This window comes from Vreelandella sp. ssv (genome assembly GCF_059448525.1).
In genome coordinates this window covers 4,137,421-4,250,853 of sequence record NZ_CM182545.1, presented here as the reverse complement: position 1 = coordinate 4,250,853, position 113,433 = coordinate 4,137,421, and the positions used below count along the sequence as shown (strand labels likewise).

Here is a 113,433-nt window from a genome sequence, read left to right as displayed (position 1 = left end):
ACGTCGCGTCAGTTGGATCCGCTGGTTGTCGGTGAAGAGCACTATGCTACCGCTCGCGGTGTACAGAACGTTCTTCAGCGCTATAAAGAGCTTAAGGATATCATCGCCATCCTGGGTATGGACGAGCTGTCTGATGAAGACAAGCTGGCCGTATCACGTGCGCGTAAAATCCAGCGTTTCTTGTCGCAGCCGTTCTTCGTGGCCGAAGTATTTACCGGTTCACCAGGTAAGTATGTCTCACTGAAAGACACCATTAGTGGCTTCCAGGGCATTCTTGCTGGCGAATACGACGATATGCCGGAACAGGCCTTCTATATGGTCGGTTCAATCGACGAAGCCGTCGAGAAAGCCAACCAGATGAAGAAGTAATCCCGTCCATTAGGGGGATTCGCTATGGCGAATAGCTTTACTTGCAATATCGTCAGCGCTGAAGCATCGATCTTCTCAGGTACCGTTGAGCAGGTGATTGCTTCCGGGATTATGGGTGACCTGGGCGTTTTGCCGGGTCATGCTCCGCTGCTGACTGAGCTTCAGCCGGGTCCGGTACGCGTGATTCATGATGGTGGCTCGGAAGAGAATTTCTACGTCACGGGGGGCTTCATGGAAGTTCAACCGGATGTCGTAACGATTCTGGCCGACTCTGCATCACGTGCCAGCGACCTCAATGAGGCTGCTGCCGAAGAAGCGCGTCAGCAGGCGCTGAAAGCCTTTAACGAGAAGTCATCGGAGCTCGATTATACCCGGGCGGCCGCTGAACTTGCCGAAGCCGTTGCGCAGCTGAGAACCATTCAGCAGTTGCGTAAAAAGGCGGGCAAAGGCTAACACCCACGCGATTGGCGTGTGTCCAACGCCCCTTAAGCCCGCTAGTGAGGGTTTAAGGGGCGTTTTTTGTTTGGCAGTACGATAAGTGAAAATGCGGGATTAAGTCGGCAGTACGACGTGGGTTAGCGTGATGGGGGAGTTATGGCACTGAATGATGAAAGCTTACAGGCATTAAAAGCCGAACTGCTCGACGAGTTGGCCAAGGAATCGCCCAGTAAATCGGTGCTCTCTTTGCGTTTGGCCGAAAACCGCTCCGCGGATATCGGTGAAGTGCTTGAAGAGATGATTGAAGACGATGAGGAGCTGCCCGCGGCGCTCGCGTTGCTGGACATTCTCTCTGCCGAGCGTGCTGCAAACGTACTAGGCTACTTGCCCGGTGAGATCCAGCTTGAGGTAGTCGGGGAGTTGGACGACAGCCAGGTACTCAAGCTGCTTGAAGAGATGGGCTCGGATGAACGCGTCGATCTGTTCAATTTACTCAGTGAAGACCGCCGGGAAGCGTTGCTGCGGCGCATGGCCCACCGCGAGCGGGAAGATCTAAAGCGGCTTGCCAGCTACGAAGAGGGTACCGCCGGCGCCATCATGACCTCTGACTATGTATCCATAGCCAGTGGCATGACGGTGTCACAAGCGATGATGCGGGTACGCCAGACCGCCCCAGACGCGGAAACGGTTTACCAGCTCTATATTCTCGATAGTGATGGGCAATTGATCGGTACGATGTCGTTACGCCAGCTGATGGTGGCACGCCCAGGCGCCATTGTGGACGACATCATGATCAAGGATGTTATCAGCACCCGCGTTGATAATGCTCAGGAAGATGTCGCCCGAATTGTGGCGAAGTACGACCTGTTAGCGCTGCCGGTAATTGATGCGGATGGTCGGATGGTCGGCATTGTGACTCACGATGATGCCATGGATGTGGCCGAATCCGAGGCCACCGAAGATTTCCACAAGGGGATGTCGATCGGGCAACTGGAAGATGGCGTAAGCCGCGTGAAGCTCTGGAGCCTCTACCGTAAGCGGGTGTTCTGGTTGGTACTGCTGGTCTTTGCCAACCTGTTTTCGGGGGCCGGGATTGCCTATTTTGAAGAGACCATTGCCGCCCAGGTAGCGTTGGTCTTCTTTTTACCGTTATTGATCGGTAGTGGTGGTAACGCCGGGGCTCAGGCTGCCACGCTGATGGTGCGCGGTATGGCAACCGGTGACGTGGGGGGTAAAGACTGGGGGAAGCTTCTGGGTCGCGAACTGCTCGTCGCGGGCTCGCTGGGCATTACCATGGCTATTGCGGTAACGCCTATCGGCATTATGCGTGGTGGCGAGGCGCTGGCCATGGTGGTTGCCTTTAGCATGGTCACCATCGTTCTGTTCGGCAGCCTGCTGGGGATGTGTTTACCCTTTGTTCTCGAGCGCTTTAAGGTCGATCCTGCCACGGCCTCGGCACCGCTGGTGACCACCCTGATTGATGCGTCTGGGGTGGTGATCTACTTCAGTATCGCCACGCTGCTGCTCTCGTGACGAGGGAGTCATTGAGGGCTTAGCGCATTGAGCTACTGGCGGCGCGGGTGATAAACAGTACCTCCACGTGACCCAGCCACTCAATATCGCTAGCCAGCGCTTTAAGCTGGCTAGCGAGGCACTGAGGCGGTTGTTGAACCGCATCAGCAATGATCAGCGATACCGAGACCTTGTCGTCCAGGTAGTGTAACTGTAGCTCGTTCAGGGTGCGCCACACAGGGTGCTTGTACCAGCGTGCATCTAGCGCGGCTTCTACTTCAGGGCGCAGTGGAAGGCCGGGAAGGCGGCTGGGGTCGCCCGCACCGGCGTCGTCTTCGGGGTCAACGTGGAAGATCACGTCGGTAAGCGCGGGGAATTCATGGCGTAGGCGGCGGCTCACTTCGTTACCGATCTCATGAGCTTCAGAGACGGTAATTTTCGGCCCGACCACCACGTGTAAATCGACCATGACCCAGCCCGCCGACTGGCGGGTGCGCAGATCGTGAACGCTATCCACCCCCGGAACGCTGCAAGCCACGTCGTGCATCTGATCCTGTACATCCACCGGCAGCGCGGTATCGACCAGTTCCCGCGCCGACTCCCACAGCAAGTCCAAACCTACTTTGCCGACTAATAAACCCACAATGATGGCGGCCACGGCATCCAGCCAACCCAGGCCAAACTGAGCACCTACCAAGGCTACCAGCACCACGGCGGTAGAGAGTGCATCGCTACGTGAGTGCCAGGCGTTGGCTTCGAGTAGTTTTGACTTTACCCGCTTGGCTACCCGCATGGTGTAGCGAAAAATCCACTCTTTGCTAAACAGCGCAATCACCGTAATTACGATCGCCAGTGCGCCAGGGGCATTAACGTCGGTACCGCTAAACAGGCGATCAAGGCTCGACCAGGCTATCGCGCCTGCCACGAAAATCAGCACGCTTCCCAGTAGCAGGGTAGTCAGGGTTTCGATCCGGCCGTGGCCATAGTGGTGGTCTTTATCGGGTTCCTGGCGCCCATAGTGAATGGCCGCCAGGACAAAACCGTCGGTGACTAAATCAGATAGGGAGTGGATCCCGTCGGCGATTAACGCCGCAGAACCGACCATAAAACCAATGGTGACTTTGACAATGCTCAACAGGGCATCCAACCACGCACCGATGTAGGTGACACGCTTGGCCTCTTGGCTAAGTCGTGCTTGGTCGTGAACCACTGGCGTTTCTATGGTCTGAGTCATGGGTACCTTGCAAGGACGCACGCATTCAATAGACGCCTATTGTAGCGCACTCCTTATATCCTCTATAGCGTCCACTGCTTTTAGGCTGCGAAACATCGCCTTAAAGTGCCAGTGGTTGGTAAGGTCAGTAAAGGCAATGGCGGACAATGAATTAGTGGATGTGTATCCTTAAACGCCATTGCAAACCATCAATTGTTTCTATACACAGGATTTTTTATGGATTGGCTTCAGGTAGTGGTGTTAGCGGTTGTTCAGGGAATTTCTGAATTTTTACCCGTTTCAAGCTCTGCTCACCTGATTTTGGTGCCTGTGCTGACAGACTGGCAAGACCAAGGCTTAGCCTTTGATGTGGCGCTGCATTTAGGCAGTCTTTCCGCAGTGATACTCTATTTCCGGCAGGAAATTTGGCAGATGGTGATCAGCAGTGTAGCGGCGGTCGGCGGTAAGGGGGTGAACGAAGATGCACGACTCGCTTTCTGGGTAACGTTAGCGACAATCCCTGTAGGGATCATTGGCTTACTGCTGCACGATGTTATTTCTCACTTTATGCGCTCTACGCTGATTATTGGCGTCAGTTTAATTGGTTTCGGTCTATTGTTGGGGTATGCGGATTGGCGTAAGCAGGGAACGCGGAGTGAGTACCAACTGCGGTTAAAGGACGTACTCATTATTGGTGGCGCCCAGGCGCTGGCGCTGATTCCTGGCACGTCGCGCTCGGGTATCACTATTACGGCGGCGTTAATGGTCGGTATGAGCCGAGAAGGGGCTGCACGCTTCTCTTTCTTGCTGTCGATTCCGGTGATTGTGTTGGCTGGTGGTTTGGAAGCCATAGGCCTATTTAACGCGCCGCAGTCGATCGATTGGGCTGCGATGCTCGTGGGAACGTTACTCTCGGGGATCAGCGCTTATTTGTGCATTCACTACTTTTTGGTCGTCATTAACAAATTGGGAATGCAGCCTTTTGTTATTTATCGCGTGCTGTTTGGCGCTTGGCTGCTGTGGTTTTTTCATTTTTAAGCGCTTCATTTTAAGAGCTTCGTTTCCAGGGCATGGCAGCTATGAAAAAGTCAGATAAGAAGAAGTCGGCAGCAAGTACCGGCAAGTGGGGAAGTTTATTGGTAGTGCTAGGCGTACTGATAGCTGTGGCTGGCTGCTCAGAGAGTGATCGCCCGCTGGAACCACCCGTACGCTTTGATGGGAACATTTTTGGCACCTTCTATCAGGTAACCATTATGGATCCGCTCACTCAGGGCGAGTCCCTTGAGTTGGAAGAGGGCTTTAAAGCAGAGCTGGAGAGCGTTGATCAGGCGATGTCCACCTACCGTGATGATTCTGAACTGATCGCCTTTAACGAGGCCCCGCTGGAGGAGTGGCAACCGCTCTCCAATGAGCTTATTGAGGTATTGGCAATTAGCCAATCGGTGGCCGAAGCCAGCCATGGGGCCTTTGATATTACCGTGGGTGACCTGGTTAATTTATGGAGCTTCGGCCCTGGCGCGCGGCCTGAACAAGTGCCCTCAGATGATGCTCTGACCGAGCAGCTCGCCCAGGTTGGCTTCGATGCGGTAGAAGTCGATAGTCAAAATATGCAGGCAAGGCGCAACCGCGATGTGTTTGTCGACCTTTCTGGCGTGGCCAAAGGGCATGGAACCGATCGAGTGGCCGCTTACTTGGATCAGCAGGGCCTGGAGCACTACCTGGTCAATATCGGCGGAGAGCTGATTGCCCGCGGCCTGCGTGATGAAGAAGAGCAAACACCCTGGCAGATTGGCATTGAAGTGCCCGAAGATGGCCAGCAGCGTGCTCAACATATCATTCCTCTAGAGAGTATGTCGGTGGCTACCTCCGGTGATTACCGTAACTATTTTGAAGTAGATGGCCAACGCTTCTCGCACACCATTGATCCGCGAACGGGTCGACCAGTGACGCACCAGCTTGCGTCGGTGTCTGTTTTCCACCCTTCTAACGCTTGGGCGGATGCCTGGGCGACGGCACTACTGGTGGTTGGCGAACAAGCTGCTATGCAAATGGCTATCGAGAATAATCTGAAAGTACTTTTGCTCGTTCGTGATGGAGAGCGGTGGCGCAGCATCGCTACGCCTGCATTTGTAAATTACTTTGGTGAAACGCTGGTTAATGAGTTGGGTATTAAACAACTGCCAGTCCCGGCGTCTGCCGGCCAACCGGTAACAGGTGAATAATATGCAAGAACTGGATATCGTCATACTCGCCGCAGGTAAAGGCACGCGTATGCGTTCTCAAACCCCTAAGGTGCTTCATACCTTGGCGGGTAAGCCCATGGTGCAGCATGTACTGGATACGGCCTCAGGGCTTCAGCCAGATCGTACCCATGTCGTCATTGGTCACGGTGCTGAACAGTTACGTGAAGCGTTGGCAGAAAGCGCTGTGCAATTTGCCGTTCAGGCCGAACAGAGAGGCACTGGGCACGCTGTTGCTCAAGCACTTGAGCAGTTGGGTAGCGGCAAGGTGTTAATCCTTTACGGCGATGTACCGCTGCTTCAGCGGGAATCCCTCAGTAAGCTGTTAGCCTCGGTGGACGAGCAGCACATAGGGCTATTAACGGTGACGCTAGCTGACCCCACCGGCTATGGACGTATAGAGCGCAACGATGCAGGCGACGCGGTGGCAATCGTTGAACAAAAAGATGCCAACAGCGCCCAGCTTGAAATCACCGAATGCAACACTGGCATTATGGCCATGACCAGCGCACAGCTAAAACGCTGGTTACCGCAGCTCTCCGCAGAAAATGCTCAGGGTGAGTATTACCTCACCGATGTGATCGCCATGGCGGCAGATGAGGGCATCAAGGTATGCACCGCTCAGCCAACCACCGCGGTAGAAGTAGAAGGCGTCAATAACCGTGCGCAAATGGCTCGTTTAGAGCGTGCCTATCAGCAGCAGCTTGCCACTAAACTGATGGAGCAGGGCGTCGCCCTTGCTGACCCCGCACGCCTGGATGTGCGTGGTCGTTTAACCTGTGGCCACGATGTGTTTATCGATGTGGGCTGTGTGTTTGAAGGCGAGGTTGAACTAGGTGAAGGCGTGCGGATTGGCCCGTACTGCGTGATCAAAAACAGCACCATTGGCGCAGAAAGCGTGATAGATACCCATAGTGTAATAGAAGGCACCGTGGCGGCGGGCCTCAACCAGGTTGGCCCCTTTGCGCGGCTTCGCCCCGGCACGCGGTTAGCAGTCAAAGCTAAGGTGGGTAATTTTGTTGAAACTAAAAACGCTGATGTGGGTGAGGGCAGTAAAATAAACCACTTAAGCTATGTGGGTGACGCACGCTTAGGCCGTGATGTGAATGTTGGGGCGGGTACGATTACCTGCAACTACGACGGCGCTAATAAGCACCACACTGAAATAGGCGATAACGCCTTTATTGGCTCCAACACTGCGCTAGTGGCGCCTGTCACCGTAGGCAAAGGTGCTACGATAGGGGCCGGCTCAACGATCGCTAAAGATGTTACCGACTACGCCCTGGCGGTTACCCGTAGTCGTCAGTTAGAAAAAATTGAGTGGCTGCGGCCCAGCAAAATTACCAAGCCATAGCTGTTATAAATGTGTTTCTAAAAAAAGTTTCTTAATGAAGATGTTTAACGAAGGTTCTTCAGGCTGCTTTTAAAATAGTGCTAAGAATCATTAAAAAGCCGTATTCATATTCGTATGGCGACGATTTAACGTTCTGCGGACTGGTTGAGGCGCTTTTGTAAAGTGCTCTGGTTAATAACCTAGGAGAAACACTATGTGTGGCATCGTGGCCGCCGTTGCCCAGCGCAACGTCCAAGAAATTCTACTGGAAGGACTAAAACGCCTGGAGTATCGCGGCTACGATTCGGCCGGTATGACAGTGTTTAATGATGGTGTATTAATCCGCCATCGAGCACTCGGTAAAGTAGCGGCGCTCGCGGCGCAGTTGGAAGCTGCTGCGCTGTCTGGATTTTCAGGCATTGCGCATACCCGTTGGGCCACTCACGGCAAGCCCTCTGAAGCTAATGCCCATCCGCATCACAGTAGCGATCAGGTTGCCGTTGTCCACAACGGTATTATTGAGAATTACGAGTACATAAAAGAAAAGCTTCAGCGCACCGGCTATCAATTTAGCTCTGAGACCGATACCGAAGTCATTGCTCATCTACTTTCCGAAAAGCTAGCCGATGGCCTCACTCTGTTTGAGGCAACTCAACAGATCGTGAATGGCCTTGGCGGTGCCTACGCGCTGGGAGTAATGAGCGTTAAAGAGCCGGGCGTAGTGGTGGGTGCCCGCCAAGGTAGCCCATTGGTGATCGGAGTGGGCATTAATGAAGCCTTTTTAGCCTCTGACCCGCTCGCGCTGCTGCCGGTAACGGATCGCTTTATTTATCTGGAAGAGGGTGATCTGGTTGAGCTGCGTGAGCAGGGCGCCATTCGTATTGTGGATCGTCACGGTTACGACGTTGAGCGTCCTATTCATACTTTTGAACATGGCGATGGCGCTGCCAGTAAAGGCGAATACCGCCACTTTATGCTTAAGGAAATTTTTGAGCAGCCGAAGGTGATCGAGGCTGCATTGGAAGGGCGGCTGAGCGCCAAAAGCGTGCTGGTGGAGAGCTTTGGCCCCGATGCCCAAGCGCTTTTCCAACGTACCCGTCAGGTGCATATCATCGCCTGCGGTACTAGCTACCACGCGGGGCTAGTGGCGCGATACTGGCTGGAGCGCTATGCGGGCGTACCGGTACAAGTAGAAGTGGCCTCTGAGTACCGCTACCGTCACCCCGTCGTGCCCGAAGGCACACTATTTGTCACGCTTTCCCAATCTGGCGAAACGGCTGATACGCTGGCCGCGCTGCGCTTTGCCAAAACGCTCAACTATGTGGGTACACTAGCGATTTGTAACGTACCCGGTAGTTCGCTGGTACGTGAATCTGATATCACCTTAATGACCCGTGCAGGCCCTGAAATAGGCGTCGCTTCTACCAAGGCCTTTACTACCCAGCTTGTGGCGCTAATGCTGCTAACGCTTTCCATTAGTAAGGCAAAAGGACAGGCTGAATACCCCGATATCATCGCCGCGCTGCGCACGTTGCCCGAGGTGTGTCAGCGGGTGCTGGCGTTGGACAGCCAGATCGAAACGCTTTCCCAGGCATTTGCTGAAAAAAATCATGCGCTCTTTTTAGGGCGTGGTGCCCACTACCCAATTGCCCTGGAAGGAGCGCTCAAGCTTAAGGAGATTTCCTATATCCATGCTGAAGCTTATCCCGCCGGGGAGTTGAAGCACGGCCCGCTGGCGTTGGTGGATAGCGAGATGCCGGTGATCTCGGTTGCCCCCAACGATGACCTGCTGGAAAAGCTAAAATCCAACCTTCAGGAAGTCCGCGCCCGCGGCGGCCAACTGTTTGTGTTTGCCGACGAAAGCGTGGGCATGGATACTCAGGAAGATATTCGCGTTCTAACGCTTCCCCACGTGCATGAAGCGCTGGCGCCGCTCCTCTACACCTTGCCGCTACAATTGCTCAGTTACCACGTAGCCGTGCTTAAAGGCACGGACGTTGACCAGCCGCGTAACCTAGCTAAAAGTGTGACGGTAGAGTAATTAATACGCTAAACAATATTTAGCATTAAGCTAATAAAAACGCTTTACAAGGTGCGGCAATACGCCGCATCTTATGAGCAACCGTTGCGTTGCAGCATGTTCTTAGGGTGCTTATGATCGTGGCGGTCTTTCTCCCTCCTGATTGGATAATATCGCCATGAAACCACCAAACGTCCTCGCAACTCGGCATTACGCTAGCCGAGTCGCTTGGCTGTTGCTCGCCTGCACGCTTTTTGTCTTTCCTTCGCTCTCTTATGCCGCCGCCGGGCCACTTGATCTTACCCTCACGCTAACCGGTATCTCTTCTGTCGTGATCTTCGTGCTCGCCTATGCGTTGGTGATGAGTGAAGAGTTACTGCACATGCGTAAGTCTAAGCCTGTATTGGTCGCGGCAGGCCTTATCTGGGCGCTTGTGGCTTGGGTCTATGTGCAGGCAGGCATGCCGGAAGAGTCCGAAATCGCCTTCCGTGAAACGCTGCTTGAATACGCTGAGCTGCTGCTATTTTTGCTGGTCGCGATGACCTATATCAACGCTATGGAAGAGCGCCGGGTATTTGATGCACTGCGCTCTTGGCTAGTCCGCAAAGGCTTTAGTTATCGTAGCCTGTTCTGGATTACCGGCGTCATGGCGTTTGGCATTTCGGCGATCGCGAACAACATGACCACCGCCATGCTGATGTGTGCCGTGGTACTCAAAGTGGCCGAAGGCGATAATAAATTTATTGGCCTTTGCTGCGTTAACGTGGTGGTGGCGTCTAACGCAGGCGGTGCCTTTAGCCCGTTTGGCGATATCACTACCCTAATGGTGTGGCAGGCGGGGCAAGTGCCGTTTGAAGGCTTCTTCGCGCTGCTGATTCCTGCGCTGGTCAATTTCATGGTGCCTGCGGTGATCATGAATTTCTTTATCGCGAATCGTCAGCCTGCGGCATTACAAGAGAATGTCTGGCTCAAGCGCGGTGCACGGCGGATTATCGTGCTGTTTTTGATCACTGTAGCTATCTCAGTGCTGTGTCACTCGATCCTCTACTTACCGCCCGCCATGGGCATGATGTTTGGTTTAGGCCTGCTGCAGTTTTTTGGTTACTACCTGCGCCGCAGCCTGCCGCGCTCCCTTGAACGCAAGCGCGAGCGCTACTCTCGCCGGGGCGATTGGAAGAAACTCGAACAACTGGGTAGCGTGGTGCCCTTTGATATTTTCAGCCGTATTGCACGCTCGGAGTGGGACACGCTGCTGTTCTTCTACGGGGTAGTGATGTGTGTTGGCGGCCTAGGCTTTATGGGCTACCTCAGCCTGCTTTCCGAGACACTTTACGGTAGCTGGAACCCGGTGTGGGCTAACGTGGTACTGGGGCTTATCTCGGCGGTTGTGGATAACATTCCGGTCATGTTTGCGGTTCTCTCCATGGCCCCGGATATGACAGAAGGTAACTGGCTGTTGATTACGCTAACCGCAGGCGTGGGGGGCAGCTTGCTCTCAATGGGCTCCGCTGCGGGTGTTGCTCTGATGGGTCAGGCACGGGGAATCTATACCTTTGCCGTTCACCTTCGCTGGATGCCGGCTATTTTATTAGGCTACGTCGGCAGTATCGTTGCACACCTGTGGGTTAACGCTTCCATGTTCTAGGCTGGGGCCGGGCCCCAAATGCGAACGCCCTTCACCGAGGAATCGGTGAAGGGCGTTTTGTTAATGGCTAACTACTTTAAAACGCTACAGGTCGTGTCCGGTCACGACTTGGCAGATATCGGCAAAGCTTTTCGCCATCGGTACCGGGTTAATCTCTTTGCCGACCGCGCTGTGTATATCGCTTGCTGAGATAAGACCGCGAATTCTAAGTTCGTGTTGATCGTTTTGCTCGGTGATCAATAGATGCTGATCGGTCACGGCCTCCATCGACAGCACCAGGTCTTCAATCGTCAACGACGCCAGTTGGGAGACAGGCATGGCGCTCAGCTTTTGCCATGGCGTCATAATCATTTCAGCGGTGACTTCTGAGCGGGTAAGGTTGCGCTGCTGCATGGCCAGATTAATACGACGGGTACCAATCACTTCTTTTGACGTAATGACGCCAATACAGTGCGCCTTTTTATCCATGACGAACAGCAATCGTATACCGCCGTGCCGCATCTTGAGGTGAGCTTCATCGATTGGCGTATCAGCCTCGATCGATTGGGGCACTACCTGAGAAAAATCGGTAAGCACCGTCATGGCAGGGCTGGTGGGCAGTAGTCGCCGCTGTGCAGGCATCGCCAAGAGAGGGGGTGAGCTAAGCTGAACTAATGGCTTAGGTGAAAAAGTTACTTGGTTCATCAGGGTACCTCCTTGTGGAGAAAAGGTGAACCGTGGCTATCTGGTTCACTGTGTGACTCCACAGTTGCATTCAATTCTTACCAGAACCTTAAGAGATCCATAAAACTCACCTTAGGAAGCAAAGAAAATATTACGCCGCTTGCGGGCGCTGTAGATAAATATGTACCCGCAATCCGCCGCTGGGTGCATCATCAAGTTGAAGGGTGCCGCCATGTCGCTTAACTAATCGCTCAACGATGGAAAGGCCTAGCCCTGAACCCGCGCTGGGTCCTGCACGCTGAAAACGCTCCACCACTTTTTTACGTTCATTGATTGGTATGCCGGGGCCTTCATCATCCACCATTAACTGAAAACCTCGTGGTGTTGTCGCCAGCGTGATGCTGATCGCACTCTGAATAGGCGAATGCTGAATCGCATTACCCACCAGATTCTGTACCAGGGTTTCAATCGCGCCTGGCTCCTCCAAGATTAACCACTCCGCCTGCTCATCAGCGTTAAGCAGCAACTGCTGTTCGCGTTCCGCGGCTAAAGGTGAAAGCTTGGCCAGGGTTTCACGCACTTCACTTAGCAAATTAGTGGTGCGGTACTCTGGCAGCGACTCTTCTTCAGGCTCTAGGCGCGCTAGCGTTAATAGCTGAGTAACCAACCGGGTTGCCCGGGCAACACCATCGCGCAGATGATTGAGTGCCTCCTGGCGATCTTCAAGGTTATCGGCAGTCAGGGCATTCTGGGCGTGTAGGTCGAGCACCGCTAAAGGGGTGCGTAGTTCATGGGCAGCATCAGCAATAAAGCGCTTTTCGCGCACGCGCATGATACGGATACGCTCTAACAGGCGGTTAAGCGCCCCGGCAATGGTATCTAATTCTTGGGGCAGCGGGCTAAGCGTTAATGGCTGCAAATTATGCGGATCACGACTGCGAATCTGCTCCGCCATACGCGATAGCGGAGCCAGCCCCCAGCCAATCGACCACCATAGCAGCGCGGTGAGAAGTGGTAGACCAATCAAGTCAGGCAGAAGCGTGCGGAGCGCTACTGCCCTGATCAGTTCACCACGCACGTCTTCGCGTTCACTCACAACCACGCGATTTGATGAATCTGGTACATCCAATACATACACCCGCCAGTTGTGTTCACCCACGGTCAGCGTCGAGTAGCCGACGGGCTGCTGGGTAAGAGGTGTTTCGGGTGCACTGGCAGAGCGCAGCAATAGCTGGTCGTCTTCCCAAAGCTGAAACGCGAGCTTGCTTTCGTAACGGTGCCCCGCAAAGCGTTTGTCTGACTCACGTGCGCGCTGCAAGGCGCTTTCCAGACTGTTTAGCAGAACATTACGGTCAGTGTCGGGCAGTGGTGCTTGTAATAAGCCTTCTAATAAACGCGCATTTTGCGCCAGGCTGGCATCGTAAAGCTCTTCTATTTCATGAGCAGCATAGCGGTAACTAATAAAGCCAATAACGAGCATGCTAAGGCCAAATACCAGCAGTGATAGCCCCAGAGTCCGCTGACGAATCGACGTCATAATTCATCCTTTTGCGGCTTGTCCATGACGTAGCCAATGCCGCGTACCGTGCGAATAACGTCAGTGAACAGCTTGCGTCGTAAATGGTGGATATGAACCTCAATGGCGTTGCTTTCAACATCCTCGTCCCAGCCATAGACTAGGCGCGTGAGGGTATCGCGGGTAAATACTCGGCCTGGGTGGCTCATAAACTCCTGTAGCAGTGTTAATTCACGTCGTGATAACCCTACATCTTGCCCTTGAAAGCTGACGGTTAACGTATGGGGATCCAGGCGAATGCCACGATAGCTCAATATGCTGCTGACCTGGCCTTGGCTACGCCGCAGCAAGGCGCGTAAACGCGCTTTTAGCTCAGCCACTTCAAAGGGTTTGGTTAAGTAGTCATCGGCGCCGGCATCCAGCCCCGCGATACGGTCGTCCACCGCATCGCGGGCCGTCAGAACCAAAATAGGGACTTGGCTACCGTGGCGACGAACCGCGTTCAGCACCCCCATACCGTCCATTCGCGGCAGCCCTAAATCGAGAATCACCGCATCAAAGGGTTCTCCCTCTGTTAGCGCATTCAGCGCGGTAGTACCGTCGCTCAGGTGATCCACCGTGTAGTGCTCGGGTTTTAACGCTAAGCGGATACCCGAGGCCAAGCTTGGGTCGTCTTCTACCAGCAAAATGCGCATAGGGCTCCTTATTATTCGAGTTCTGACATTAACTGGCGAATGTCGTCACGGCGGCCATTATCCGCCAATTCACGTCCCGCCCGGGGTGGTGCTACTAGGGCTTTCTCTAATGCCTCACGCGCTTCCGCATCACGACCCTGCTCATGTAAATAGTCGCCCCAGAAGTAGAGACTGTCGATCCCTTCGGGGTTAATCGCAAGGGCTCGCTGCAAATGCCATTCGGCTTTTTCTTCATCGCCAAAGCCGATCGGCCAGCCAGGCACCTGATAATAGAGTGCACCTAAGCTGGTATAAGCAGATCCATCCAGCGCCAGGGGGTCTAATTCCAGGGCGGTTTCTAACTCTGTTTTGGCCTCTTTAACAAGACCTAACGCCCCTAAGCCGCCGCTAACGCCTGCTTCAGTAGAACGAATAATGCCGGTCCAAATATGCAGTTCAGCGGCGTCCGGGTAGCGCTTGACGAGCTGCTCGGCGTGGTCGCCTAAGCGGCTGAAAGCTGCCGTCTGTTCATCTGGCGGTAGCGTATAGTTAATTTCCGCCCAACGCTGCTGCAGTTCGGCAAGCGATGTGGCGACAGCCGCGCTATCGCCCTCGCTAGCGAACCCCTGAAGGCTTGCCAAGCCAATGGCGCTAGCCAATAGCGTGGTACGCAGCGCTTTAAAAGCTAACATGATCATAAGGAAGACTCCTTGGTGGCAACGAACCGGCGAATGACGGGCAGTTGGCGTAGCAGGGCATGGTCAACAGCGCTTGGCCATAGCGTATTGAGGCGGGTAAAAAAGCGTTCTGGCAGGCCTATTTGTAGCTCCTCACGCTGCTGTTCCACGGCGTTGATAATGGCTAGGGCGACGACGTCAGGAGAGTCGACGGTATTGCCCAGGGCCGCATTGAGCGCCTCGGTTTGTGGCGAGTTCATGGCCGTGCGGGTGGCACGAGGGGCGATATACACCACCCGCACATGGGTATCGGCCAGCTCCCGGCGCAGTGCTTGGCTAAAACCGCGCAGGGCGAACTTGGTTGCGCAATAGGCGACCTGACCTGGGTATCCCAGCCGCCCGAGCGTCGAACCAATGGTGATAATCGTCGCCTGGGGGCAAGCCATTAGCTGGGGAAGCAGCGCGCGAGTCAGTTGCAAGGTGGCCGTCAGGTTAATCGCCACCAGCTGTTCGATATCACTGTCGCTGGCGGTATCAAAAAATCCCTGCTGATTGCTGCCAGCGGCATTAATCAACATATTGCAGGCTGCTCCATGTGCAGCGCTGACTAAGCGGCTGCGATCACTGGCGTTGGTTAAATCAGCGCTAATCGCGGTGATGTGATTGGGAAAACGGTCGACTAACGAAGCCAGCGCGTCTTGTTGGCGACCACTTATCAGTAGGTGCGCCCCTCGCTGCGCCAGCGCTTCGGCCAGGGCCATACCAATACCGCCGCTGGCGCCCGTGATTAAAATCCGCTGGCCCGGCCATCCGCCGGGCAGCTTGTTTTTTCTTGGCCAACGCAGGCTAGGCAAGCGCATGACTAAGTTCCTCCACCGCACTACCGCCCTGACAGCGGGCTTCGATGCCTCTAAACATCGCCCCATACAGGCGGTAGAACATATTGGCGCTATCAATCACCACGGCCAAGTCGTCGGCACCTAGCTGATTGATCTGCTCTTCAAAAAAGGCCAAATGACCAATGTCCAGGCTGCCGTGGGAGGTGAGGTAGCGCACTGCATTGTTGGGCAGCGAAAGGCTAGCCTGTAGGCGTTCGGCGGCCTGGGTGGCAAGTGCGGTACTGGTGCCTTCCAGCACCTGCACCATGCCAAAGAACGCTACCGGGTTACCGTGCTCTACCGCATCACGAATCCAGGCCACCATTAGCCGGGTGGCGGGGTCTGGCAGGGCGGAAGCGGCGGCATCTGCATCCCCGCCCGCGGCGCGGATATCGTCCAGGATCCATTTTTCATGGCCGTGCTCCTCTTCGATATACTCCACCAGCGCCGTGCGTAACCAGTCGAGCCGGTCAGGCAGCCGTGCGCCGCAGGCCATCATTAGCGGCACAGTGAAGCGGACGTGATGATACGCCTGACCTAAAAAGGCGAGATACTCCTCTAGGGTGACATTGCCCGACAGGGCACGGGTCACGATGGGGGTGGTCAGCAGCCAGTGTCGTGCGTCTTGGGTAGCGTCTTGCAGCTGTTGGTAAGCGGTCATGGTGTTACTCCTTTGGGTGTATCGGTCACGACGGCCCTTAGCCAGTGGCCATAGGTGGCTAGCAAGGTGTCGCGGCGTAGGCGGCCGTTGGCCGTGAGTTGTTGGTTGTGGGGCGTAAAGGGGGCGGCGAGCCGCCACTCATGCACTTGGGCGTAATCAGGTAGCGTGCGATTCACTGCGTTGAGGGCGGCGTCTATCTGGGCACTGGTAATATGGGGCGTCGCGGGCACGATCAGCGCGCGGTTAGCGGGCAATGCCTCGCCATACACCATGGCTTGGGCAATGGCAGGCTGCGTGCAGAGCTCGCCCTCTACCCATTGCGGGTTGACGTTACGGCCATAGGCGGTAATAAAGACTTCCCGCTGGCGGCCATTGAGCGCGATGGTGCCGTCTTGCCACCGACCGGTATCCCCCGTGGCATACCAGTCGTCGCAAGGCGCTTCACCGACATAACCCAGCATTAAGGCGCCGCGAATATGCAGTTGGCCTTCGCGATCAATGCGGATCTGGGCGTGGCGCAGTGGGCGGCCAACGCCGCAGCTTGGTTCGCCTGGGCGATTCAGACAGACCACCGAGGTGGCTTCAGATAAGCCATACCCTTCATAGACAGGCCATCCACCATGCTGGGCGTGAGTGAGCAAAGTGTGGGCCACATGCGCGCCGCCCACGGCCACAAAGCGCAGGCTCTCGGGCGCCGTTGTGGACTGGCTGACCAGTGTTTGAAGCAGTTGAGGTACCAAAATCATGCTGTAGGGTTGGTAGCGCTCAATGGCGTCGAGGGCGAGCTGAGCGTTAAAACCGCTAGCCCCCTGCCAGCCTAAGGTGGCCATATCCGGTAAAATGCTGCAGGCACCCAGCCATAGCGGTAGATAAAGCCCTCCGATATTTTCGAGCAGGGTTGAGAGGGGCAACATGGCTAAGTGTCGGCGTATATCAAGCGGTGCGACTACCTCAGCCAGGCTTTCGGTAACGGTTACCAGCGCCGTATTATCCAGGCACACTCCCTTGGGGGTGCCGCTGGTGCCCGAGGTAAAGGTGATGCGTGTGGTGCCTGCGTGTAACGCAGGGGGGTGATCCACCCGGCGCTGGGCAATGGTTAAGTCGTGGGTGGCTTGAAAACCGTAGGGCTCCCCGCCATGCCCAATCCAGCTATCCAGGCCCGCTTGCTGAACCACGTGGCGGCGCTGCTGTTCACTGAAAAAGTCAGGCATAGGCACCGCCACACACGCTTCGGCCATCAGGGCTAAATCCCATAGTGCCCACTCAAGCCCGTTATCCAATGCTAGTGCGACGCGCCGGGCTTTAACATCGCGTAAGCGCTGGCGTCGCTGGGCGACGTAGTGAATGACATCCGCATACGACAAACTCTGCTTGCCATCGGTAAGTGCGATACGCTGGGGGTTATGTTGGGCATGATGAGCAAGTCGCACCATCAGCGCATTAGGCAAGGCGTGCATGCAACACCTCTTCCCTGGCGGTTTCGGTGAAGGCTGAGTGAGCCTGAAGCGTGTGCATGGCGCTGCGGAGATCACCGGCCATCACCCACGGGCGATGCTGGTAATAGCGCCCCCAGAGGTGAGACGCTTCCCCTAGGCGGGAAGCATCGGCAGGCGTGATAGGCTGAGGCTCAAAGCCTAGACGACGCAGGCCGTTAGCGACCTCCGGTGTGGCTGTAAACAGCAGCCAAGCGATGCCCTCTGCCGCCAATTGGTGGGCTAAATAAATGAACAGCTGCCGCTGTAAGCCGGGGCGAAGGCTGGCTAAGTTACCAATTTCAGCAATGTCCTGACGGGCAAGTGACTGCTGAAATCGCTGTATGAGAACGTCTTCGGCTTGGCCATCCAAGTAGCGCTCTAAAAAGAGCGGCCCGCTGCTAGCAAGTCGCAAACCCACCGCTGCCAGCGGTTGATCGGCTTGCCACAACCCAAACAAACGGGGCAAAAAATGCTGGATATAGGCGTTATGCTGTTGAGCAAAACGTTGCTGGATCAGTTGCTGAAGCGCCCCCTTTTCCTGCCAATTGAGGGCTTCGTGCCAATCCAGAGATATCAGCTCAGTAGCAGGTAAACGTAGACGAGCCATCGGGTGATCTCCATCGTGTTTTTCAACACTCTGGGCGCGATAACTTAACGAAGCCTTAAGCTGGGTAAATATTTATGCCTGATTTGATTGAGTAATGGAGAGACAACGCACCAATGACCTTCGCGCAGGTAACGCCCCTTCAAACCGTTCAGTGTCCACCCTTCCGGCGTCGCGAGGCACTGCTGCACTTGGCGGCGGCTCATGACCCTGAGCAGCAAGCAGCTCTGAGCGGTGCGGTAAAGGCAATGTACAATCAGCCGGATACCCAGTGGGAAGGACTATGGATTAGTCTTGAAGCTGAACGGGTGACAGGCGCCATTTGGGTGCAACCCCTGCCCATGGACATGGCTCAGCTGTGGTTACCCAAGGTCAGCGGAGCGCATGCCCGTGCGCTGCTACATGCAGCCTATGCGTGGGTTACCCACCAACCGATTCGCCTTTGTCACCTGGAGCTTTCGCCACAGGCGGCTGTGCCGGAAGCGTTGCTACTAGAGCTCGGCATGCAGCGTTTGGCTTGCCTGGAACATCTCACTGGCAGCAGTCACCGCCGTTTAGCGATGAATGAAGCGAGACCGTTAACTCTGCAGCCCCTAGACGAGTTTTCACAACCGGAACAGTTAGCCTTATTGGCCGCCGTGGGACGCGATTCGCTGGATAGCCGTGCGCTACGCGAGGTACTCTCGGTGAAAGAGTTGTTAGCGGGATTTTACCAACAGGATACGCAGGCACCGCAGCACTGGTACGCCGTGGTTTATCAGGCGACCGTGGTGGGTGTGTTGCTGCTTGCAGCGCGCCCGGCATTAGGCCGCTGGGAGCTAATGTTAATGGGGCTAACGCCCGAGTGGCGAGGCAAAGGGTTAGGCCGCGCACTGTTGAATAAAGCCCTCGAACTTGCCCTGCAGGCGGGTGTGCCGGAGGTGATGCTGGTGGTCGATGACGTTAACTTACCGGCTAAACGGCTTTACCAACAGGCGGGTTTTACACGCTATGCGCAGCAGCGTTTATTCGCCTGGAAAGGTGGTAGTGAGCGCAGCTAAGCAGCAAAATAAGGTTTAAATAGCCGCCGTTAGAGGCATAGGCGCGCTTAGTAGCATTTTCTTGCGCTTTGCGTTGCCGTTATACTAGCTCTATACACGCGTCTTGGCGTCTCAGCGGTGCTTTTCAGGATTGGCGCTGCCGCGCGCAGGGGTTAAGGCAGAAGTTAAGAACAAACGGTTGATGACAATACTCAAGAGGTGGTGAGAGTGAAAGCTAAGCTGATCATGAGCGGGCTGGCGGCCCTCGGCGTCATGGCGGGCACATCTGGTGCTTACGCTCAAGACGCCGCACGTGATGCGATTGCCGAGCGTCTAGCGCCGGTGGGTCAACTCTGTCTACAAGGCCAAGACTGTGGCACCGCGGCGGCACCAGCGGCATCTGCCAGTAGTGGTGGTGGGATAGATGGTGCGGGTATCTACAACAATATCTGTATGGCATGCCATGAAACGGGTGCTGCAGGCGCGCCTATTCGTGGTGATGAAGCTGCTTGGTCTGCACGTACTGAGCAAGGTTTCGCCACGCTGTTAGACCACGCTATAAACGGTATTGGCGCCATGCCAGCGAAAGGCGGTAACCCCAACCTTTCCGACGAGGAAATGGAAGCAGCGGTTGCCTATATGGTTGAGCCGGTTATGGAAGTGCCTGAATTAGGCGGTGGTGACGATGCTGCTTCTGAAGAGTCAGCACCGGCGGAAGAGGCTACTGAAGAGGCCGCTGCTACTGAAGGTGAAGCCGCTGCAACTGAAGAAAATATGGCTGCTAATGACGGCGCTGAGAGTGAAGAAGCCGTGGCCACCTCTGAAGAAGCGGGTGGCGGTAGCGGCTTAGACGGTGAAGCCCTCTACGCAAGCTCTGGCTGTGTGGCATGTCACGATAATGGCGTTGCCGGCGCACCCACCAAAGGCGACTCCGAAGCCTGGGCGGCACGTTTAGAGAAAGGGGCTGATGAACTTTACGCCAGCGCGATTAACGGTAAGGGCGCTATGCCTGCCAAGGGCGGCAACCCCAACCTGTCTGACGAAGAAGTGATGGCCGTTGTTGATTATTTAATGGCTCAAGCTGAGTAAGCGTCAGTCAGCAGTGAACGGTTAAATCACTTATCCACAGGGTGTTTTCGCGACCACCCTGTGGATTATTTTTATCCAACCATTAATTTATCGATTCTTCACCCCAGCAGCGAGCGCAGCCCAGCAATGGCATCTTTGCCTCGAGCCTGCTTTTTATCCGGATCTTCTTTATCCGCACGGCCTTCCCACTCCAGATCCTCGGCGGGCAGCTCTTCTAAAAAGCGGCTCGGCTGGCAGTCCATCAGCTCACCGTAGGCTTTACGCTGGCGGGCAAGCGTCAAGGTCAGCGTGCGCCGCGCACGGGTAATACCCACATAGGCCAAGCGCCGCTCTTCCTCCACGGTGCCTACTTCAATGGCGTTGCGGTGGGGTAGCAGGTCTTCCTCTAATCCCATCAAATAAACATGCGGAAACTCCAGCCCTTTGGAGGCGTGCATGGTAAGAAGCTGCACTCTATCCGAGTCATCCTCTTCTGCCTGCTGCTCCAGAATATCCCGCAGTACCAAGCGTGAAATAGCCGCTTGAACGCTGTCTGTTTCGGTATCGGTGGAATCGGTATTCTCTTCCGGGTCCCGGTTAAGCGACTTCTCTAGCTGGTCGATCAGAATCCATACATTGGCCATGCGGCGTTCGGCGACGGTGGGTGCGCTGGCGTTTTGGTATAGCCACGCCTCGTAATCCATATCCCGCAGCATGTCGCGAATGGCGGCAATGGCGTCGCCTTGATCCATGCGCTTACGCACGCCATCAATAAAGTGGGTAAAGCGGCTCAAGCGTTCCGTCGCTCGGGTTGGCAGTACTTGTTCCAACCCAAGCTCGTGGCAGGCGGCAAACAGCGAAATTGAGCGCTCAGTGGCGTAGTTGGCGAGTTTCTCTACCGTACCAGGGCCCACTTCACGGCGAGGTACGTTCACAATGCGCAAAAAGGCGTTGTCGTCTGCGGGGTTAATCAGCAGGCGCAGGTAAGCCATGGTGTCTTTGATCTCATTACGCGAGAAAAACGACGTACCACCGGAGAGCTTGTAAGGGATTTGGTAGTGTTGGAGCTTGAGTTCCAATAGCCGGGCCTGAAAGTTGCCGCGATAAAGCACCGCAAAGTCCCGCCATTCGGCCTTTTCTTTAATGCGCCGGGTGAGCATTTCGCTGGCGACCCGCTCAGACTCCGCCTCCTCATGACGATTCACAATGACCCGAATCGGCGCGCCGTCGCCCATATCAGACCACAGCGTCTTCTCGTAAACGTGGGGGTTATTGGCGATCAGCGTATTGGCGGCGCGCAGTATCGTGGCGGTAGAGCGGTAGTTCTGCTCCAGCTTGATGACTTTTAGGCGCGGGAAATCTTCACCCAGGGTAATCAGGTTTTCAGGCCGGGCGCCGCGCCAGGCGTAAATCGACTGGTCATCGTCGCCTACCACGGTAAAGGTGGAGCGCTCGGCCATGAGCAGTTTCACCAACAGGTACTGGGAGACGTTAGTGTCCTGGTACTCATCCACCAGCATGTAGTGGATTTTGCGCCGCCAGCGCTCCAGCGCTTCAGGGTCACGTTGCAGCAGTACCACCGGCAGCAGAATCAGGTCATCAAAATCCACTGCGTTGTAGGCTTTTAGGTGACGTACGTAGGCTTCGTACACCCGGGCGGCAAAGTGGTCATCGTCATCCGCAGCAAACGAGAGCGCGTCGCTGGGCAGCACCAAGTCGTTCTTCCAGGTGGAAATTTTGCTCTGCACGGCGTTGATCTGCTCGGCGTCCACCTGAGCGTCTTTGTTCATTAAATCGCGCAGCAGCGCCTTGGCATCTTCCGGGTCAAACAGCGAAAAACCCGGCTTGTAGCCCAGAGTTTTAAGCTCGCCGCGGATAATATTCAGCCCCAGGGTGTGGAAGGTGGAGACCGTTAACCCGTGACCCTCTTTGCCATGGAGCATCTGGCCGACGCGCTCTTTCATCTCCCGGGCGGCTTTATTGGTAAAGGTCACCGCAGCGATTTTGCGCGCACTCATCCCGCACTCTTGCACCAAATAGGCAATTTTGGTGGTGATTACGCTGGTTTTACCCGACCCTGCACCCGCCAACACCAGACAAGGGCCATCGATATAGCGCACGGCTTCCTGCTGGCGCGGATTTAGCCCTTTAATGCGACTTAGAATGCTCTTGGGCGTGGCAGGCGTCATGGCGTCGGTCATCCTCTACGAGAGTTGCTAGTCGGTTTCAAGTACTGTTTCAAGTACAATCAGCCGCTTGGCGAAGGCATAATAAACAGGCAGGTGGAGATGTTTGAAGTAGCGCTTTTTGAACCGCGTATGGCACCCAATACGGGCAATATCATGCGCTTGGTGGCCAATAATGGCTGCCGGTTACACCTGATTGAGCCGCTTGGCTTCGACCTGGAAGAGAAAAAGCTGCGTCGCGCCGGGCTGGATTACCGTGATCTCGACAACGTCACTCGCCATGCGAATTTTAACGCCTTTCAGCAGGCCATGCAGGGGCGGCGCATCTGGGCGATCACCACCAAAGGCACGCGCACCTACAGCGATGCCGACTTTGCCCCAGGCGATGTACTGCTGTTTGGCTCTGAAACTGCGGGGCTTTCACCCCAGGTACATGAAGCGCTAACCGCGGAGCATAAACTGCGCCTGCCCATGCAGCCCAATAACCGTAGCCTGAACCTTTCCAACGCCGTGGCTATTGTGAGCTACGAGGCGTGGCGCCAGCAAGGTTTCGCTGGCGCGCTACCGGTTTAATCAGCGCGTAATCCCATAGCGGTCACGATAGGCCCTGATTGCTTCGGCGTAGGCGAGCCTTTCCCCACCAGCATGCTCTTCCAGGTAAGTGAGCACTTGCTCAAGGGTGACGATACTGACCACCTGCATACCGTATTGAGCCTGCACTTCTTGAATAGCGCTCTGCTCGCCTTGGCCGCGCTCCTGCCGATCAAGGGCAATGATCACCCCGGCGGCGCGGGCACCGCTCTGCTCAATCAATGTCATTACTTCGCGAATTGCGGTGCCCGCAGTAATCACATCATCAATGATCAAAATATCGCCGGCAAGCGGTGCGCCCACGATGTTGCCGCCTTCACCGTGGGTTTTGGCCTCTTTGCGGTTGAAGGCATAGGGCATATCCAGGTCGTGATGGTCTGCCAGGGCTGCTGCCGTCACTGCCGCCAGTGGGATGCCTTTGTACGCCGGGCCAAACAGTACATCGGCGTTTAAGTCGCTATCGACAATCGCCTGAGCGTAAAAGCGCCCGAGTTTGGCCAGCGCGCGCCCGGTTTGAAACAGCCCGGCGTTGAAAAAATAGGGGCTAACGCGGCCAGATTTAAGCGTAAACTCGCCAAACTTAAGCACGCCTTGCTCAATGGCAAAGGCAATGAAATCGCGCTGGTAGGGTTGTAGAGTGGTGGCCACGGCATTCCTCACTAGGCGGTAGGTTTAAATCAGTACGAAAGCAACAATAAAAGTGGGGTAAATGGCAAGTTTTACTAGCTGCCTTTACCCAAACGTCTAAACGTCGGGTATCATACAGCAGCGACGCAAAAGGGACGATTTATGAAAATTGCCAGCATCAATGTCAATGGTATTCGTGATGCCGTCGATCGTGGCTTCCTGGACTGGCTGGCTCAGCAGGATGTCGACGTGGTCTGCGTGCAGAACATTAAGGCAAAAAGTTTTGAACTGGGTGACCACATTCTGTATCCGGAAGGCTATGAAGGCTACTTCCTGGATGCCGAAGAAGATGGTTTCTCCGGTGTGGCACTCTATTGCCGCAAAATCCCCAAGGCGATTATGTATGGCCTTGGGTTTCCTCAGTGTGATCATGAAGGACGTTTTCTGCAGGCGGATTATGAACGCTTCAGTATCGTCTCTTTCCTGATGCCTGACGGAAGTGACCAAAAAGCCAAACAGGCGTTTATGGAGCAGTATCAGGAGTACTTAACGAAGATGTCGCGCAAACGCCGCGAATACATCCTCTGCGGTACCTGGCATATTGCCCATAAAACCGTCGATTTGGCTAACTGGTCGGATAATCAACTGACCTCAGGCTTCCGCCCGGAAGAGCGCGCCTGGATGGATCAGGTGCTTGGCCCCACCGGGTTTATCGACACCTTCCGCGAGATTAACCGCGATGCAGGTGAGTACACTTGGTGGCCGAAGCTTGACCAAGACGTACCCCGTGAGCGCCAGGAAGGCTGGCGGATCGACTACCAGTTAGTCGGCCCCAACTTCCGTCGCCACGTGGTCGACGCGTGGATTGATTACGATGCGACCTTCTCCGAGTTCGCCCCGTTGATCATTGAGTACGACCTGGCGCTCTAAGCGCTAGGCAACGAACTTTTCCCGCGTCGCAGTAAGCAACAAGCCGACCCTTGGGTCGGCTTGTTGCGTTGTGGCGGGCGTCAACGTTTAACCACGAATACCCAGTGCCTCGCGCTGATGGTCGCGAAGTGTATCACCCGCCTGCTCTGCCAAATCGAGCATGCCGTTTAGCTCGGCGCGAGTGAACGCACCTGCTTCGGCGGTGCCCTGCACTTCGATCAGCTCGCCGCTTTCGGTCATCACCACATTTAAGTCGGTATCGGCTTTGCTGTCTTCCGGATAATCCAGATCCAGCACCGGTACACCTTTATAAATGCCCACGGAAATAGCGCTTACCAACTGCTTGAAAGGGTCGGCTTTGATCTTTTTCTCGCGCTGCAGATAACGGATCGCATCCATCAGCGCCACGCAGCCACCGGTAATCGCCGCGGTGCGGGTACCGCCATCGGCCTGGATCACATCGCAATCCACGGTAATGGTGAATTCACCCAACTTCTTTAAATTCACTGCGGCGCGAAGGCTGCGGCCAATCAAGCGCTGAATTTCCAGCGTGCGGCCACCTTGCTTGCCGCGGGTCGCTTCACGGCCACTACGGGTGTGGGTCGCGCGGGGCAGCATGCCGTACTCAGCGGTGACCCAGCCCTGGTTCTTGCCGCGCAGCCAGCGCGGTACACCGGCTTCTACGCTAGCATTACACAGCACTTTGGTATCGCCAAACTCCACCAGCACAGAGCCTTCCGCATGACGGGTGTAATCGCGGGTCAGGCGAATGTCACGGAGCTGGTCGGCTTCGCGACCGCTGGGGCGCACAACATCAGGACGCTTAGCACTGCTCACAAATAGTACCTCTCAATAAACGCACAACTAGGAAAAGCCCTCCATTGTACACGTCTGGGCGTGCGCTGATGGGCTTAACCTCCAGCTAGCGTATTGAAGTAGGTTGGTTGTGTCAGTCGAGACGCCCTGCGTAAAGTTTCTTGAAAGCGGCGTAACGCGCAGTGTGCAGCGCTTGCATTGCCTGGTCGGGCGCTAATGTTTGTTCGCCTGGGGAGAGGCCACTGGCAACACTGAGCACCTCACCATTGGCCTGAGCAGCCAAGGCCGCCACGGCTACCCCAAGAAGCACGGGTTCCGGCGCATCCGCCAGCACAACCTGACAACCGGTACCGTCGGCATAGAGCTTGCGTAATAGCGCTGAACGTCCATGCCCTCCACTGAGGTGCAGGGTATCGATGGCATAACCATGGGCATTCATGCGCTCTATGATGGCGCGGGTACCGTAAACCAGCGAGGTGGCTGCTGCCCAGTAGACCTTGATGAAGCTCTCGCGAGGCGTATCAAGGGTCAATCCCGTGATGGTGCCGCGAATTTCCGGATCGGCCAATGGCGAGCGGTTGCCAATGAAGTCAGGACAAACATGGGTGTCAGGGGCAGGGTCGCCGGAGGCCAAGCGCTCGAGTAGTAGGTCGGATAACGCGCCGTGAAGATCGTCGCCGAATTCACTGCTGGCTGAAAATAGTGCCGCCAAGTGATCTAGAAGAGCGCCGGTAATGCTTTGCCCTCCTTCGTTGGCGACAAAACCATCGCATAGCGCTCCCGGATAGGGGCCCCACACGCCGGGTACCTCTCGCCGCACGGGTTGGGCCCCGATATGGCAGGTGGAAGTGCCGCCAATCACGGCAAGGCGACGCTCGGGAGCATCAGCGAGGCTTCTGCCTAGCGTGCCAAGCGCACCCGCATAGGCATCAATCATGCCCACTGCGAAGGTACACCCAGTCGTCAGTCCCAAGTCATTGGCGGCTTCTTCCGTCAACTGCCCAAGCGCTACGCCCACTGGAAGCGCTTGGTCGGGCAGGCGGGCGCGCTCGAGCACATCCTGCATACCGATTTGACCTAGAAAATCGTGATCCCAACCATGCCCAGGGCGAGGATCAAACGTCCACTTGCAGGTGAGCATACACACCGAACGTTCGATGGAACCCGTGCACTTAAAGCCCAGCCAGTCGCCAAGATCACCGGCGTAGCCAATCTGGGCATAAAGCTCTGGCCGATGCCGCTTTAGCCACATCAGTTTGGGCATCTGCATCTCGGGTGACATGACACCACCCAAGTTGGCCAGCGGCGCCGCATCGGTGGCTGTGCACTCAGCGGCTTCGGCGGTTGCCCGATGATCCATCCACACAATGATATTCCACGCTTCATCACCGGGTGATAGCTCAAGCGGCTGATTCTGCTGATTCAGCAGGACGAGTGAACAGGTGGCGCTTACCGACATGCTGGTGATGGATTCGGGTGCTACACCGGCAGCCTCGCGGGCTCGTTGGGTCGCGCTGCATACCGCGCGCCAAATATCTGTGGAGCTTTGCTCCACGTGATGCTCGGCGGGGCGATGCATTGCAATAGGGGTTTTCGCTTCGGCCAGCATCACGCCATCCGGCGTGAAAATGCCTGCCCGGGCGCTGCCAGTGCCGATATCAATGCCTAGAACATGTTCTTGGTGACTCATGGAAAACCTTACTCAAGACTGTTTAATAAACGGCATACGCAGTGCCATCACTATAATTAGAAAAGCACCCCACACCGCGGTGGCCAGGTGTTGGCTGGCGCCCATCAGGTTCATGCCCGAGGCAATTACTTGCAGGCTCATCAAGCCCAGCACCAGGGGGAGGACGCGGCCAAAGCCGCCAAAGGGGTTCGCCCCGGCCAGAAAACAAGCCAGCACGGTAATCAGTAGGTAGCTCTCGCCGTGACCGACACGTACGGAGTTAAAGCGGGCGAGCATCACCATACCCGCGAGGCCAGCGAGCAGACCGGAAATCGTGTAGACGGTGATCAGCACGCGCTTGACGTTAATGCCTGAGTACTCGGTCGCGCGGGGATTGGAGCCGAGCATATAGATCGAGAACCCGGTGCGGGTAAAGTGCATCACGTACATTAGCCCAGCGGCGGCGGCGAGAAAGATCAGCATGGGAATTGGCACGCCCAGAAAGCTTCCGCTACCGATGATTTGTAACACCTCAGGCATACCTGAAATACCGCCGCCACGAGTTAAAAACTCGCCCACACCCTGGAGAAAAATCATCGCACCTAGCGACACCAGAATGGGATGGGCGCCCACATAGGCGACGATGACGCCAATGAGAAAGCCGGCGGCAGCGCCCACGACGAGCCCGACCATAATCGCCATCGGCACGCTGAGAATCCCCATGCCTGCCAGTAACCCTTGCACCAGCCAGGCGGTGGTGAGCCCGGCAATATTGGCGGTAAAAGTAACCGAGAGGTTTAGCCCGCCGGAAATAATCGGTACCAGCATTGCCAGCGACAGTAGTCCAAGCTCTGGCAACTGCATCGACATTGAGCTGAAATTTGTCGCGGAGAGGAATCCCGGGGCCAGCAGCGAGAAAAACACGATGCTGATAATCAAAAGGGCCGTCATGGCCATCACTTCGATGGTATCGCCACCCAGGCGTACGCCAGCGCTGGATGGCGTGTTTAGCGGCTTATTCATACGTTTTGCGCCCTGGTTGAACGGGGCAACAGGTTGCCCAAATTACTGGTCGTGATCGCGATTAAAATAATCAATCCGACAATCATGCGGAAAGCGTAGGGCGTTACGCCCAGCAGATTAAGGCCGTTTTGCACCACGGCGAGCAGCAGCACGCCCAGCACCGCACCCAGCACCGAGCCTCGCCCGCCGCCCAGCGTTGCGCCGCCCAGCACTACCGCAGCTAAAATCGGCAGTTCCTGGCCGATCAAGGCGTTGGGCACCACTTCTTGCACAATATGCGCTTGCATAAGGCCTGCAACCCCTGCACATAGCCCTAGCCAGCCGTAAGCGAAGGCGTGAATTTTCCACACACTCACGCCTGAACGGCGCGCGGCCTCGGGGCTTGAGCCAAAACCATAAACCGCACGCCCGAAGCCGGTGCGAGCCAGAATGAACCAGGTGAGCATGACCATGACCGCCATGACGGCAGCGGGGAAGTAGAGCGTGGCCGAACCACGCTCGGCGGGTAGGTCAAGCAGGGGAATGGAGTAGTAGAGCCAATCGGGAATATCGTAGATCGATACCCCGCCAGTGAAGTACATCAATAGCCCGAAAAACAGGTTAAAGGTGCCGATGGTGACAATAATCGAAACAATACGAAAACGGTGAATCAGCAGCGCATTAAATAGCCCTAGTAGGGTGCCCACGAGCATTGAGAGGATGATGCCCAGCAGCCAGCTGCCGCCGCCCAGCGTTTCGATGAGCAGTGTCATCACCACGTACTGCACCACCGAGGCCGCCACCGCGAAGGAGATATCAATGCCCCCCGCGATGAGTACGACCACCAGCCCGACGGCAAATATGATATTGACCGACTGATTGTTGAGCAGGTCAAACAGGTTCTGAAGGCTTAAGAAACTGTCGGTGGTCAGCGCCAGCACTACCGAGAGCGCCAGAATAATGCCCAGCAGCACCCCTTCGGTGCCGAGTCGTGCGCGCGATAAAAGATTACGCATTGATGATCGCCTCCAGCGCTTCTTCCGTTGTTTCAGAAGGGATCACCTCGGTAGCGATGCGCCCCTCGCGCAGAACCAGCGCGCGGTCAGTATTCATCCAGATTTCCCCCGCTTCGTCGGAGATCAAAATAATCGCCACACCCTGGTCGGCAAGACCGCGGATGATCTCGAAGATCCCCGCTTTAGCCCCCACATCGACACCAATCGTTGGACAGTCGAGAATCAGTACGTCAGGTTCGGTCGCCAGCCACTTGGCAAGCGCAATACGCTGTTGGTTGCCGCCAGAGAGCGACGAGACCGCCAGTTCGGCATCACTTACCTTGGTTTTAAGCTGTTGTATCCAGTGGGCGGTGAGCGCCTTAATGCGCTGGGGAGAGAGAAAAAAGCGCGGCTTCTCAAGTGTCGGTAGCACCGTTACAGCGGTATTCATATTGATCGACTGATTTTGCACCAGGCCAAGATGGAGCCGGTCTTCCGAGAGGTAGGCGATCTTATGGCGCACGGCGTCGCGGTTGGAGCGCAGCTTGAGCGGCTGGCCATCCTTGTAAATCTCCCCCGATGTGGGCTTTGTCATGCCAAAAATGGTGTGGGCGATTTCGGTGCGCCCCGCGCCCAGCAAGCCGGTTAAGCCAAGAATTTCCCCGCGGTGCAGGGTAAAAGAGATATCTGCAAACTCGCCTTCACGCGTCAGTTGCTTAAGCTCAAGTACCGGTGCGCCTTTATGCGTCTCAGCCCGGGGGGTGAGCGCTAACTCAAGGCCGGTCATCAGCGTGGAGAGCCGCGCCTGGGTCATTCCCTCGGTGGGGTAGGTGCCCACCAACTGGCCGTTACGCAGTACGGTTACCCGCTGGCAAACCTCCAGCACTTCCGCCAAGCGGTGGCTGACCAGCACAATAGAAATGCCCTTTTCTGCCAGCGAGCGGGTAATCGCCAATAGCGCCTGCACCTCTTTGTAGGTGAGCGAGGCGGTGGGCTCATCCATAAAAATAATGCTGGCCCCTGCACGCAGCACGCGGCAAATCGCGACCAACTGACGGTGGGCAATCGAAAGGTCTTCAACGCGGGCCGTGGGATCTAGTTTCAAACCAAATTGCTGAATAATTTCGCGTGATTGCTGCAGCGCTTTTTTATACGAAATTGGCCGCCATGGCTTAGAAACGTAGTCATCAAAGACGATATTTTCCGCGACAGTGAGGTGTGGAAAGAGCGCCAAATCCTGCCAGATGACATGAATGCCTCGGCTGCGTGCCTCCAGCGGGCTAATCGCAGAGAGGATTTCATCACCAAACGTAAACTCAATACCCGGCTCGGGCTTGTAAACGCCATTGATAATTTTAATGAGGGTACTTTTGCCGCAGCCGTTTTCGCCCGCCAGGCACATGACCTCACCGCGGCGAAGTTCGAATTCGACATCATCCAGCACCCGGCTTTGCCCGAATACCTTGCTAACATGACGCGCTCGAATCGCGATCTCGCTCATCGGCGGCTCCTCTCTAGACATGACGGCTCTCTTAACATAACTGCCGCGCTCATTGAGCGCGGCAGCGTTTACAGCAAATGAATAAGTGCGGTTTTAAAGGCCAAGCTCTGCCAACTCATCCACGGTTTCTTTATTGAGCTCCAGTGGCAGCGAGGCAAAGATCGTGTGGCCGTCCAGGGTGATATCGCCTAGCACCGGAAGCTCAGCCCCATCGGTAATCTCTTCACCGTTATAGAGCATCTCACCGAGGGCGACGAATGCTTTACCTGCTTCCAGTGGGCTCCATTGGAAACCACCTGTGATAACCCCTTCATGTACCAAACGACGCCCTTGACCCGGTGAGAAAAGCCCCATGACGGCGACATCGCCCTCTAAGCCACGCTCTTTAACCGCACGAGCGGCACCGATGGTGCCTTGGCTGCCAAACGACATAATGCCGGCCAGGTCTTCATGAGCGCGCAGCAGATCAAGGGTAGTGTTACGGCTATCGTCGACACTTTCGGCCACACCAAAACGTTCAGCCGCTTGGGTCAAGCCTGCGCAGTTTTCATCCAGCCAGTTCACCGCCGCATCCGCCCAGGCGTTGTGTGCGGGCACACTTAGACCGCCCACATAGACAGCGTAGGAGCCTTCGCACCCTGTGGTCTCCGCGAGCAGTTTGGCGTGCTCTTCGCCGAGCTGCTGCGCCGAAATCATCTCAAAGTCGTAATCGATATTGACCGACTCAGGGCTTTCGTGGGTGAGCACAATAATGCCCTGCTCACGCGCGCGCTCAAGCACCGGCTCAAGTACTTCACGGTCGTTGGGCACCACGCCGATGACATCAACACCGCGGCTGATCAGATCCTCAATCGCGCGTACCTGCAGGGCCGGGTCAGCGCTGGTGGGGCCTACCATATAGGCCTCGACGCCCAGCTCTTCACCCATCTGCTCAATGCCCATCTCCATGGCATTGAACCAGGGGATGCCGCCCACCTTGGCGACCACGGCGATAGTGGGAGACTCTTGAGCCATTGCGCTGGCGCTGCCGATCATGCCTGTTAGCGTAGCCGCGGTAAGAAGTGCTTTGTATTTCATTGTGATTTCCTGCTTGCTGTTGGCTAACCCAGTCAGTGGAATAGCGTGCATTGAAGCGCTTTAATAGGGCTGCGGTACGTTGCGCCATGGTCAAATGACATGGCGCAGACGCTGATGCGCCTCACAATGCATAGGAATTTAATGCATAAGAACTTAATGCATAGAAACGTTACACAGTGCTGGATACGTTGAGTGGTACTTAAGCAATGCTTAATCGCTGTCATTGATGTCGTTTAATCTAGTATGCACAATCGGTTGTGCAAAGTGTAGGATTGATCTATTGCTTCATCACGTCAATGCTACTTTTATCTAATCGCAAGGAGCTGCCGGTGGTTAGCGACTCTTCAGCCAAACGGCTGACCATTTACGATTTGGCGAGGTTGGCAGAAACGTCGCCTAGCACCGTCAGTGCTGTGCTCAACGGCACTTGGCGGCGGCGCCGTATCAGCAAAAAACTGGCTAATAAAATTCTTTCCCTAGCCCAAGCGGAAGGCTATTCAGCCAACATGCAGGCCCGTGCGCTGCGCCGGGAGCGTTCGGGTATTATTGGCATGATTCTGCCGCTCTACGACAATCGCTACTTCAGCTCGATAGCCCAACACTTCGAATCAGAAGCACGTCGACGGGGGCTGTTTGCGATTGTTGCTTGTACCAACCGTGACCCGACCCAAGAGCGCGAGGCGGCGCGCATGATGCTCGCCTACCGGGTCGAGTGTTTGGTCAGTACTGGGGCGACTGATCCCGACACGATCTCTGCGATGTGCGACGAAAGTGGCGTGGCGAGTATCAATCTGGATTTGCCCGGCGGTAAAGCACCCTCGATTATTTCCAATAACCGAGAGGGCGCGCAAAAGCTGACTCACGCCATTCTTGATCGACTAGCCCGCCAAGCGCCGAGTGACAACGCTATCCTGTTTATTGGTGGACGTGCGGAGGATCACAACACCCGCGAGCGGATTGCCGGATTCACCCAGGCTCGCGCTGAACGCGGGCTTTCCACCTCGGAGGCGGACATCATTCCCTGCGACTATGCCGCCGACAAGGCCCAGGTCGCGCTAGAGGCGTATATGCGCCATCGCACCACGCTTCCCAGCGCGATGTTCGTCAACTCGACGATTGCGCTTGAGGGGATCGTGCGCTGGCTACAGCGGGGAGGCTACCAGCTTGACGATATGATTGTTGGCTGCTTTGACTGGGACCCGCTGGCCGCTGCGTTTCACCCTCACCTGATAATGGCACGACAAAACGTGGGTGAGATGATCGACCGCGTCTTCGAGGTGATGGATACGCCATCGCCGGATGCCAGTCTGCTTATCGAGGTGCAGCCAGACATCATGGGTGTTTGATATGTCCGTACATTGGCTCAGTATTCAACGTGTCGAATAAATAGAAGCGTCAATTCAAACAAGAGTGTTAGCCAATGCTCTACACTTCCAACACGCTAATCTCTCTACAGGTTTTTCCATGACGCACAGCATGACCGCCTTCGCCCGCACCGAGCAGGCCGCCCCCTTTGGCACCCTGCAGGTCGAAATCCGCTCGGTGAATCAGCGCTACTTAGAGCCACATTTTCGCCTACACGAAAGTTTACGCGACCTAGAGCCGGTGCTGCGCGAAGCACTGCGTACTCGCCTGGCCCGAGGCAAAGTGGAGTGCAGCGTACGGTTTGAGAGTGCTGACACCGCTCAAGCGCCTGCGGTGAATGCCCAGCGGTTAAAAGAGATTGCCGACGCCCTAGCCGCCATTCAGCAGCAAGTGCCCAGCGCCGTGCCGCCCACCACGCTTGCACTACTCAACCAGCCCGGCGTAATGGAAACCCAGCACCTGGACCAAGAGGTCATCAAAGCCGCCGCTAAAGCGCTATTTAACCAAGCGCTGAATGAGCTAATTGATGCCCGTGTTCGCGAAGGCGACAAGCTGGCCGAAATGATCACCACCCGCCTGGCGGCAGTAAGCGAACAGGTCGCCACCGTGCGCAGCCTGCTACCGCAGATTTTAGAGCGCCAGCGCGCCCAACTGCTGGAACGCCTGGAAGTCGCCAAAACAGAACTCGATCCCCAACGCCTGGAAGCCGAGCTGGTGCTCGTAGCGCAAAAGGCCGATGTAGACGAAGAGCTAGACCGCCTCACCGCGCACATTGAAGAAGTGGGCCACCAGCTCGGCCAAAAAGGCCCCAAAGGTCGCCGCCTGGATTTCCTGATGCAGGAGCTCAACCGCGAAGCTAATACGCTCTCGTCAAAATCCGTGGTGGCAGAGACGACCCGCTGCGCAGTGGAGCTGAAGGTGTTGATCGAGCAGATGCGGGAACAGATTCAGAATATTGAGTAGTGGAAAGGATTTGATGAATATATCTGCTGACCGGACATGATTATTTGCCGGTTGTTGAAAGAGCTTCTTTGATGAAGGCTGCTCTTTCTGTCCTGGTTTAACTTAAAGAGGTCTCCAGCAGCTCTGGAAGGTTGAGGATAGCTCGCATAGTGGCTTCTTCGCCAAGAAGTAAATGCTCAGCCATAAGCTGGGCAGCCTCTTCTCCATTATTGGCATACAGCGCATCCACAATTTTAGAGTGGTCGTCGCTCCATCTCTTATCTGATTGGTTATATACCATGCTGACATAAGAGATACGTAAATGATCGTCTGATAGCTCCTGGATCAGGCGTGCTAAACGTTCGTTGCCAGCGGCTTGTGCGATCAGACAATGAAAACGATGATTTGCATGTGAGAAGGTGATTATTTCGTTAGCCTTTTGGCTATCATAGGTAGCCTCGCTGCAAGTTCGCAGCATCGCTAAAGTCTCGGCATCAAGCTTGCCAGCAGCTAGTCGGCAGAGTTCAGGTTCCACCAAACGACGTATCTGGTAGCTTTCACGAATGCTCTTAATCGTGATTGGAGCAACGATGTAGCCAAGCCGCCCCTGGTTGACCGTTAATCCCTGCTGGGTCAAGCGGGCCAAAGCGTGACGTATAGCCGCCTTCCCTAGGGCATAATGTTTAGTGAGCCATACCTCTGTAATGGTGGCTCCAGGCTTGAGGTGGCAGGAAATAATGTCGCTTCTCAGTATATCGAATGCCTGATCGTTGAGACTGCCTTTCTGTCTAATTGCCATGAACTGTTCCATGTTGAACGCGTGACGGCGCTGGTTGATATTATCCCAGCGCCGCCTAATTCTAACATTTACCGGCAGTTCGATGGTAAAGCCTAGACCATTGATAGCAGCACGAAAGTCGCCATGATTGCCGCCCCGCAGATCAACGTCCACATAAGGCAGTATCCCATGATATCGCGCGCTGAAAGCCCAGCTACACCGAGCAGAGGAAGAGCCCAAAACGGTTGCATTTGGTTAGTCCAAGCATCGCCCCAAGTAAAAGCCATAATCGTCTGAGGAATATCGGCGCCTAAATTTTTAGCCGCTTCAAGCATTATCGGTCCTTGAATAGCCCACTGACCTCCACCTGATGGTATGAAAATATTAACAATGCCTGCAGAAATGAATGTCACAATTGGAAAAGTATGAACATTGGCAATGCTAACAAACCAATTAGATATTCCATCAGCGAGTCCTGATACTTGAACCATACCAGCAATACCTGCATATAACGGGAACTGCATAATGATGCCACGGCATGCTAGAACGCCTTCTTTGACTGCAGTCCCAATAGATGCTGGGCTCGGTTGAAGTAATAACCCTATTGCTAAAAAAATCACAATTAACATGTTTAGATTCAGGTTGAATCCAATTTGTTGAAAATTAACTATAATGTAACCAAGAGGTAATATAGCGAGTGCAAGGTTAAGAATCCGATAGTGTTCAAGTTTTTCAACCCAGGGCATCCCTTTGGTATCCACTTTCTCGGCAGGGGCGTCTAGTATTACGTCTTTAAACGGTCTTATTTCGTCCACTTCTGGATTGATTCTAGTAAAGACCCAATAAACTAAAAAAAGCAGGGCAGCAGATAGCCCAAGGTTCCACCAAGAGAAAAGCGTATCTGTGACAGGAATAACTCCCACCACACTTTGCATGAAGTTTCCCTCAGTCGCCATCAGTAACGGAATAGAGGCAGTCATACCACGAATAATGTCACCAGCATAAGCTGCAGCAACGGCTAGAGGAAAGTGCAAGCCTGGCACTCGGCGCCCCATTTCTCGGGCCATGAATGCACCGGCTATCATACCAAAACCCCAATTTATGTAGAATGTGACCATTCCAAAGACTGCTATAATACCGATAGCCTGAGTAGGAGTTTTAGCTATAGACGCAAGTCGATCGATCATATTCGATACGGAAGGCGTCTTTGCTATTACAAACCCGGTGAGTAGAATCAGAGACATTTGCATAGCAAACGTAAAAAGCTTTGAAAAACCTTCTCCCCACCCGTTAAACATTGTGCTGGCACTTTGTCCGCCAAATATCATGCCAAGTAGAAAGACTACAATGCTTAGCACCATGGCAAGCAGAAATGCGTTAGGTAAGCATTTCTCAACAAACTTAAGGCTTATTCTTGTTAAAGCCTGCATTGGGCTCCAGCTTTTGCTTATGTAGGCATCTCTTTTTGACATTTTGTTTTACCTTTTTAAGATTTTGGCCCTTCAAATAGTTGAGGGGGCGGGTTTGTTAACTCTCAATGATTGGCAACTCTATGCAGGATGCTTGTATTGAGTTGCGATAAACTTCGATTGTGGGAATTACCCCATCTGGAATGCGCGAGAAGTGATCACTGTCTGCCAGGGCAAGAGCGATCCGTAATCGATGACCAGCCTTAAACAGCCACGAAGTTGGCAACAGATCAAAAGTGATTTCACTGCACTCACCGGGTGTCATGTAACGAGCGTCACGTTCTAGAAAACTATGACTGGGGCCAATGTTGGGTATATTGGTATGGCCTTCTGCAATACGCCGGTGTAAAGCTCGGAAAACGCCTTCGGTTACATAGTGAACCTTGCCACTCTTATCTATATCCTCCAGATAAACGAAAAGAGCACAGTCCTGCGTGTCACTGGTGAGATATAACCGAATGATCGGATGCCCGGTCACCTCTACATCTTTCTCAAAAACATCGGTGGTGTAGCACAGCATTCGTTTATCGCGACCATGCCAGTCGGAGTAGTAATGATCGACGTTTTGCGCATACAGCCGATTGTAGCGGGAGCTTTCGCCTGTACCGCAGTTATAATCTCCTACGTAGCAGTCATAAGCCTCTTTCGTGGCTGGTGGCTCTGTGCCTAACCGGTGGCTTTCTTGAAAGAAGAGTGTGCGGTAGTTAGTTTCTGCTGGTGGCCATTCATTGGCTGATTTCCATCGCTCTTCACCTACGGTGTAGTAATGAACTGGGGCCTCATCGCTCATTCCAGTATCAAGACCCATTAGGTGTTCGTCGAAGAAGCGTAAGGTTTCTGCCAAAGCTTTGGTCTGTGGGTTCTTATCGTTATGGTAAGGGCTAGAGCCGGTACGAGCACCGTGATCCCAGGCTCCAAGCATCAGACGCTTGTTCGGGTTTTGCTGCCACTGGTAGCGGAGCGCCGCTCCTCGGGAATAGTGTCCATCCATCCAGCCGGAGATGGTATAGACAGCAGTTTGTGCATCCGCTGTCTGGTTGGCGTAGTAGTAGGGACTAATGATTTCTGATGTAAAGTCAGGGTCGGTATGTAGTGCACGGTCTCTAAACGTTAGCTGATGGACAAAGTCTGCCATGTCGAAGTTAGCAACATGGTCTTTCAGCGCTTTCTCTAAAATGCTCTCGTCTTCATCTTCATCTTCATCTTCGTCGACGGGTGCGGGGCCATCGTAGTAATCACCTTTGAAATAGGGAAATTTACTGCGGACTTCAGCTCTGTCGTCATCAAGAGCCTCCATCAGACTGCCGTACTCCTTAACTAGTCGGCGGCACATGACGCCACCAGGATAGAGCTGGTTTGACCAGGTATCCCATACTGCGGAATGCGGCACGATAGCTTTTACAGCGGGATGAGCCCAAGAAGCAGTAAAATCGGCAGCAGCGCCCAAGTAGGAGATGCCCGTAACCCCTATTGATCCCTTGCACCAAGGTTGCTGATCAATCCACTCAACAATTTCCAGATAATCGCCGCGTTCATTCGGCGAGCGGAGCCCATTTCGTATACCGAAGGATGCTCCACTACCGCGTACGTCGACAGCTACTAATGCATAGCCACGAGCAAGAAGGAGCGAACGAAAAATGGCGATATTCGGGCAATCTTCGGTTCCCTCTGGTGCTCCCGGCTTTAACTTCATCCGCCGATAATAAGGCGTAAAAAATACCACTACCGGGAAGCGATCATTTTCAGTCTCTATTGTGCCAGGCAGATGTACGTCGATGGCTATCCGAACCCCATCGCGCATGGTGAGATAGCGCGAAAATAAGCGCTGACCTTCAAAGCAGGGCGGTCGATTTTCCAGCCAATTTTCGGGCCAAAATAGAGCCATATTTTCCATGCATCAGGTTCCATATTTTGTGATTGGTTTTCGTAAGGTTGTATTTTAGTTTTTAACATGTCAAATTTATTTTTATAAAATTTCGCCGTGGAGGCGCAGGTGAATGAAATAGCGATCTATCCGCTTATTGGCCTGTTAGCTGGCTTTCTCGCAGGTATATTTGGTATCGGTGGGGGAGTAGTGATAGTGCCGTTATTGGTTACGATATTGGGATGGCAACAGGTCGATGGTGATTCAGCCTTATCCCTGGCGGTGGGAACTTCGTTAGCTACGATCGCCGTTACTTCCGTATCATCGGCGCGAGCACATTACCGCCACGGCAATGTTCGAAGAGATTGCGTGTGGTTGCTGCTGCCTGGCTTGGTTTTCGGAGCTATCATCGGCGTTGTTGTGGGTGACGTGCTCTCTGGAAAAGCTCTTTCACTGTTACTGGGCGTCTTTTTCTTAATATTGGCAATTAAAGTGCTGGTTAACTCTCGCTCGGTAGGCAGTTATCCATTACCCGGCCGTAACGGCATGCGCATAGCGGGTAGCTCTATCGGCTTAGCCTCGGCTTTATTTGGAATCGGTGGTGGTACATTGATGGTGCCATTTCTAGAAAGGCACAGTATTCCTATGCGCCAAGCAGTAGGTACCTCGGCAGCGGCTGGTATTCCTATTGCTATTGTTGGTGCTATTACCGCTATGGTCGTCGGCGATACGAAAACCTCGGTGAGCTGGACAACTGGCTATGTCTATTGGCCCGCTTTTGTTGGGATTGTGATCCTTAGCATGCCCGGCGCTAAGCTGGGGGCACTAGTCGCCTCCCGCCTTAAAGCTAAAGTGCTAAAGCTAACGTTTGCAGGTCTACTGATTGTTGTTGGTTTAAATTTTCTACTGGGTTAAACATGTTTTTTGCTTAAAGCGCCTATTCCCTGCCTAGCCACAACGGCTTTACGGCGCTGCATGAGTAGGCCACCCTATCTACTTGGCCGGGAGTATAAAAACAAACGGAAGTTACGCGCGCCATTTTTAAAACTGATCCCCCGAACTAAAACTTACTTCCAGCCTCCCAGCTAGCTCAGGCAACTGCGTAGCAAGCCAATTGACATAGACCCGCATCAATTTACTCATTATTAAAGCCTGAATTCAGTGGTAGGGCGATAAACCACAGCGCTAGCGTTTTTCGATCAGGATGCTTTCTTACTGGTTATGTTAAGAAAGTGTGATTGCGTGGATATAAGGAGAGGTTGAGTCTTTAATCTGCCTTAGCCAGCAGGTTGGAATGCAACCAGCTCAATTCGTGAGACACTCTCTCCAGTATAAGAGAGGTTTGATAGAAGCGGCACATATAGACCAAGAATAAAGCTTACAGTGTTGCTAGTTACCCGCCACTGATAGAGAACCCTCCGATGCCCACCCTAAGCCATTTCACTTTAATCCTACTGCTCGCTATGTTGAGTATATTCTCGGCCACTGCCCAGGCAAACGACGCCACTTGGCAAGCACTTCAAGAAGGTGGCTTTGTGATTCTCATGCGCCATTCCTTGGCCCCAGGCATTGGTGACCCGCCAGGCTTTGAGCGTGGCAACTGCGAGACTCAGCGCAACCTTTCTGCGGCTGGTCGCGCTCAGTCGCAAGCCGCGGGTCGTGCATTTCGTGAGCGAGATATTCCTATTTCGGCGGTGTATTCATCAAGCTGGTGCCGAGCGCTGGATACCGCTGAGTTGATGGCGTTGGGGCCTGTCGAGCCTACCCCCTGGCTGGATTCCTTCTTTCGTGGGCGCGGTGATCAGGCGTCAATTACTCAAACCGCTCAAGAGCAGATCGCCGCCTGGCAGGGGCCGGGCAATTTGCTGCTGGTTACCCACCAGGTCAATATCACCGCGCTGGTGGGCAGCGGCGTGGGCTCTGGCGAGATGATTGTGGTGCGCCCCACGAATAATTCGTTTCAAGTAGTAGGGCGATTAATCATTAGCGGCCAATAATTTGCTTCTTATCCGCATGAAACTTTATAAAGTAAACAACGATATAGATTAGGGATGCTTTATGAAAGCCGTTGTCTTTGAGCAATTTTCCGCTCCACCACAGATCCAGCAACTGCCTGACCCCACCCCCGAGGCGCATGGTGTGGTGGTGAAAGTTATGGCGAACGGAGTTTGCCGAAGCGATTGGCATGGCTGGGTGGGACATGATACCGATATCCAGCTTCCCCATGTGCCTGGGCATGAGCTTGCTGGTGTTGTCGAAGCCGTGGGTAAAGACGTCAAAAAGTGGCGTCTTGGCGACCGCGTCACGGTTCCCTTCGTTGGCGGTTGCGGCACTTGCCCCGAGTGCCACTCCGGCAATCATCAGGTGTGCGATAGCCAGTTTCAGCCCGGCTTTACGCACTGGGGTTCGTTTGCCGAGTATGTGAGAATTCACTATGCCGACGTCAATTTAGTCGCATTACCCGAGATGCTCGATTTTGCAACGGCAGCCAGCTTGGGCTGTCGTTTCGTTACTTCATTTCGGGCGGTGGTCGATCAAGGCAAAACATCGCCAGGCCAGTGGGTGGCGGTTCACGGCTGTGGCGGTGTAGGTCTATCGGCGGTGATGATTGCCAATGCGATTGGCGCTAACGTTGTCGCCATTGATATTTCGGAAGACGCGCTGAATCTGGCCCGTCAATTGGGCGCTGTTGCCACCGTGAATGCCGCTAAGGTAGCCAATGTGGTTGAAGTGGTGGCGGAGATAACCCGGGGAGGCGCTCACGTGTCGCTGGATGCGCTGGGGCACCCGACAACTTGCTTTAACTCCATCAGTAACCTGCGTAAACGGGGCAAGCATGTCCAGGTTGGGCTGATGTTGGCCGAGAACAGCACACCGGCCATTCCCATGAGCAAGGTAATCGCTAACGAGCTTGAAATACTGGGTAGTCACGGTATGCAGGCCTACCGTTACGACGCCATGCTGGCGATGATCGAGTCTGGAAAGCTGGCGCCTGAAAAGCTGATCGGCAAACGGATCAGCCTTGAACAGTCCATTGATGCGCTGATGAACATGGATAAATTCGAAGGGGCGGGGGTGACGGTGGTGACCAAGTTCTGAGGAAACCGCTGAGTGGTTTATAACAATTTCCTGCAACGAAACGGGGCAAATTATTCGCTCCTCATCTGCTGCCGTAGGTTTTACGCTGTGCGGTATTGATAAGGAGTCAGTGATGCCATTAGATACTAACCAAACAGCACGTCGCGTGATTGCCCAGCACCCGGCCCAGCGTGATGATATCGGCGATTTAGTTACCCGGCGGCCATTGCCGGGGCCGCAGCTTGAGCAGCTCGATCCGTTTCTGTTTCTCAACCATCACGGACCGCAGACGTATCCGGCCAATAATCGTGGCCTGCCTTTCGGCCCGCACCCGCACCGGGGCTTTGAAACGGTCACCTTTATCTTGGAAGGCTCATTGGCCCACGCCGATAGCGCCAAGCATCAAAGCGTGATCAATGCGGGCGGCGTGCAGTGGATGACGGCGGGCAGCGGCATCGTGCATGCGGAAATTTCACCGGAGGAGTTTTTGCGCGAGGGCGGCCCGCTGGAAATTCTGCAGCTATGGATCAACCTGCCAGCGCATTTAAAGATGAGCGAGCCACACTACGTAGGGCTGCAACAAGAATCCATCCCCGCTATCGCATTGCCGGGTGGCGGTGAACTGAACTTGATCGCTGGTGAGTGGCAGGGCAGCGTCGGTCCTATCGACTCGCTGACGGGCGTGTTTATGTCAACGTTAAGGCTGCCTGCCGGTAGCCACGAACAGTTGCCCGTGTCGCCCGGGCGGCAGGTATTTCTCTACGTGGTGGATGGGGAAGTGACAGTAGGCGGTGAACGAGCCAAGCCTCACCATCTGATCGAAGTAGACCGCGACGGCGATAGCGTTGTTATCGAAGCCAGCAGTGATGCGCGACTGCTGTTTGGCCATGGTGATGTCATTGATGAGCCCATCTACTCCCATGGCCCCTTCGTAATGAATACCCGCGAAGAGATTGTCCAGGCGGTAGAGGACTACCAGAGCGGTAAGTTTGGCGGTTTGAATGCTTAGTATTTAAAGCGGCTCGCCGCGATAGTAATGCCATAAAAATAGCGAACCCACGCTGCGCCAGGGCGTCCAGTGCTCCACCATTTGTCGGGCCTGCTTAGGCGTGGGTTTGTCGTCCATGCCTTTTAAGCGCCCTAATGCCACTCGCAGGGCAAGATCATCAGCGGGGAAGATATCCGGGCGTTTTAGCGAGAACATTAGGTAGATCTCTGCACTCCAGCGGCCAAAGCCGCGTAGTTCGGTAATCGCAGCAATCGCGTCATCATCACTTAGATGCGCTAACCCGTCGGCGCTAAAAGTACCTGCTAACTCCGCTTCCGCCAGCCCTTTGGCATACTCGATCTTACGCCAGGAGAGCCCTGCATCACGCAGCGCTTGGCCTTCTACCTCCATCACTGCCTTGGCGTGCAGCTCAGGCAACAGTGTATTGACGCGGCCCATAATCGCACGGGCTGCTTCGGTAGAAAGCTGCTGGCTGACGATAGTACTAAAAAACGTCGCAAAGCCTTGATCGCGCTCGCGAGGCGAGGGCGCCCCCACTAAAGGCAGGGCACGGGCGATATCGGGATCGGCCTTGGCGAGTGCCTGCATGGCGTGCTCAATCGTGCTAACGGCTGAGTCATTAGCTGTCATTATCGACTCCTTTTTAAAATGAGTACTATATTGCTCATAAAATGTATTTTGTTATTTTAATGAGCATTATAATGCACATAATTTCACCTTGAACTACACTATTGAGCATTAAACTGCTCAATTAAGGTGGCTGCGTTGCTAACCGTCCAAGCTTTCCATCATGGCCAGTGGCACGATGCTGCTGAGCTAGTGATTGAACACCCAGAGCAAGGTCGCCGAGGGCCTGCACGCCTGGGTTATATCACCGACTACGCGCTTGAGTGGCTGGATCGCGATGACGAGCATGCCTGTAGCCTGCGTTTACCCATTGAGCTAATGAATACCCATCAATCGTCAGGTTGGTTCGCTTTTATAGACGATATCATGCCTTCCGGGGCAAGCCGCCGTTACTGGGTAACGCAGTTGGGGATATCGGCGCTTACCGAGGCTGAACAGGATTACACCCTATTGGCTAAAGGGACGATTGCTCCGGTCGGTAATTTGCGAATTAAAGAGGCCCTTCCTGAGCGCCCTGCAGGCAGCACGCTAGAGCAACAGCGCTTTCCTTTACGTGATGTGGTGGATCGGGACAGTGATTTTCTTGCCTATGCGCAGCAAATGGGTGCCGCCGGGGGGGGGGCGACCGGGGCTGGTGGCGAAGCGCCTAAGCTATTGTTGCGCTGTACGTCTGATGATCAGGTTTGGATCGATACCTATCAGGATGACACGACAAATACCGACCAGCACTATCTGGTGAAATTTCCTCGCGGTCAGCGCACCGAGCTTGATAACAACATCCTTCGCGCGGAGTACCATTTCTATCATGAGCTGGCGTCACTCGGCGTGGCGACCATCGACACGCAAGGAATGCGGCTAATAGAAGGTGAGCGCTACCCATCGCTCTGGTTACCCCGCTTTGATGTTGATTTCCACGCAGGGAAGCGAACGCTGTACGGGCTGGAGTCGGTTTATTCAATCATGGAGTGTCAGCCGGGAAGTTTTTTAAACCATTTTGCCGTCATTGAGGCATTGGCTGCCCGGTTGAGCCAGCAATACCGCGTTCGTGAAGCGGGAGAACATTTCGATCTGTCGCGTTTCGTGAGCGAGTGGGTGAAGCGTGATTTGCTGAATGTCGCTTTTGCCAATAGCGATAACCATGGCCGCAATACGGCGCTGCTAAAAACACCCCAGGGCATCTGGCTGTCCCCCGTCTATGACTTCGCACCTATGAAGGCTGATCCAGAAGGTATTATCCGTACCACCATCTGGGGAGCACCGTTTGAAGAGGGGCGTGAATTTAACTGGGAGGCTATTGCTGAGCACTTAAATGCCTATGTGCAACCTGAGCAGTTGATGACAGAGCTCAAAGCGCTGGGTAATCAATTAGTCGGCCTAAAAGAGCGGCTGGCGGCCCGGGGCGTACCAGAAACGTTATTAGCGTCAAAAGCGGTAGGGTTTGATTATCTGGACGATAAGCTGCGTCGCTGGGGGCTGGTATGAAGCGCAAAGAGCTTTTATGAAACGCAAAGAACTCTCTAGCATTGAGCGCGAAGCGCTACTGATGGAATTATTGACCCTACTATTGCGTGAGGAGATCAGCTCAGGGCAGGTGCTGCGTCAACTACGCCGCGAGGTGCTGGGAATGTCGCAGACACAATATGCCGAGCTGGTGGGTATCAGTCGCCGCTCCTTGTCTGATTTGGAAGCCGACAAAGCCAGTCCTACAGTCGCGCTGCTAAACCAGGTATTCCGCCCGTTGGGGCTGCAGATGGGGTTAGTGCCGCGTAACCGTGAGCTGCGTGAGCGTCTGCTGTCAGTCAATTTTTCGAACGTCTGACCGCCCATTACCTCACCTAAACATTTTTTATCAAGCCAAAGTCAGTCATTGAGTTTGCCCGCTAACTTTTTGAGCGCGGTATGTTCCTACTTTCGTCTAATCCTGCGATCATTTAGCGCTAATCGAGATACCAACAGGGCGGTATCCCAAGGAGTTAAGTATGCAGGATTCGACACCATCGTCGTCTCAAGGGCTGGCACGTAACCCGCGGTTGGCTGAATTTGTGTTAGCGCTAGGTGGTTTTGGGATTGGTACCAGCGAGTTTGTCATTATGGGCTTGATGAACCGTGTGGCGGGTGATTTAGCCGTGACCGTACCTCAAGTGGGCTATGCAATCAGCAGCTACGCGCTGGGCGTGGTAGTCGGTGCGCCGCTGATTTCCGCGCTGGCAGCGCGGGCGCCTAGGCGATTACTGTTGATTATACTGATGCTGGTGTTTGCGGTGGGCAACATTGCCAGCGCTATGGCACCGGGATTCTGGTCATTTGTGGGTTTGCGTTTTCTGGCAGGCTTACCGCACGGGGCCTATTTTGGCATCGCGGCGCTGGTAGCGGCGGGTGCGGTGCCGGTAGACCAGCGGGCCCGCGCAATTTCGCGTGTCATGCTGGGCTTAACCGTGGCTATCTTGATCGGTGCCCCGCTGGGTACCTGGGCGGGTAATCTGTTTGGCTGGCAAATTGCTTTTGTGGGCGTCGGGGGCATTGCGCTTGTTACCGCGCTGTTGATACGCCTTTATGTGCCAATTCAACCCGTTGATACGTTTGCGAGTCCTCTACGCGAACTCTCCGCGCTGTTGAAACAGCGTGTTTTAGTAGCGTTAGCCCTGGCCTGTATTGGCTGTGGCGGCATGTTCGCTATTTTCAGCTATGTGATGCCGACGTTGACCCAGCAGGCAGGTATGAGCGAAGCGCTGGGGCCGCTGGTGCTGGTGATTTTTGGCCTGGGCTCCATCGCCGGTAATTTAATCGGCGGGCGTATGGCGGATAAAAACCTGATGCGTGCGATCCCAATCATTCTGCTGTGGTGTGGGGTGGTTCAGGGTCTGTTTTATTTTGCAGCGAATAACGTGTGGACGGGGCTGCTTTTCGTTGGCCTGGTGGGCACCAGCATGGCACTGGCGCCTTCGTTGCAAACCCGCTTGATGGATGTGGCAGAAGATGCCCAAACCATGGCGGCCTCGCTGAATCACGCGGCCTTTAACGGTGCCAATGCCCTGGGAGCGTGGCTTGCAGGTTTGGCAATCAGCGCTGGGTTTAGCTGGTCGAGTACGGGCTTGGTCGGGGCGGGTTTGGCGCTCTGCGGCTTGGTGATTTTCGCCGCTGGGCGCTGGTTGGAAAAGCGCACCTACGGCGACGTGGTCCAGCGAGCATAACGTTGGCTAACGTTGCATAGTTATTGACCAGTTGCCTAGATATTGACTCATTGCCTGGTTATCGAACAGTGATAATTAATGTGGCTAAAAAGTCGAATTTTCTCTAATGTATAAGAGAAGTAACCCATAAGGAGATGACCATGCACCTTCAGGTATTGAATTTGACACGTGTAATTACCCTCGGCGCGGTGGGGGCTTTAACCATTGGCTTGGCGGGTTGTGGCACCACTACCGGGGAACGTGCCTCTAGCGGCGCCGGTGTGGGTGCGGCCATTGGCGCGGGTGCCGCAGCCGTAACGGGTGGCAGCGTCGTTCAAGGTGCAGTTATCGGCGGTGGTGTTGGCGCTGCGACCGGTGCCGCGACGGATGAAGATGATATCAACCTCGAATAAATAGTGGTTGATCTATCAGCGACAGAATCCGTTAACGACAGAGCCTAAATCCGCGCATGCCCATATGAAAGTGATCGGCATGCGCGGCGTTATAATCGGGGCCTAGTACATTTCCGAAAGTATCGCAGGCGCCATCACGGGCAGCGCGTAAAAACTCACCTTCCTCGCCTTCATCATCCCAGTCATTGATCAGCGTGATGCGCTGACCGTTTTCAAACTGAAATCCCACCACATCCAGTGCTTCGGCGGTGGCGTGTTCGCTGCGCCTGCCCGTTTCGCGACCATAAACATTACGGCAGGCGAAGCTACCCACATGGTTAACCTGGCTCACCCGGCTGCCCATAATTTCCTCGGCGGCGGGCTGAAGCGCGTGGCGTTCATACATGACCCACGCCAGCGCCATGGGGCAGGACGCCACGAAGCTCCGATTGAACGCGACATCGCTTGTCTGCATGCGCACGATATTGGTGAGCGGGCAGCTAGCTGTCGGGGTGTAATCGGCTAATGGCGTGTAGCGCAGCTCGCCTTCGGGTACCGTGTCTAATGCCGCTAAACAGCCGGCGCGGTCATCCGCTAAGCGGTTAAGCTTGAGTTGCGTGACGGGGGTGATGGGGTCGTCGATGTGTAGCGGAGCCCAGGGCGCCCAGTGGCGGGGTATCTCAATAATGCCTTTTTGCAGGGCTACGCCCAGCGCGATCAAGGCTAAAATAAACAGCGTGCTGCGCATGCCTACCTCCCTGTATGTCACCGCCAACGCTACAGTCGCAGCGATGGGTGTGCGATACTGCGCAGCCTTGCTGCCCTGCTGCAGTCGCTTTGCTTTTTTTGCTACTTAATTTCGCTACTTTTTCTGCCAACTGAGGGGAAAGCGCTTCATGTCCCAAGGTACGCTTTTTATCGTTTCTGCCCCGTCGGGTGCTGGCAAGACTAGCTTGGTACGCGAGCTAATTGAAAGCCTGGATGGGATTCAGGTCTCTGTATCGCATACCACGCGCGCCAAGCGCGAGGGCGAAGTGGATGGTGTGAACTATCATTTCACCGACGTGGCCGAGTTTGAAGCGATGATCGCGCGCGGTGAGTTTTTTGAGTATGCCAAAGTATTTGATAATTACTATGGCACTTCGCGTCGAGCGGTGGAGGTGCTACTCGCCGCCGGGCAGGACGTTATATTGGAGATCGACTGGCAAGGCGCTCAGCAGGTGCGCGAGCAAATGCCTGATTCCGTGTCGATTTTTATTCTACCGCCCTCGCGCAACGAATTGGAGCGGCGCCTGGCTAGCCGTGGCACTGATGAACATGCAGTGATTGCCCGACGTATGCGCGATGCGGTAAGCGAAATGTCCCATTACCACGAGTATGATTACCTCGTTATTAATGATGACTTCACCACGGCACTACAAGAACTGCAGTCTTTGGTGATCAGCCGACGTTTAAGCCGCCCGTTAATGTGTGAGCGTCACGCGCCACTGTTAGCTGCACTCTTGTCACAGGCGCCTGCGGTCGAGTAATCTATACGGTTCTACCGTATTTTTAAATGTAGCTTTAAATGCGTTTTTTCGCTGGGTCGACTCCGTTTCTTTCTCGTACGGCGTCGGCTCGGTTCCGTCATAACAGGAAGGCTCCCATGGCTCGCGTAACCGTTGAAGATTGTCTTGAAAATGTTGAAAACCGTTTCAAGCTGGTAATGATTTCTACCCAGCGTGCTCGCCAGCTGGCGCGCGGCTCTCGCGATGCGCTGCTGCCATGGGAAAATGACAAGCCCACAGTCATGGCGCTGCGTGAAATTGCCGCAGGATTGGTTGACCACACGGTACTGGATGAGCCTGTTGAAGCCGCCGTCCGTCCGCGCCCGGCTATGGCGCCTACTCATATCGACGACTAACGTTTTTAACGAAACCGATAGAGGCGCGGTAGATGTTCACCATTGATGACCTGGCCGATCGGCTCGGCGGCTATTTACCCCCGGATGAAATCCAGCAGGTCAAACGCGCCTTTTATTACGCTGAGCAGGCCCATGATGGCCAGCGGCGGCGTTCAGGCGAGCCTTACGTCACCCACCCGCTAGCGGTGGCGAATATTCTTGCCAATATGCATATGGACCATCAAAGCCTGATGGCTGCCATGCTGCATGACGTTATCGAAGACACCGGCGTCTCCAAAAAGGCCCTGGTGACCCAGTTTGGCAAGCCGGTAGCAGAGCTGGTCGATGGGGTATCCAAACTTACCCAGATCACCTTTGAAGACAAAGCCGTCGCCCAAGCGGAAAATTTCCAGAAGATGGTGTTGGCGATGTCGCGGGATATTCGCGTCATCATCGTCAAGCTGGCGGATCGGCTGCACAACATGCGTACGTTGGGTGCTTTAAGGCCTGATAAGAAGCGCCGCATTGCTCGTGAAACCCTGGAAATTTATGCGCGCATTGCCGGGCGTTTGGGTATCAACACTATCCGCGTTGAGCTTGAGGATCTCTCCTTTCAAGCGATCCACCCGATGCGTGCCGAGCGTATTAAGCGTGCGGTGGCTAAAGCGCGTGGCCATCGGCGCAGTGCGATGCGCGAAATTCAGTCTTCGCTGCAAAAAAGCCTGGATGAAGATAGCCTGAACGGCACGGTGATTGGGCGTCAAAAGCACCTTTTGTCGATCTACAAAAAAATGCGCGACCAGCGTAAGCCTTTTGCTGAAATCATGGATGTCTTCGGGTTTCGCATCATTACTGAAGACGTGGCCAGCTGTTATCGAATTTTAGGCGTGGTGCATAACCTCTATAAGCCGGTGCCCGGGCGCTTTAAAGACTATATTGCGATTCCCAAGGCTAATGGCTACCAGAGTTTGCATACCACCCTGTTTGGCTCCCGAGGGATGCCCATTGAGGTGCAGATACGCACCCGTGAAATGGAGGCCATGGCCAATAACGGCATTGCCGCTCACTGGCTTTATAAGGCAGGGCAGACGTCGCACCCGATTGCCGAAGGCAGCCACGCTCGTGCGCGCGCCTGGGTTAAAAGTTTGCTGGAAATGCAGCGCCACGCAGGTGATTCGCTAGAATTTATCGAACACGTTAAAAACGACCTGTTCCCCGACGATATCTACGTGTTTACGCCTAAAGGCGACATCATGGAACTGCCGCAAGGCGCAACCGTGATCGACTTCGCTTACTCCGTGCATACCGATATCGGTAATAACTGCATTGCGTGCCGGATAGATCGCCACTTGGCGCCGCTTTCAACGCGCTTGGAAAGCGGGCAGACGCTGGAAATTATCACCGCCCCCGGTGCGCGCCCGAACCTTGCCTGGCTTAATTTTGTTACCACCGCCAAGGCGCGTTCGGCGATCCGCCATGCGCTGAAATACCAGCAGCAGACCGAAGCAGTGATGCTGGGTCGGCGACTACTCAATAAAGCCTTGGCACCGTTCGATACCAGCCTTGAAGAGCTGGATGAGAGCACCCTGAAACGTGCCTTTAAACAGCTGGATGTCTCTTCTGAAGAGTCGCTGTTAGAGTCGCTCGGGCTAGGTAACCGGATGACCCACGTAGTCGCGCGCCGGTTAGTCGATGCTGCGCACGGCGATGATACCTATCAACATCCTGCCGGCGTTGAAGGCAGCAAAGCCGTTATGATCAGCGGCAGTGAAGGCATGGTGATTAACTTTGCGCGCTGCTGCCATCCGCTGCCAGGCGATCCAGTGGTGGGCCATCTTTCTACCGGCAAAGGCTTGGTCGTGCATCGTGCTGAGTGTAAAAACGTGGTGGATAAGAACTTTGCCGATAAAAACGATCCCGACAAGCTGTTTGCGTTGGAGTGGTCGGACACGATTGATGACGATTTCCCGGTCGCGCTTCGCATTGAAATTGAGAGCCGGCGCGGGCTGGTGGCTGAACTGGCCGGGCTAGTGACCGATGCCGATGCCAATATCGAGCGTATTGGCATTGAGGAGCGTGATGCTCGCCTTTCCACCGTCAATCTAACGCTGTCAGTGAAAGGCCGCGTGCATTTGGCGCGCATCATTAAACGTATCCGCAACCTTCCCAACGTTGGCAAAATTACCCGGCTCGCCAACTAACACCCCACAAGAACGACATACTGATGCTATATCGGTAGTGTCTGCTATTGGTTGAGTCGGATGGGCGCTATTTCGAACGACTTTTACCCATTAAAGGAGCGAGACATCGCATGAGCAATAAGGCTGTTATCAACACCAGCAAAGCCCCCGCTGCCATTGGCCCTTACTCCCAGGCTATTAAAGCGGGTAACACGGTCTATCTCTCCGGGCAGATCCCACTTGACCCCGCGACCATGGCGATTGTGTCTGAGGATTTTGAAGCTCAGGCACGCCAAGTCTTCACCAATCTGCAAGCAGTGTGTGAAGAAGCGGCGGGCTCGTTGAGCGATATCGTGAAGCTGAATCTGTATTTGGTCGACTTGGATAACTTTGCGATTGTTAACCAAGTCATGGAGGAGTTCTTCACCGCTCCTTTCCCCGCTCGCGCCGCTGTTGGCGTGAAAGCACTGCCCAAAGGCAGCCAGGTGGAAGCGGAAGCGGTGATGGTGATTGGCGATTAACCTAATCCGTTAGACCTTGTTCACCTCTAGGAATCCGCCCTCTTTGAGCACTTGTGAATAGCCTTCGCGGTAGCTGGGGAAGCGGAACTGATAACCAGTGCTCAATATGCGCTGGTTATCGCAGCGCTTGCTGGTCCGGCGGCGCAAAGGGGACTGCATGGTCTCGGTCGCTTCTACTTTCAACTGCTTGGCAAGCCACATCATCACGTTATGCATGGTGACCGGCTCACAATCGCTGCCCAGGTAGATATCGGCCAACGCTTCTCCGCTCTCCTGATAACGAATTAGGTGGGCAATAATGCCAGCACAGTCGTCACGGTGAATGCGGTTGGAGTAAACCACGGGGGTGATCGCCGCCACACGACCTTCAGCCACCTGATGTATTAGACGATCACGCCCTGGGCCGTAAATGCCGGAAAAACGAATCACCGTGCCGGGCAATGAATGGTTGATCAGTGCCTGCTCTGCTTCGCACATCAGCGTGCCAGAGAAGCTCGTTGAATCGGGAGGCGTCTCCTCGTTAACGACTTCGCCTTCCTGCTGGCCATGTACGCTGGTGGAAGAGACGAAAAATACCCGACGCGGCGGCTTTTCGTGCTGCTCCATCACACTCAGCACGCGCTTTAACCCTTCCGGGTAGGCGCTTTGGTAAGCACTCTCTTCGAAACGGTCAGCGCTGACGGTATAAACCACATAGTCGGCTTGGGGCAGGCTTTTGGCGTCGGCGTCTTCAAGACCGTTTAAATCCAGCTTTAACGCTTTAATGCCGGTTCCCTTTAAGGCTTCGACATTGCGACGTAAGCCAATGACCTGGTGCCCTTCCTCAAGCAACTCGCGCCCTAGGTTGATCCCAATATCACCACAGCCGATAATCAGTACGGTTAGCTTCACCGTGCTCACTCCTCTTGATTAATATTCCCTATTAGATGCAAAGTCTCTACCAACGATGACATTGAACCATGACATTGTCGGGTGAGAAGACCGGCGGCAGAGCTTGCTTGTCCTTTTCCATCCCGTTGACTGTCATGATGCTAGGTCTTGCATACACATCTTATGTTCATACAAATCCTAGTCACGAGCTGCTACGAGAGGATGCCATTGGCACCGCTATGACTTTAACAGAACTTCGCTACATCGTAACCCTTGCCCAGGAGCGTCACTTTGGCCGCGCAGCTGAACGCTGCCACGTTTCGCAGCCGACGCTCTCGGTGGCGGTAAAAAAGCTGGAGGAGGAGCTTGAGACACCGCTATTTGAGCGCTCTAAGTCCACCGTTCAAGTGACTCCTCTGGGTGAAAAAATCGTTGCCCAGGCTCAGCGTGTGTTGGAACAGAGCACGCTGATTTTTGAGCTGGCCAGTACCGGCAAAGATCAGTTGGCCAACCCGCTACGCATTGGGGCGATATACACCATTGGCCCCTATCTGTTTCCTCACTTGGTGCCTGCGTTGGCCAACGCAGCCCCGCAAATGCCACTGTATATTGAAGAAGGAATGACCGGTACTCTGCGCGCCAAGTTAAGAAGCGGTGAGCTGGATGTGATTATTGTGGCCTTGCCATTTACTGAAACCGATGTGGTCACCAAGGCGATCTACGACGAGGATTTTGAAGTGTTAATGCCTGCCAATCACCCTTGGGTTGAACGGGAGGCGATCAATAAAGAGGACTTGCTGGAAGAGCGCCTGCTGCTGCTGGGTGAGGGCCACTGCTTCCGGGACCAGATTCTGGAAGCCTGTCCGGCCATTACTCAAAAGCTCAATAGTCCTAACAACACGCTGATTGCAGAAGGGGGCTCGCTGGAAACCATTCGCCATATGGTCGCTTCGCGGCTGGGTATTACCATTCTGCCGCAGTCGGCGCTGGGCACCAACCAGTATGAGAATGCCATGCTGGTGAGTCGACCGTTTGTGGCGCCAGCGCCATCGCGAACCGTTGCGATTGCCTGGCGAGCGAGCTTTCCCCGGCCCAAAGCCATTGAGGCGCTGATTCAGGCGATCAGCCACTGTCAGCAGCCTACTCAGGCAGTGAAAAGCACCCCATGAGCGATCTCTCCGCGCCCATTACGGCGCTGAAAGGCGTGGGCGAAGCGCTGGCGCTAAAGCTTGGTCGGTTGGGGATCGAGCGCGTTAGCGACCTACTGTTTCACCTGCCGCTGCGCTATCAGGACCGCACGCGGCTTACGCCCATCGGCCTGCTGCGTGCCGGGCAAGAAGCGGTCGTCGAGGGGGAAGTGACCGCCTGCGACGTCGTCAAAGGGCGCCGCCGTAGCCTGCTGGTGAGGCTCCGCGATAGCAGCGGTATTTTGAGCCTGCGCTTTTTTCACTTCTCTCCTGCTCAGCAGCAACAGCTGCGTCCCGGCGCCACGGTGAGAGCCTTTGGTGAAGCGCGGGCCGGCGCCACCGGTTTAGAGATCTATCATCCCGAATATCGCCAGAGTGGCGGCAGTGAAACCCCGGTGGAAGAGTACTTCACGCCTATTTATCCCACCACCGAAGGGCTCAACCAACTGCGGCTACGCGCTTTGGCTCAGCAGGCGCTCGGGCTGCTGGACAACGCCCCCGAAGCGTTGCCAGACGTAATTCCCGATGCCCTTCTACAGCGCTTTCAGCTACCGGGCCTCCACGCCAGCTTGCACTTGCTGCACCAACCGCCACCCGATGTGAATATAGAGCAGTTAACCAGCGGCCAACATCCGGCCACGCGGCGGCTGGCGCTGGAAGAGCTGCTCGCTCACCAATTAAGCCTGCGCGAGGTGCGCCTGCGCATTCAGGCGGATGGCGCTCCCACGCTTCCCTCCGGGCGCAGCCTGCAGGCGCGCTTTCTGTCCCAACTACCGTTTGCCTTAACCGGTGCCCAACGGCGGGTGCTCGAGGAGATCGGCCACGACCTGAGTCGCCCCGCGCCGATGCTGCGCTTGATCCAGGGCGATGTGGGATCGGGTAAAACCGTTGTCGCCGCCATGGCCGCGCTGTGCGCCCTGGCAGGCAACTGTCAGGCAGCGATCATGGCGCCGACTGAAATACTCGCCGAGCAGCATTACCGCTCGTTTAAAGCCTGGTTTGAGCCGCTGGGTATCGAAGTGGCGTGGCTGGCCGGCAAGCTTAAAGGCAAAGCGCGGCTGGATGCCAAGGCAGCGATAGCCGACGGCCGCGCGCGTATGGTGGTGGGCACCCACGCTCTGTTTCAAGATGACGTGCACTTTGAGTGTTTAGGGCTGGCGATTATTGACGAGCAGCACCGCTTTGGCGTGCATCAGCGCCTGGCATTGCGCGAGAAAGGCGAAGCGGGCGGGCTAACCCCGCACCAACTGATCATGACCGCCACGCCGATTCCCCGCACTTTGGCCATGAGCGCCTACGCGGATCTGGATGTCTCGGTGATTGACGAGCTGCCCCCTGGCCGTACGCCGGTGAAAACCGTGGTGGTGCCCGATGAGCGTCGCCCCGAAGTGGTTGAGCGTATTCGGCTCGCCTGCAGCGAAGGCCGTCAGGCGTACTGGGTGTGCACACTCATTGATGAGTCTGAGGTACTGCAGTGCCAGGCCGCCGAAGTGACCCGTGATGAATTGACAGCGACGTTGCCCGAGCTGGCGGTGGGCTTGGTTCACGGGCGCATGAAGTCGAGCGAGAAAGCCGAAGTAATGGCCGCGTTCAAAGCCGGTGAGTTGGATTTGCTGGTAGCGACCACGGTGATTGAAGTGGGCGTAGATGTGCCCAACGCCAGCCTGATGATTATCGAAAACCCTGAGCGGCTGGGGCTTTCCCAGCTCCACCAGTTACGTGGCCGAGTTGGGCGGGGCAGCACGGAAAGCTTCTGTGTGCTGCTCTACCACCCGCCGTTATCGAAAAGCTCTCACCAACGTTTGGCGGTCATGCGCGAAACCAACGATGGCTTCCGTATTGCGGAGAAAGATTTGGAAATCCGCGGCCCCGGCGAAGTCCTCGGTACCCGCCAAACCGGCCTGGCGCAGATGAAAATCGCCGACCTGGAACGCGATGCCGACCTTCTGGAGCGAGTGAGCGCCATGGCCCAAACGCTGCAGGGCAATCCCGACGTCACCGCCGTACTGGTACGCCGTTGGTTAGGTGAGGCCGCAGGGCGTTACGGCCAAGTGTGAACGCTAGCGCTACTTTAGGTAGACGCTTCACTACCCACCAGACGATTGGCCGCTTCACCCAGTGGGGCGAGCTGCCCGGCGATAAGGCGTAGCTGGCTCTGAATAGGGCGATAGAGAGCAATGGCTTGTTCGTCCGCTGCGGCCCCACTCTGCTCTTCTAACTGGGTTAACAGTTCAGTGGCTTGCTCCGTTAGCGCCTCAACCGGCTGGCGCTGATTTAGCTGCTCAGCGATCTGACCTAATAGCTCACCAATGCGTTTGGCAACGGGTACCAAGGTGGCGTCGTCCTCATCATCTGCCAACTGGTGGCGATGGGCACCTAGCGCCGAGAGGTGGCTAAGCAGGGTGTTGGAGAGCACCAGAAAGCGCAGGCCATTGTCCGCATCCAGTTTCCGATAATGCCCCGGCTCGTGGAGCATATTAGTCAGTAACGTGGAGAGTGCCGCGTCCGCGTTATGAGCATTACGCCGCGCCAAGCGATAGGCCAAGTCGTCCTGCTTGCCTGCTTCGTACTGGTGGATAATCTCCTCCAGGTAGCGACGGTGGTTATTCAGCGCGTTGGCGGCTTCGCGATAGAGCCTACGCCCCTGCCAGTCGGGCAGAATAAAAAATACCGCTAAGCCGGCGATCAGCGAGCCGATCAAGGTATCGAACAGGCGCGGCAATATCAGGTTATAGCCATCGCCTACCTGGTTGAAACTGCATAGCACCAGCAGCGTGATGGAGGCGGTGGCGATCACGTAGTGTTTTTCACGGTTGGCGAAGAACGACACCCCTGCGGCCACGGCGATCATGCTTTGTACCAGCGGGTGCGGAAAGAGGCTGATCGAGGCCCAGCCCACCACCAAGCCGAGTACCGTGCCCATAATCCGCTGAGATAGGAAGCGTCGCGTGGTGGCGAAGTTGGGTCGGCAGACAAACAGCGTTGTCAGCAGAATCCAAAAACCCTGTTCGGGGTCGATCCACTGCAGTAGCCCGTAACCGGTCATTAGTGCGATAGAGAGTCGCACCGCGTGACGAAAGGTGGGAGAGCCAAGGGTAAAATTCAGACGCACCCGCTTCCATGCTTCCAGCACGCTTGACGGTGAGCGGTCATAAAGTGAGCTGTCGCGCCGTTCATCGCTGACACCTGGGTTGTGGGCACTGGCGAGCTGGTTTTCCAACGTGGCCAAGTTCTCTGCTAGCGCACTTAGTGGATAAAGCAGCGGGCGCCACTCGGGCTTACCTCGGTCGCGTAAGTTCTCTATTGAAGCGTGTAAATCGGCCAGCGCCTCTTCGCTCTGCTGGTGGTCAAACGGCCGGTTGAGCAGCAGTGATTTAGCCAGTTGGCGGCAGGCGCGCCCCTGTTGATCCAGCAGCCGCTGGCAGCGAAACAGTACATCGTGGTGGAAAAAGGCTTTGCTGAGCGCGCTATACGGGTAGTGGGTCGAGCTGGCGCGTTCGTGAATATCCTGGGCGATAAAGTAGATCCGCAGGTAACGATTCAGTTTGCGGTCGCCGCGCTGGCCTTCTAAACGTCTAAAAATCATCTCTTTGGCTTGATTGAGTGCATCGACCACTTTGCCGTTCTGGCGTGCCAGCGCTAACCGACGTGCCTCTACATCAACACCACGTACGGGCTCAAACAGCGCCGATTTCAAGATCAAAAACTCGCCTAACGCCTTGTACACTCGGGCCATGCTCTGCTTTACCGGCTGGCGCGAAAATAGCGCGCACCACACTATCGAAATTAACCCGTACCATACCGCTCCTGCCAGCAGCAGTAGCTGGCGGGCGGCTACGTCCTCATCCACCCCGCCGTGCTGTTCAATATTGATCATCGAGTAAATCGACAGTATCAGTGTGCCAGAGGCTATCGTGGCGTAACGCTGGCCGATAGCGCCGAGCATAATCAAGGTAAAAGTCGAAATCCCCAGACCAATAGCAAATAGCCATGGCCAGGGAAACAGCCACTGAACAATAAAGGACGCCGACGTAAAACAGGCCAGCGTGACCAGCAGGGCTTGAAAGCGACCTTGCCAGCTGTCGTCCGTTTCCGACAGTGCGCAGGCGATAATGCCCAGAAATAGCGGAATAACCAGTGCGACATCGCCCGATAGGCCGCTGAACAGCAACGCGCCGCTGAACGCTATAAAAACGCGCAGACTGTAGGCGAATTTATCGAGAGTCCAAAGGCGCCGCAGGGGCAAAGAAATGGGCATAGAAGCTCTTATCGGTAATTATTAGACTTTAGTATAATGCAGTAATAGAGAGGGTTACAGTGCCCGATGTCGCTACTTACTTCAACGATTGGCATGGGACGCTTTAGCAGTGCCATACGTAGTTCTCACCCCCCACAATAATAGAGTGTTCTAAAAAATAGCGCACTAAAGCCCTATGATTGAAACGGTAACCTTTCGATACTCGGAGTGACACTAAAAAAACAGGGACACTTCAATGGATCTCAAGCTACTGCTGGACTGGCGTCTCCACCTGACGGTGATTGTGACGTCGATGTTTGCCGAGTGGATAGGTATTGTGCGCATTCCACTCGGGCCGGGAACACTACTATTACTCCCTTTGCTTTACGCCTTTATCATCGGCGTTATCTTCAACCCCCACCTTTTTTCGGCCATGGGCAAGGTGATACCCAAGCCGGTCAGCAATGCGGCAGGCCCGATTATCCTGATTGCTATTTTGCCGTTTATTGCCAAGTTCGGTTCTACCATCGGGCCCGCGATTGAGCAGATTATCGCCGCTGGCCCCGCGCTGATACTCCAGGAACTGGGCAATCTCGGCACTATGCTCATAGCGCTACCCTTTGCTGTCGTAGTTCTCAAAATGGGGCGTGAAGCGATCGGTGCGACTTACTCTATCGCCCGCGAACCCAATATTGCCATTATTTCAGACCGTTACGGGCTGAGAAGCCCTGAAGGTATCGGCATTATGGGCGTTTACGTAGTGGGCACTATGTTCGGCACGCTCTACTTCGCCTTAATGGCGGGCTATATCGCCTCGCTGGATATTCTCGATATCCGTGCTCTGGCCATGGCCTGTGGGGTAGGCAGTGGCAGTATGGTGGCGGCGTGCTCGGCAGCCTTAGCCGAAGCGGTACCGGCCTCTAAAGACGAGCTGCTCGCCTTTGCAGGGGCAAGTAATTTGCTCACTTACGCAACCGGTTTGTATGTTTCGCTGTTTATTGCGTTACCGGTGACCGAGTGGATGTATACGCGCCTGAAAGGCTCTCGCCAGGAGGTTAGCCATGAAAACTCATGAGAATACGGTGGATCAGTTCGATGCCGAAGCGCTCAAAGAGCTGCGCCCTGAAAACCAGTTAGGTAAAACGGCGCTGGTGCTAGCGGCGGTGTGTGTAGCGGCATGGTTCAGTAATGTGGTTAACGGCTCACCATTGTTAGATGCGCTGCCCGGCATGCTGATTCTGTATGTCATGGTCATTATTGGCTTGGTCATCGGGCGCGTATGCCCTTTTTACCTGCCCAGCGTGGCTTGGGTATCGTTGATTAGCATTATCGCAACACTACCGTTCTTCCCGGGTAATGGCTGGATCATCGCACGGCTGGCGGAGGTGGATTTCTTGGCGGTGGTCACGCCGGTATTGGCCTACGCAGGGCTGGCACTGACCGGGCGTGAGTTTGCCATGTTTAAGCAAACCGGTTGGAAGCTGGTGATCGTGGCCTTACTGGTATTCACCGGCACCTTTATCGGCTCTGCTGTTGTCGCTCACATAATGCTTTAAGGATAAGACGATGACTGCCCCAGTCAATTTACCGGATTGCGAAATATTAGAAGCGTGGCGACACGACTTCCACCAGCACCCTGAAACGGCGTTTGAGGAACACCGCACCAGTGCACGTATTGCGGCACTGCTGACTGAGTGGGGCTTTGAGGTCACCACCGGGATTGCCGGCACGGGTGTGGTAGCCGCCCTGGATGGTCAACAGGGTCAGGGTAAAACCATCGGCCTGCGGGCCGATATTGACGCCCTGGATATTCGTGAAGAAACACAGCTGGACTACGCGTCGCAAACGCCTGGAAAAATGCACGCCTGTGGCCACGATGGCCACACGACCATGCTGCTGGGTGCCGCCTGGGCGTTAAAGCAGCAGCCGGACTTCAAAGGCCGGGTGGTATTTATCTTTCAACCCGCCGAAGAGAGTGCAGGTGGTGGGCGAGTGATGGTCGAAGAGGGCCTGTTTGAGCGGTTTCCCATGGATGCCGTGTACGGCCTGCATAATTGGCCCGGCCTGCCGGTAGGTGAGGCAGCGGTGCATGACACCGATGTGATGGCGGCTTTCGATATTTTCACCTTAAAGCTGATTGGCAAGGGATGCCACGCCGCGATGCCACACTTGGGCATCGATACGGTGCTGGCAAGCTGTCAACTGATCAGCCAGTTGCAAGGCTTGGTGAGCCGTGAAACGCCACCGGACAAGTCGGCGGTGCTGAGTATTACCAGCATTCACGCCGGGGATACCTTCAATGTGATTCCCGAGCAGGTCGAGCTACGCGGCACGCTGCGCTGCTTTGATATGGCGCTTAAGGAGCATTTGGAAGCGCGCTTTAAGCAGGCGATTGGCAGTTTGGCAGAGTTTCACGGCTTAGCCGTTGAGCTGGATTACCAGCGCTGCTACCCGGCGACTATTAATACACCGGAACATGCCCAGCAATGCGCCACGGTGCTGGAAGACTTGCTCGGCAGCGACAACGTCAAGCGTAACCCGCCCCCAAGCATGGCCTCTGAAGATTTTTCGTTCCTACTTGCTGAGCGTCCAGGCGCCTATATCTGGATGGGCAACGGCGAAGATTCCGCTTCGCTGCATAACCCCCGCTATGACTTCAACGATGCATTGTTGCCGTTGGGCGCGCGCTACTGGGTGAAGCTGGTAAGAGCACTGCTCGTCTAAATCGCCACCTTTTCCTCAACGACAAGCGTTATTCGCTCTCTGATGCCCACTGGGTAGGGGAGTGTCTACGCCAAAAATCAACACCGAACGCGGCGTCTCGTTACCAAAAAAGCGCTGTAGGGAGTTCTAGTATGTCTTTAACCATTACCGTTATCGGGCTGGGGCAGATGGGCGGCAATATGGCGCTCACCCTCCAAGCAGCAGGGTTTGAAGTCACCGGCAGCGATGTGTTTGAGCAAGCGCGGTCGCGTTTAGCGGCTCAGGGCCTGGCGGTGGTAACGCCCGATGCGCTGCCCGCTAGCGATGTGTATCTGCTTTCGCTACCCACCTCTGCTCATGTCCGTGAGGTGATTGAGCAATCCCCTGGCTTACTCACTCTGGCGCCGAAAGGCAGTGTGATTGTCGATACCTCCACCAGCGATCCTGCCGTTAGTCGAGTATTAGCCGAAAAAGTAACCGCAGCGGGTCTTCATTGGCTGGACGCCCCCGTCAGCGGCGGCCCCAAAGGCGCTGCCAGTGGCAAACTGGGTATGTTGTTAGGTGGCGATGAAAGCACTATCGAGCGGGTATTGCCGATGCTGGAAGCGATGTCAGCTAAGCGCACCCATGTGGGCGGCCCTGGCAGCGGCCATGTAGTGAAACTTGCCAATAACTACCTGTGTGCCGCGCACTTGTTAACCACCTCCGAAGCCGTGGCAATGGCTGCCAAAGCCGGTGTGGATCCCGCCGCCTGTTTGGCGGGCATCAATAGTGGTTCCGGGCGCAGCGCCATTAGCGAGGTGAACTTCCCCGAGTGGGTGCTGAGCGAGCGCTTCGATTCTGGTTTTACTTCCGGCTTGATGCGTAAGGATCTGCGCCTGGCGCGGGATGCCGCTGATCAATTGGATATTCCCTTACCGCTGCTGCAAGCCGTGGTCGATGCCTGGCACGCGAACCCCGAACAGCCAGCTGATAGCGATGACTTTAACCATATCACCACGCCGATATTAGCGCGTGGCAGCCAAGTGGAGGGCAACCAATGAACTCACTTAGCCAACATGCCTGTGTCCATCTTGCTGAACTGCTTGAAGGTTTCGGCTTAGCCGCTGCCACGCCTTTAAGTAATTGGATTGATGGCGGGTTAGTCGCAGGAGAGGGTGAGGAAATCACCCTGAGCAATCCGGCCACCGGCGAAGCCCTGGTGAGCTATCGCGATGCGGGTGCAGCGCTGATTGAGCGTGCTACTCAAGCGGCTGCGCATGGGCAACGTGAATGGATGGCGTTAACCGCCAGTGAGCGTGGGCGACGCATGAATGCGGCCCTGCGAGGGCTAGAGGGCCATGAAGAAGCGCTGGCGCAGTTGGAAAGCGTCGTTGCCGGTAAGCCGATTCGCGACTGCCGCGCTGAAGTGGGCAAGGTGCGTGAGATGTTCGAGTACTACGCGGGCTGGTGCGACAAGCAGCACGGCGAAGTGATTCCAGTGCCGACCTCGCACCTTAACTATGTACGCCATGTGCCTTATGGCGTGGTGGGGCAAATTACCCCTTGGAACGCGCCGATGTTTACCTGTGCCTGGCAGCTGGCCCCGGCTATTGCGGCGGGCAACGGCGTAGTATTGAAGCCTTCTGAACTGACCCCCTTCTCATCGGTGGTGATTGCCAAGCTGCTTGAAGGCTCTGGAAAGCTCGGTCAAGGGCTTCCTAAAGGGCTGATCAATATCGTCAACGGGCTGGGCAAGTCGACTGGCGCCGCGCTGACCGATCACCCCACCATCAGCAAGCTGGTATTCGTGGGCTCTCCCCAGAGTGGCCGTATGATTGCCGAAGCGGGCGCACGCCGGTTGGTGCCCAGCGTGTTAGAGCTGGGGGGCAAATCTGCCAATATCGTCTTTGCCGATGCCAAGCTGGACGAAGCCGTCGCCGGTGCCCAAGCGGCCATTTTTGCCGCCGCAGGGCAGAGCTGTGTGGCGGGCTCACGGCTGTTGATTGAGCGCTCGGTGTTTGAGCAGGTCACCAGCCGTTTGGCCCGGGCCGCGGAACAGATTGCGGTCGGCCTTCCCAGTGATGAAGCGACGCGCATGGGGCCTTTGCAGAATCGCCGTCAATTTGAGCAGGTTACCCGGATGATTGAGGCCGCCGAAGCGGCAGGTGCGAGAGTGTTAACGGGTGGCAAGCGTCCCGAAGGACTGCCAGACGGGGCCCACGGCTATTTTATCGCCCCTACCGTGCTGGTCGATGTCACGCCAGAGATGGAGATCGCTCAGCAAGAAGTGTTTGGTCCGGTGCTGATCGCCATGGCCTTTGAGGACGAAGCCGAAGCCATTCAGCTCGCCAACGAAACTCGCTTTGGTTTGGCTGGCGCCGTTTGGAGTCAGGATGTAGCGCGGGCGCATCGTGTGGCTGGGCAACTGCGTGCGGGCACGGTATGGATCAATAGCTACAAGGCGATCAGCGTGATGTCGCCGTTTGGTGGCTTTGGCGATAGCGGCTTCGGCCGCTCCAGTGGTTTGGACGGCCTGCGCGAATACACGGTAGCGCAAAGCGTCTGGGTGGAAACCGCGCCAGAGGCTAGCGTCGCGTTTGGCTACGGTAGCGGCGTTGGGTGATTGTCCTATGGCACCTGACGATATTGATCTAACCAGCTGGGGCGCTTCGCTCCAGCATCGTGAGGAGGTACTGCTATGAGCTTTGGCATTGATCACCCTTTAATCGCGGTAGCCGATTTAGATGTAGCGGCCGAGCGTGCGGCAGCATTGGGTTTTACCCTCAACCCGCGCCACAGTCACCCCTGGGGTACCGATAACCACCTGCTTTTTTTACACAATAATTTCATTGAATTGATTGGCATTGCACATCCGGAGCTAACGACTTATCGGGATAGCAACGGCTTTCAATTTGCAAAAGTGGTGGAAGATCGTTTAGCCGTTGGCGAGGGGATCGCCATGGTGGCATTAGAAAGTGAAGCAATGTCGACAGATCATACGCTGTTGACGATGCGTGGTTTTGCAGCCCATTCACCTATTGAGTTTCGCCGTATGGCGCATCTTGCCAGTGGTGATGTAGAAGTGGGCGTCGCGCTAAATATTCTGCATAACCCTGTGCAGCCTTTTCTTACTCAGTTCTTATGTCAGCAATTACGTCCTGATCTGTTTCGCACCGATCCTACCCTTGAGCAGCACGCGAATACGGCAACGTCGATAACCGATGTTTGGTATGTGTCAGATAACCCTGCCCGAGACTTGGAGCACTTTCGTCGTATCCATGGTGATGAAGCGATTCAAACGCAAACGGGAGGGTTTAAAATCCACACCGATAAAGGGAATTGCCATTTATTAAGCGACTGGGCCATAGGTGAGCACTTTGAGGTGCTGGCAGGGCTTCCGTCGGTGCCCTCCAGGGCGGTGGCGCTGACAATGGCCTGTGAAGATATTGCCGTGGCGATGCGTCACTGGCAGGCGCATACGCTACCTTTTTTGCCACTGAACGCTTATGAGGCCGATATACCGCCGGAGGTACTGGGCGGCACAGTGCTACGTTTTTCTCAAACCAGCGTGTGAGAATACCCATCATGACCACGACTTCAGGTACAGGCATTCACGCAATGAGTGACCATAGTGCACTCTGGCAGGCGATTCAGTCAGCCGCTCTTGAAGCCTCCCGGTCGCAGCCGCTATTAGCGGATTTTTACCGCCATGCTGTGCTTGATCATAGCGATTTTGCGTCGGCACTTGCCGTTGTGATCGCTGAGACGCTCTCCTCACCCCATATTCCGTATGCAACCGCGCTGGCAGAGATACGCGCTGTGCTTGCAGAATATCCGCTGATCGTTGAGTCCGCACTGGGTGATTTGCGGGTGTTACTACAAGAAGACGCTGCCATCCCAGAGCCTTTTACACCGCTGCTCTTTTTTTCCGGTTATCGAGCACTGCAGTGTCATCGCGTCAGTCATGTCTGGTGGACAACCGCTAGGAAAAGTATGGCGAGCTATCTCCAGTTTCGCTGTAGCTGTACATTCAGCGTGGATATTCATCCTGCGGCGCGTATTGGCAAAGATATCTTTATCGACCATGGAGCTGGCATTGTGATTGGCGAAACCGCCGTCGTGGAAGATGGTGTCACCCTTTTTCAGGGCGTCACATTAGGGGGAACGGGTAAGCTTGATGGTGATCGTCACCCCAAAATTAGGCGGAATGCTTTTTTGGGTGCAAACGCCGTTGTGCTCGGCAATATTGAGGTTGGTGAGGGCGCTCGAATAGGGGCTGGCGCTATTGTGACTAAGAGCGTTGCTGCAGGCGTCACGGTTGTTGGTTTGCCCGCATCAGCACGCTAATTCGCCACATCGCGAAAGGCCTGCATCCAACGCTGTAAATGGCGTAACAGCAGAATGCTCGCTTTTGGCTGTTGCCTGCCTACCCGCGTGACCATGTGGGCCTGGGAGCGCTGGAACAGCGGATTATCAACCGGGCGCGCCACTAGCGTACCAGCTTCCAAATCGTGTGCGACAGCAAAGGCAGGCAGCAGGGTGATGCCCATGCCGCTGCGCACATACTGTGCTAATACCACCATTGAATTGGTATTCATTGCCATGCGCGGGACTATGCGTGACTGCTGAAATGCTTGGTCGACCATTTGACGCACGCCATGGGTGGTGTCCCACATGGCCATTGGCTGATCGCTAAGCTGAGTCAGCGTGATCGGTGCCGTTTGGCTGGTCAAAGGGTGGTTGGGCGGCAGAATAGCCATGAGTGGCTGAGGAGTAGATGACCAAAAGCGCAGCTGAGGATGGGTACGCTCATGGAACATCAAACCGATATGACTGTGATCGCCGACAATGGCGTTAATTATGCCCGAGGTACCCGCGGTATGGATGTCGAGTTGGATACCCGCATAAAGCTGGATAAATTCATGCAGCGGGGAGGCGACTAAGTCGCTGACGAAACCTTCTCCTACCGTAAGGGATATTCTGCCGGTTTCCATGCGCTGGTAGGACTCAAGAGAGGCAATAAAACCTTCATCAAGGGCCCCACGACGTTCGCAGTATTCAAGCAGCATTTCACCGACCGGGGTCGGTGAAATGCCATCACGCTGACGCTCCATGAGCGTCGCTCCCAAGGCTTCTTCCAGCAACACGATCTGCCGACTGACTGCCGAGGGAGCGATATCCAAGCGCGCTGCAGCACGCCGAACCGAGCCAGACTCAAGGGTAACGCGGAAGTACACTAAGCGTTGATGAGGGATGTCCATCGATAGCTGTTATACCCCTGCTTTTTCTTGGTCTAAATATGTTTAGCCTGAATTGTTACCCTAATGCCAATCAAGAAGCGCTACAGATACTTGAGCAGTTTCTGCAGCTTATTCATATCGGCGGAGTCGCCTACTAAGCGCACATTGCCACTCATCATGCCGTCAAGAAAGGCCTGCTGGGTTGGCTTTTTGAGCACTTTTAAGGCGGTATCCTGATCACGGAAACGTAGCTCAAGGTCCAAGTCCACGGGCAGCCCTTTACCAGTGCTGATGCCTTTCGGCGTCATGCGGTAGTAGCGAGCAATGCTTAAATCTTCCGTGGCAATTCCCCAGTCCAGACCGCGCATACGCTCTAGCTGTTCACGAAAGCGCGGTTTGCGGCGCAGGGCGCGTTTGAGCAGTACGCCCAGCAGCCACAGCGTCAGCTTGAGCTTCATTAGGAAACGGCGTCCTTAAGTCCTTTGCCTGGCTTAAAGGCAACATTTTTGCTGGCCGGAATCTGCAGCGGAGCGCCGGTTTGCGGGTTTTTGCCGGTACGCGCTGCGCGCTCACGCACCGTAAAAGTACCAAAGCCGATCAGAGCGACATCTTCGCCTTTAGCAACGCTATTAGTGATTTCATCCAGAATAACATTCAGGACCTGGCCTGCTTTATCTTTGGACAGGTCGGCACTTTCAGCGATAGCAGCAGCGAGTTCAGGTTTGCGCATAAGGAATCTCCCTTTAGTAAACAATCGAACTTTTAATAAAGAATCGAACGTAAAGCAAATGCATGTTGTTAGGTGCGTCACCAACAATAGGTTAGCTTTTCTAGCCTAGTCGTGAACGCGACGAAAATCAGCCTAGCAGCGTAGGTGCTGCTCTGGAAAGCTCCACTTTCCTTCTCACGCAGCCCCCTGTCAACGCAAAACCAATCAAACGTCCGTCTTTATTTTCAGCTAACGCACTGATATCACCCCCTTCGCCTTCAATTCGCCACCTTTCAGGTGGGGTGGTTGGCGGGTAGGCGACGACTGGCAGCAGAGGTGTTTTAACGGTGACAGGCCAAGCGCCAAACCTGACGGGCGTTGGGGTGCCCGTAAGTGTAGCTGCCAGCGCCTTGGCGCTCGCTTGCAGCGGTTGTACATACATGGCGTTGACCCCGTCAACGCAGGCCACATCACCTAAGGCGTAAATATCAGGGTGGGACGTACGCAGTTGGCGATCCACCTCTATGCCGCGAGGCGAAACGCTGAGACCTGCAGCTTCGGCAAGTGTCGAGCGGGGGGCTAGGCCGGTTGCCATTAGTACGATGTCAGTGCTGACGATGTCGCCGTTATCCAGCTGTAGAATGGTGTTTTCATCATGGCGGAGTGCTATGGACTCAATCGATCGACCAAGGTAAAGACGGATACCTGCTTCGCTAAAGGCATTGCCTAGAGCATTTCCTAAGGGGGGCGGCAGCAACCGAGGCAGCAGGGTTCCTTCGGGGGCAATGACGCTGACGTGATGACCCCCGGCATGCAGGTCATTCGCAAATTCGCACCCCACTAGCCCGGCGCCCACAATTGCCACCCGTGCAGGGTCGTGGCCTAATGCTTGATGAAAGCGACGGTAGTCGTCTAAGTCATTGATAGTAAAGCAGCGCGAGGCCACGCTAGAGTCAATGCTGAAGGGCAGCCGTGGTGCAGCGCCAGTGGCTAATACTAGCGTGTCGTAGCTAAGCACTTGGTCTTCTTCAAGAAGGATTGAGCGGTTATCCACATCCAGTGCGCGAACTGGGGTGTGGATAACCACTCGGGCTTTCAATTCATTGCCAAGCTCTGTGGCACTCCGCTGTGCTAATTTATCGGGCGGCAGAGCTTTGGCAAAACCAGTAGATAGAAGAGGTTTGCTGTAGTCATCGCCGCTGTCTGCAGTCACTAGCGTCATTGAGCGTTGGTCGCCTAAGCGGCGCAAGGCGCGGGCAAGGCCAATCCCAGCCATACCAGTACCAATAATGACCAGCGCAGCGTGGGACGAAGAGAGCTCTGGTTGTGATGTGGGCATGCAGACACCAAAAAGTCGCTGAAACAAAAGCCTGTTAATGCCGCATGTTACACTAGCCGGCCCGTTTATTGCCCTGGAGAACTTGGTGACGCCTGCAGCTTTTCGGCAAACTCCCCTCTTTTCGCGCTGGCGTCCCGTTGCTGCTGCACGGCCTGCCATGAGCCCTCCCTGGTGGCAGTGGGTTGCCTCTACCGACTCATTAACCGCTCGCTTAATTGCCGCGGGTGATGAGAAACAGTTTCGGGTTCGACTGTTACGCCAGGGGGTCGGCTGGCCTCGACCTGATGAGGCTCAGCTACTTGGTATTGGCGCCAAGCGTTACGCATGGCTGCGTGAAGTCGCGCTGTGCTTAGATGAAACACCGTGGGTGGTGGCGCGGTCAGTTGCTCCGCTTACGCAGTTAAAGGGCCAGCGTTTGGAAGGATTAGGTGAGCGCTCGCTGGGTAGCTGGCTATTTCGACAACCCGGTTTAGTGCGTGGACCGGTCGAAGCTACGTCTCACCCCCCTCAGTTTGCTAGTGTAAATGGAATCGACAGTCGCTGCGCTTGGGGCCGGCGCTCAGTTTTTCATCAGGGCTATAAGCACGGTGGGTTATCGTTACTGGTTCAAGAGTATTTTTTGCGGGCGATGGCGGATGAACTTGATTTGCCGTCGCGCTAGGCTAACAGCTGCGTTTTATTTTTCGTGAGGTAAGCATGGATCGTTCACTGTTGCGGCCGAAGGGATGGTCTCGCGTAGCAGATTTTTTACAGTTGATGCGCCTGAATCGACCCATTGGCACGTGGCTGTTGATGTGGCCGACGCTTTGGGCGCTTTGGTTTGCCGCTGAAGGGGTACCAGGCCGAAATACCCTGCTGATTTTTATTGCGGGCGTTTATGTCATGCGGGCAGCCGGATGTGTGGTGAATGATTATGCAGACCGTCATTTCGACGGCCATGTGAAACGCACTAAAAGCCGTCCGCTCGCGACGGGCCGCATTAGTGAAACCGAGGCACAACTGCTGTTTATTGGGTTGGTCGCCGCGGCATTTATTTTAGTGTTACTGACCAATTGGTTTACGGTTTTACTCTCGCTGGGCGGTGTGCTGCTGGCCATTATTTACCCTTTTATGAAGCGCTATACCCACTTTCCACAGGTGGTGTTGGGGGCGGCATTCTCATGGGCGATCCCAATGGCTTTTGGCGCCGTGTTGGGCCATGTGCCGCTGGAAGCGTGGCTGCTTTTCGGTGCAAATGTGCTGTGGACGGTGGCCTACGATACCCAGTACGCCATGGTCGATCGCGACGATGATATAAAAATTGGTATTAAATCGACGGCTGTGTTGTTTGGTAGGGCAGATCGCTTAATGATTGGTTTGCTGCAGGTGTCCACGCTGATGCTGTTGGCATGGGTTGGGTGGCGAGTCGGTTTAGGTGGATTTTTCTGGTTGGGGCTTGTCGCCATGGCAGCGACTTTTCTCCACCAACAGCGGTTGATTCACCACCGTGAGCGAGATGCCTGCTTCCAGGCGTTTCTCAATAATCATTGGTCGGGTTTACTGATTTTTGCCGGTATTGCGCTAAGTTGGTGGCCGGTGGCGGGTCAATAGAAGCCATTGTCATGTAATTGTCATCAAGTCATGGTGTTATCGTCACTGACATGTCATTGAATTGTTTTTCTTTGAGCTAGTTTTCTTCGAGCTAATTCTTTTTGAACACCGTGAGGCTCTGGTATGACCGCCAAGACCGTTCTGATTGTCGATGATGAGTCGTCGATTCGCGAAATGATCGCGGTCGCGCTGGAAATGGCTGACTATCGCGTGCTCGAAGCAGATAACGCCCAGGATGCTCATGCCATGGTCGTCGACCACCAACCGGATTTATTGCTGCTTGACTGGATGATGCCCGGCACCAGCGGTATTGAGCTAGCTAGGCGCTTAAAGCGCGAAGAAGCCACGGCTGAAATGCCCATTATTATGCTGACCGCTAAAGGCGAAGAGGATAATAAGATTCAAGGGCTTGAAGCCGGTGCAGATGACTATATCACCAAGCCATTTTCTCCCCGAGAATTAGTGGCACGGCTAAAAGCGGTGCTGCGTCGTGCGACGCCACGTGGCGTTGAGGACCCGATTGAGATTAATGGCCTGCTGCTGGATCCGGTAAGCCACCGGGTAAGTGCTCACGGCAAAGCGCTTGAAATGGGTCCAACAGAGTATCGGTTGCTGCAGTTTTTTATGACCCATCAAGAGCGCGCTTACACGCGTAGCCAACTGCTTGACCAAGTATGGGGTGGCAACGTGTATGTCGAGGAGCGCACGGTCGATGTGCATATTCGTCGCTTGCGCAAAGCGTTGGGTGATGTGCATCAAAATCTGATTCAAACGGTTCGGGGCACCGGATACCGTTTCTCTGCACGGGTGTAAATGTGCGCCTATGGAGCCGTGAACTGTGGCGACTAGCGTGGTTGGCCACGCTAGGAACTTGTCTGGGCTGGTTATTGGGCTCAGCAGGGCTAGGGCTTGCGGCAGGGCTTGGGGTATGTCTGTTTTATCATTTGCGGCAACTACGCGAACTTTATTTGTGGCTGACTCTTCACCCTCACGACGAGCCGCCTGCCGCTCGTGGCATGTGGGGCGAGTTGTTTGATCGTTTATACCGCTATCAGAAAAGCCAACGTATAACGCAAAGCAGGCTGCGCTCTACTTTAGCGCGTATTCAAGAGTCGTCAGAAGCGATGCGCGACAGTGTGGTCATGCTTGATCGCCACGGTGATTTAGAGTGGTGGAATAGCGCCGCCACCGCCATGTTGGGGTTACAAACTGCCCATGATCGGGGCCAACACATTACCAATCTGCTGCGCGATCCAAGTTTTATTAGTTACTTCAATGCGCGCAACTATAGTGAACCTCTAACGCTAACCTCACCCATTGATGAGCGCCGCATCTTGCAGTATCAAATCACCCTCTATGGTGACGATGAGCGGCTAGTAATGGCACGAGATATCACCCGCTTGCATCGCCTTGAGCAGATGCGGCGTGATTTTGTCGCCAATGTTTCCCACGAGCTACGCACTCCTCTAACGGTACTTTCCGGTTATTTAGAAACCTATAGCGATATCGCTGATCAGCTCCCCCCGCGACTTGGTAAAAGTATTCACCAAATGCAGGAGCAGACACAGCGAATGCAGAACTTGGTCAACGATTTACTGCTGCTCTCGCGCTTGGAAATCGATCAGGGCGGTAAAGACCATCACCCGTTGCCCCTGGGCCCTTTACTGCAAAGCATCTGTGCTGATGCGCTGGCGTTGTCGCATCAGCGGCATACTATTACTGTCGCACTCGAAAGCGATGCACGTCTGCTGGGTAGTGAGCAGGAGATTCGTAGCGCCATTTCTAACCTCGCTTTCAATGCCGTTCGCTATACGCCAGCAGGTAGCCACATCACATTGCGCTGGAAAGCTAGTGCGACAGGCGGCGGCTGTATTGATGTGGAAGACAATGGTGAAGGTATCGATCCCGTTCATATTCCCCGGCTAACCGAGCGTTTTTACCGTGTCGATAAAGGCCGCAGTACCACTACGGGTGGCACAGGTTTAGGCTTAGCCATTGTTAAGCACGTATTGTTACGCCATGACGCGCAATTACAGATTGAATCCCATCCCGGTAAAGGCGCGCTATTCCGCTGTTCATTTCCCGCCTCTCGCCTTCTAGCGCCCAGTCAGTAACTTCGATGCACAATTCTTGTAGAGGTGTGCAATATTGGCATGCAAGATTGGTAAAACTTTGCTCATGTGCCATTTTTACACAGTATTTAACCTTGTCTAACGCTTATAATAGCTCTATATAATATATATTGTATTTATTTAAGTTGTTGATTTTTATGTTTTTAATATTTTATTTAGTCTTTCTGGCATACCCAATGCAAGTTATGAGATAGGAAAGATGACCGCAGGAAATGCTGGCTTGAAAATAAGCCTTTCTTTCTTAACCAAGCGGTATTAAACAGCGATCAGAGGTGGAATATGATGTCCAAGGATTTTCTCAAGAAAGCTGGTATTTTAGGTGTTTCTCTTGGCCTGATGGCAAGCCCATTAGCGTTTGCACAAACAGATGAAAACTCTGCAATTGATGAGAACCAGGGTATCACGGCAGACGAGCAGCCGATGGAGAGCCATTCTCAAGATTCAGCATCTGATGATTATGAAAAAGAAGATTTGACTACCGATCACGGTACTCAGGGTCCAGATACAGTTGAAGATCCAGAATCAATGGATACGGGTAGTGATGACGAAAACTCTCCCGAAGAAGTTGTTAAAGAAAACAGCGCTAGTTAATCTTTTTTAGATTTTAAGATATCTAGGAATACTTCCTCATTGGATGATGAAGTCAACAACGGGATGTTGTAAAAGTAAGGATGCTGTTTGATTCATGGATGAATCGATAGGAAATTAAAACGTTAGTCAGGGTAAATTCCAAGGTTGGAGACCCGCACAAGGACTGGAAGCTAACGTTAGTTATTACCTATAGCCTATTCAGATATCAGGCCCCGCTTTGGCGGGGCCTAATTTTTGCTGTCTGTTTTATACAGATTCCAGCTACTTCAATTTGCTACCTACCTACCTACCTACCTACCTACCTACCTACCTACCTACCTACCTACCTACCTACCTACCTACCTACCTACCTACCTACCTACCTACCTACCTACCTACCTACCTACCTACCTACCTACCTACCTACCTACCTACCTACCTACCTACCTACCTACCTACCTACCTACCTACCTATTTGTTTGTGCATATTTCTGTCTACTTCTTACCAATCGTCGTTAACACCACCTACTAATTTGGATTGTATAGACAGGGTTGGGTAATTTCTTTAATGCTGCGCGCTAACTTAAATATTTGCGCAGTGTGTCAAAAAGGCACAGACAATTTTGCGCATGTGCCATTTGTGCGCATGTGTTTATCGTGCTTTTGTTTTTAGTGGCTTATTATTGCGCGCAACCTATATTGTATAAGCTGCTGATTTAACGCATTTTAAATTTATATTGCGCTGGTTGGCATCGTATATGCTCTAACTAATCAGTGAAGCAACCGCGGTAAGAAGCAAGCACTAAGCTTTTCTTACTTCACTCAGCGGGATTAATCAGTCATTCGGAGTAAATACTATGTTTAACGTACTTGTTAAAAAAACAGCCATCTTGGGCCTATCACTTGGTTTGCTAGCTAGCCCATTGGCATTTGCCAACATTTCAATCGAAGCTAATCAAGATTTGACCGTTGACGATGAGCCGATTCAAGCCCAGTCACACCGTACGAACGAGCAAGCTGACTTCAGCCCATCCGATCTGATGTACGACGAAGGTGATCGTCCTAATGTTATCAAGTCAGAATCTAGCCGTACTAGCGTTCAAGCGGACTACACCGCAAAAGATTTAACGCATGACGTAGGCGACGGAAACGTTTGGTAACAAAAAGTTGCAATTTTGTAGAAATATATTACGATTGAAGTGTGAGCTATTCATGCAAATGCATGTCACACCGATAGGGATGCAGATCGATTCAAGGAGTGAATCAATCGACAATCAGAGCGCTGGTCAGGGTTAAAATCCAAGGTTGGAGCCCCTCAAAAGGAAAGGAAGCTAGCGTTAGTCATTGTCCAGATATTGTGTCCTTAGACCCCGCTTAGGCGGGGTCTGATTTTTTGCGACTTTCAAAACTCCCTCTTTAGATGCTCTCTCCTTGTATCGCGATCCACCAGCCCGCCCGGATACGATGTTTCAGACGACGGTCTAGGAGTTGATAAAACGCCACATGTGTTGTTAATGCACAATTATTTTTGGCAAAAAAAGATTGTTAAAGATTTTTTGGTGCGCAATTTATTTTTAATAAGCTTTTGATTTGTAAATATTTATAAATATTTTTATTTTTTTGGCATCCAGTGTGCAGCTCCAATGCGTATAGTTAGAGTGAAACCTATAGCCGCAATGAAGCAATGCCATCCTGGTTGCCTTTACTATTAATGAGCGGTACACAGCAGTAATGAGGAGAATGTTATGTTATTAAAAGAAATGAGCAAAAAAGTCGCTATTCTAGGTATTTCTTTTGGCTTAATCGCTAGCCCGTTGGCTATGGCGAACTCATCAATTGAGTTGAACAAAGATCGCTCAGCTGGGCAGGGCGTCATCGATAAACCACAATCTTCGTCCGGGGATACTCAGCAACCCGCTACTCGCGACTTGACGCGTGATGATGGCGATAGTCTGGATTTTTCTCCCTCTAGCAGCGCTTCTGATTCAGGGGAGAGAGCAAACCGAGGTGCCAATATTAGTCCTGATGATTTAACCCGTGATGAAGGTGATAGCACCGATTGGTAAGTAAGCGTCACATGGCCACTGTTAATACTCAAAAACCCCGCTTAAGCGGGGTTTTTGGGTTTATATAGAGCAAAACGGCTGTTAATGGTGGTGATGCCCATCCGCGGCTTCGCTGCCTTCCTGGGCGCTTTGTACCCAGACTTCAATCTCCACATCACCGTGTTCGGCAAAGGTAAGCGTCATGGGAAACCGATCACCTTCTGTTAACGGGTCGGTTAGGCCGATCAGCATTAAGTGGAAGCCACCACCAGGACGCATGGTGTAGGTGTCTTCAGCCCCAATATGAAGTTCGTCTACATGACGCATCTGCATTATGTCGCCATCCATATGCATATCGTGAAGCTCCACGTTGCTGCTCATGGGGCTGCTTGCGCCAATAAGGGTAACGGGGGCTGAAAAGGCGGTAATATCGACGTAGGCGGCGCCATTGGTTGCACTAGGGGGAGTAGGAATCGCGAAGGGGTGTGCGATTCGCATGGCGTCTGTCTGGATGTCATGGGCGAGTGCCGCCGACATCATAGTGCCCATTAAGAGTACGCTACTAAACCAAGCCATTGGTTTTAACATGCCGTTATTCCTTTGTTATTGATAGACGATATTGATAGACCCGCTAAAACGTAAAGGTAGCAAAGTGGCGTGGCCTAGTTAATAAGCACCTACTGCGGCGTGATGCCACGCGCCCCATTACATGCATCTCTATAGTGGTCATCCCAAAGGAGTACGGCCCCTGCTACTGCGCCAGGAATAAGAAAGAGATTGGCCAGTGGGATCCAGGTGATAAGCGTCACTAACCCTCCGAAACTGAGGCTTTGCCACCAGCGTTTCGAGAGTCGTTGGCGCATATCGGCAAACGAGACCTTATTGTTATCCATTGGGTAGTCTAGGTAAGTGATGGCCATGATCCAGGCTGAGAAGAGCGCCCATAATAGTGGCGCCACTAAATTCAGCCCTGGGATCCAGCTAATCACAAAAAGTGCGACTGCCCGAGGCAGGATATAGGCGAGCTTAACAAACTCGCGACCAATGGCATCAATGGCTGTTTTAGTAAGGTTACGGTCATCAACCGGTTCACGGCCAGTCAATTGAGTCTCGACCTTAGCGGCCAAAAAACCATAAAACGGCGCTGCGATTAGGCTGGTCACCAGCGTGAAGGTAAAAAACACCACCACTAACAAGCTGACCACAAAAACAGGCCAGATAAGCCACGATAACCAATCAAGCCAGGTTGGCACCATGTTCATCCAGTGCGCCAACCAGCCATCGAAGCGGTTAAGCACAAAGCTGAACATGCTGACGTAGACAATCAAGTTAACCAAAATGGGTAGAAAAATGTAGCGGCGCATGCCCGGTTGATACACGCAGCGTGTACCTCGGCTAAGCGCAGTGACAGCATCCAGCATGTTGGGGGAGCTCCTTATGATTCAAACGTCCAGGCCGCATAGCGGCCTGGACGTATTGCAGGAGCAAACCCCTTTCAGGTCAAGACTTTTTTAGTACCTGCGGATCCAGGGTGTCAGTGTCACTATGGCGGATATCTAGCCCTTTAACGAGATAGACCACGTACTCAGCAAGGTTGTCGGCGTGGTCGCCAACCCTCTCCAGTGCACGCAGCACCCACATGATGCTGAGCACTGAGGTAATGCAGCGCGAGTCTTCCATCATGAAGGTCATTAACGAGCGCATGGCGCTGCTGTACTCGTCGTCGACCAGTTCATCTTCACGCACCACTGCCATGGCAAGGTCGGTATCAAAGCGGGCAAAGGCGGTTAGCGCATCGCGGAGCATTTTACGCACATGCTCGCTGATGTGGCGCACCTCTACTAAACCACGGACATTGCTGGAATTTTCGCTTAGTAGCAGTGCGTTTCGGGCAATTTTGCTGGCCTCATCACCAATGCGCTCAAGGTCAGAGGTAGCGCGGATGACGGCGAGAACTAAGCGTAGGTCGGATGCTGCGGGCTGGCGCCGTGCCAGTACCCGGGTGCATTCGTCGTCAATTTGCAGCTGCAGATCGTTGACCTGACGATCATTGTCGCGCACTTGTTCAGCCAGGCGGGTGTCGCCTTCCAGAAGCGCAAAGACGGCATCCTGCACTTGCTTCTCTACCAGACCGCCCATGGCCATCAGGTGGGTTTTTAGCTCTTCCAGCTCCTGGTTGAACTGGCGAGAGATATGCTGGCTGTGAGAGTCGCTAGTAATATCCATGGAGCACTCCTGACGTTTTAGTCGATAAGGCCTAGGTAATGCGGCCGGTGATGTAGTTTTCGGTGTGTTGCAAACGGGGGTTGGTAAAGACCTGATCAGTAGGCCCGTACTCAACCAGCTCACCTTGATGCAAAAAGGCGGTGTAGTCCGATACACGCGCCGCCTGTTGCATATTGTGAGTAACCAGTACCAGTGTCAGCTTCGACTTGAGGTTACGTATCAACTCCTCAATTTTAAGCGTTGATATAGGGTCTAGCGCTGACGCGGGTTCATCAAGCAGCAGTACGTCGGGCTGAACTGCTAAGGTGCGGGCGATGACTAAGCGCTGCTGCTGACCACCGGAAAGCTGCCAAGCGGAGCGATGCAGGCGGTCTTTAACTTCATCCCAGAGGGCGGCGGAGGTTAATGCCCACTCAATAATGTCGTCTCTTTTGCGTTTTGGGAGACGCTGCTGCAGACGCAGGCCAAAGGCAACGTTTTCATAAATCGACATAGGAAAGGGGTTTGGGGTTTGAAACACCATCCCGACACGTCGCCGAAGCTCGGTCACATTGGTTTGTGGATCATGGATATCTTGCCCTTCCAGCGTGATTTTGCCGCTATGGGTCACTGTCTCATTGAGGTCGTGAAGCCTGTTAATCGCTCTTAACAACGTCGATTTACCGCATCCCGACGGGCCAATGAAAGCCGTCACGCGGTGACGCGGGACACTGAGGGTTAAGTCGCGTAACGCCTCTTTCCCCGCATAGGCGAGGTTCAAGTGATCGATACTCAGGCAGCTGTGCTCGGACGAAAAGCGCGTCACTGGTGCCTGAGAGGTATTGGCTGAATGTGATGACGCTAGCATTCGTTTCCTCGTTGACGCCTTAGATAATGACGCAGAAATATGGCAGTTAGATTAAGCAACAGCACAATCAACACTAAAAGTAGCGCTGTGGCGTAAACCAGCGGTATGGCAGCCTGCACATCTTCACCGTGAAAGGCGGTATCAAATAAATGATAGCCAAGGTGCATGAACTTGCGTTCTAAATGTAGGTAAGGAAACTCACCGTCGATGGGCATTTGTGGCGCCAGTTTGGCAACGCCTACGAGCATTAGTGGTGCTACTTCACCGGCCGCGCGAGCGACCGCTAAGATCACCCCTGTCAGCATGGCGGGTGCCGCCATGGGCAGCACAATGCGGGTGAGCATCTCCAAGCGGGTAGCACCCAGCGCCACGGCACCTTCGCGCTGCGCCTCAGGAATGCGTGCCAAACCCTCTTCCGTGGCCACAATCACCACCGGCAAGGTAAGCAGCGCAAGGGTGAGTGATGCCCACAAAAGACCGCCGGTGCCAAAAGTAGGCGAGGGCAGAGTATCACTGAAGAACCACTCATCCAGCGAGCCGCCGATACCATAAACAAACACCCCCAAACCAAAGACGCCATACACAATAGAGGGGACGCCCGCCAGGTTGCGCACGCCAATGCGTACCAGGCGTGTCAATCGCCCCTGATGCGCGATCTCATTGAGATAAATGGCAGCCAGTACGCCAAATGGGGTCACGATCACAGACATTAAAATCACCATCAGCACCGTACCAAAAATCGCTGGCCAAACGCCGCCGTGGGTATTGGCAGCTCGTGGCCCTTCGCTGAGAAACCGCCAAACGGCATCACCCCACGCGTGGCTTTTCTGCCACCAGGCCATGGCATTGGGTGCCTGAGCGCTAAGCACATTGGCCAGCGGTTGGCGCAGGGTCTGGCCGTTCGCCGTCGCGAGCAGTAGTTGGCTCTCTTGACGTTGGCTGACAGGGAGGGCCAAGAGAGTGGTTAACCGTTGCCAGGCTGCCTCCCCCTCCCAGCGCTGGCCATCCTGCTCAATGGCCACCAAACGGCCGACAAAGTCACCCCAGGGGCTGCGCTCTAAGCGAATCAGGTCATTGGGTTGGGCGCGTTCAACAATGTCGTCAACGGCTACCCAGCGCCAGCGTACTCCCTCGATATCCTGGTTGCCGGTAAAGTAGAGGCGTTCATCGCCTGCCTGCTGGGGCAGCGCAACTTCACGTACGGCTTCGCCTGCAAAGGACTCGCCTGAGCTAAGAGTGACCTCTTCTAGCGTGGCGGGCCAAAAGTGACCTAGGCCGCGTACCAGCAGTAAAGCCAGCAGGGCACCGAGCATCAGTAAAGAGAGCGCTACGCTGGCCGCGCATAGCCAAGGCCATAAATCATTAAGCCAATTAAAACGAGGGCGACGAGAAGCGGTGCTGGTCGAGGCAGAGGTCATGATGTGCCTCCCATCTGGCGATAACGGCGGCGCAAGCGTTGGCGAACAACCTCAGCGAGGGTGTTGACCAGGAACGTGAAAATAAACAGCACCAGCGCGGCCAAAATCAGCAGGTGGTAGGTCAAGCCGCCTGGGGATGCTTCAGGGAGCTCAATGGCAATAGCCGCGGCCATGGAGCGCATGCCTTCAAAGGGGCTGGCGCTGAACAGCGCTGTGTTGCCACTGGCCATCAGCACAATCATGGTTTCGCCCACTGCACGGCCCGCGCCGATCATGATCGCCGAGAAAATACCTGGGCCTGCAGCCGTTAGGCCAACTTTCCATAGCGCCTGCCAACGGCTGGCGCCCAGCGCCTGGGCGCCTTCAATTAAGCTAGCAGGCACATCGGCCAGTGCATCTTCTGCCAGTGAGTAAATGCTAGGAATGACAGCAAAGCCCATGGCAATGCCGACAATCAACGCATTGCGGGTGGCGTAATCCATCCCAAAGCGCTGGTCGAGCAATTGGCGTAGATCGCCACCTAACCACTGTTGCTCGATCCATGGGGTGAGCCATAGCACTAACGCCATCATTAAAGCGAGCCAGGGCACCAGCCAAAGACCTGCCCAAGAGAGCGGTAAGCGTCGGCGAAGGCGTGTTCTGGCCAGTTGCCAGAGTAAGCCTGCAAGTCCGGCGCTGAGTGGTAACCAGATGATCACTACTAACGCGCTGGCTAGGTGACGTTCTATCCAAGGCGCCAGAATGAGCCCGGCAATAAAACCCACCACTACGCCAGGGATAGCTTCCATCATTTCTAAGGCGGGCTTGATGCGCACGCGCAGGCTCGCTGACATAAACAGTGCAGAGTAAATCGCCGCACCTAGGGCCACGGGAATAGCGAACAGCAGCGCAGCAAGCGCGGCTTTTAGCGTACCCCAGGCCAAGGGGGAAAGCTTGGCCATGGCCAAGGTGTCGCCAATTGCCAGCAGCGGGAGAGTTTCCCATACCAAAAAAATGCCAATAGCGAGAATTGCCAGCAGCACGCCTACGCCACCCGCAGTGATTAAACCGGTGGCCACGCGATCTTGCAGCAGCCGGAGCGGCTGTCGAGAAGAGGTTAACCGAGGTGGGATCATGTCGCTATCATGACAAAACTAGGCATGGCAAAACCGGAGTGATCACAGTGCTGACCAGTATGTATTGAAAGAGTGTGTAGTGAAAAAATCAGGCACTGAAAAAAGTACATAGAATGACTCCTTACCCTAAGGCACTTATGTGACATTTAGATGACACTGATCTACCACCTTTGCTGTGCGGTAAGGTCACTGGTGGTTAAGGGAACGAAACCGGACGCACGAGCGATTTGTTGACCCTCCTCGGACACAATCAGCGCTAGTAGCGCCTGCTCTGCGGGCGGTAATGTTTCACCTGGCGGTAGGTTCACATAAAGGTAAAGATAGCGCGACAGTGGGTAGTCACCGCTCTGTATCGCCGCTTCATCAGGCGATATTGCAACACCATCATCGTTATAAAGACTCAAGGCGTGGACTGCGGGGGTAAGATGGTTAAACCCCGCGTAACCCATCGCATTAGGGGATTCCCCGACGGCGGCGACTACCGCTGATGAACCTGGATGTTCACTGATATCGTTGCGAAAATGTCCGCCGCATAAAGCACGCGCTTGAAATAACCCGTGGGTGCCCGAGGCAAGGTTCCGCCCATGTAGTGCAATACTGCCAAATGACCAGTCGCGGGTTGCTGAGAGTTGCTCCCAGCGCCGAATGGGCGCTTTTGCTCCACAGGTCAGCGAAGTGGAGAAAATGGCATCAACCTGCTGTCGGGTGAGCGCGCGTAAAGGATTATGCCGATGCACGACAACGATAAGTGCATCACGGGCCACTTTTAACTCCAGCGGTGGGTAGCCATAGCGCTCAACAAAGTTATCCCGCTCTTCAATGGTCATCGGGCGAGACATAGGACCCAGCCGAGTGGTGCCGGCCATCAGCGCCGTGGGTGCGCTGGCGGAGCCACTTGCTTGAAATTGCAGGTTTACATTGGGATAGCGAGTGGTCAGCGTTTCGCCCCAGCGCAGCATCAAGCCTGCCATGGTGTCAGAGCCCACCGCGCCTAAGGTGCCGCTGATCGATGACGCTTGTTGACCCCAGGTAAGGGGCGCCACCAGTAACAGGGCTATCATCAACCAGCACTTTAAAGTGTGCTGTAGCGGGCAAGGGCGACGCTTATAAGCGAAAAGAGTATGCACAGGAGTATTCAAACAAGCGTCCTCTTATGGTTAACTGAATCCATTCTATCGTGTTGCGATGCAGCAATGCCCACTGACAACTTGCCAATCTGCAACCTTTACAACAATAAACTGACTAAGCGACTAACTTATGACTCTTCTGGAAACCGATTTGGATGATGTCCCCGCCCCTCAAGGGCAGCTTACGTTAAAATTACTGGCCTCCCGCCAAGATACCAATCTTTACGGTGATATTCCTGGTGGCTGGTTGGTCAATCATATGGATCAAGCGGCAGAACTTGCTGCCGGGCGCGAAGCGGGTGGTCGAACGGCCACCGTGGCGATTGAAGCCATGGACTTTTTAAGTCCCGTTCGTGTGGGCTCAATGGTCAGTGTTTACACCCAGGTACAAGAGATTGGTCATAGCTCAATCAAAATTGATGTAGAGGTCTGGGTACGACCACCCCACGGGCAGCGGATTGAAGAGCGTCAAAAGGTGACAGAGGCGCGTTTCGTGATGGTTGCGCTTGATGATAACGGGCGTATTAGAGCGGTACATAGCGAGTAGCTACTGCCAAAGAGACAGTTTTCAATAGCAAAAGGGCGCCGAGTGCGCCCTTTTGCTGTATTTGCCGCTTACCGGCTTAGCGATCTATTAACCACCAACGCTATCACGGTTCTTAAGGTAGGCGTATTCGCCAACATCACTAAACGGACGCAGGAGTTTCTGGAACGCAGAGTAAGACTCGTATACACGACGTGACTCTTCGTCGCTGTCTACCTGGCGCTGAATGGCTTCCTGTGACGAGGTATAAAGCGCCGCCATGACGTCTTCAGGGAAGGTGCGCAGCTGAACACCGTGCTCATCGACCAGTGCTTCCAGTGCCTGGGCGTTGCGGAAAGCGAATTCGCTGATCATAGCGAGGTTCGACGCCCGTGCGGCTTCACGGATCACATCCTGTAGGTCTTCTGGCAGCGCGTTCCAGGCATCCAGGTTGATCGTGCCTTCCAGCACGGCCGTTGGCTCGTTCCACGCCGAGGTGTAGTAATAGTCAGCCACTTGGTGCAGACCAAACGCCAGATCGTTATACGGACCTACCCAGTCAGCAGCATCCAGCGCGCCGGTTTGCAACGAGGTGAAAATTTCCGAGCCCGGCATATTCACAGTGCTAACGCCAATGCCGTTCATGGCTTCACCCGCCAGGCCTGGCAGGCGTAATTTCAGCCCCTGCATATCTTCCAGCGAGTTGATCTCTTTCTTGAACCAGCCTGCCATCTGCGTGCCGGTATTGCCGACAGCGAACGGTTTCAGGTTGTGATTGGCGTATATCTCATCCCACAGTTCCTGACCGCCGCCATGGTACAACCAGGCGTTCATTTCGGTGGTGTTCATGCCGAACGGAACGGCGGTGAAGAACTGCGAGGCAGCGACTTTGCCGCGCCAATAGTATGATGCCGAATGACCCATTTCAGCAGTACCAGCTGCTACCGCATCGAATACTTCCAGGGCAGGTACAAGCTCACCCGCTCCATGTACACGAATCTGCATACGGCCGTTGGAGAGCTGCTCTACCCGGCGAGCGAAATCATTAGCACCCGTGCCGAGGGCCGGAAAGTTTTTCGGCCACGAAGTGACCATGTCCCAGGTATAGGTCTCTTGAGCGCTTGCGCTTGAGGTGGTGACAAAGGGGGCAGCAGCGACACCGGCGGCACCAAGGCCAACGGTTTTAAGAAAGTGACGGCGTTGCATATTGAGCAAAACTCCAAAGTTAAACATACTGTTGTTATAGGACGCTGAGTGCGTGGTATCCGCTGGTTAGTATGCTGTATAGCGAATTTAGCCCGCAAGCCTGATTAATCATCCGAGGCGTCTTTCATGCTGTTGCCATGGCGTACCAGCCAATAGCAACCGCCTAATGCCAAGACCGCAACCGATAGTGCGCCTATTTGCCAGGGGTCGATAACTTCCATATCCAGCACCATAAACTTGCGCACCAGCGCCATAATGGCAATCAACACCACAATTTCAACGTGAATGAAGCCTTTGCCGCTGGTCATTGTACGGATGATGGAGTTGTTGAACTCCATGGCAATCAAGACAGTAAGAATCATGTCGAACAGTGCTTGAAACACGCGATAATCAAAGGGATCGCGGCTTTGAATAAACAGCAGCTCCACCACATGAATGACCAGATAATACATGGCGACCAGCACAGCGCCGCCGATGGCGAGGGTCAGCACCATCGAAATTAAGCGTTCAAAACGCTGGTAGCCGCTGAGTGCCTGCCAGCCGTTACTCACTTCTGGAAATAGGCGTTTTAAGCGCTGCTTCATAATGACCTCAATTGGGCGCCATAGGCGTAATTAATGAGAAGTTAATGAGAAGTGAATAGATCGTTGATTTACAGCGGCGTTAACTTGGCAAAGCCAAGCACTAACCATTTGACCCCTTCCCCTTCAAAGCTGACCTGCACACGGGCGCGGGCACCTTCGCCTTCTGCGTTAAGAATAATCCCTTCGCCAAATACCGGGTGCTCAACGCCTTGGCCGACGTGCAGGCTGGGTATATCACCGCTGCTTTCAACGCTTTGCTGAGCAAAGGAGGTGCGTGATGCGGTGACCGGGCGGGAAATATGCCCGCGTAGACGGACTTCTTCGAGCAGGTGCGGCGGTAGCTCGCGCAAAAAGCGTGACGGGCGTGGGAACACCTCTTTGCCGTGCAAGCGGCGGGTTTCGGCGTGTGTGAGGTAGAGCTTCTGCATGGCGCGGGTGACGCCGACGTAACAGAGCCGACGCTCCTCTTCGAGCCTGCCCGGTTCCTCCAGGGACATCTTGTGAGGAAAGAGTCCCTCCTCGACACCGGCAATAAAGACAACGGGAAACTCCAGGCCTTTGGCGGAGTGCAGCGTCATTAACTGTACGCTGTCTTCAAACTCTTCAGCTTCATGGTCGCCGGCGTTAAGGGCGGCTTCAGAGAGAAACGCTTCCAGTGCGGCCATGCCTTCGCCCGCTTCGGGGGCTTCAAAGACATCGCCTTGGGTAAAGGCACGGCCAGCGTTAACCAGCTCTTCCAAGTTCTCGACCCGCGCCTGGCCTTTCTCACCGCGCTCGCTTTTATGGTGCTCTATCAACCCCGTATGCACCGTGACGTGATCGATAATCTCGTGCAGCGCCATGCCGGAAGCATCGTTATCAAGCTGCTCGATCAGGTTGGCGAAGTTTTGCACGGCATTGGCCGCGCGGCCTTTCAAGGTGCCGTCGTTAATCGCATCGTGGAGTGCCTGCCACAGCTGAATGCCTTGTTCACGGGCACGTAGGCGGACAATCTCCACTGTGCGTGTGCCAATACTGCGGGTGGGGACGTTGATCACCCGCTCTAGCGAGGCGTCGTCATCGCGGTTGAGCATCAGGCGCAGGTAAGCCAGGGCATTTTTGATTTCCAGGCGCTCGTAGAAGCGGTGACCACCATAAATACGGTAGGGCATGCCTTGGCGAATCAGCGTCTCTTCCATCAGCCGCGATTGGGCGTTTGAGCGGTAAAGAATGGCAATATCGCGGCGGTTAAAGCCTTCGTCGACCTTCTCCTTGATGGTATCGACGATATAGCGGGCTTCTTCCAGGTCGTTAAACCCGGCGTAGATCGAGATCGGCTCGCCTTCGATGCCGTCGGTCCACAGGTTTTTACCCATCCGCTCGCTGTTATGACTGATCAGCGTATTGGCGGCTTCAAGAATCGCGCTGGTGGAGCGATAGTTCTGCTCTAGGCGCACGGTATGGGTTTGTGGGAACTCCTGCTCAAAGCGGCTGATATTTTCCACTTTGGCGCCACGCCAGCCGTAAATCGACTGGTCGTCATCACCGACGGCGGTCATCGGCGTTTTCATGCCGGTGAGCAGTTTTAGCCAGGCGTATTGCAGGGTATTGGTATCTTGAAACTCATCAACCAGGACGTGACCAAAACGCTCCTGGTAGTGGTTTAACAGCGCCGGGTTGTCGCGCAGTAGCTCCAGGCTTCGCAGCAGCAGCTCGCCGAAATCGACCAGGCCGCCGCGCTCGCAGGTCAGTTGGTAGCGCTCGTAGAGCTCGACCATCTGGCCCATGTAGGCATCGCCATCCACATTGACCTGGTGCGGGCGCAGCCCCTCCTCTTTGCAGCCGGAGATAAAGTGCTGCACTTGGCGGGGTGGGTAGCGTTCGTCGTCGATCGAGTAATCTTTCAGCAGCCGTTTGACCAGGCGTAGCTGATCGTCAGAATCGATAATCTGGAAGTGTTGCGGCAGCCGGGCATCCTGCCAGTGGGTGCGCAGCAGGCGGTGGGCGATGGAGTGAAAGGTGCCTACCCACACATGGCGCATCGAGATGCTCAGCAGTGCCTCGAGGCGGGTGCGCATCTCCTTGGCGGCTTTATTGGTAAAGGTGACCGCCAGCAGCGCGTAGGGTGACAGCCCTTCGGCCTGCATCAGCCAGGCAATGCGATGAACCAGCACGCGGGTTTTGCCCGAGCCTGCGCCTGCGAGCACCAACAAATTACCTTGGGGGGCGCTCACTGCTTCGCGCTGGGCGGAGTTGAGCTGATCGAGAATCGCCGTGACGTCGTCCATAGTAGCCGCTGCCGGATCAAAAAATAGGCGGCTAGTCTAGCACAGCCAGCGAACTGGCTGTGTATACAGGTTAGCGATTAGGGCTCTTCTGGGAAGCGCAATGTGTTAAGGCTCTTTTTAACCGCTTTGAGCTGTTCGGCGAGTTTCGGGCCGCGGGTTTTGGCCACACCGACGGCAAGTACGTCGATCAGAACCAGATGGGCTATGCGTGAGCTAAGCGGGGTATAGATTTCGGTGTCTTCGTGGACATCGATATACAGCGGGAGGCTGACCTCTTCGGCGAGTGGCGAGCCGCTGGGGCAGAGGCCAATGACTGTCGCGCCCGCCTCACGGGCCAAACGCACGCTGGCGACCAGCGCTTTGGTGCGCCCCGTTTGCGAAATGGCCACCACCACGTCGCCCTCTTTTAGGGTCACCGCCGACATATTCTGCATATGCGGGTCGGCGTAGGCGGAGGTGGAGATTTGTAGCCGAAAAAATTTGTGCTGAGCATCGAATGCCACCGCACCAGATGCACCAAAGCCGTAAAACTCAACGCGGTTGGCCATCGCCAGCGCATTCACCGCACGCCCCAAAGACTCGTTATCCAGCCGGTCACGCACAGACAGCAGTGTGCCCACCGTAGAGTCAAAAATGCTGTGGGAAAACTCAGCGACCGAGTCGCTATCGTTCATTGAGAACTGCGCAAACTGGCTGCCGCTGGCCAGCATTTGCGCTAGCTGTAGTTTGAAGTCCTGAAAGCCGTTGCACCCCAGCGCACGGCAAAAGCGCACTACCGTGGGTTCGCTCACGGTGGCTTCGGTGGCCAGATCCACAATGCGCATGTGGATGACCTCTTCGGGGTTGCGCAGTACAAACCGCGCCACTTTTTGCTCGGAGCGTCGAAAGTGCTCCATGCGGCGTCTCATTTCATCGAACAGGGCGCGACTCACGTTCAGCTCCTTGGGTGCTCAACCAACAGGTATTCAACAGTACGCCAATATACGGCCGTTTCTGCGTGTCTGCTCATTGTTATGTTTTGCGTGCATTCAATGCTGATGAACACAGTATGCCTCAATGAGTGGATAGGGCCACCAACTATCGGGCCGTGTCTTGTCAGCGTTTAAAGGTCGTTAGTGAGTTTTTTTAAGATCCGTCATCATTTTGTCAAGTAGGTTATAGTAATAATTGAAGTGCCGCACTGCATCATAACAGTCGTCACGGATGCAGGTGGACTAAGGCATATTCATCTGGAGGAACGTCGATTATGAGAAACGTCGAACGAATCACCTCGGTTAAAAGCGAATTGCTCGACATTTTTATGAGTTTGCAAGTGGATGAGCATGCTCAGCGCCAGCGTAGCGCTGCCCAGCGTAGCTTAAGAGCGCGCCGTGGTATTGAGCTGCACAGGGAGTTCCAGAAATTATCGCGGGATATCGCCCCCTTGCCCGATGAAGATCGGCAAGAGAGCGAATTGCACTGAGACAAGCAACCAACAGGATAGTGGCAGCTTATCTTAAATAAGCCCTGTCACGAACACGGCAATAACACCAACGGGCGCTATATAGCGCGCGATGATGTTCCATACGTTCTTGCCAGTCGAGGAAAGGCCTAGTTCGGCTTCTACACTGTTGCGCTCTAAGCACCAAGCGGTGAAGAGAATTGCTCCCAGCCCGGTTAGCGGCAGCATAATTTTGCTGGTCAACGTATCAAGCAAATCAAACACGCCCAATCCAAACATGAGCGGCTCGCTCCATACGTTGAACGATAGCAGCGCCGCAATGCCCAGAAGCCAAGCGCCCACACCGGCCACAATAGTTGCCGTAACACGGCTTAGCGGCGTGCGCTCTTCAATGAACTCAACCACGGGCTCAAGCAGTGAAATGGCGGATGTCAACGCCGCAAACGTCAGCAGTAAAAAGAACATCAGGCCCAATATCATGCCGCCATCCATATTGCCAAACGCTAACGGCAGAGTGACGAAGATCAACCCCGGCCCGGAAGCAACATCCAGGTTATTGGCAAACACGATCGGGAAGATGGCCAACCCAGCACCTAGAGCGATGACTGTATCCATGATGATCACGGTGCGGGCGGTTTGTAGCAGGTTGATGTCTTTGCCCAGGTAAGAGCCGTAAGCCATCATAATGCCCATGCCCAGTGAGAGGGTAAAGAAGGCGTGACCCAGGGCGGCTAGCACGGTTTCTGCTGTGAGCTTGGTCCAGTCCGGGTTGAACATATACGCCAGTGCTTCGCCAAAGTGGCCGGTCGACATGCCATAACCGATCAATACGACGAGTAGCATTGCGAGTACTGGCATCAAAATGCGTACAGCACCTTCCAGGCCCTTGGTAACACCGCGGGCAACAATGCCAATCACTAGCAGCATAAAGATTGAGTGACCCAGCAGTAGTAAGCCTGGGTTGCTTAGCATGCCGTTAAACAGTGCGCCAATGCCGTCGGCGTCTTGGCCACTAAATGCTCCGCTTACCGAGTTTAAGGTGTAGTAAAGCGACCAGCCGCCAATCACGCTATAAAACGACAAAATCAAAAAAGCCCCGATAATGCCGCTAATACCTACAATAGCCCAGGCTTTCGGCTTTTTCGACGTGCGCGCCAGCTCAGACATCGTGCTGGCCGGGTTCTTTTGACCACGCCGCCCCAGTAGCCACTCAGAGACGAGAATGGGCAAACCAATCAGCGCGATACAGAGTAAATAAACAAAGACGAAAGCAGCACCGCCGCTTTCGCCCACCATGTAAGGGAATTTCCAGATATTCCCTAGGCCCACCGCTGAACCAGCGGCAGCCAGCACAAAGGTCATCTTTGATGACCACTGCGCATGCGCAAGCTTCGCCATACATCACCCATTTAGTCGATTATTGTGTCAGTCACTGCGTGTTGTACACGCTAGTTTTCGAAAAATAGCGTTATTGTCAGCGTCTTTTTTCGAAAGTAAGCGCAATTTATCTGATCAACAGCAAGCATGCCAGTTAGCTGACCTAAAAAGGTGGGCTAAAACAGCTGGCTTTGCTTTTCTCCAGCGAAGGGGCCTAGAGGGGGTAGTGGCGTCACTTCTCCAAGTGCGTTGTAGAGTAAACGGGCCATATGGGGGGACTCGCGATTATCCGCAGTATGCACAAATAAGAAAGGGGTTTTCCCCTGATTTATCCACAGCTTTAGTTGGGCTTTCCAAGCAGTGAAGTAGTTGCTGTTTATCGTTTTGTCAATATGGCCAATGAAGCGAATCACCGGATAGTTGGCCGTGGAAAGTACGTGTAATGGGAGTTTCGGCTTTTCTTGCTGAGCATGGGCGAGCCCCGGATGGCCGTTTGCCGGTGTAGAAAAAACCGGACGTACGTCGAGCATCACGCGGTTGGCCGAATAAGTTATCAACAGGCGGTTCAGGGCAACTTCTGCGGCTCCCTTGTGGAAAAAATCAGGATGGCGTACTTCCACGGCGCAAGGCAGATGTGAAGGCCAGGCAGCGAGCAGTGCTTCAAGTTGCGGCAGCTCTTGGGGGCCAAAATCGCGTGGTAATTGCACCATGGTAGGACCAAGGCGGTCGTGCAGTGGTTCAAGCGCGGCTAAAAATGCCCAGGCGTCCTCTAAGTGGGTAAGCCGTTGATCATGGGTGACGCTGGCAGGTAATTTAAAACAGAAGCGAAAGTGGGAGGGTGCTTGGCGTGCCCAGGCAGCGACCGTTTCTGGCTTTGGTATTCCGCTATAAAACGTAGTATTGCCTTCGACGCTCGAAAAGACCGCCGCATAGTCACTTAATAGCTCGGTTTTGGCATGGCGCGGGTAAAGGCTGCCCAGCCAGTCTTGATTGGCCCACATGGGTAAGCCTAAATAGAGCGGAAGCGTCATTGATGGCGTGCCTAGGTTCATAAGATCAAGCGCTAATGTAACAGTTTAAAATACCAGCTCGTTAAGGTGAGGGCGGCTTTTAGGTGTAGTAAGGTGCGGAAAAAGTGAAATTGTTAAGGCACCGATAGCGCTACTATGTAGGTATAGCCTTTTATGGGCAGATATAGCCGTTTATAAATAGGATAATTCCATGAGTTCAGCGTACGTTAGCAGTGATGAAATCCGTGACCAGTTTTCCAGCGCGATGTCAGCGATGTATCAGCAGGAAGTGCCGCAATACGGCACTTTGCTTTCATTGGTTGAGGCAGTCAATCAAGAGGTGTTAGCTGCTAACCCTGCGCTGAACGGTGCGCTGCAGAAGAACGATGAGCTAGCCCGTATCAACGTTGAACGCCACGGCGCGATTCGCGTGGGCAGTGCGAGCGAGCTTGCGATGCTGAGGCGCATGTTCGCGGTGATGGGAATGGAGCCGGTAGGTTATTATGACTTATCAACGGCGGGCGTGCCCGTTCACTCCACGGCGTTTAGGCCGGTCGCTGATAGTGCACTCAAGCGTAACCCCTTTCGCGTATTCACCTCGTTACTGCGGCTTGAGCTGATAGAGAAGAGCGACCTTAGAGAGCAGGCGAGCGCCATTTTAAGTGAGCGCGATATTTTTACCGCTAACGTAAAAATACTGATTAAGCGTTTCGAACAGCAGGGCGGTCTCAACGCAGAGGATGCCGAGCGGTTTGTGCAGGAAGCGTTGGAAACGTTCCGCTGGCATGACAAAGCAACCGTCGACTTGGCGACCTACGAGCGTTTGCATGATGAGCATCGCTTGATTGCTGATGTGGTCTGTTTCCGTGGACCCCACATTAACCACCTAACGCCTAGAACGTTGGATATTGATGAAGTACAGCGGCGTATGCCCAGTGTCGGCATTGACCCTAAAGCGACTATCGAAGGACCTCCGCGTCGCAATTGCCCGATACTGTTGCGCCAAACCAGCTTTAAAGCGCTGGAGGAGGCGATCGCTTTCGCGGACGCTGCTGAGGGAAAACACACCGCCCGCTTTGGCGAAATCGAACAGCGTGGTATTGCGTTAACCCGAAAGGGACGCGAGCTTTATGATCGGCTGCTTGCGGCAGCGCGGGAGAGTGCTCCGATGGCTGCGAATAACGACGCGCATCAGGCGCATTTAGCAGAAGTGTTTACCGAATTCCCCGATGATTACGCCACCCTGCGTCGTGAAGCGCTAGCTTTCTTTCATTACCACGCGGTGAAGGGCGTGCCGGTGCAAGGGCCAGTGTCAGAAGCACAAATCGATCAACTGATTGAGCAAGGCGCCCTATCAGCCACACCGATGATTTATGAAGATTTCTTACCAGTGAGCGCGGCTGGCATTTTTCAGTCCAATTTGGGCGAAAGCAGCCACGATAACTACGGCAGTAGCGCCAACCAACAGCAGTTCGAGCAGGACTTAGGCGCTACGGTCATTGATGAGATTGAGCTTTACACCCAGCGCCAACAAGCATCACTTGAGCAGGCGTTGGCGCAGTTAATGGGTTGAGCGATAGAGCAACCATGATCATTGATATGTTCAATACATTTAGGGCAGTAAAACGTTATGAGTAAAGGAAAGGTACTGGTATTACATGGGCCTAATTTAAATTTGCTTGGTAGCCGTCAACCTGAGATCTATGGTTACACGACATTAGATGATGTGAATAACATGTTGAGAGAGAAAGCGGTAATGGCCGACTGGGACATACTGTGTTTGCAAAGTAATCATGAGGGCGCCTTGATTGATGCGATCCATGCCGCGCGTCTTGATGGCACCCAGGCCATCATTGTGAACCCGGCTGCCTATACGCATACCTCCGTAGCTATTCTTGATGCCCTTAATGCTTTCGATGGCACAGTGATTGAGGTGCACCTATCTAATGTGCACAAGCGAGAAGCCTTCCGGCATCACTCCTATGTCTCGCTGCGTGCCGATGGTGTAATTGCCGGACTAGGGGTTCAAGGCTATAAAGCTGCGTTAGAGGCGGTGATGGTGGCGACTAATTAATATGTAATCGTATTTGCTCTATTTTATTTTTTAAAACAGGCAGATACACATTGATCAATGTGTCGAGATCGACCCGGGCAGCGTTGGTACTGATGTTGATTGCGCCCATTAAATGCTGCTTGGCGTCGTAGACGGGCACCGCAATAGAACGAAGACCGGAGTCTAGCTCCTGATCAGAAATAGCATAACCTTGCTGCCGTGCTGTGATTATCTGGCTTCGGAGTTCATCGACGTCGGTCACCGTTTTATCGGTATAGGCTTCAAGCACAGCCGACGTTAAGAAGTGATCAAGGTCAGTATCGCTGAGTTGGGCTAGGAGTATGCGCCCCATGGAAGTATGCGCGGCAGGCAGCCTTGTCCCCACTGATAGCGTAATCGCCATTAAACGATGTTTGGCTGCTGAACGAGCCACATAAATAACATCACTACCATCAAGTACGCCGAGCGACGATGACTCCCCTGTTTCAGCGGTAATATCTTCTAAATATTGTTGAATAACATCCCTATAATTATTCGCCGATAAAAAAGCATAACCTAGCTGAAGGACCCGGGGCGCCAATTCAAAATAGCGTTGCTGCTTACGGACATAGCCTAGGGCATGGAGAGTGAGTAAAAAACGCCTGGCTTTTGCTCTGTTCATTCCTGTCCGCGAAGCAACTTCGCTTAATGTCATACGCGGATGCTCGTGATCGAATGCCTGGATAACCTCCAAGCCGCTAGCCAACGCTGTTACAAAATCACGGCTATCTTCACTCAGCATCTCTTCCTGCATTTTTATCATCCATTGCCTCGAAATCTAACAGAGAAGATTAACGCAAAAATGTTCGCATTGCGAACTTTTGTGTTTGTAAAAATATCCGCATTGACATGCTGCCGACCCTGTAAAGCAGTGTTTAGTGCTCTCTGCTACTAAAGTTGTGTTTTTTAATAGGTTAGCAACAAAGTAATCTCGACGATCAAGTTACGAATATATGTACGTATTACGAACAATAATTAAGCATGATAATGATTTAACAACGCACAGGAAGAAAAATGAATAAAATCCTTAGCTCTGCATATCTGGCTGCCTGCGGTAGCGCACTGGCGCTTGGGCTTACTGTTTCCTCCGCCAGCGCTGATGAATGGCCGACTAAAGATGTGCGTCTGGTAGTTCCTTACGCTCCTGGCGGCACTACCGATGTACTGTCGCGTCGTGTTGCCGACCTTCTTCAGCAAGAACTCGACGCGAATGTCATTGTGGAGAATCGCCCAGGCGCAGGTTCTACGGTAGGGACTGGTCGTCTCGCCCGTGGTGGGCGCGATGCCGATCACACAATTTTGATGGCATCCCCAGGCCATACTATCGGCGCCGCGATCTACCCTGATCTAACTTATGATCCTGTTGAAGATTTTGTCTTTCTTCAAAACATGATCGATATCCCCAATGTGATGGTGGTACCGGCCGATAGCCCTTACGAAAATGTCATTGATTTCGTGGAAGCCGCGAAAGAAGAGAATATGACTTTTAGCCACAGTGGCGTGGGTAGTTCCATCCACATGTCTGGCGAATTATTTAAGACACTGACTGATACCAACATGACCGCCGTGCCTTTTGCGGGCAGTGGCGCGGCGCTTCCTGCGTTACTGGGCGGCGATGTAGATGTGTCGTTTGAGAACATGCCAACGGTGCTTTCGCACATACGTTCCGGCGACCTGCGTGCGCTTGCCGTCACTTCCGCTGAGCGCTCCGAGTACCTTCCCGATGTTCCGACGCTGTCGGAAATCGGTGAATACAATCTGGACCAGTTCATCACGACTGCCTGGTTTGGACTGATTGCTCACAGCTCTTTCCCTGAAGAAGCGCAGAGTAAAATGCGCGAAGCCCTCGCTAACGTTATGGAGCGTGAGGAGTTTCTGGATTTCGCCGAGCAATTAGGCGCTGAACCAGGCCAAGTTGCTGGTGAAGAGTTCAAGCAGTTCATCACTGATGACTTGCAGCGTTGGAAAGAGGTTGCCCAGCAGGCTGGCATCAGCCAATAAGCTAAGCAGTCACCCGTAAGTAAAGGCGAGGGCATAGCCCTCGCCTGTCTTGTTTCTTTGGAGAAGGCAGCGATGACAACATCGGACCCCCATCGCCGGGTGAAGATAAAGGACATGGGTGATGTGATAGCTGGGGTAGTCCTGCTTGGTTTTGCCCTTGTGCTGGTTTTTTACCTGGTACCCAACTACATCAATGAACCACCGATACTGCAAAACCCGATGATGTCGCCCCAATGGCTGCCGCGTATCGTGGGCTGGTTGATAGTGCTGTTTTCCATACTACTCATCTTTCAGGGGGTGCTGGTATCTGGCCCTAGTGAGGAGGACGAGCGAACGATTGAAAAAGGCTCGCCACGGCGTTTTTTCATGATGATCGTCGCTTTAGGGATCTATGTAGCGCTGTTTGAATCGATGGGGGCGGTATTCTGCGGCATTCTGGCAACGCTGGTCCTGTTCGTAGCGCACCCTGTCCGCACGTGGTGGGTCTATAGCATGGCGTTCCTGTTTCCTATCGTCGTTGCATTCTTGTTTGTTGAAGTAATGAATGTGCCGCTTCCGATAATGCCAATTTGGCTCTGAATCGCTAATTTTTATTCTGGATGAGCTATGGAAAATTTTTCGGAAGTCATACACCTCTTCGTTAGCTTGGAGAACTTCCTGGCGATTGCGGTGGGCGTGGTCATTGGGGTGGTCGTTGGATCTATCCCAGGCTTGACGGCCACAATGGCGGTTGCTTTGGCATTGCCATTTACCTTCTCGATGCAGCCCATCGCAGCCATCCTGCTATTGGTCGGGATTTACAAGGGCGGCATGTACGGGGGCTCGATTACAGCCATCTTAATACGAACGCCCGGCTCACCAGCCTCCGCCTGTACGTTGCTTGATGGCTATCCTATGGCGCAGCAGGGGCACGCGAAAAAAGCCCTCAAGGCGGCGCTCTACTCCTCGGTTATCGCTGATTTTATCTCTAATATCGCCTTGATCTTCTTTGCCGCTTATCTGGCCAAGATCGCACTCAATTTTGGTGCGCCAGAGTTTTTCTGGCTGATCTGCTTCTCCTTGACCATCATTATCTCGCTTGCCAGCGGTTCCATGATTAAAGGGTTGATGGCTGCATTGCTGGGTATCCTGCTTTCCATGGTGGGGCTGGACGATGTCTTCGGCTCTCAGCGCCTTACCTTTGGCAGCTATAACCTGATGGATAGCATCTCCTTTATTCCCTTGTTGATCGGTCTGTTTGCCATACCGGAGATTATCGAGTTCTATCGCAAGAAAGCAGTGCCTCATATCAAGGCCAAAGCGAGCGGTGCAGGTTTGTCTTTCTCCGAGCTTAAACGCTGTATGAAAAGCATTGTTCGCGGGAGCTTGATTGGTGTCATTATCGGGGCCATTCCAGGAACCGGAGCCACTGCGGCGGCTTTCATTTCCTATAGCGATGCCCGTAGGCGATCTCCCAACAAGGCTAATTTCGGCAAAGGCGAGGTTGAGGGGGTCGCCGCTGCCGAGGCTGGCAATAATGGTGTTGCTGGCGCGACGATGATTCCCCTGCTTTCGTTAGGGATCCCAGGCGATGTCATCACGGCAATCATTCTTGGTGCCTTCATGGTGCATGGGTTGACGCCTGGACCGCTGATGTTCCAAGAGAATCTCTCTCTGATCTATGCATTGTTCATGGGCATCATGCTCAGCTCGGTTATCCTGCTGGTGGTCGGTAATGTTGCCATCAAGTATTTCTCACTGATTGCTGATATTCCCAAACCGATTCTCTTTCCCATTGTTCTGATGTTTTGTGTTTACGGCGCCTACGCGGTTAATAACGACACGTTCGATGTGGGGTTGATGCTGGCCTTCGGAGTACTGGGTTATATCTTCAACCGCGCTGCCATACCTGCCGCACCCTTTCTTATCGGGTTTATCCTGGGCCCGATGTTCGAAGATAACCTGCGTCGCTCGCTCTTAATCGGCTCCAATGATCTGTCTATCTTTGTGCGTGGCCCGATCACCTGGTTCTTTATCGCGCTGACAGTGGGCTCGATTGCCTTGGCGTTCTATCGCTTTCTGGAAGGACGCCGGAAGTCCCACCAGACCGATACAGTGTCGAAACGCACTTGACCATGAGTCTCTCTGGCGGCACTGCCCGTCAGGGAGAGGCAGGTGATGGATCAATAGCGCTGCCAAGCAGTGACAATCACAATATCTAAGTGGGAGATGACGCGATGGCGGGTCCGTTGGCAGGCTTGCGCGTACTGGATTTAAGCCGTGTGATGGCGGGTCCATGGTGCACGCAGATACTGGCCGATATGGGGGCCGAGGTCATTAAGATCGAACACCCCACGCTGGGTGATGATACCCGCCACTGGGGTCCGCCCTGGCTAAAAGACCGAGAGGGCAACGATACCTCGGAATCGGCCTATTATCTTTCCGCCAATCGGGGCAAACATTCGGTGACCGTGGATATCGCCCAGCCGGAAGGCCAGGCGCTGGTGCGCGAACTGGCGGCTGAAAGCGATATTCTGGTAGAGAATTTCAAAAGTGGCGGATTGGCACGTAAAGGGCTCGATTACGCTACGTTAGAGGCGATCAATCCGAGGCTGATTTACTGCTCAATTACGGGGTTTGGCCAGACGGGGCCAATGGCGTCCATGGCCGGCTATGACTACTTGGTCCAAGCCCAAGCGGGGTTGATGAGCATTACCGGAGCGGCAGACGGCGAGCCGGGCGCCGGGCCGCAGCGGGTGGGTATGGCGGTCTCTGATCTAACCACAGGTATGAATGCGACCATTGCGATTCTCGGTGCGCTGCACCACCTTCATCAAACAGGTGAGGGCCAATATATCGATATGGCGTTGCTTGATGTTCAAGTGAGCTGGCTGGCCAATCAGGCGCTTAACTACTTCTGCAGCGGCACCCCGCCGACCCGTACTGGTGAGTATCACCCCAATCTCGTGCCTTACCAGCCGTTCCCTACCGCTGACGGCGAAAAAGTCATTATCGCGATCGGTAATGATGGGCAGTTCAAGCGTTTCTGTGAAGCAGTGGGGCGGCCCGAGCTAGCCGTTGATCCCCGTTTCAGCACCAATCCCGAGCGGGTCAAGCATCGGCTCGACCTGATTCCGGTAATGGTGCAAATCACACAGCGTCGCACCAGCCACGATTGGATTGAGATGCTGAGTGCTATCAGCGTCCCCTGCGGACCGATTCAGAATATTGCTCAGGTCTTTGATGACCCCCAAGTGCAAGCGCGGAATATGCAAATCGCGCTGGAGAGTGAAACCGGCACAGTGCCCGGCGTGGCCAACCCCATCAAGTACTCCCGGACACCCTTGGAGTATCACAAACCACCGCCGCGCCTGGGTGAAGATACGGATAACGTCTTAGAACGCTTATTGCGTAAAAGTGCTTCTGACATCAGCGTATTGCGGCAAAAAGGGGTGGTGAAATAGGCGCAAGGTTTGTCTAGCCGACCGTGACCCCTCCGCACACGAAAAGAGTCTGACCGGTAACGAAGCCGCTGCGTTCGTCGCAAAAGAAACTGACGGCTTGGGCCACATCTTCAGGCTGCCCCATGCGCTGTAGCGGGATATTATCAATGATGCGGCGAGCGCGTTCGGAATCGGGCGGATTGTTCTGCCAGAAGGCGCTGGTGGCAATAGGCCCAGGAGCAACGCAGTTGACCGTGATGCCGTGTTCCGCCAGCTCCAGCGCCCACGTCCGGGCCATGGATTGCAGCGCCCCTTTAGTAGCGCTATAGATAGTGCGCGCCTCCTTACCCAATACCACGCGGCTGGTGTTCAGTACGATGCGCCCCATGCCGTTAGCTTTCATCGTAGGCAGCAGCGCTTGAGTGCATATTAGTGCCGAGCGCACATTCAGATGCATCAATGTGTCGAAGTCTGCTAGCTGTGTCTCTTCAAGCATTGCCGGGGCGACGATACCCACGTTGTTGACCAGCCGGGAGACTGGATAACGCTTGGCGATTTCCGCCATTACACGACGAGTAGCGTCGGCATCGGCAAGATCGACCTGATAGGCGTCTACTTGTAAAGAGTCCGCCTCCGGTTCAACGATATCCACCACGATAACTTGGTAGCCATCCTGCTGGAGACGCAGCGCAATGGCTTGACCGATATTCCTCGCCCCACCGGTAACCACGGCGCAAGGTTGTTGAGAGGTTCTGTTTTGATCGGCGACATTGTGCATTTTGATTATCCTTGACTGCAATAATGTTTGTTTTTGTATGAATTCAGGACTTAAAACGTCATTAGCCCAGACAATGTAAGTAGCCAGATGATCAGACTAAGCGTAAAGAAGGACGCCACTGTCGCCACCAGCATCGTGGCAGCACTGACACCGCCCAAGTTATAGCGTTGGCCAAGCAGTGGGTAAATGCTGATCATCGGCGAGGCAGCGAACAGCACCGCTCCCGCCATGTAGAGTGGATCAATGCCGGGCATTAGATAAAAGGCGATAAAAATGACCAAAGGATGAATGAGGAGTTTACCGACAACAATCTGACTAACATCCCTTGCCATGCCTTTAACCTGCAAGCCAAATAGCGCGCCGCCGATCACAAACAGTGCCGCTGGCCCCGCAGCTTCTGCCAGCATATCGATGGCTTTAAACAGCGGGTTTGGAATCTTAAGTCCACTCACTGCCAAGAAAATACCGACCAGTAAGCCTACCAGCACGGGGTTTTTGATGAGGCTATAGGCCGTTTGCTTAACCGTTTGCCAAATGCTGGTTCCGTGGTGGCTGCCCATTTCAGCCAGAATCAGCGCCACAGGGATAATGATCAATGTCTCAATCACCATGTTTAGCGCCAAAAGCACCGCCGCTGGGGAGCCAATCACCATAACGGCAACAGGGTAGCCGACAAAACCGCTGTTGGATGCCGCCATACCCAATGCCTGCATCGCACTGGCATTCAGTGGTTGACGCTTTAGCTTCAAACAAAGCAGCAATCCTGCACTAAAAATAGCAATGGAGCCCAGGCCATAAGCGATCAGGTAGTTGAGCTGAAAAATCTCTTCCAGAGGCTGCTGGGTTAACGCGCGAATCACAAGGGCAGGTAGCGCGCAGTAGAGCACAAATACGCCGACCCCCTGCATCTGTTCGCGCTGGATAATACCGCTCCACCTCGCTAAATACCCTAAACCAATCAGTAGGAATATGGGTGTCGTAATACTAAGAATAGCGAGCATCGCGGCCTCTTAAGCGCATGAAGACAGATAGTCATGTTCGAATCACGAATAATTGTACGTCATTTTGCCAGTGCTTCGTGGTCATAACTCTGTAACAAGAGCTTTGTATTGTGCGCCACATAACCAGCATTTTATGGCATGGCGTGTGCAGACGGCGTGACGAGCTGCTCTATATAGTGCGTACGTAGCGGGATCACATGAGGATCAATCTGTTCAGGGGCGATACGGTCAGCGGTAAAAAAGCGAAATGCATCCACCCCCTGAAACACAAACAGATCAACGCCCGAAAGTGTTTTGGCGCCCGCCTGATGGGCGGCCTTTAGGAGCTCGGTGTGAGCGGGGATGTAAACCGCATCAAAGACCCAATGTTGGGCACCCAGCCCAGCGGTATCAATCGGGCAGCCAGGGTGGTTGATGTGACCAATGGGCGAGCAGTTAACCACACCCTGCCACTGAGGCAGTTCTCGCTGCGCCTGCTCCGGCGTGATGCAATCTGCGGTTATACCCATGGCGTTAAGGTCACGGCTAAGGCTTTCCCCCCGAGCGCTATCGCGTTCAAGAATATGAATGCAGTTTGCTGCCAGTTCGCCTAATGCACAGGCCACCGCGCGGCCCACGCCTCCAGCGCCGATCAAAAGTACATCGCCCGCTGGCTGGTTGCCGAAAGAGTGGCGGTAAGCGCTGATAAAGCCTGTGTAGTCAGTGTTTTCAGCGCGCAGCCCCTCAGCGTCAAACAGCAGTGTGTTGGCAGTGCCTACCCGCTGTACGCCTTCACCGCGGATATCGGCCAGCTGTGCAGCTCTTTCTTTAAAGGGGAAAGTAACGTTGGTGCCACGATAACCCTCGGTGCGCAACGTTTGGATGGCGCTGGGAAAATCAAAATCTGCCACCCCCCGGCTATCGACTAAATCGTAGCGTACCGGCTCGCCTACCGAGGCACCCAGGCGTTCGTGCAAATCGGGAGATTGCGATTTGGCGATGCCTTCGCCTACCAATCCGAGTTTGATCATGCTTGGTTCTCCCCTGTGTCATGGTTTGGCGTTTCTTGGGCAATGCCGTCAATTTCAGCTTCCAGTCGCTGCTGCGCGGTCACACGCACAAACGCATTTGGCGCGCCCAGCCCTTGGTAACCCTCACGCTCCACCAGTTCAAAGAAGAACGCCTGACGGCCGGGTTGGGTATATAGCTGATGGAAGTCGCCGCCGCTGTCCTGATCAAAGAGGATATGGTGCTCTTGCATCCATTGCAGGGTTTGCGCCGGTAGGTCGAAGCGCGCCGCCAGATCGCGGTAGTAATTACCGGGAATTGGCAGCACTGCTGTCTCCGCCTGCTGCAGTGCGGCGCTGGTGTCGCGCATGGAGTTAGTGCGCAGGGCGACATGATGAATCCCCGAGCCGCCGTACTGGCGCACAAAACGGTTGCTGGCGGTATCCGGCGAGGCACTGGCGTTAAGCGCCAGGCGGAAGCGGCCGTTGTCGTTCTGCAGCACTTGGCTTTGGATAAGACCGCGCGGGTCGGTCACATCGAAGGAGGGGGTTGGCGCCAGCTGGAAAATAGCGCGGTACTGCAGCATCAGCGAGAGGTAGTCGTGGTAGGAGAGCGCCACGCTTATGTGGTCGATATCCACTAGCGCCCCCTGGGGGACGGGCTGCACATCGACAGGGAACTCGCGGTCCCAGGTACGGCTTAGCTGTGAGTCATCAATAATATAGGAGAGGCTACCGTCCACATTGCGCAGTGCGCTCATACGGTGGCTGGCGCCCACCTCTTCGGGCTCAACGATGGCATAACCCAGTTTGTCCGCGCGCTTGAACGCTTCATAAGCGTTGCCCACGCGCAGGCCAATGGCAGTGATGGCGGTAGCGTCGCGCCCCGGCACACGACCGGTGAAACTCGCGTCGGTGTTGAGCACCAGATTGACGTCACCCGCTGCCCAACGCTCGGCATTCAGCGTGTGGTGTCGCCCCACGCAGGCCATGCCCAACGCGCTGAGTAACTCGCGCAGCGATTTCAAATCATCGGGTTCAACGGCGATTTCCAGAAAGGCTACCGACTCGATCGGCTGGGGCGCGGGAATGCCGCTGTCACTCTGCATGCTGCGAAGCAAATTGTACGAGCGTAAACCGTCACGGGCAGTCTGGTCGCTGTGGCCCATGCGGAAGACATCATTAAATATCTCGTGGGAGAGCGGGCCGTCGTAGCGGGTCTCTTCCAGCATGGCCATGAACTTATCCATCTGCAGCTCTCCCTGGCCAGGGAAGCAGCGATAGTGGCGGCTCCACGACAGGTGATCCATGGAGAGGCGCGGCGCATCGGCGGTCTGTACCAGGAAGATGCGATCCCCCGGAATGCGGCCAATGGTGCCTAGCTCCGTCTGGCGGGAGAAGATATGGAAGGTGTCCAGTACCAGGCCGACATTGGGGTGAGCGGCACGGCGCACTACTTCCCAGCTGTCGCGGTAGTCGTGAATATGGCGGCCCCAGGCCAGCGCCTCATAGGCCACGCGCAGGTTACGTCGCGCGGCACGCTCGCCCAGTTCATAGTAGTCATCGGCGGCGCGGCTTAACCCCGGTAGTGAATCAGGGTGGACGGTACTGCACGCCATCAGCAGGTCCGTGCCGAGTTTTTCCATCAGGTCAAACTTGTGCTCGGCCCGGTCGAAAGCCCGCTCCCGCGCGCGTCCCTGAAGACCTTCAAAATCGCGAAACGGTTGCAGCGTGACCAGCTTAAGGCCGCGCGAGCGAATCAGCTCGCCAGCCTCCCGCGGCGTTCCGGTGAACGCGGTTAGATCGTTTTCAAACAGCTCAAGCCCCTCAAAGCCTGCCTGAGCAATGGCGTCTACCTTCTCTTCCAGCGAGCCGCTTAGGCAAACCGTGGCAATGGATGAGTACATGGCATCACGCTCCTTACATTGAGTAGCATCAGTAACCCGCCAGGCGCGGCAGGAAAGTGACCAGTGCTGGTACGAAAGTAATCAGCAGCAGAATCAAAAACTGCACGCCCAGCATCGGCAGAATGCGGCGGATAATCGGCCCCATTCCCACGCCGGAGACAGAGTCGGCAACAAACAGGCAGAGCCCCATGGGTGGCGTAATCAGCCCCATCATCAGGTTGAAGATCACCACGATGCCGAAGTGCAGTGGGTCGATACCCAGCGCCATGGCGATGGGGTGGAGGATTGGCACCAGTACTAAAATGGCCGCGATACCCTCTAAAAACAGCCCCACCACCAGTAGCAGGAGAATGACAGCGATCAGGAAGGTCCACTGGGTATCGATGCTCATCAGCGCCCACTCGGTGAGCATGTTGGGCACGCGCTCGAACGTTAACACCCAGTTGGCGGCGGCAACGGCACCCATGATGACCATGATCACGGCGCTGTCACGCATGGCGCGAGCAAAGATACCGGGCAGGTTAACCAGTTTGATATTACGGTAGAGCACCACGCCCAGAATCAGTGCGTAGACCACGGCAAAAGCCGCCGCCTCGGTGGGCGTGACGATACCGGCAAGAATGGCTCCGACCACAAACACCGGCATGAGCGCGGGCAGCAGGCCGTGAAGGAGCGCGTGGCGGCGCGACTGCTGTTTTGACTGCGTGGCGCCCAAATCACCGGCGAAAAAGTAGACGTAGATGGAGAGCCCCAGCGCCAGCAAAAAGCCCGGCACGATACCAGCCAAAAACAGCCCCGGTACCGACACACCGGAAACCGTGAGCGCATAGATAATCACCGGGATACTCGGTGGGATAATCGGGCCAATGACCGAAGAGGCCGCGGTCAGAGCAGCGGCAAAATCACGTGGGTAGCCCTCTTTCTCCATCGACGGTATAAACACCCGCCCAAGTGCGGAGGTGTCGGCAATGGCCGAACCAGAGAGGCCGGCAAAAATAACTGATGCCCAGATATTGACGTGGGCCAACCCGGCTTTAAGACGACCAACAATGGCCGTGGCCAGATTAATAATTCGGTGGGTGATACCCGCTTCATTCATTAGCTCGCCGGCCAGAATGAACAGTGGGATCGCCAGTAGCGGGAAGGACTCCATGCCGCCGAAAAACTGCTGCGAGACGATACGGATGTGGTAGGGCAAATCGCCGGTGCTCATTAACACCGTCAATGAGCCGAGAATGGCAAAGGCAAACGGTACGCCAAGCAGTACAAGGGCTAACAGCAGTATGAAAATCATGGTGACGCCTCCTCACTGGTGTGCTCGCTCAAACGTCGCGCACCCATCACCAGGGCAGAGAGACTGAGCAGTCCGCCACCAATGAGCATGGAGGCTTGAAAGAGCCACATCGGCATTCCTGTGCTCGACGAGGTGCGGCCTCCGCGGGAGGCGATGAATTCAACCGCTGACACCATCAAGCCAATCCCTACCACGAGCACCACCAAGTCGACAGCCACCGCCTGCCAGTGCATCCAGCGCGGCGGCAGCAGGCGTCGAATAAGGTCAAAGCCGATGTGCTTGTCCTGTAGGTACGCCCAGGACATACCAAACATCAGGCCGTAAATCATCAGGTAGATGGCGGTATCTTCCCCCCAGGTAATGGAGCCGCCAAAGGTGTAGCGCGCAAAGGCGTTGCCGGCGACCAGCAGAAAAATCAATACCATGGCAAGCCCTGCCAAGCTGCCATTGAATAGGATCAGGCCGCGATGTATTCGGGCAAGAAGATGAGACATAAGAGCACCTTCAATCGGTAGTCAGGCGCGCAGGGTCGCGAGTGGTCCACCTAAGGCCCACTCGCAAAGCGCTTTGATCAGGCGGGGATTAGAAGCGCGCGGAAGCCTCTTCCACAGCGGAAGAGAGACGCTCAATCCACTCTGCGTCATCACCAAGCTCTTCGGTCAGGTACGCCTGAACCGGCGGCTGGGCGGCTTCACGGAAAGCCTCCATCTGTTCAGCGGTGGGCTGGGTGATTTCCATGCCCTCTGCTTCCAGCTTGGTGATCCCCTCTGCCGAGTTGAACTGCTGAATGGCGCGACCGGTGGTGCCGGCAACAACAGCTGCTCGCTTCACTGCTGCTTGCTCTTCTTCGGTAAGCGACTGGAATATCTCATCGTTAATCAGCAGGTGATCGACACCGTAAACGTGGCGATCCAGAGTCAGGTAATCCTGAAACTCGTAGAAGTTATTGCCGTAGATCACCGAGATGGGATTCTCCTGACCATCAACTACGCCGGTCGCAAGCGCTGTCGGTACTTCTCCCCAAGCGATGCCCTGGGGCTCACCGCCCAAGGCGCTGACCATCTCCAGGTAGAGCGGGATGGTTTGCACACGGAATTTTAAGCCTTCCATATCTTCGGGCGAGTTGATCGGGCGCACGGAGTTAGTGAAGTGACGGAAACCTGTTTCGCCGTAGGCTAATGTACGCAGGCCGGTTTGCTGCAAGCAGTGTTCGGCGAGCGCTGTGCCAAACTCGCCGTCCATTACTTGCCACGCCACTGGTGCTGACGGGAAGGTGTAAGGAATATCCGTTACCGCGACCGCCGGGCAGAAATTGGCATAGGCGCCGGAGACCATCGCAATGCTGATGGTGCCATCCTGGGCGCCTTCAATTAGCTCGGTTTCACCGCCTAGCGCTCCAGCGGGGTAGACCTCAACGGTGAGGTCAGTTTCGGCTTCCACCAGGTTTTTGAACACTTGCGCAGCCGCGCCTTTTTTCGAAGTGGTCCAGTCATCCGGGTCAACGTGGGCAAAGCGCAGCGTTTGCGCAGAAGCGGTTGCTGCGGAAGCGAGCGCGGCGACGGCGACCGCAGTCGTTAAGGCGCGTTTCACAGAGTTGGGTTTTAGTGCAAACAGTGGGCATAAAGACATTGTTGTTGTCCTCTTATTGGGCCGTTGTCAGGGGGGTGAAAAAGCCTTTAGCAGTGGCGTGCGTGGCCTTTGAACCCTCTCCCAGGCAACAATGTACGAAATGGTACGTTCAGTCAAGCTATGGCATACTAGACAAAAGACGACTACGACAATAAAAGGCACGCTCTATGACAGCTCCTTCGACCAAGACCAGCCCCCCTGCCGCTCGGCGACGGCGTAAAAATGACCCCGAATCCGTGCGCGCCGATATTCTTCGGGTGGCTACCCGCGAATTCTCAGAAAAAGGCCTCTCCGGGGCGCGGATCGATGAGATCGCCGAGAAAACCCGCGCCTCCAAGCGCATGATTTATTACTACTTTAATGATAAAGAGACGCTCTACCTGCACACTCTGGAAGCCGCTTACCAGAAAGTACGCCTACAGGAGGCCGAGCTGGATCTTGATCACTTGGCCCCACTGGAAGCGCTCAGCCGGCTAGTGCGGTTTACCTTCTGCCATCACACCAAAAACCCTGACTTTATTCGCCTGGTAATGATCGAAAATATTCATCATGGTCGCTTTTTGGCGCAGTCAGAGTTGATTCAATCACTCAATGCCGGGGTGATTGATGTTCTCACCAACGTCTATATCCGCGGTGTAGAGGAGGGTTGTTTTCGCGAAGGCCTGGATCCTCGGGAACTGCACTGGCTGATTAGCGCGCTGTCGTTTTTCAATGTCTCAAACCAACACACTTTTTCGCGTATTTTTGATTGGAATCAGGCCGCACCTGAGAACCAGCGCAAATTAGAAGACCACGTTACCGAGATGGTATTACGCTACGTGGGCACCGACGCTACGCTGACGAAATCGTAAGTACCGGCCTATTTAGCGTATAGTTCGAATGGCGAACATATGTACAGTGCTGTTCTGAATAATGTTTTTACGAACTGTTTAGCTGATTCTGAACAATGTTAATAGGAGGCTTAACGCCCATGCCTGCCGCATTTTTAAAGCACCCCTTTATGAGTCAGCGCGCCGTCGCTGAGTGTGACGATGGCGCTATGGTGGATGCCATGCTGGCCTTTGAGCTTGCCCTGGCTGAGGTGCAGGAAGCCAGTGGCGGGGTACCTGCTGGGGTTAGCCAGCAAATGCGCGAATTGTTGGAAAATGCTGCCTTCGATAGCGAAGAGATCGCGGCGGGCATCGCCAGCGGTGGCAATGTGGCGATCCCCTTCGTTAAGCAGAGCCGTGCGCTGCTCACCGATGAGATCAAGCGCTACTGGCATCAAGGCGCGACCAGCCAGGACGTGGTCGACTCCGCGCTGATGCTGCTGCTTAAGCCGCGTTTAGCAGTACTGGACGATCTGCTCTTGCGCTGCCGCACGGCCGCGATGGCGCTGATGGATGCGCATATCGACACGCCCATGGTAGGGCGCACCTTAATGCAGCAGGCGCTGCCGATTACCTTTGGTGTCAAGGTGGCTCATTGGGCGATTGGCCTGGAGCAGAGCCGCCGACGTTTAAGCAACATTGAGCTTCCCGTTCAGTTTGGCGGTGCGGTGGGCGTGCACTCGGGTTGGGATAATCTGGGGCTCGAGTGGATGGACGCTTTGGCCGAGCGGTTAGGCCTAGCAGTGCCGGTGCTGCCCTGGCATACCGACCGCTACCCGATTCATGCCCTCGGTACGGCGTTAGATGCTGTTGCGGGGGCCGCTGAAAAAATCGCCCTGGATGTGTCGCTGCTCACCCAGACTGAAGTCGGCGAAGTCGCTGAACCGTCAGCGCCCGGCATGGGGGAGTCCTCTTCCATGCCCCATAAGCGTAACCCGGTACGCAGCGCGCTGATTCGCGGCGCGGCGCGGCAAGTACATGGCCATACCAATGTGTTGATCAATGCTGCCGCGCAGCCGCTAGAGCGCGGGTTGGGCGAGTGGCATGCGGAGTGGGCGCCGTTGATGGAAAGCGCTCTGCTGGTAGAGGGTGCGCTAGAGCAAGTGGCCGTGCTGCTGGAGGGGCTTGAGGTGTACCCCGACAACATGTGGCGCAACCTGGCGGCCACCGGCGGCGGCATTATGGCCGAGCCAGTCGCACGTTTGCTGGCACCTACGCTAGGCGTGGAGAAAGCCAAAGCGGTCAGCGCGGAAGCGGCTGAAACCTCACGCCAGGCATCACGCCCCTATTCAGAGGTGCTGACCGATCATCCAGATGTGAAAGGGGCCATAGACCCCGATGCGCTGCGTAATGCCTGCGACCCCGCTTTATACCTTGGTAGCAGCGCCGCCCAGGTCATGCGCGCCAGGAAATGGCTAGAAGCCCCATAAGCGTATTTAAAAACAAAGTGTTAAGTTCGGCTGGGGAATGATTGATAGGTTCGGAAGTGCGCTTGGCGGGCGCCGTTGGGTTTGACCCAATGAATGTTCAGCAGTAGATTGTTCGTATAGAGGATCTATGTTCGCTTGACGAACAATCTGCTGCAGTTTACTAACAAGTACGCCAACGACCCGCTAAGAGGCACCCATCATGGCCGAGTTTCTCAGCTTGCATGACGCGGTAGCGCGCTACGTCCAAGACGGCGCCACCGTGGCCATGGAAGGCTTTACCCACCTGATTCCGTTTGCCGCCGGTCACGAAGTGATCCGTCAGAAAAAGCGCGACCTGACGCTGATCCGCATGACTCCCGACATCATCTACGATCAGATGATTGGTGCGGGCTGCGCTAAAAAGGTGATCTTCTCCTGGGGTGGCAACCCCGGTGTGGGATCGCTACACCGCCTGCGTGATGCGGTCGAGAAAGGCTGGCCGAATAAGATCGAGATTCTTGAGCATAGCCACGCCGCCATGGCCTGTGCCTTTGAAGCCGGTGCAGCGGGACTACCACTGGCGGTTTTTCGTGGCTACATCGGCAGCGAACTGCCCAGCGTCAACGACCAAATCAAATTCATCGAGTGCCCGTTTACCGGGGAGCGCCTAGCGGCTGTGCCCTCGGTGCGCCCGGATGTCTCGATTATTCACGCCCAGCGGGCGGATCGCCAAGGCAATGTGCTGGTGGAAGGTATCGTCGGCGTGCAAAAAGAGGCGGTACTGGCGGCCAAACACAGCATCGTGACGGTGGAGGAGATTGTCGATGATCTCAACGCTCACCCTAATGCCTGTGTGCTTCCCAGTTGGGCGATCAGCGCCATTGCGGTAGCCGAGAAAGGCGCGCTGCCCTCGTACACCCATGGCTATTACGGTCGTAGCAACCTCTTCTACAAGGAGTGGGATACCATCGCCCGAGATCGCGACACCTTTACCCAGTGGCTCGACGACAACGTCTTTAATGCCGCCGATAACGTGGGAGGCCAAGCCTGATGAGTCTGGAATATACCTCTTCTGAAATGATGTCGGTGACCGCCGCACGGGCGCTGGAAAACGGCATGACCTGTTTTGTAGGCATTGGCCTGCCCTCAGAAGCCGCTAATTTGGCGCGTCTTACTCATGCCCCCGATGTGGTACTGATTTATGAGTCCGGCACGCTGCAGACCAAGCCCGATATTCTGCCGCTCTCCATCGGTGATGGTGAACTGTGCGAATCAGCCCTCACCACCGTGGCAGTGCCCGAGATGTTCCGCTACTGGCTGCAGGGCGGCAAAGTCGACGTGGGTTTTTTAGGCACTGCGCAAATTGACCGTTTTGCTAACCTTAACACGACGCTGATCGGTGATTACAAAGCGCCCAAGGTACGCCTGCCGGGCGGCGGCGGTGCGCCGGAAATTGCCACCAACGCCGGTGAAGTCTTTATCACCCTGAAGCACTCCAAGCGCGCCTTTGTGAAAGATGTCGACTTTGTCACCACGCTAGGCTTTGGCCGCGACGGCAAAGGGCGCGATAACGTGCCCAACATTGGCAAAGGACCTACTCGAGTCATCACTGACCTGTGTGTGATGAAGCCCGATCCTGAGACCAAAGAGCTGGTAGTGGTGTCGCTGCACCCGGGCGTGAGCCGCGAGGATGTAATTGATGCAACCGGTTGGGAAGTGCGCTTTGCCGAACAGCTTGAGAATACCCCTAAGCCCAGCGAAAAAGAGCTGACCATCCTGCGCGAATTAAAAGCGCGTACCGAGCGTGCCCACTCTGGCGAATAAGGAGACTGTTATGAGCGATGCTGTGATGAAAGACGTCTATCTCTGCCATCCCCGCCGCACCGCCATTGGTCGCTTTGGCGGTACGCTGGCCAACGTGCGCCCGGATGACTTAGCCGCGAGCATTTTTAAAGCCGTACTGGCACAAGCGCCGGACCTCGATCCCGCCGCGATTGAAGAAGTCTTTATGGGCTGCGCCAACCAGGCCGGTGAAGATAACCGCAACGTGGCGCGTATGTCCTCGCTACTGGCGGGCATTCCTACCTCAGTGCCCGGCACGACCATGAATCGCCTGTGTGGCTCTGGTATGGATGCGGTCGGCACGGCATTTCGCGCCATCAAAGCCGGTGAAATGGAGCTGGCGCTGGCAGGTGGCGTTGAATCCATGTCTCGAGCGCCCTATGTGATGGGCAAGGCCGACAGTGCCTTCGCCCGCAATCAAAAGCTTGAAGACACCACCATTGGCTGGCGCTTGATCAATCCGCTGATGAAGAAAGCGTTTGGGGTTGATTCCATGCCGGAAACGGCGGAAAACGTCGCCGAGCAGTTCAATATTTCTCGAGAAGACCAAGACGCCTTTGCTCTGCGCTCCCAGCAAAAAGCCGCCACTGCACAAAAGGCCGGGCGTTTCGCCCAAGAGATCACCGCCATTGAAATTCCCCGTCGCAAACAGGATCCGCTGATCTTTGATCAGGATGAGCACCTGCGTGAAACCACGTTGGATAAGTTGGCAGGTTTGCCCACGCCCTTCCGTGAAGGCGGCAGCGTTACCGCAGGCAATGCGTCAGGCGTTAACGACGGTGCCGCGGCGATGCTGGTGGCCAGCGAAGGGGCGGTCAAGCAGCATGGTCTTAAGCCGATGGCGAAAATCATCGGCATGGCCACGGCCGGCGTAGAGCCGCGCATCATGGGCTACGGGCCGGTACCGGCCGTGCAAAAACTACTCAAGCGCACCGGAATCTCGATGGACGAGATTGATGTGTTTGAGTTTAACGAAGCGTTCTCCGCTCAGGCCTTGGCGTGTATGCGCGATCTGGGGCTTAAAGACGACGACCCGCGGGTAAACCCCAACGGCGGTGCGATTGCCCTGGGGCATCCGCTGGGCATGTCCGGCGCACGCCTGCTGCTCACCGCTGCTCATGAGCTGCAAAACAGCGGCAAACGCTACGCACTTTGCACCATGTGCGTCGGTGTCGGCCAAGGTATCGCCACCCTGATTGAACGCGTTTAACGGAGACAGTCATGGCCTTTCATACCATCAATGGCCGCAGCGTGGCCTACCGGCTGCTCGGCGCAGACGTGAATCCGCTCGTAGTGCTGGCGCATCCCCTGGGCATGAGCCAAGCGGTATGGGACGACGTGATCCCCGCGCTACTGCCCCGCTATCGGGTGCTGACTTGGGATCTACCCGGTCACGGTGCTAGTCAGGCAGTCAGCGGTGCACAAGTCACTCCCGCTGATCTAGCGGCAGAAGCATTGGCGCTGGTAGAACTGGCGGGCGCGCAGCGCTTTCACTTTGCCGGTACCTCCATTGGCGGTGTCGTCGGCCAACAGTTGATTGCCGAGCATAGTGACCACCTGCTCTCAGCTACGCTGACCAATACTGGCGCGGTGATTGGTAATCCGGATCTCTGGACCACCCGCGCAGGTCGAGTGCGTCAGGAAGGCTTGGCGGCGATGTCTGAAGAGATCGTGCCGCGCTGGTTTGCGCCAGCGGCGTTTGAGGCAAGCCCCGCGCTGAAAGCGGGCTGGTGCGTGCAAATGGGCCGTGGCGACGATGAGTCTTACGCTCAGCTGTGCGAAATGCTCGGCCGCGATACGTTTACCGGGAAGCTCTCAGGTAAGAGCGTCCCTCATAAGGACCTCCCTAAAAAGGTCAGAGTACAGCTGTTTGGCGGCAGTGAAGATATGGCCACGCCGCCTGCCACGCTGGAAGCACTCGCTGCGGAACTCGATGGCGCACCGTTGGAGATTTTTGACGGCATGGGCCACGTGCCTGCGGTAGAAGCCCCGACGCTGTTCGCGCAAAAGCTTCTCTCCGTGCTGGCAACGGATCTGGGAGATGTAGCCAATCATGGTGTGGCCTACGCTACTGGCCTGGAAACCCGCAAGCAGGTATTGGGAGAAGAGCATGTGGCGCGCTCCACCGCCAATGCCAACAGTCTGGATGCCCCCTTCCAGCAGATGATTACCCGCTTGGCCTGGGGCGAGCTGTGGACCAACGACGACCTAACCCGCCGCGAACGTAGCATGATCACCACCGGGATTCTCGCCGCCCTCGGCCGTGAAGAGCTAACGCTGCATTTGAAAACCGCCAAGCGTATTGGGCTAACGGAAGCCGAGTTGCGCCAAGTGCTGATGCACGTAGCCATTTACGGTGGCGTACCAGCGGCGAATCACGCCTTTGCCCTTGCCAAAGAGTTGGGCTGGGGCGAGTAGCGAGTCAAAATAATGGATGAGAGGTAAGGGTGATGACCCACGATAACAAACGCTTTGTGGCCCGTGATCGTAACTGGCATCCGCCTGCCTACGCGCCGGGTTATAAAACCTCGGTGGCGCGCTCGCCTCAGCAGGCGCTGGTGAGCATGCAGCAGCCGACAGCTTCAGAACTGACCGGCCCGGACTTCAGCCATCTGCGCATGGGGCCACACGATAATGATCTACTGCTGAACTTCCGCCAGGATCCAGGCCAGGGCGGGCTCCCCCAGGGCGAGCGGATCATTATGTTTGGCCGAGTCGTCGACCAGTTCGGTAAGCCGGTACCGCATACGCTAGTGGAAATGTGGCAGGCCAATGCCGGTGGGCGCTACCGCCACAAAAACGATAAGTATTTGGCGCCGTTAGATCCTAATTTTGGCGGTGTAGGTCGCTGCTTGACCGATGAGCAGGGTATGTACCGTTTTCGCACCATCAAGCCTGGCCCCTACCCGTGGCCCAATGATATGAATAGCTGGCGGCCTGCGCATATTCACGTCTCAGTCACCGGGCCTTCGATCTCTACTCGGCTGATCACCCAGATGTACTTCGAGGGCGACCCGCTGATTCCCCTGTGCCCCATCGTGCATACGCTAAAAGACCCGCTCGCGGTTGAGACGATGATTGGGCGGCTTGATATGGCCCACAGCAAGCCGATGGACTGCTTGGCCTATCGATTTGATGTGGTGGTACGCGGCGAACTGCAAACCTACTTTGAAAACCAATAAGGGCGAGGAGACATCATGAAACAGCCTTCTATTCAGCCCAACAGCCAGCCGACCAGCGAACTCATGTTGCGTGAAACCGCCTCGCAAACCGCTGGTCCCTACGTGCATATTGGTCTGGCGCTTGCCGCGGCAGGCAACCCGGTGCGCGATGAAGAGATCTGGAACGAAATGGCCAAGCCGGAAGCCGAGGGCGAGCACATCGAAGTGGTCGGCATTGTCATTGACGGCAACGGCGACTTGGTGCGCGATGCCTTTTTAGAAGCATGGCAGGCCGATGCTAACGGTGACTACCAGGCCGACTACGACCTCAGCAAGCCGTTCAATAGCTTCGGGCGTACCGCGACGACGTTTGATCACGGCAGCGAGTGGTCGTTGACCACCATCAAGCCCGGCGCGGTGAAGCACCCCAGCGGCCAGCCAATGGCACCGCATATCAACCTGACGCTGTTTGCCCGTGGGGTGAATATCCACCTGCAAACGCGGCTCTATTTTGACGACGAATCAGAAGCGAACGCCCAGTGCCCGGTGTTATCGCGCATTGAGTCTCCGATGCGCCGCCAAACGCTGATCGCCAAGCGTGAAGAGAACGATGGCAAAGTGCGTTACCGTTTAGATATTCGTCTGCAAGGTGAAGGCGAGACGGTCTTTTTTGATTTCTAGCCCTATAGTCTACAAAGTTTGTGAATAAAACTGAAAAGCGTTGCTTATTCGTAAGCAGCGCTTTTTTCGTTTGGGTTCGACCTTGGTCGGGCGTTGATCTTGTAAAAATCCAACTTTTGACCGTCATTGTACCTTTTGGAGAAGGCTCGAAAGCAGCAACACTGGTGGTACGAGGCAGGAAGCTGAAAAGACCGGACGGCATAGCCTGAACATAGACGAATGTCGATTAGCCCTACGCCTCATAGTGAATTAGTGTGAATACTTAAAGCGAACTACTATTCGCTATACGAACTTACAATAATCCAAAAAGTCCTGGAGGCTCCAATGAAAATGTCCCTATCCCGTTGTGTGTTGGCAGCAGCGATTGCTGGCTTGGCTGTTAGCTCAGCCCAGGCAGAGACTACACTGCGTATGGCGCACTTTTGGCCTGGCCCTTCAGGTGTTAATCAAGATGTTTTGCAGGCGTGGGCCGATACCATTGAAGAAGAATCCAATGGCGATCTAACCATTCAAATGTTTCCCGCCGGTACCTTAGCCAAACCGGACTCCATTTATGAAGCCGCTGCCAACGGCATCGCTGACATTGGCGCCACGGCACAGGGTTATACGGCTGGCCGTTTCCCGCTGTCGCAAATTGTCGAGTTGCCCGGTGTAGCCTCAACGGCAACGCAAGGGGCGTGTGTGCTGCAAACGCTCTACGACGACGGCCATCTGGATAGCGAATACGAAGATACCCGCCCGCTGTTTATGTTTACCACTGGGCCTGGCGGCATTCATACCATCGATACCGATGTGCAAACCCCTGCCGACCTGGAAGGGCTGCGCATTCGTCGCCCCACGGCGGTGGCGGGTGAGATGCTGGAAAATATGGGCGCAAGCCCGGTGGGTATGCCAGCGCCAGATATCTACACCTCCATGCAGCGGGGCGTCATTGATGGCTTGAGCTTTCCTTGGGAAGGTTTAAAAGGTTTCCGCGTTAACGAACTCGTCAGTTATCACACCGAAGTGCCGTTTTATACGCTGATCTTTGTCGCCACCATGAACCAGCGTGCCTATGACGGCCTGACCCCCGAGCAGCAAGCGGTCATTGATAATAACTCAGGCATGAAATGGGCTGAAAACGCCGGTGCCGTGTTTGATCGCCTAGATGTGGAAGGTAAGCAGGAAGCGGTTGATGCGGGCCATACTATCCGTGAAATCGAAAACCCGCTTCAACACCCTGATTGGCAAGAGCCGCTCGAAACCGGTATCGAAAATTACCTAACACAGTTGGAAGAGCGTGGTTTGAGTCAAGCCCGCGAGGTGTATGAGGCTGCATTGGCTGCTAGCGAGTCTTGTGGTACCCAAGAGGGGTAAGTTTTCATGCACTCTACTCTCTCTTTTCAACAACTCCTTTATCGGGCCAGCCATTGGCTGGCCCTTATTTGTCGATTGGTGGCGGGTGTCGCACTGATCGGGCTGTTGGCGGTGACCATTGCCGATGTCAGTACTCGCTACCTCTCCCGGCTAACGGAAGGGGCCATTGCGTTGCGTGTTACTGGCAGCGTTGAGTTGGTTAGCTATTTGATGCTGTTCGCGCTATTGGCGGCGATGGCCGCTAATGTCGAGAAAAGCCAAGTGGTGGTGGAAGCTTTCTCGCACCGCCTACCCCAGGCGATAAAAAATCGTATCCACGGTCTTTTTTTGCTTGGCTTTACGGCGCTGGGGCTGATCCTGTTTGTGGGGTTACTGGATTCTGCCGCTGCTGCCACGCAGTACGGGGAAATCACTCAAGATCTGCGCTTGCCCATGGGCCCTATTTTCCAATTGGCAGCGGTGCTCAGCTTACTGCTGGGGTTGCGAAGTTTTATACATGCGCTGCTGGGCATGATCTATGCCACAGGTGAGGAGGCGGCTCATGGGGAGTGAAGCGATTGGCGCCATCGGGCTAGGGCTTTTAT

The 113,433-nt window shown here is 54.7% G+C and carries 111 protein-coding genes (2 of these 111 cut by a window edge); 62 read left to right on the top strand and 49 right to left on the bottom strand.

Features of this window, described 5'->3' with window-relative positions; genetic code table 11:
- The 3 genes from atpD to mgtE form a co-directional block, all read left to right on the top strand.
- On the top strand, positions 1-369 hold the end of the coding sequence (gene atpD / locus AC5TBW_RS19500) for a F0F1 ATP synthase subunit beta (RefSeq protein WP_035556311.1). It extends 1,011 nt beyond the left edge of the window; only the last 369 of its 1,380 coding nucleotides appear in the window; the start codon falls outside the window, past its left edge; its stop codon occupies positions 367-369.
- 24 nt (positions 370-393) lie between these two features.
- Positions 394-822 carry a F0F1 ATP synthase subunit epsilon gene (locus AC5TBW_RS19495; protein ID WP_495510135.1) on the top strand — a complete coding sequence of 143 codons (429 nt, stop codon included), beginning with the start codon at positions 394-396 and terminating at the stop codon, positions 820-822.
- A gap of 141 nt (positions 823-963) precedes the next feature.
- A complete protein-coding gene (mgtE, locus tag AC5TBW_RS19490) occupies positions 964-2,340 on the top strand; it encodes a magnesium transporter (protein WP_495510134.1) in 1,377 nt (458 codons plus the stop codon).
- Positions 2,341-2,359: 19 nt separating this feature from the next.
- Here mgtE and AC5TBW_RS19485 read toward each other — a convergent pair whose 3' ends face one another.
- Complete coding sequence (locus tag AC5TBW_RS19485; protein ID WP_495510133.1) at positions 2,360-3,553, bottom strand: cation diffusion facilitator family transporter; 1,194 nt, start codon at positions 3,551-3,553, stop codon at positions 2,360-2,362.
- 216 nt (positions 3,554-3,769) lie between these two features.
- Between AC5TBW_RS19485 and AC5TBW_RS19480 the strand changes: the two genes are divergently transcribed.
- From AC5TBW_RS19480 to nhaD, 5 genes are all read left to right on the top strand, one after another.
- The gene (locus AC5TBW_RS19480; RefSeq protein ID WP_495510132.1) at positions 3,770-4,570 is read left to right on the top strand and encodes an undecaprenyl-diphosphate phosphatase; all 801 of its coding nucleotides are present in this window, start codon (positions 3,770-3,772) and stop codon (positions 4,568-4,570) included.
- A 41-nt stretch (positions 4,571-4,611) separates the two neighbouring features.
- Entirely contained in the window at positions 4,612-5,754 is a 1,143-nt protein-coding gene (locus tag AC5TBW_RS19475) for an FAD:protein FMN transferase (protein WP_495510131.1), read from the top strand.
- A 1-nt stretch (position 5,755) separates the two neighbouring features.
- Positions 5,756-7,126 (top strand): bifunctional UDP-N-acetylglucosamine diphosphorylase/glucosamine-1-phosphate N-acetyltransferase GlmU, encoded by a 1,371-nt coding sequence (glmU, locus tag AC5TBW_RS19470; protein WP_495510130.1) that lies wholly within the window; start codon positions 5,756-5,758, stop codon positions 7,124-7,126.
- Positions 7,127-7,319: 193 nt separating this feature from the next.
- Positions 7,320-9,146 (top strand): glutamine--fructose-6-phosphate transaminase (isomerizing), encoded by a 1,827-nt coding sequence (gene glmS, locus AC5TBW_RS19465; RefSeq protein WP_495510129.1) that lies wholly within the window; start codon positions 7,320-7,322, stop codon positions 9,144-9,146.
- 157 nt (positions 9,147-9,303) lie between these two features.
- The gene (gene nhaD, locus AC5TBW_RS19460; protein ID WP_495510128.1) at positions 9,304-10,770 is read left to right on the top strand and encodes a sodium:proton antiporter NhaD; all 1,467 of its coding nucleotides are present in this window, start codon (positions 9,304-9,306) and stop codon (positions 10,768-10,770) included.
- An 84-nt stretch (positions 10,771-10,854) separates the two neighbouring features.
- On the opposite strand, the gene AC5TBW_RS19455 is transcribed toward nhaD, so the two are convergent.
- The 8 genes from AC5TBW_RS19455 to AC5TBW_RS19420 form a co-directional block, all read right to left on the bottom strand.
- A complete protein-coding gene (locus tag AC5TBW_RS19455; protein ID WP_495510127.1) occupies positions 10,855-11,454 on the bottom strand; it encodes a CBS domain-containing protein in 600 nt (199 codons plus the stop codon).
- Positions 11,455-11,584: 130 nt separating this feature from the next.
- Positions 11,585-12,970, bottom strand: a complete 1,386-nt coding sequence (locus AC5TBW_RS19450) for an ATP-binding protein (protein WP_495510126.1) — start codon at positions 12,968-12,970, stop codon at positions 11,585-11,587.
- The gene (locus tag AC5TBW_RS19445; protein WP_495510125.1) at positions 12,967-13,644 is read right to left on the bottom strand and encodes a response regulator transcription factor; all 678 of its coding nucleotides are present in this window, start codon (positions 13,642-13,644) and stop codon (positions 12,967-12,969) included. The genes AC5TBW_RS19450 and AC5TBW_RS19445 overlap by 4 nt, the downstream gene beginning before the upstream one ends.
- A gap of 11 nt (positions 13,645-13,655) precedes the next feature.
- Positions 13,656-14,321, bottom strand: coding sequence for a hypothetical protein (locus tag AC5TBW_RS19440; RefSeq protein WP_495510124.1), 666 nt, complete (start codon positions 14,319-14,321; stop codon positions 13,656-13,658).
- Positions 14,318-15,160, bottom strand: coding sequence for an SDR family oxidoreductase (locus AC5TBW_RS19435; RefSeq protein WP_495510123.1), 843 nt, complete (start codon positions 15,158-15,160; stop codon positions 14,318-14,320). The genes AC5TBW_RS19440 and AC5TBW_RS19435 overlap by 4 nt, the downstream gene beginning before the upstream one ends.
- Positions 15,147-15,839 carry an iron-containing redox enzyme family protein gene (locus AC5TBW_RS19430; protein ID WP_495510122.1) on the bottom strand — a complete coding sequence of 231 codons (693 nt, stop codon included), beginning with the start codon at positions 15,837-15,839 and terminating at the stop codon, positions 15,147-15,149. The genes AC5TBW_RS19435 and AC5TBW_RS19430 overlap by 14 nt, the downstream gene beginning before the upstream one ends.
- Positions 15,836-17,296 carry an AMP-binding protein gene (locus AC5TBW_RS19425; RefSeq protein WP_495510121.1) on the bottom strand — a complete coding sequence of 487 codons (1,461 nt, stop codon included), beginning with the start codon at positions 17,294-17,296 and terminating at the stop codon, positions 15,836-15,838. Before AC5TBW_RS19425 ends, AC5TBW_RS19430 begins: the two co-directional genes overlap by 4 nt.
- Positions 17,280-17,921, bottom strand: a complete 642-nt coding sequence (locus tag AC5TBW_RS19420) for a thermostable hemolysin (protein ID WP_495510120.1) — start codon at positions 17,919-17,921, stop codon at positions 17,280-17,282. Before AC5TBW_RS19420 ends, AC5TBW_RS19425 begins: the two co-directional genes overlap by 17 nt.
- A 113-nt stretch (positions 17,922-18,034) precedes the next feature.
- On the opposite strand from AC5TBW_RS19420, the gene AC5TBW_RS19415 reads away from it, so the two are divergent.
- Together AC5TBW_RS19415 and AC5TBW_RS19410 are read left to right on the top strand one after the other, a co-directional pair.
- Positions 18,035-18,958, top strand: coding sequence for a GNAT family N-acetyltransferase (locus AC5TBW_RS19415; RefSeq protein ID WP_495510119.1), 924 nt, complete (start codon positions 18,035-18,037; stop codon positions 18,956-18,958).
- A gap of 207 nt (positions 18,959-19,165) precedes the next feature.
- Positions 19,166-20,026, top strand: coding sequence for a c-type cytochrome (locus AC5TBW_RS19410; protein ID WP_495510118.1), 861 nt, complete (start codon positions 19,166-19,168; stop codon positions 20,024-20,026).
- A gap of 98 nt (positions 20,027-20,124) precedes the next feature.
- Here the strand turns inward: AC5TBW_RS19410 and rep are convergent, their stop codons facing one another.
- Entirely contained in the window at positions 20,125-22,194 is a 2,070-nt protein-coding gene (gene rep / locus AC5TBW_RS19405) for a DNA helicase Rep (protein WP_495510117.1), read from the bottom strand.
- Between the two features lie 99 nt (positions 22,195-22,293).
- On the opposite strand from rep, the gene AC5TBW_RS19400 reads away from it, so the two are divergent.
- Positions 22,294-22,764, top strand: coding sequence for a tRNA (cytidine(34)-2'-O)-methyltransferase (locus AC5TBW_RS19400; RefSeq protein WP_495510116.1), 471 nt, complete (start codon positions 22,294-22,296; stop codon positions 22,762-22,764).
- Here the strand turns inward: AC5TBW_RS19400 and pyrE are convergent, their stop codons facing one another.
- Positions 22,765-23,430, bottom strand: coding sequence for an orotate phosphoribosyltransferase (gene pyrE, locus AC5TBW_RS19395; protein WP_495510115.1), 666 nt, complete (start codon positions 23,428-23,430; stop codon positions 22,765-22,767). It lies immediately after the preceding gene.
- A gap of 141 nt (positions 23,431-23,571) precedes the next feature.
- Between pyrE and AC5TBW_RS19390 the strand changes: the two genes are divergently transcribed.
- A complete protein-coding gene (locus AC5TBW_RS19390; RefSeq protein WP_007112246.1) occupies positions 23,572-24,339 on the top strand; it encodes an exodeoxyribonuclease III in 768 nt (255 codons plus the stop codon).
- Between the two features lie 87 nt (positions 24,340-24,426).
- On the opposite strand, the gene rph is transcribed toward AC5TBW_RS19390, so the two are convergent.
- The 6 genes from rph to AC5TBW_RS19360 all read right to left on the bottom strand — a co-directional run bounded on the left by rph (position 24,427) and on the right by AC5TBW_RS19360 (position 31,399).
- Positions 24,427-25,149 carry a ribonuclease PH gene (rph, locus tag AC5TBW_RS19385; RefSeq protein ID WP_495511994.1) on the bottom strand — a complete coding sequence of 241 codons (723 nt, stop codon included), beginning with the start codon at positions 25,147-25,149 and terminating at the stop codon, positions 24,427-24,429.
- 139 nt (positions 25,150-25,288) lie between these two features.
- Positions 25,289-26,845 (bottom strand): FGGY family pentulose kinase, encoded by a 1,557-nt coding sequence (locus AC5TBW_RS19380; protein WP_495510114.1) that lies wholly within the window; start codon positions 26,843-26,845, stop codon positions 25,289-25,291.
- Between the two features lie 12 nt (positions 26,846-26,857).
- Positions 26,858-27,847 (bottom strand): ABC transporter permease, encoded by a 990-nt coding sequence (locus AC5TBW_RS19375; RefSeq protein ID WP_495510113.1) that lies wholly within the window; start codon positions 27,845-27,847, stop codon positions 26,858-26,860.
- Positions 27,844-28,842 (bottom strand): ABC transporter permease, encoded by a 999-nt coding sequence (locus AC5TBW_RS19370; protein ID WP_495510112.1) that lies wholly within the window; start codon positions 28,840-28,842, stop codon positions 27,844-27,846. The genes AC5TBW_RS19375 and AC5TBW_RS19370 overlap by 4 nt, the downstream gene beginning before the upstream one ends.
- Complete coding sequence (locus AC5TBW_RS19365) at positions 28,835-30,322, bottom strand: sugar ABC transporter ATP-binding protein (protein WP_495510111.1); 1,488 nt, start codon at positions 30,320-30,322, stop codon at positions 28,835-28,837. The genes AC5TBW_RS19370 and AC5TBW_RS19365 overlap by 8 nt, the downstream gene beginning before the upstream one ends.
- Positions 30,323-30,415: 93 nt before the next feature.
- Positions 30,416-31,399 carry a substrate-binding domain-containing protein gene (locus tag AC5TBW_RS19360; protein WP_495510110.1) on the bottom strand — a complete coding sequence of 328 codons (984 nt, stop codon included), beginning with the start codon at positions 31,397-31,399 and terminating at the stop codon, positions 30,416-30,418.
- A 329-nt stretch (positions 31,400-31,728) separates the two neighbouring features.
- Between AC5TBW_RS19360 and AC5TBW_RS19355 the strand changes: the two genes are divergently transcribed.
- Together AC5TBW_RS19355 and AC5TBW_RS19350 are read left to right on the top strand one after the other, a co-directional pair.
- The gene (locus tag AC5TBW_RS19355; RefSeq protein WP_495510109.1) at positions 31,729-32,745 is read left to right on the top strand and encodes a substrate-binding domain-containing protein; all 1,017 of its coding nucleotides are present in this window, start codon (positions 31,729-31,731) and stop codon (positions 32,743-32,745) included.
- Positions 32,746-32,863: 118 nt separating this feature from the next.
- Positions 32,864-33,727 (top strand): YicC/YloC family endoribonuclease, encoded by an 864-nt coding sequence (locus tag AC5TBW_RS19350; protein WP_495510108.1) that lies wholly within the window; start codon positions 32,864-32,866, stop codon positions 33,725-33,727.
- Positions 33,728-33,824: 97 nt separating this feature from the next.
- Here the strand turns inward: AC5TBW_RS19350 and AC5TBW_RS19345 are convergent, their stop codons facing one another.
- Genes AC5TBW_RS19345 through AC5TBW_RS19335 form a run of 3 tightly spaced genes read right to left on the bottom strand, consistent with a single transcriptional unit; the run spans position 33,825 to position 37,847 of the window.
- The gene (locus tag AC5TBW_RS19345; protein ID WP_495510107.1) at positions 33,825-34,658 is read right to left on the bottom strand and encodes a GntR family transcriptional regulator; all 834 of its coding nucleotides are present in this window, start codon (positions 34,656-34,658) and stop codon (positions 33,825-33,827) included.
- Positions 34,598-35,956, bottom strand: coding sequence for a short-chain fatty acid transporter (locus tag AC5TBW_RS19340; protein ID WP_495510106.1), 1,359 nt, complete (start codon positions 35,954-35,956; stop codon positions 34,598-34,600). The genes AC5TBW_RS19345 and AC5TBW_RS19340 overlap by 61 nt, the downstream gene beginning before the upstream one ends.
- A gap of 55 nt (positions 35,957-36,011) precedes the next feature.
- Positions 36,012-37,847 (bottom strand): CocE/NonD family hydrolase, encoded by a 1,836-nt coding sequence (locus tag AC5TBW_RS19335; RefSeq protein WP_495510105.1) that lies wholly within the window; start codon positions 37,845-37,847, stop codon positions 36,012-36,014.
- Positions 37,848-37,946: 99 nt separating this feature from the next.
- Between AC5TBW_RS19335 and AC5TBW_RS19330 the strand changes: the two genes are divergently transcribed.
- The 4 genes from AC5TBW_RS19330 (at position 37,947) to AC5TBW_RS19315 (ending at position 41,904) form a co-directional block, all read left to right on the top strand.
- A complete protein-coding gene (locus AC5TBW_RS19330; RefSeq protein ID WP_495510104.1) occupies positions 37,947-38,732 on the top strand; it encodes a sulfite exporter TauE/SafE family protein in 786 nt (261 codons plus the stop codon).
- 506 nt (positions 38,733-39,238) lie between these two features.
- Positions 39,239-39,814, top strand: a complete 576-nt coding sequence (locus AC5TBW_RS19325) for a histidine phosphatase family protein (RefSeq protein WP_495510103.1) — start codon at positions 39,239-39,241, stop codon at positions 39,812-39,814.
- A 61-nt stretch (positions 39,815-39,875) separates the two neighbouring features.
- Positions 39,876-40,916 carry a zinc-dependent alcohol dehydrogenase family protein gene (locus AC5TBW_RS19320; protein WP_495510102.1) on the top strand — a complete coding sequence of 347 codons (1,041 nt, stop codon included), beginning with the start codon at positions 39,876-39,878 and terminating at the stop codon, positions 40,914-40,916.
- Between the two features lie 112 nt (positions 40,917-41,028).
- Positions 41,029-41,904 (top strand): pirin family protein, encoded by an 876-nt coding sequence (locus AC5TBW_RS19315; protein WP_495510101.1) that lies wholly within the window; start codon positions 41,029-41,031, stop codon positions 41,902-41,904.
- Between the two features lie 3 nt (positions 41,905-41,907).
- Here the strand turns inward: AC5TBW_RS19315 and AC5TBW_RS19310 are convergent, their stop codons facing one another.
- Entirely contained in the window at positions 41,908-42,534 is a 627-nt protein-coding gene (locus tag AC5TBW_RS19310) for a DNA-3-methyladenine glycosylase family protein (RefSeq protein ID WP_495510100.1), read from the bottom strand.
- 135 nt (positions 42,535-42,669) lie between these two features.
- On the opposite strand from AC5TBW_RS19310, the gene AC5TBW_RS19305 reads away from it, so the two are divergent.
- The 4 genes from AC5TBW_RS19305 to AC5TBW_RS19290 all read left to right on the top strand — a co-directional run bounded on the left by AC5TBW_RS19305 (position 42,670) and on the right by AC5TBW_RS19290 (position 46,114).
- On the top strand, positions 42,670-44,013 hold the full coding sequence (locus tag AC5TBW_RS19305) for a type II toxin-antitoxin system HipA family toxin (protein ID WP_495510099.1): 1,344 nt from the start codon (positions 42,670-42,672) through the stop codon (positions 44,011-44,013).
- A 16-nt stretch (positions 44,014-44,029) separates the two neighbouring features.
- Positions 44,030-44,350, top strand: coding sequence for a helix-turn-helix domain-containing protein (locus AC5TBW_RS19300; RefSeq protein ID WP_495510098.1), 321 nt, complete (start codon positions 44,030-44,032; stop codon positions 44,348-44,350).
- Positions 44,351-44,510: 160 nt separating this feature from the next.
- On the top strand, positions 44,511-45,722 hold the full coding sequence (locus AC5TBW_RS19295) for an MFS transporter (protein ID WP_495510097.1): 1,212 nt from the start codon (positions 44,511-44,513) through the stop codon (positions 45,720-45,722).
- A gap of 140 nt (positions 45,723-45,862) precedes the next feature.
- Positions 45,863-46,114, top strand: a complete 252-nt coding sequence (locus AC5TBW_RS19290; RefSeq protein ID WP_495510096.1) for a YMGG-like glycine zipper-containing protein — start codon at positions 45,863-45,865, stop codon at positions 46,112-46,114.
- 31 nt (positions 46,115-46,145) lie between these two features.
- On the opposite strand, the gene AC5TBW_RS19285 is transcribed toward AC5TBW_RS19290, so the two are convergent.
- Complete coding sequence (locus tag AC5TBW_RS19285) at positions 46,146-46,841, bottom strand: extensin-like domain-containing protein (RefSeq protein WP_495510095.1); 696 nt, start codon at positions 46,839-46,841, stop codon at positions 46,146-46,148.
- A gap of 148 nt (positions 46,842-46,989) precedes the next feature.
- On the opposite strand from AC5TBW_RS19285, the gene gmk reads away from it, so the two are divergent.
- From gmk to AC5TBW_RS19265, 4 genes are all read left to right on the top strand, one after another.
- Positions 46,990-47,622 carry a guanylate kinase gene (gene gmk / locus AC5TBW_RS19280; protein ID WP_495510094.1) on the top strand — a complete coding sequence of 211 codons (633 nt, stop codon included), beginning with the start codon at positions 46,990-46,992 and terminating at the stop codon, positions 47,620-47,622.
- Between the two features lie 116 nt (positions 47,623-47,738).
- Positions 47,739-47,996 carry a DNA-directed RNA polymerase subunit omega gene (rpoZ, locus tag AC5TBW_RS19275; protein WP_007112267.1) on the top strand — a complete coding sequence of 86 codons (258 nt, stop codon included), beginning with the start codon at positions 47,739-47,741 and terminating at the stop codon, positions 47,994-47,996.
- A gap of 32 nt (positions 47,997-48,028) precedes the next feature.
- Complete coding sequence (locus AC5TBW_RS19270; protein ID WP_495510093.1) at positions 48,029-50,176, top strand: RelA/SpoT family protein; 2,148 nt, start codon at positions 48,029-48,031, stop codon at positions 50,174-50,176.
- Between the two features lie 110 nt (positions 50,177-50,286).
- Positions 50,287-50,676, top strand: a complete 390-nt coding sequence (locus AC5TBW_RS19265; protein WP_022521094.1) for a RidA family protein — start codon at positions 50,287-50,289, stop codon at positions 50,674-50,676.
- 9 nt (positions 50,677-50,685) lie between these two features.
- Here the strand turns inward: AC5TBW_RS19265 and AC5TBW_RS19260 are convergent, their stop codons facing one another.
- The gene (locus tag AC5TBW_RS19260) at positions 50,686-51,567 is read right to left on the bottom strand and encodes an SDR family oxidoreductase (protein ID WP_495510092.1); all 882 of its coding nucleotides are present in this window, start codon (positions 51,565-51,567) and stop codon (positions 50,686-50,688) included.
- A 218-nt stretch (positions 51,568-51,785) separates the two neighbouring features.
- Between AC5TBW_RS19260 and AC5TBW_RS19255 the strand changes: the two genes are divergently transcribed.
- Complete coding sequence (locus tag AC5TBW_RS19255) at positions 51,786-52,715, top strand: hydrogen peroxide-inducible genes activator (protein WP_495510091.1); 930 nt, start codon at positions 51,786-51,788, stop codon at positions 52,713-52,715.
- The gene (recG, locus tag AC5TBW_RS19250; RefSeq protein ID WP_495510090.1) at positions 52,712-54,790 is read left to right on the top strand and encodes an ATP-dependent DNA helicase RecG; all 2,079 of its coding nucleotides are present in this window, start codon (positions 52,712-52,714) and stop codon (positions 54,788-54,790) included. The genes AC5TBW_RS19255 and recG overlap by 4 nt, the downstream gene beginning before the upstream one ends.
- Before the next feature lie 14 nt (positions 54,791-54,804).
- On the opposite strand, the gene yccS is transcribed toward recG, so the two are convergent.
- On the bottom strand, positions 54,805-56,991 hold the full coding sequence (gene yccS, locus AC5TBW_RS19245; RefSeq protein WP_495510089.1) for a YccS family putative transporter: 2,187 nt from the start codon (positions 56,989-56,991) through the stop codon (positions 54,805-54,807).
- A gap of 235 nt (positions 56,992-57,226) precedes the next feature.
- Between yccS and AC5TBW_RS19240 the strand changes: the two genes are divergently transcribed.
- From AC5TBW_RS19240 to epsC, 7 genes are all read left to right on the top strand, one after another.
- Complete coding sequence (locus AC5TBW_RS19240; protein ID WP_495510088.1) at positions 57,227-58,045, top strand: DUF3100 domain-containing protein; 819 nt, start codon at positions 57,227-57,229, stop codon at positions 58,043-58,045.
- Positions 58,032-58,526, top strand: a complete 495-nt coding sequence (locus tag AC5TBW_RS19235) for a hypothetical protein (RefSeq protein ID WP_495510087.1) — start codon at positions 58,032-58,034, stop codon at positions 58,524-58,526. Before AC5TBW_RS19240 ends, AC5TBW_RS19235 begins: the two co-directional genes overlap by 14 nt.
- A 10-nt stretch (positions 58,527-58,536) precedes the next feature.
- Positions 58,537-59,694: a M20 aminoacylase family protein gene (locus tag AC5TBW_RS19230; RefSeq protein WP_495510086.1), complete on the top strand. Its 1,158-nt coding sequence runs from the start codon at positions 58,537-58,539 to the stop codon at positions 59,692-59,694.
- Entirely contained in the window at positions 59,637-60,716 is a 1,080-nt protein-coding gene (locus tag AC5TBW_RS19225) for an NAD(P)-dependent oxidoreductase (protein ID WP_495511993.1), read from the top strand. The genes AC5TBW_RS19230 and AC5TBW_RS19225 overlap by 58 nt, the downstream gene beginning before the upstream one ends.
- Positions 60,713-62,278 carry an aldehyde dehydrogenase family protein gene (locus AC5TBW_RS19220; RefSeq protein ID WP_495510085.1) on the top strand — a complete coding sequence of 522 codons (1,566 nt, stop codon included), beginning with the start codon at positions 60,713-60,715 and terminating at the stop codon, positions 62,276-62,278. Before AC5TBW_RS19225 ends, AC5TBW_RS19220 begins: the two co-directional genes overlap by 4 nt.
- 75 nt (positions 62,279-62,353) lie before the next feature.
- On the top strand, positions 62,354-63,229 hold the full coding sequence (locus tag AC5TBW_RS19215) for a VOC family protein (protein ID WP_495510084.1): 876 nt from the start codon (positions 62,354-62,356) through the stop codon (positions 63,227-63,229).
- 11 nt (positions 63,230-63,240) lie between these two features.
- The gene (gene epsC, locus AC5TBW_RS19210) at positions 63,241-64,002 is read left to right on the top strand and encodes a serine O-acetyltransferase EpsC (protein WP_495510083.1); all 762 of its coding nucleotides are present in this window, start codon (positions 63,241-63,243) and stop codon (positions 64,000-64,002) included.
- Here the strand turns inward: epsC and AC5TBW_RS19205 are convergent.
- The 4 genes from AC5TBW_RS19205 to AC5TBW_RS19190 form a co-directional block, all read right to left on the bottom strand.
- Positions 63,999-64,916, bottom strand: coding sequence for a LysR family transcriptional regulator (locus tag AC5TBW_RS19205; protein WP_495510082.1), 918 nt, complete (start codon positions 64,914-64,916; stop codon positions 63,999-64,001). The genes epsC and AC5TBW_RS19205 overlap by 4 nt on opposite strands.
- Before the next feature lie 80 nt (positions 64,917-64,996).
- Complete coding sequence (locus AC5TBW_RS19200; protein ID WP_495510081.1) at positions 64,997-65,353, bottom strand: hypothetical protein; 357 nt, start codon at positions 65,351-65,353, stop codon at positions 64,997-64,999.
- A complete protein-coding gene (locus AC5TBW_RS19195; protein WP_007112276.1) occupies positions 65,353-65,625 on the bottom strand; it encodes an HU family DNA-binding protein in 273 nt (90 codons plus the stop codon). Before AC5TBW_RS19195 ends, AC5TBW_RS19200 begins: the two co-directional genes overlap by 1 nt.
- A gap of 127 nt (positions 65,626-65,752) precedes the next feature.
- Positions 65,753-66,943: an NAD(P)/FAD-dependent oxidoreductase gene (locus AC5TBW_RS19190; protein ID WP_495510080.1), complete on the bottom strand. Its 1,191-nt coding sequence runs from the start codon at positions 66,941-66,943 to the stop codon at positions 65,753-65,755.
- Positions 66,944-66,980: 37 nt separating this feature from the next.
- Here AC5TBW_RS19190 and AC5TBW_RS19185 point away from each other — a divergent pair, with 37 nt between their 5' ends.
- From AC5TBW_RS19185 to AC5TBW_RS19150, 8 genes are all read left to right on the top strand, one after another.
- Positions 66,981-67,604 carry a chorismate--pyruvate lyase family protein gene (locus tag AC5TBW_RS19185; RefSeq protein ID WP_495510079.1) on the top strand — a complete coding sequence of 208 codons (624 nt, stop codon included), beginning with the start codon at positions 66,981-66,983 and terminating at the stop codon, positions 67,602-67,604.
- A 35-nt stretch (positions 67,605-67,639) separates the two neighbouring features.
- The gene (gene ubiA, locus AC5TBW_RS19180; protein WP_495510078.1) at positions 67,640-68,533 is read left to right on the top strand and encodes a 4-hydroxybenzoate octaprenyltransferase; all 894 of its coding nucleotides are present in this window, start codon (positions 67,640-67,642) and stop codon (positions 68,531-68,533) included.
- A 123-nt stretch (positions 68,534-68,656) separates the two neighbouring features.
- Entirely contained in the window at positions 68,657-69,346 is a 690-nt protein-coding gene (phoB, locus tag AC5TBW_RS19175; RefSeq protein ID WP_495510077.1) for a phosphate regulon transcriptional regulator PhoB, read from the top strand.
- Between the two features lie 2 nt (positions 69,347-69,348).
- Entirely contained in the window at positions 69,349-70,647 is a 1,299-nt protein-coding gene (phoR, locus tag AC5TBW_RS19170; RefSeq protein ID WP_495510076.1) for a phosphate regulon sensor histidine kinase PhoR, read from the top strand.
- Between the two features lie 300 nt (positions 70,648-70,947).
- Positions 70,948-71,256: a hypothetical protein gene (locus AC5TBW_RS19165; protein WP_495510075.1), complete on the top strand. Its 309-nt coding sequence runs from the start codon at positions 70,948-70,950 to the stop codon at positions 71,254-71,256.
- Between the two features lie 217 nt (positions 71,257-71,473).
- A complete protein-coding gene (locus AC5TBW_RS19160; protein ID WP_495510074.1) occupies positions 71,474-71,767 on the top strand; it encodes a hypothetical protein in 294 nt (97 codons plus the stop codon).
- 325 nt (positions 71,768-72,092) lie between these two features.
- Positions 72,093-72,395, top strand: coding sequence for a hypothetical protein (locus tag AC5TBW_RS19155; protein ID WP_495510073.1), 303 nt, complete (start codon positions 72,093-72,095; stop codon positions 72,393-72,395).
- A gap of 585 nt (positions 72,396-72,980) precedes the next feature.
- Positions 72,981-73,301, top strand: coding sequence for a hypothetical protein (locus tag AC5TBW_RS19150; protein ID WP_495510072.1), 321 nt, complete (start codon positions 72,981-72,983; stop codon positions 73,299-73,301).
- An 81-nt stretch (positions 73,302-73,382) separates the two neighbouring features.
- On the opposite strand, the gene AC5TBW_RS19145 is transcribed toward AC5TBW_RS19150, so the two are convergent.
- The 7 genes from AC5TBW_RS19145 to AC5TBW_RS19115 form a co-directional block, all read right to left on the bottom strand.
- Positions 73,383-73,868, bottom strand: coding sequence for a copper chaperone PCu(A)C (locus AC5TBW_RS19145; RefSeq protein WP_495510071.1), 486 nt, complete (start codon positions 73,866-73,868; stop codon positions 73,383-73,385).
- An 89-nt stretch (positions 73,869-73,957) separates the two neighbouring features.
- On the bottom strand, positions 73,958-74,701 hold the full coding sequence (gene cysZ, locus AC5TBW_RS19140; RefSeq protein WP_495510070.1) for a sulfate transporter CysZ: 744 nt from the start codon (positions 74,699-74,701) through the stop codon (positions 73,958-73,960).
- Positions 74,702-74,780: 79 nt separating this feature from the next.
- On the bottom strand, positions 74,781-75,506 hold the full coding sequence (gene phoU / locus AC5TBW_RS19135; RefSeq protein ID WP_495510069.1) for a phosphate signaling complex protein PhoU: 726 nt from the start codon (positions 75,504-75,506) through the stop codon (positions 74,781-74,783).
- Positions 75,507-75,537: 31 nt separating this feature from the next.
- Positions 75,538-76,353 (bottom strand): phosphate ABC transporter ATP-binding protein PstB, encoded by an 816-nt coding sequence (pstB, locus tag AC5TBW_RS19130; protein WP_495510068.1) that lies wholly within the window; start codon positions 76,351-76,353, stop codon positions 75,538-75,540.
- Positions 76,347-77,771, bottom strand: a complete 1,425-nt coding sequence (gene pstA, locus AC5TBW_RS19125) for a phosphate ABC transporter permease PstA (protein WP_495510067.1) — start codon at positions 77,769-77,771, stop codon at positions 76,347-76,349. The genes pstB and pstA overlap by 7 nt, the downstream gene beginning before the upstream one ends.
- Entirely contained in the window at positions 77,768-78,886 is a 1,119-nt protein-coding gene (locus AC5TBW_RS19120) for an ABC transporter permease subunit (RefSeq protein WP_495510066.1), read from the bottom strand. Before AC5TBW_RS19120 ends, pstA begins: the two co-directional genes overlap by 4 nt.
- Positions 78,887-79,047: 161 nt before the next feature.
- A complete protein-coding gene (locus AC5TBW_RS19115; protein ID WP_495510065.1) occupies positions 79,048-79,947 on the bottom strand; it encodes a PstS family phosphate ABC transporter substrate-binding protein in 900 nt (299 codons plus the stop codon).
- A 196-nt stretch (positions 79,948-80,143) separates the two neighbouring features.
- Here AC5TBW_RS19115 and AC5TBW_RS19110 point away from each other — a divergent pair, with 196 nt between their 5' ends.
- Entirely contained in the window at positions 80,144-80,560 is a 417-nt protein-coding gene (locus AC5TBW_RS19110) for an acyl-CoA thioesterase (protein ID WP_495510064.1), read from the top strand.
- A gap of 87 nt (positions 80,561-80,647) precedes the next feature.
- Here AC5TBW_RS19110 and AC5TBW_RS19105 read toward each other — a convergent pair whose 3' ends face one another.
- The 4 genes from AC5TBW_RS19105 to hexR form a co-directional block, all read right to left on the bottom strand.
- Positions 80,648-81,742 carry a TRAP transporter substrate-binding protein gene (locus AC5TBW_RS19105; protein WP_495510063.1) on the bottom strand — a complete coding sequence of 365 codons (1,095 nt, stop codon included), beginning with the start codon at positions 81,740-81,742 and terminating at the stop codon, positions 80,648-80,650.
- 104 nt (positions 81,743-81,846) lie between these two features.
- Positions 81,847-82,326: a phosphate-starvation-inducible PsiE family protein gene (locus tag AC5TBW_RS19100; protein WP_495510062.1), complete on the bottom strand. Its 480-nt coding sequence runs from the start codon at positions 82,324-82,326 to the stop codon at positions 81,847-81,849.
- A 68-nt stretch (positions 82,327-82,394) separates the two neighbouring features.
- A complete protein-coding gene (gene uvrD, locus AC5TBW_RS19095; RefSeq protein ID WP_495510061.1) occupies positions 82,395-84,593 on the bottom strand; it encodes a DNA helicase II in 2,199 nt (732 codons plus the stop codon).
- Positions 84,594-84,670: 77 nt separating this feature from the next.
- Positions 84,671-85,525, bottom strand: a complete 855-nt coding sequence (gene hexR / locus AC5TBW_RS19090; protein WP_495510060.1) for a transcriptional regulator HexR — start codon at positions 85,523-85,525, stop codon at positions 84,671-84,673.
- 314 nt (positions 85,526-85,839) lie between these two features.
- Here hexR and AC5TBW_RS19085 point away from each other — a divergent pair, with 314 nt between their 5' ends.
- Complete coding sequence (locus AC5TBW_RS19085; RefSeq protein ID WP_035556145.1) at positions 85,840-86,055, top strand: PA3496 family putative envelope integrity protein; 216 nt, start codon at positions 85,840-85,842, stop codon at positions 86,053-86,055.
- A gap of 33 nt (positions 86,056-86,088) precedes the next feature.
- Here AC5TBW_RS19085 and AC5TBW_RS19080 read toward each other — a convergent pair whose 3' ends face one another.
- Positions 86,089-87,432, bottom strand: a complete 1,344-nt coding sequence (locus AC5TBW_RS19080) for a sodium-dependent transporter (protein ID WP_495510059.1) — start codon at positions 87,430-87,432, stop codon at positions 86,089-86,091.
- A 155-nt stretch (positions 87,433-87,587) separates the two neighbouring features.
- Positions 87,588-88,442, bottom strand: a complete 855-nt coding sequence (locus tag AC5TBW_RS19075; protein WP_495510058.1) for a DUF72 domain-containing protein — start codon at positions 88,440-88,442, stop codon at positions 87,588-87,590.
- A gap of 190 nt (positions 88,443-88,632) precedes the next feature.
- Between AC5TBW_RS19075 and hglS the strand changes: the two genes are divergently transcribed.
- Entirely contained in the window at positions 88,633-89,994 is a 1,362-nt protein-coding gene (gene hglS, locus AC5TBW_RS19070) for a 2-oxoadipate dioxygenase/decarboxylase HglS (protein WP_495510057.1), read from the top strand.
- A gap of 57 nt (positions 89,995-90,051) precedes the next feature.
- Positions 90,052-90,495, top strand: coding sequence for a type II 3-dehydroquinate dehydratase (gene aroQ, locus AC5TBW_RS19065; protein ID WP_495510056.1), 444 nt, complete (start codon positions 90,052-90,054; stop codon positions 90,493-90,495).
- On the opposite strand, the gene AC5TBW_RS19060 is transcribed toward aroQ, so the two are convergent.
- Positions 90,488-91,267 (bottom strand): IclR family transcriptional regulator domain-containing protein, encoded by a 780-nt coding sequence (locus AC5TBW_RS19060; RefSeq protein ID WP_495510055.1) that lies wholly within the window; start codon positions 91,265-91,267, stop codon positions 90,488-90,490. The two genes, aroQ and AC5TBW_RS19060, sit on opposite strands and share 8 nt — an antisense overlap.
- Positions 91,268-91,527: 260 nt before the next feature.
- On the opposite strand from AC5TBW_RS19060, the gene AC5TBW_RS19055 reads away from it, so the two are divergent.
- From AC5TBW_RS19055 to AC5TBW_RS19040, 4 genes are all read left to right on the top strand, one after another.
- Complete coding sequence (locus AC5TBW_RS19055) at positions 91,528-92,514, top strand: Bug family tripartite tricarboxylate transporter substrate binding protein (RefSeq protein ID WP_495510054.1); 987 nt, start codon at positions 91,528-91,530, stop codon at positions 92,512-92,514.
- Between the two features lie 72 nt (positions 92,515-92,586).
- Positions 92,587-93,093, top strand: a complete 507-nt coding sequence (locus AC5TBW_RS19050; RefSeq protein WP_495510053.1) for a tripartite tricarboxylate transporter TctB family protein — start codon at positions 92,587-92,589, stop codon at positions 93,091-93,093.
- A gap of 27 nt (positions 93,094-93,120) precedes the next feature.
- Complete coding sequence (locus AC5TBW_RS19045) at positions 93,121-94,626, top strand: tripartite tricarboxylate transporter permease (protein ID WP_495510052.1); 1,506 nt, start codon at positions 93,121-93,123, stop codon at positions 94,624-94,626.
- Between the two features lie 104 nt (positions 94,627-94,730).
- The gene (locus tag AC5TBW_RS19040; RefSeq protein ID WP_495510051.1) at positions 94,731-95,957 is read left to right on the top strand and encodes a CaiB/BaiF CoA transferase family protein; all 1,227 of its coding nucleotides are present in this window, start codon (positions 94,731-94,733) and stop codon (positions 95,955-95,957) included.
- 13 nt (positions 95,958-95,970) lie between these two features.
- On the opposite strand, the gene AC5TBW_RS19035 is transcribed toward AC5TBW_RS19040, so the two are convergent.
- The 7 genes from AC5TBW_RS19035 to AC5TBW_RS19005 all read right to left on the bottom strand — a co-directional run bounded on the left by AC5TBW_RS19035 (position 95,971) and on the right by AC5TBW_RS19005 (position 103,531).
- Positions 95,971-96,714 carry an SDR family NAD(P)-dependent oxidoreductase gene (locus AC5TBW_RS19035; protein ID WP_495510050.1) on the bottom strand — a complete coding sequence of 248 codons (744 nt, stop codon included), beginning with the start codon at positions 96,712-96,714 and terminating at the stop codon, positions 95,971-95,973.
- Between the two features lie 50 nt (positions 96,715-96,764).
- Entirely contained in the window at positions 96,765-97,715 is a 951-nt protein-coding gene (locus AC5TBW_RS19030; RefSeq protein WP_495510049.1) for an AEC family transporter, read from the bottom strand.
- A gap of 131 nt (positions 97,716-97,846) precedes the next feature.
- Positions 97,847-98,725, bottom strand: coding sequence for a shikimate dehydrogenase family protein (locus AC5TBW_RS19025; protein WP_495510048.1), 879 nt, complete (start codon positions 98,723-98,725; stop codon positions 97,847-97,849).
- Positions 98,722-100,608: a bifunctional sugar phosphate isomerase/epimerase/4-hydroxyphenylpyruvate dioxygenase family protein gene (locus tag AC5TBW_RS19020; RefSeq protein ID WP_495510047.1), complete on the bottom strand. Its 1,887-nt coding sequence runs from the start codon at positions 100,606-100,608 to the stop codon at positions 98,722-98,724. The genes AC5TBW_RS19025 and AC5TBW_RS19020 overlap by 4 nt, the downstream gene beginning before the upstream one ends.
- A gap of 28 nt (positions 100,609-100,636) precedes the next feature.
- Complete coding sequence (locus AC5TBW_RS19015; RefSeq protein ID WP_009286280.1) at positions 100,637-101,902, bottom strand: TRAP transporter large permease; 1,266 nt, start codon at positions 101,900-101,902, stop codon at positions 100,637-100,639.
- Entirely contained in the window at positions 101,899-102,396 is a 498-nt protein-coding gene (locus AC5TBW_RS19010) for a TRAP transporter small permease (RefSeq protein WP_495510046.1), read from the bottom strand. The genes AC5TBW_RS19015 and AC5TBW_RS19010 overlap by 4 nt, the downstream gene beginning before the upstream one ends.
- An 88-nt stretch (positions 102,397-102,484) precedes the next feature.
- On the bottom strand, positions 102,485-103,531 hold the full coding sequence (locus AC5TBW_RS19005) for a DctP family TRAP transporter solute-binding subunit (RefSeq protein ID WP_495510045.1): 1,047 nt from the start codon (positions 103,529-103,531) through the stop codon (positions 102,485-102,487).
- A 167-nt stretch (positions 103,532-103,698) separates the two neighbouring features.
- Between AC5TBW_RS19005 and AC5TBW_RS19000 the strand changes: the two genes are divergently transcribed.
- From AC5TBW_RS19000 to AC5TBW_RS18950, 11 genes are all read left to right on the top strand, one after another.
- Positions 103,699-104,382 (top strand): TetR/AcrR family transcriptional regulator, encoded by a 684-nt coding sequence (locus AC5TBW_RS19000; RefSeq protein WP_495510044.1) that lies wholly within the window; start codon positions 103,699-103,701, stop codon positions 104,380-104,382.
- Positions 104,383-104,501: 119 nt separating this feature from the next.
- Positions 104,502-105,830 carry a class-II fumarase/aspartase family protein gene (locus AC5TBW_RS18995; protein ID WP_495510043.1) on the top strand — a complete coding sequence of 443 codons (1,329 nt, stop codon included), beginning with the start codon at positions 104,502-104,504 and terminating at the stop codon, positions 105,828-105,830.
- Positions 105,831-106,029: 199 nt separating this feature from the next.
- Entirely contained in the window at positions 106,030-106,860 is an 831-nt protein-coding gene (locus AC5TBW_RS18990; RefSeq protein WP_495510042.1) for a CoA transferase subunit A, read from the top strand.
- Positions 106,860-107,633 (top strand): CoA-transferase subunit beta, encoded by a 774-nt coding sequence (locus AC5TBW_RS18985; RefSeq protein ID WP_495510041.1) that lies wholly within the window; start codon positions 106,860-106,862, stop codon positions 107,631-107,633. Before AC5TBW_RS18990 ends, AC5TBW_RS18985 begins: the two co-directional genes overlap by 1 nt.
- 25 nt (positions 107,634-107,658) lie before the next feature.
- Complete coding sequence (pcaF, locus tag AC5TBW_RS18980) at positions 107,659-108,861, top strand: 3-oxoadipyl-CoA thiolase (protein ID WP_495511992.1); 1,203 nt, start codon at positions 107,659-107,661, stop codon at positions 108,859-108,861.
- Positions 108,862-108,872: 11 nt separating this feature from the next.
- Complete coding sequence (locus AC5TBW_RS18975) at positions 108,873-110,069, top strand: alpha/beta fold hydrolase (protein WP_495510040.1); 1,197 nt, start codon at positions 108,873-108,875, stop codon at positions 110,067-110,069.
- A gap of 32 nt (positions 110,070-110,101) precedes the next feature.
- Complete coding sequence (gene pcaH / locus AC5TBW_RS18970) at positions 110,102-110,833, top strand: protocatechuate 3,4-dioxygenase subunit beta (RefSeq protein ID WP_495510039.1); 732 nt, start codon at positions 110,102-110,104, stop codon at positions 110,831-110,833.
- Positions 110,834-110,848: 15 nt separating this feature from the next.
- A complete protein-coding gene (gene pcaG, locus AC5TBW_RS18965; RefSeq protein WP_495510038.1) occupies positions 110,849-111,493 on the top strand; it encodes a protocatechuate 3,4-dioxygenase subunit alpha in 645 nt (214 codons plus the stop codon).
- Positions 111,494-111,817: 324 nt separating this feature from the next.
- Complete coding sequence (locus tag AC5TBW_RS18960) at positions 111,818-112,849, top strand: TRAP transporter substrate-binding protein (protein ID WP_035556093.1); 1,032 nt, start codon at positions 111,818-111,820, stop codon at positions 112,847-112,849.
- Between the two features lie 6 nt (positions 112,850-112,855).
- Positions 112,856-113,401, top strand: a complete 546-nt coding sequence (locus tag AC5TBW_RS18955; RefSeq protein WP_495510037.1) for a TRAP transporter small permease — start codon at positions 112,856-112,858, stop codon at positions 113,399-113,401.
- Positions 113,391-113,433 carry the 5' end (the start) of a TRAP transporter large permease gene (locus tag AC5TBW_RS18950; RefSeq protein ID WP_495510036.1) on the top strand. It continues 1,247 nt past the right edge of the window, so only the first 43 of its 1,290 coding nucleotides appear in the window; it begins with the start codon at positions 113,391-113,393; its stop codon lies beyond the right edge, outside the window. Before AC5TBW_RS18955 ends, AC5TBW_RS18950 begins: the two co-directional genes overlap by 11 nt.

Excerpts from the sequence above, each read along its gene's own strand:
- AC5TBW_RS19495 (WP_495510135.1), top strand. The coding sequence starts at position 394 with ATGGCGAATAGCTTTACTTGCAATATCGTCAGCGCTGAAGCATCGATC.
- mgtE (WP_495510134.1), top strand. The coding sequence starts at position 964 with ATGGCACTGAATGATGAAAGCTTACAGGCATTAAAAGCCGAACTGCTC.
- AC5TBW_RS19485 (WP_495510133.1), bottom strand. The coding sequence starts at position 3,553 with ATGACTCAGACCATAGAAACGCCAGTGGTTCACGACCAAGCACGACTT.
- AC5TBW_RS19480 (WP_495510132.1), top strand. The coding sequence starts at position 3,770 with ATGGATTGGCTTCAGGTAGTGGTGTTAGCGGTTGTTCAGGGAATTTCT.
- AC5TBW_RS19475 (WP_495510131.1), top strand. The coding sequence starts at position 4,612 with ATGAAAAAGTCAGATAAGAAGAAGTCGGCAGCAAGTACCGGCAAGTGG.
- glmU (WP_495510130.1), top strand. The coding sequence starts at position 5,756 with ATGCAAGAACTGGATATCGTCATACTCGCCGCAGGTAAAGGCACGCGT.
- glmS (WP_495510129.1), top strand. The coding sequence starts at position 7,320 with ATGTGTGGCATCGTGGCCGCCGTTGCCCAGCGCAACGTCCAAGAAATT.
- nhaD (WP_495510128.1), top strand. The coding sequence starts at position 9,304 with ATGAAACCACCAAACGTCCTCGCAACTCGGCATTACGCTAGCCGAGTC.
- AC5TBW_RS19455 (WP_495510127.1), bottom strand. The coding sequence starts at position 11,454 with ATGAACCAAGTAACTTTTTCACCTAAGCCATTAGTTCAGCTTAGCTCA.
- AC5TBW_RS19450 (WP_495510126.1), bottom strand. The coding sequence starts at position 12,970 with ATGACGTCGATTCGTCAGCGGACTCTGGGGCTATCACTGCTGGTATTT.
- AC5TBW_RS19445 (WP_495510125.1), bottom strand. The coding sequence starts at position 13,644 with ATGCGCATTTTGCTGGTAGAAGACGACCCAAGCTTGGCCTCGGGTATC.
- AC5TBW_RS19440 (WP_495510124.1), bottom strand. The coding sequence starts at position 14,321 with ATGATCATGTTAGCTTTTAAAGCGCTGCGTACCACGCTATTGGCTAGC.
- AC5TBW_RS19435 (WP_495510123.1), bottom strand. The coding sequence starts at position 15,160 with ATGCGCTTGCCTAGCCTGCGTTGGCCAAGAAAAAACAAGCTGCCCGGC.
- AC5TBW_RS19430 (WP_495510122.1), bottom strand. The coding sequence starts at position 15,839 with ATGACCGCTTACCAACAGCTGCAAGACGCTACCCAAGACGCACGACAC.
- AC5TBW_RS19425 (WP_495510121.1), bottom strand. The coding sequence starts at position 17,296 with ATGCACGCCTTGCCTAATGCGCTGATGGTGCGACTTGCTCATCATGCC.
- AC5TBW_RS19420 (WP_495510120.1), bottom strand. The coding sequence starts at position 17,921 with ATGGCTCGTCTACGTTTACCTGCTACTGAGCTGATATCTCTGGATTGG.
- AC5TBW_RS19415 (WP_495510119.1), top strand. The coding sequence starts at position 18,035 with ATGACCTTCGCGCAGGTAACGCCCCTTCAAACCGTTCAGTGTCCACCC.
- rep (WP_495510117.1), bottom strand. The coding sequence starts at position 22,194 with ATGACGCCTGCCACGCCCAAGAGCATTCTAAGTCGCATTAAAGGGCTA.
- AC5TBW_RS19400 (WP_495510116.1), top strand. The coding sequence starts at position 22,294 with ATGTTTGAAGTAGCGCTTTTTGAACCGCGTATGGCACCCAATACGGGC.
- AC5TBW_RS19390 (WP_007112246.1), top strand. The coding sequence starts at position 23,572 with ATGAAAATTGCCAGCATCAATGTCAATGGTATTCGTGATGCCGTCGAT.
- AC5TBW_RS19380 (WP_495510114.1), bottom strand. The coding sequence starts at position 26,845 with ATGAGTCACCAAGAACATGTTCTAGGCATTGATATCGGCACTGGCAGC.
- AC5TBW_RS19375 (WP_495510113.1), bottom strand. The coding sequence starts at position 27,847 with ATGAATAAGCCGCTAAACACGCCATCCAGCGCTGGCGTACGCCTGGGT.
- AC5TBW_RS19370 (WP_495510112.1), bottom strand. The coding sequence starts at position 28,842 with ATGCGTAATCTTTTATCGCGCGCACGACTCGGCACCGAAGGGGTGCTG.
- AC5TBW_RS19365 (WP_495510111.1), bottom strand. The coding sequence starts at position 30,322 with ATGAGCGAGATCGCGATTCGAGCGCGTCATGTTAGCAAGGTATTCGGG.
- AC5TBW_RS19360 (WP_495510110.1), bottom strand. The coding sequence starts at position 31,399 with ATGAAATACAAAGCACTTCTTACCGCGGCTACGCTAACAGGCATGATC.
- AC5TBW_RS19350 (WP_495510108.1), top strand. The coding sequence starts at position 32,864 with ATGACGCACAGCATGACCGCCTTCGCCCGCACCGAGCAGGCCGCCCCC.
- AC5TBW_RS19340 (WP_495510106.1), bottom strand. The coding sequence starts at position 35,956 with ATGTCAAAAAGAGATGCCTACATAAGCAAAAGCTGGAGCCCAATGCAG.
- AC5TBW_RS19335 (WP_495510105.1), bottom strand. The coding sequence starts at position 37,847 with ATGGAAAATATGGCTCTATTTTGGCCCGAAAATTGGCTGGAAAATCGA.
- AC5TBW_RS19325 (WP_495510103.1), top strand. The coding sequence starts at position 39,239 with ATGCCCACCCTAAGCCATTTCACTTTAATCCTACTGCTCGCTATGTTG.
- AC5TBW_RS19320 (WP_495510102.1), top strand. The coding sequence starts at position 39,876 with ATGAAAGCCGTTGTCTTTGAGCAATTTTCCGCTCCACCACAGATCCAG.
- AC5TBW_RS19315 (WP_495510101.1), top strand. The coding sequence starts at position 41,029 with ATGCCATTAGATACTAACCAAACAGCACGTCGCGTGATTGCCCAGCAC.
- AC5TBW_RS19310 (WP_495510100.1), bottom strand. The coding sequence starts at position 42,534 with ATGACAGCTAATGACTCAGCCGTTAGCACGATTGAGCACGCCATGCAG.
- AC5TBW_RS19300 (WP_495510098.1), top strand. The coding sequence starts at position 44,030 with ATGAAACGCAAAGAACTCTCTAGCATTGAGCGCGAAGCGCTACTGATG.
- AC5TBW_RS19295 (WP_495510097.1), top strand. The coding sequence starts at position 44,511 with ATGCAGGATTCGACACCATCGTCGTCTCAAGGGCTGGCACGTAACCCG.
- AC5TBW_RS19290 (WP_495510096.1), top strand. The coding sequence starts at position 45,863 with ATGCACCTTCAGGTATTGAATTTGACACGTGTAATTACCCTCGGCGCG.
- AC5TBW_RS19285 (WP_495510095.1), bottom strand. The coding sequence starts at position 46,841 with ATGCGCAGCACGCTGTTTATTTTAGCCTTGATCGCGCTGGGCGTAGCC.
- gmk (WP_495510094.1), top strand. The coding sequence starts at position 46,990 with ATGTCCCAAGGTACGCTTTTTATCGTTTCTGCCCCGTCGGGTGCTGGC.
- rpoZ (WP_007112267.1), top strand. The coding sequence starts at position 47,739 with ATGGCTCGCGTAACCGTTGAAGATTGTCTTGAAAATGTTGAAAACCGT.
- AC5TBW_RS19270 (WP_495510093.1), top strand. The coding sequence starts at position 48,029 with ATGTTCACCATTGATGACCTGGCCGATCGGCTCGGCGGCTATTTACCC.
- AC5TBW_RS19265 (WP_022521094.1), top strand. The coding sequence starts at position 50,287 with ATGAGCAATAAGGCTGTTATCAACACCAGCAAAGCCCCCGCTGCCATT.
- AC5TBW_RS19255 (WP_495510091.1), top strand. The coding sequence starts at position 51,786 with ATGACTTTAACAGAACTTCGCTACATCGTAACCCTTGCCCAGGAGCGT.
- recG (WP_495510090.1), top strand. The coding sequence starts at position 52,712 with ATGAGCGATCTCTCCGCGCCCATTACGGCGCTGAAAGGCGTGGGCGAA.
- yccS (WP_495510089.1), bottom strand. The coding sequence starts at position 56,991 with ATGCCCATTTCTTTGCCCCTGCGGCGCCTTTGGACTCTCGATAAATTC.
- AC5TBW_RS19240 (WP_495510088.1), top strand. The coding sequence starts at position 57,227 with ATGGATCTCAAGCTACTGCTGGACTGGCGTCTCCACCTGACGGTGATT.
- AC5TBW_RS19235 (WP_495510087.1), top strand. The coding sequence starts at position 58,032 with ATGAAAACTCATGAGAATACGGTGGATCAGTTCGATGCCGAAGCGCTC.
- AC5TBW_RS19230 (WP_495510086.1), top strand. The coding sequence starts at position 58,537 with ATGACTGCCCCAGTCAATTTACCGGATTGCGAAATATTAGAAGCGTGG.
- AC5TBW_RS19220 (WP_495510085.1), top strand. The coding sequence starts at position 60,713 with ATGAACTCACTTAGCCAACATGCCTGTGTCCATCTTGCTGAACTGCTT.
- AC5TBW_RS19215 (WP_495510084.1), top strand. The coding sequence starts at position 62,354 with ATGAGCTTTGGCATTGATCACCCTTTAATCGCGGTAGCCGATTTAGAT.
- epsC (WP_495510083.1), top strand. The coding sequence starts at position 63,241 with ATGACCACGACTTCAGGTACAGGCATTCACGCAATGAGTGACCATAGT.
- AC5TBW_RS19205 (WP_495510082.1), bottom strand. The coding sequence starts at position 64,916 with ATGGACATCCCTCATCAACGCTTAGTGTACTTCCGCGTTACCCTTGAG.
- AC5TBW_RS19200 (WP_495510081.1), bottom strand. The coding sequence starts at position 65,353 with ATGAAGCTCAAGCTGACGCTGTGGCTGCTGGGCGTACTGCTCAAACGC.
- AC5TBW_RS19195 (WP_007112276.1), bottom strand. The coding sequence starts at position 65,625 with ATGCGCAAACCTGAACTCGCTGCTGCTATCGCTGAAAGTGCCGACCTG.
- AC5TBW_RS19190 (WP_495510080.1), bottom strand. The coding sequence starts at position 66,943 with ATGCCCACATCACAACCAGAGCTCTCTTCGTCCCACGCTGCGCTGGTC.
- AC5TBW_RS19185 (WP_495510079.1), top strand. The coding sequence starts at position 66,981 with ATGCCGCATGTTACACTAGCCGGCCCGTTTATTGCCCTGGAGAACTTG.
- ubiA (WP_495510078.1), top strand. The coding sequence starts at position 67,640 with ATGGATCGTTCACTGTTGCGGCCGAAGGGATGGTCTCGCGTAGCAGAT.
- phoB (WP_495510077.1), top strand. The coding sequence starts at position 68,657 with ATGACCGCCAAGACCGTTCTGATTGTCGATGATGAGTCGTCGATTCGC.
- AC5TBW_RS19165 (WP_495510075.1), top strand. The coding sequence starts at position 70,948 with ATGTCCAAGGATTTTCTCAAGAAAGCTGGTATTTTAGGTGTTTCTCTT.
- AC5TBW_RS19155 (WP_495510073.1), top strand. The coding sequence starts at position 72,093 with ATGTTTAACGTACTTGTTAAAAAAACAGCCATCTTGGGCCTATCACTT.
- AC5TBW_RS19150 (WP_495510072.1), top strand. The coding sequence starts at position 72,981 with ATGTTATTAAAAGAAATGAGCAAAAAAGTCGCTATTCTAGGTATTTCT.
- AC5TBW_RS19145 (WP_495510071.1), bottom strand. The coding sequence starts at position 73,868 with ATGTTAAAACCAATGGCTTGGTTTAGTAGCGTACTCTTAATGGGCACT.
- cysZ (WP_495510070.1), bottom strand. The coding sequence starts at position 74,701 with ATGCTGGATGCTGTCACTGCGCTTAGCCGAGGTACACGCTGCGTGTAT.
- phoU (WP_495510069.1), bottom strand. The coding sequence starts at position 75,506 with ATGGATATTACTAGCGACTCTCACAGCCAGCATATCTCTCGCCAGTTC.
- pstB (WP_495510068.1), bottom strand. The coding sequence starts at position 76,353 with ATGCTAGCGTCATCACATTCAGCCAATACCTCTCAGGCACCAGTGACG.
- pstA (WP_495510067.1), bottom strand. The coding sequence starts at position 77,771 with ATGACCTCTGCCTCGACCAGCACCGCTTCTCGTCGCCCTCGTTTTAAT.
- AC5TBW_RS19120 (WP_495510066.1), bottom strand. The coding sequence starts at position 78,886 with ATGATCCCACCTCGGTTAACCTCTTCTCGACAGCCGCTCCGGCTGCTG.
- AC5TBW_RS19115 (WP_495510065.1), bottom strand. The coding sequence starts at position 79,947 with ATGATAGCCCTGTTACTGGTGGCGCCCCTTACCTGGGGTCAACAAGCG.
- AC5TBW_RS19110 (WP_495510064.1), top strand. The coding sequence starts at position 80,144 with ATGACTCTTCTGGAAACCGATTTGGATGATGTCCCCGCCCCTCAAGGG.
- AC5TBW_RS19105 (WP_495510063.1), bottom strand. The coding sequence starts at position 81,742 with ATGCAACGCCGTCACTTTCTTAAAACCGTTGGCCTTGGTGCCGCCGGT.
- AC5TBW_RS19100 (WP_495510062.1), bottom strand. The coding sequence starts at position 82,326 with ATGAAGCAGCGCTTAAAACGCCTATTTCCAGAAGTGAGTAACGGCTGG.
- uvrD (WP_495510061.1), bottom strand. The coding sequence starts at position 84,593 with ATGGACGACGTCACGGCGATTCTCGATCAGCTCAACTCCGCCCAGCGC.
- AC5TBW_RS19085 (WP_035556145.1), top strand. The coding sequence starts at position 85,840 with ATGAGAAACGTCGAACGAATCACCTCGGTTAAAAGCGAATTGCTCGAC.
- AC5TBW_RS19080 (WP_495510059.1), bottom strand. The coding sequence starts at position 87,432 with ATGGCGAAGCTTGCGCATGCGCAGTGGTCATCAAAGATGACCTTTGTG.
- AC5TBW_RS19075 (WP_495510058.1), bottom strand. The coding sequence starts at position 88,442 with ATGACGCTTCCGCTCTATTTAGGCTTACCCATGTGGGCCAATCAAGAC.
- hglS (WP_495510057.1), top strand. The coding sequence starts at position 88,633 with ATGAGTTCAGCGTACGTTAGCAGTGATGAAATCCGTGACCAGTTTTCC.
- aroQ (WP_495510056.1), top strand. The coding sequence starts at position 90,052 with ATGAGTAAAGGAAAGGTACTGGTATTACATGGGCCTAATTTAAATTTG.
- AC5TBW_RS19060 (WP_495510055.1), bottom strand. The coding sequence starts at position 91,267 with ATGCAGGAAGAGATGCTGAGTGAAGATAGCCGTGATTTTGTAACAGCG.
- AC5TBW_RS19055 (WP_495510054.1), top strand. The coding sequence starts at position 91,528 with ATGAATAAAATCCTTAGCTCTGCATATCTGGCTGCCTGCGGTAGCGCA.
- AC5TBW_RS19050 (WP_495510053.1), top strand. The coding sequence starts at position 92,587 with ATGACAACATCGGACCCCCATCGCCGGGTGAAGATAAAGGACATGGGT.
- AC5TBW_RS19045 (WP_495510052.1), top strand. The coding sequence starts at position 93,121 with ATGGAAAATTTTTCGGAAGTCATACACCTCTTCGTTAGCTTGGAGAAC.
- AC5TBW_RS19040 (WP_495510051.1), top strand. The coding sequence starts at position 94,731 with ATGGCGGGTCCGTTGGCAGGCTTGCGCGTACTGGATTTAAGCCGTGTG.
- AC5TBW_RS19035 (WP_495510050.1), bottom strand. The coding sequence starts at position 96,714 with ATGCACAATGTCGCCGATCAAAACAGAACCTCTCAACAACCTTGCGCC.
- AC5TBW_RS19030 (WP_495510049.1), bottom strand. The coding sequence starts at position 97,715 with ATGCTCGCTATTCTTAGTATTACGACACCCATATTCCTACTGATTGGT.
- AC5TBW_RS19025 (WP_495510048.1), bottom strand. The coding sequence starts at position 98,725 with ATGATCAAACTCGGATTGGTAGGCGAAGGCATCGCCAAATCGCAATCT.
- AC5TBW_RS19020 (WP_495510047.1), bottom strand. The coding sequence starts at position 100,608 with ATGTACTCATCCATTGCCACGGTTTGCCTAAGCGGCTCGCTGGAAGAG.
- AC5TBW_RS19015 (WP_009286280.1), bottom strand. The coding sequence starts at position 101,902 with ATGATTTTCATACTGCTGTTAGCCCTTGTACTGCTTGGCGTACCGTTT.
- AC5TBW_RS19010 (WP_495510046.1), bottom strand. The coding sequence starts at position 102,396 with ATGTCTCATCTTCTTGCCCGAATACATCGCGGCCTGATCCTATTCAAT.
- AC5TBW_RS19005 (WP_495510045.1), bottom strand. The coding sequence starts at position 103,531 with ATGTCTTTATGCCCACTGTTTGCACTAAAACCCAACTCTGTGAAACGC.
- AC5TBW_RS19000 (WP_495510044.1), top strand. The coding sequence starts at position 103,699 with ATGACAGCTCCTTCGACCAAGACCAGCCCCCCTGCCGCTCGGCGACGG.
- AC5TBW_RS18995 (WP_495510043.1), top strand. The coding sequence starts at position 104,502 with ATGCCTGCCGCATTTTTAAAGCACCCCTTTATGAGTCAGCGCGCCGTC.
- AC5TBW_RS18990 (WP_495510042.1), top strand. The coding sequence starts at position 106,030 with ATGGCCGAGTTTCTCAGCTTGCATGACGCGGTAGCGCGCTACGTCCAA.
- AC5TBW_RS18985 (WP_495510041.1), top strand. The coding sequence starts at position 106,860 with ATGAGTCTGGAATATACCTCTTCTGAAATGATGTCGGTGACCGCCGCA.
- pcaF (WP_495511992.1), top strand. The coding sequence starts at position 107,659 with ATGAAAGACGTCTATCTCTGCCATCCCCGCCGCACCGCCATTGGTCGC.
- AC5TBW_RS18975 (WP_495510040.1), top strand. The coding sequence starts at position 108,873 with ATGGCCTTTCATACCATCAATGGCCGCAGCGTGGCCTACCGGCTGCTC.
- pcaH (WP_495510039.1), top strand. The coding sequence starts at position 110,102 with ATGACCCACGATAACAAACGCTTTGTGGCCCGTGATCGTAACTGGCAT.
- pcaG (WP_495510038.1), top strand. The coding sequence starts at position 110,849 with ATGAAACAGCCTTCTATTCAGCCCAACAGCCAGCCGACCAGCGAACTC.
- AC5TBW_RS18960 (WP_035556093.1), top strand. The coding sequence starts at position 111,818 with ATGAAAATGTCCCTATCCCGTTGTGTGTTGGCAGCAGCGATTGCTGGC.
- AC5TBW_RS18955 (WP_495510037.1), top strand. The coding sequence starts at position 112,856 with ATGCACTCTACTCTCTCTTTTCAACAACTCCTTTATCGGGCCAGCCAT.